The organism is Lysobacter sp. TAF61 (assembly GCF_052113485.1).
Classification (GTDB): Bacteria; Pseudomonadota; Gammaproteobacteria; order Xanthomonadales; family Xanthomonadaceae; genus Lysobacter_J.
Genome location: NZ_JBFRDH010000005.1, coordinates 279,239 through 364,214, shown reverse-complemented (window position 1 = coordinate 364,214; position 84,976 = coordinate 279,239). Strand labels below are relative to the sequence as shown.

The 84,976-nt window shown below is 67.1% G+C and carries 73 protein-coding genes and 2 pseudogenes (1 of these 75 only partly in view); 41 read left to right on the top strand and 34 right to left on the bottom strand.

Annotation, left to right across the window (positions count from 1 at the left end):
- The 3 genes and pseudogenes from AB4Y64_RS13730 to AB4Y64_RS13720 form a co-directional block, all read right to left on the bottom strand.
- Positions 1-183, bottom strand: a pseudogene (locus tag AB4Y64_RS13730) (IS110 family transposase); the annotation flags it as partial.
- 1,005 nt (positions 184-1,188) lie between these two features.
- On the bottom strand, positions 1,189-2,238 hold the full coding sequence (locus AB4Y64_RS13725; RefSeq protein ID WP_441817008.1) for an oxidoreductase: 1,050 nt from the start codon (positions 2,236-2,238) through the stop codon (positions 1,189-1,191).
- 63 nt (positions 2,239-2,301) lie between these two features.
- The gene (locus tag AB4Y64_RS13720; RefSeq protein WP_441817007.1) at positions 2,302-2,991 is read right to left on the bottom strand and encodes a hypothetical protein; all 690 of its coding nucleotides are present in this window, start codon (positions 2,989-2,991) and stop codon (positions 2,302-2,304) included.
- A gap of 172 nt (positions 2,992-3,163) precedes the next feature.
- Between AB4Y64_RS13720 and AB4Y64_RS13715 the strand changes: the two genes are divergently transcribed.
- Both AB4Y64_RS13715 and AB4Y64_RS13710 read left to right on the top strand, forming a co-directional pair.
- Entirely contained in the window at positions 3,164-3,475 is a 312-nt protein-coding gene (locus AB4Y64_RS13715) for a hypothetical protein (RefSeq protein ID WP_441817006.1), read from the top strand.
- A 138-nt stretch (positions 3,476-3,613) separates the two neighbouring features.
- Positions 3,614-4,396 (top strand): SPFH domain-containing protein, encoded by a 783-nt coding sequence (locus tag AB4Y64_RS13710; protein WP_441817024.1) that lies wholly within the window; start codon positions 3,614-3,616, stop codon positions 4,394-4,396.
- A 78-nt stretch (positions 4,397-4,474) separates the two neighbouring features.
- Here AB4Y64_RS13710 and AB4Y64_RS13705 read toward each other — a convergent pair whose 3' ends face one another.
- Positions 4,475-5,248 (bottom strand): alpha/beta fold hydrolase, encoded by a 774-nt coding sequence (locus AB4Y64_RS13705; RefSeq protein WP_441817005.1) that lies wholly within the window; start codon positions 5,246-5,248, stop codon positions 4,475-4,477.
- Between the two features lie 180 nt (positions 5,249-5,428).
- Here AB4Y64_RS13705 and AB4Y64_RS13700 point away from each other — a divergent pair, with 180 nt between their 5' ends.
- Positions 5,429-6,889 carry an HD domain-containing phosphohydrolase gene (locus AB4Y64_RS13700; protein WP_441817004.1) on the top strand — a complete coding sequence of 487 codons (1,461 nt, stop codon included), beginning with the start codon at positions 5,429-5,431 and terminating at the stop codon, positions 6,887-6,889.
- Positions 6,890-6,952: 63 nt separating this feature from the next.
- Here the strand turns inward: AB4Y64_RS13700 and AB4Y64_RS13695 are convergent, their stop codons facing one another.
- Positions 6,953-7,720: a TerC family protein gene (locus AB4Y64_RS13695; RefSeq protein WP_441817003.1), complete on the bottom strand. Its 768-nt coding sequence runs from the start codon at positions 7,718-7,720 to the stop codon at positions 6,953-6,955.
- A 407-nt stretch (positions 7,721-8,127) separates the two neighbouring features.
- Here AB4Y64_RS13695 and AB4Y64_RS13690 point away from each other — a divergent pair, with 407 nt between their 5' ends.
- The 3 genes from AB4Y64_RS13690 to AB4Y64_RS13680 all read left to right on the top strand — a co-directional run bounded on the left by AB4Y64_RS13690 (position 8,128) and on the right by AB4Y64_RS13680 (position 10,230).
- Positions 8,128-8,340, top strand: coding sequence for a hypothetical protein (locus AB4Y64_RS13690; protein ID WP_441817002.1), 213 nt, complete (start codon positions 8,128-8,130; stop codon positions 8,338-8,340).
- A gap of 30 nt (positions 8,341-8,370) precedes the next feature.
- On the top strand, positions 8,371-8,883 hold the full coding sequence (gene msrA / locus AB4Y64_RS13685; RefSeq protein WP_441817001.1) for a peptide-methionine (S)-S-oxide reductase MsrA: 513 nt from the start codon (positions 8,371-8,373) through the stop codon (positions 8,881-8,883).
- A 147-nt stretch (positions 8,884-9,030) separates the two neighbouring features.
- Positions 9,031-10,230: a serine hydrolase domain-containing protein gene (locus AB4Y64_RS13680; protein WP_441817000.1), complete on the top strand. Its 1,200-nt coding sequence runs from the start codon at positions 9,031-9,033 to the stop codon at positions 10,228-10,230.
- Between the two features lie 21 nt (positions 10,231-10,251).
- On the opposite strand, the gene AB4Y64_RS13675 is transcribed toward AB4Y64_RS13680, so the two are convergent.
- On the bottom strand, positions 10,252-10,920 hold the full coding sequence (locus tag AB4Y64_RS13675; RefSeq protein WP_441816999.1) for a class I SAM-dependent methyltransferase: 669 nt from the start codon (positions 10,918-10,920) through the stop codon (positions 10,252-10,254).
- A gap of 239 nt (positions 10,921-11,159) precedes the next feature.
- Here AB4Y64_RS13675 and AB4Y64_RS13670 point away from each other — a divergent pair, with 239 nt between their 5' ends.
- From AB4Y64_RS13670 to AB4Y64_RS13660, 3 genes are all read left to right on the top strand, one after another.
- A complete protein-coding gene (locus AB4Y64_RS13670; RefSeq protein ID WP_441816998.1) occupies positions 11,160-11,738 on the top strand; it encodes a methyltransferase family protein in 579 nt (192 codons plus the stop codon).
- A 248-nt stretch (positions 11,739-11,986) separates the two neighbouring features.
- On the top strand, positions 11,987-13,090 hold the full coding sequence (locus AB4Y64_RS13665) for an alpha/beta fold hydrolase (RefSeq protein ID WP_441816997.1): 1,104 nt from the start codon (positions 11,987-11,989) through the stop codon (positions 13,088-13,090).
- A 45-nt stretch (positions 13,091-13,135) separates the two neighbouring features.
- A complete protein-coding gene (locus AB4Y64_RS13660; RefSeq protein WP_441816996.1) occupies positions 13,136-13,909 on the top strand; it encodes an alpha/beta fold hydrolase in 774 nt (257 codons plus the stop codon).
- Positions 13,910-13,952: 43 nt separating this feature from the next.
- On the opposite strand, the gene AB4Y64_RS13655 is transcribed toward AB4Y64_RS13660, so the two are convergent.
- Positions 13,953-14,447 (bottom strand): hypothetical protein, encoded by a 495-nt coding sequence (locus AB4Y64_RS13655; protein ID WP_441816995.1) that lies wholly within the window; start codon positions 14,445-14,447, stop codon positions 13,953-13,955.
- A 43-nt stretch (positions 14,448-14,490) separates the two neighbouring features.
- Between AB4Y64_RS13655 and AB4Y64_RS13650 the strand changes: the two genes are divergently transcribed.
- Positions 14,491-15,114, top strand: coding sequence for a DUF4136 domain-containing protein (locus AB4Y64_RS13650; protein ID WP_441816994.1), 624 nt, complete (start codon positions 14,491-14,493; stop codon positions 15,112-15,114).
- Positions 15,115-15,133: 19 nt separating this feature from the next.
- On the opposite strand, the gene AB4Y64_RS13645 is transcribed toward AB4Y64_RS13650, so the two are convergent.
- The 4 genes from AB4Y64_RS13645 to AB4Y64_RS13630 are packed head-to-tail and all read right to left on the bottom strand — an operon-like array spanning position 15,134 to position 18,329.
- Entirely contained in the window at positions 15,134-15,823 is a 690-nt protein-coding gene (locus tag AB4Y64_RS13645) for a TorF family putative porin (protein WP_441816993.1), read from the bottom strand.
- Positions 15,824-15,832: 9 nt separating this feature from the next.
- Positions 15,833-17,116, bottom strand: a complete 1,284-nt coding sequence (locus AB4Y64_RS13640; protein WP_441816992.1) for a S8 family peptidase — start codon at positions 17,114-17,116, stop codon at positions 15,833-15,835.
- Positions 17,117-17,118: 2 nt separating this feature from the next.
- A complete protein-coding gene (locus AB4Y64_RS13635) occupies positions 17,119-17,784 on the bottom strand; it encodes an anti-sigma factor family protein (RefSeq protein WP_441816991.1) in 666 nt (221 codons plus the stop codon).
- On the bottom strand, positions 17,781-18,329 hold the full coding sequence (locus AB4Y64_RS13630; RefSeq protein WP_441816990.1) for an RNA polymerase sigma factor: 549 nt from the start codon (positions 18,327-18,329) through the stop codon (positions 17,781-17,783). Before AB4Y64_RS13630 ends, AB4Y64_RS13635 begins: the two co-directional genes overlap by 4 nt.
- 267 nt (positions 18,330-18,596) lie before the next feature.
- Between AB4Y64_RS13630 and AB4Y64_RS13625 the strand changes: the two genes are divergently transcribed.
- Positions 18,597-19,679, top strand: coding sequence for a TIGR03118 family protein (locus AB4Y64_RS13625; protein WP_441816989.1), 1,083 nt, complete (start codon positions 18,597-18,599; stop codon positions 19,677-19,679).
- A gap of 12 nt (positions 19,680-19,691) precedes the next feature.
- Here AB4Y64_RS13625 and AB4Y64_RS13620 read toward each other — a convergent pair whose 3' ends face one another.
- Positions 19,692-20,522 carry a hypothetical protein gene (locus AB4Y64_RS13620; protein ID WP_441816988.1) on the bottom strand — a complete coding sequence of 277 codons (831 nt, stop codon included), beginning with the start codon at positions 20,520-20,522 and terminating at the stop codon, positions 19,692-19,694.
- A 278-nt stretch (positions 20,523-20,800) separates the two neighbouring features.
- On the opposite strand from AB4Y64_RS13620, the gene AB4Y64_RS13615 reads away from it, so the two are divergent.
- From AB4Y64_RS13615 to AB4Y64_RS13605, 3 genes are read left to right on the top strand one after another with little or no spacing between them, the layout of a single operon-like run.
- Positions 20,801-21,598 (top strand): iron-containing redox enzyme family protein, encoded by a 798-nt coding sequence (locus tag AB4Y64_RS13615; protein WP_441816987.1) that lies wholly within the window; start codon positions 20,801-20,803, stop codon positions 21,596-21,598.
- Entirely contained in the window at positions 21,598-22,017 is a 420-nt protein-coding gene (locus AB4Y64_RS13610; protein ID WP_441816986.1) for a VOC family protein, read from the top strand. Before AB4Y64_RS13615 ends, AB4Y64_RS13610 begins: the two co-directional genes overlap by 1 nt.
- A gap of 12 nt (positions 22,018-22,029) precedes the next feature.
- Positions 22,030-23,418: an aspartate aminotransferase family protein gene (locus AB4Y64_RS13605; RefSeq protein WP_441816985.1), complete on the top strand. Its 1,389-nt coding sequence runs from the start codon at positions 22,030-22,032 to the stop codon at positions 23,416-23,418.
- A gap of 30 nt (positions 23,419-23,448) precedes the next feature.
- On the opposite strand, the gene AB4Y64_RS13600 is transcribed toward AB4Y64_RS13605, so the two are convergent.
- The 6 genes from AB4Y64_RS13600 to AB4Y64_RS13575 form a co-directional block, all read right to left on the bottom strand.
- Positions 23,449-24,195, bottom strand: a complete 747-nt coding sequence (locus tag AB4Y64_RS13600) for an HvfC family RiPP maturation protein (RefSeq protein WP_441816984.1) — start codon at positions 24,193-24,195, stop codon at positions 23,449-23,451.
- Positions 24,188-25,045 (bottom strand): HvfB family MNIO-type RiPP peptide maturase, encoded by an 858-nt coding sequence (locus AB4Y64_RS13595; protein WP_441816983.1) that lies wholly within the window; start codon positions 25,043-25,045, stop codon positions 24,188-24,190. Before AB4Y64_RS13595 ends, AB4Y64_RS13600 begins: the two co-directional genes overlap by 8 nt.
- Positions 25,046-25,123: 78 nt before the next feature.
- Positions 25,124-25,588, bottom strand: a complete 465-nt coding sequence (locus AB4Y64_RS13590) for an HvfA family oxazolone/thioamide-modified RiPP metallophore (RefSeq protein ID WP_441816982.1) — start codon at positions 25,586-25,588, stop codon at positions 25,124-25,126.
- Between the two features lie 61 nt (positions 25,589-25,649).
- Positions 25,650-26,330 carry an HvfX family Cu-binding RiPP maturation protein gene (locus AB4Y64_RS13585; RefSeq protein ID WP_441816981.1) on the bottom strand — a complete coding sequence of 227 codons (681 nt, stop codon included), beginning with the start codon at positions 26,328-26,330 and terminating at the stop codon, positions 25,650-25,652.
- A 218-nt stretch (positions 26,331-26,548) separates the two neighbouring features.
- Positions 26,549-27,259, bottom strand: a complete 711-nt coding sequence (locus AB4Y64_RS13580) for an SDR family NAD(P)-dependent oxidoreductase (RefSeq protein WP_441816980.1) — start codon at positions 27,257-27,259, stop codon at positions 26,549-26,551.
- Positions 27,260-27,402: 143 nt separating this feature from the next.
- Entirely contained in the window at positions 27,403-28,302 is a 900-nt protein-coding gene (locus tag AB4Y64_RS13575; protein ID WP_441816979.1) for a LysR family transcriptional regulator, read from the bottom strand.
- 148 nt (positions 28,303-28,450) lie between these two features.
- On the opposite strand from AB4Y64_RS13575, the gene AB4Y64_RS13570 reads away from it, so the two are divergent.
- A complete protein-coding gene (locus tag AB4Y64_RS13570; protein ID WP_441816978.1) occupies positions 28,451-29,686 on the top strand; it encodes a cation:proton antiporter in 1,236 nt (411 codons plus the stop codon).
- 78 nt (positions 29,687-29,764) lie between these two features.
- Here the strand turns inward: AB4Y64_RS13570 and fucP are convergent, their stop codons facing one another.
- On the bottom strand, positions 29,765-31,066 hold the full coding sequence (gene fucP, locus AB4Y64_RS13565) for an L-fucose:H+ symporter permease (RefSeq protein WP_441816977.1): 1,302 nt from the start codon (positions 31,064-31,066) through the stop codon (positions 29,765-29,767).
- 29 nt (positions 31,067-31,095) lie between these two features.
- Positions 31,096-31,320 carry a hypothetical protein gene (locus AB4Y64_RS13560; protein ID WP_441816976.1) on the bottom strand — a complete coding sequence of 75 codons (225 nt, stop codon included), beginning with the start codon at positions 31,318-31,320 and terminating at the stop codon, positions 31,096-31,098.
- A 72-nt stretch (positions 31,321-31,392) separates the two neighbouring features.
- On the opposite strand from AB4Y64_RS13560, the pseudogene AB4Y64_RS13555 reads away from it, so the two are divergent.
- The 6 genes and pseudogenes from AB4Y64_RS13555 to AB4Y64_RS13530 all read left to right on the top strand — a co-directional run.
- Positions 31,393-31,707, top strand: a pseudogene (locus AB4Y64_RS13555) (glucokinase); the annotation flags it as partial.
- Positions 31,708-31,725: 18 nt separating this feature from the next.
- Positions 31,726-32,058, top strand: a complete 333-nt coding sequence (locus AB4Y64_RS13550) for a gamma-glutamylcyclotransferase family protein (RefSeq protein ID WP_441816975.1) — start codon at positions 31,726-31,728, stop codon at positions 32,056-32,058.
- Positions 32,059-32,551: 493 nt separating this feature from the next.
- Positions 32,552-38,359 carry an autotransporter domain-containing protein gene (locus tag AB4Y64_RS13545; protein WP_441816974.1) on the top strand — a complete coding sequence of 1,936 codons (5,808 nt, stop codon included), beginning with the start codon at positions 32,552-32,554 and terminating at the stop codon, positions 38,357-38,359.
- A gap of 326 nt (positions 38,360-38,685) precedes the next feature.
- Positions 38,686-40,197, top strand: a complete 1,512-nt coding sequence (gene xylB / locus AB4Y64_RS13540) for a xylulokinase (protein ID WP_441816973.1) — start codon at positions 38,686-38,688, stop codon at positions 40,195-40,197.
- A gap of 53 nt (positions 40,198-40,250) precedes the next feature.
- Positions 40,251-41,588 (top strand): xylose isomerase, encoded by a 1,338-nt coding sequence (gene xylA / locus AB4Y64_RS13535; RefSeq protein WP_441816972.1) that lies wholly within the window; start codon positions 40,251-40,253, stop codon positions 41,586-41,588.
- Positions 41,589-41,700: 112 nt separating this feature from the next.
- The gene (locus tag AB4Y64_RS13530) at positions 41,701-43,134 is read left to right on the top strand and encodes a sugar porter family MFS transporter (protein ID WP_441816971.1); all 1,434 of its coding nucleotides are present in this window, start codon (positions 41,701-41,703) and stop codon (positions 43,132-43,134) included.
- Between the two features lie 68 nt (positions 43,135-43,202).
- Here the strand turns inward: AB4Y64_RS13530 and AB4Y64_RS13525 are convergent, their stop codons facing one another.
- Positions 43,203-44,279 (bottom strand): LacI family DNA-binding transcriptional regulator, encoded by a 1,077-nt coding sequence (locus AB4Y64_RS13525; RefSeq protein ID WP_441816970.1) that lies wholly within the window; start codon positions 44,277-44,279, stop codon positions 43,203-43,205.
- 161 nt (positions 44,280-44,440) lie between these two features.
- On the opposite strand from AB4Y64_RS13525, the gene AB4Y64_RS13520 reads away from it, so the two are divergent.
- Genes AB4Y64_RS13520 through AB4Y64_RS13495 form a run of 6 tightly spaced genes read left to right on the top strand, consistent with a single transcriptional unit; the run spans position 44,441 to position 55,779 of the window.
- Complete coding sequence (locus AB4Y64_RS13520; protein ID WP_441817023.1) at positions 44,441-46,624, top strand: alpha-glucuronidase family glycosyl hydrolase; 2,184 nt, start codon at positions 44,441-44,443, stop codon at positions 46,622-46,624.
- A gap of 6 nt (positions 46,625-46,630) precedes the next feature.
- Positions 46,631-48,661, top strand: coding sequence for a sialate O-acetylesterase (locus AB4Y64_RS13515; protein WP_441816969.1), 2,031 nt, complete (start codon positions 46,631-46,633; stop codon positions 48,659-48,661).
- A gap of 20 nt (positions 48,662-48,681) precedes the next feature.
- The gene (gene manD / locus AB4Y64_RS13510; RefSeq protein ID WP_441816968.1) at positions 48,682-49,941 is read left to right on the top strand and encodes a D-mannonate dehydratase ManD; all 1,260 of its coding nucleotides are present in this window, start codon (positions 48,682-48,684) and stop codon (positions 49,939-49,941) included.
- A 14-nt stretch (positions 49,942-49,955) separates the two neighbouring features.
- The gene (locus AB4Y64_RS13505) at positions 49,956-51,620 is read left to right on the top strand and encodes a glycoside hydrolase family 43 protein (protein WP_441817022.1); all 1,665 of its coding nucleotides are present in this window, start codon (positions 49,956-49,958) and stop codon (positions 51,618-51,620) included.
- Positions 51,621-51,649: 29 nt separating this feature from the next.
- On the top strand, positions 51,650-54,298 hold the full coding sequence (locus AB4Y64_RS13500) for a glycoside hydrolase family 3 C-terminal domain-containing protein (protein WP_441817021.1): 2,649 nt from the start codon (positions 51,650-51,652) through the stop codon (positions 54,296-54,298).
- An 8-nt stretch (positions 54,299-54,306) separates the two neighbouring features.
- Positions 54,307-55,779, top strand: a complete 1,473-nt coding sequence (locus tag AB4Y64_RS13495; RefSeq protein ID WP_441816967.1) for a mannitol dehydrogenase family protein — start codon at positions 54,307-54,309, stop codon at positions 55,777-55,779.
- 19 nt (positions 55,780-55,798) lie between these two features.
- Here the strand turns inward: AB4Y64_RS13495 and AB4Y64_RS13490 are convergent, their stop codons facing one another.
- From AB4Y64_RS13490 to AB4Y64_RS13470, 5 genes are read right to left on the bottom strand one after another with little or no spacing between them, the layout of a single operon-like run.
- Positions 55,799-56,845, bottom strand: coding sequence for an SMP-30/gluconolactonase/LRE family protein (locus AB4Y64_RS13490; protein ID WP_441816966.1), 1,047 nt, complete (start codon positions 56,843-56,845; stop codon positions 55,799-55,801).
- Positions 56,845-59,532, bottom strand: coding sequence for a beta-galactosidase GalB (galB, locus tag AB4Y64_RS13485; RefSeq protein ID WP_441817020.1), 2,688 nt, complete (start codon positions 59,530-59,532; stop codon positions 56,845-56,847). The genes AB4Y64_RS13490 and galB overlap by 1 nt, the downstream gene beginning before the upstream one ends.
- Positions 59,533-59,567: 35 nt before the next feature.
- Positions 59,568-60,986 (bottom strand): glucuronate isomerase, encoded by a 1,419-nt coding sequence (gene uxaC / locus AB4Y64_RS13480; protein ID WP_441816965.1) that lies wholly within the window; start codon positions 60,984-60,986, stop codon positions 59,568-59,570.
- A 16-nt stretch (positions 60,987-61,002) separates the two neighbouring features.
- Positions 61,003-62,049, bottom strand: coding sequence for an endo-1,4-beta-xylanase (locus AB4Y64_RS13475; protein WP_441817019.1), 1,047 nt, complete (start codon positions 62,047-62,049; stop codon positions 61,003-61,005).
- Positions 62,050-62,072: 23 nt separating this feature from the next.
- Entirely contained in the window at positions 62,073-63,374 is a 1,302-nt protein-coding gene (locus AB4Y64_RS13470; RefSeq protein ID WP_441816964.1) for an MFS transporter, read from the bottom strand.
- 523 nt (positions 63,375-63,897) lie between these two features.
- On the opposite strand from AB4Y64_RS13470, the gene AB4Y64_RS13465 reads away from it, so the two are divergent.
- The 7 genes from AB4Y64_RS13465 (at position 63,898) to AB4Y64_RS13435 (ending at position 71,291) form a co-directional block, all read left to right on the top strand.
- Positions 63,898-66,825: a TonB-dependent receptor gene (locus tag AB4Y64_RS13465; protein ID WP_441816963.1), complete on the top strand. Its 2,928-nt coding sequence runs from the start codon at positions 63,898-63,900 to the stop codon at positions 66,823-66,825.
- Between the two features lie 140 nt (positions 66,826-66,965).
- Positions 66,966-68,450, top strand: coding sequence for an MFS transporter (locus tag AB4Y64_RS13460; RefSeq protein WP_441816962.1), 1,485 nt, complete (start codon positions 66,966-66,968; stop codon positions 68,448-68,450).
- Positions 68,451-68,492: 42 nt separating this feature from the next.
- Positions 68,493-69,509 (top strand): glycoside hydrolase family 43 protein, encoded by a 1,017-nt coding sequence (locus tag AB4Y64_RS13455; RefSeq protein WP_441816961.1) that lies wholly within the window; start codon positions 68,493-68,495, stop codon positions 69,507-69,509.
- On the top strand, positions 69,499-70,323 hold the full coding sequence (locus tag AB4Y64_RS13450) for an aldose epimerase family protein (RefSeq protein WP_441816960.1): 825 nt from the start codon (positions 69,499-69,501) through the stop codon (positions 70,321-70,323). Before AB4Y64_RS13455 ends, AB4Y64_RS13450 begins: the two co-directional genes overlap by 11 nt.
- Positions 70,324-70,392: 69 nt before the next feature.
- Positions 70,393-70,599 (top strand): dodecin, encoded by a 207-nt coding sequence (locus tag AB4Y64_RS13445; RefSeq protein WP_441816959.1) that lies wholly within the window; start codon positions 70,393-70,395, stop codon positions 70,597-70,599.
- 139 nt (positions 70,600-70,738) lie between these two features.
- A complete protein-coding gene (locus AB4Y64_RS13440; RefSeq protein ID WP_441816958.1) occupies positions 70,739-70,951 on the top strand; it encodes a hypothetical protein in 213 nt (70 codons plus the stop codon).
- Between the two features lie 16 nt (positions 70,952-70,967).
- Positions 70,968-71,291 carry an antibiotic biosynthesis monooxygenase family protein gene (locus tag AB4Y64_RS13435; RefSeq protein WP_441816957.1) on the top strand — a complete coding sequence of 108 codons (324 nt, stop codon included), beginning with the start codon at positions 70,968-70,970 and terminating at the stop codon, positions 71,289-71,291.
- A gap of 12 nt (positions 71,292-71,303) precedes the next feature.
- On the opposite strand, the gene AB4Y64_RS13430 is transcribed toward AB4Y64_RS13435, so the two are convergent.
- A complete protein-coding gene (locus AB4Y64_RS13430) occupies positions 71,304-72,848 on the bottom strand; it encodes a phospholipase D family protein (RefSeq protein ID WP_441816956.1) in 1,545 nt (514 codons plus the stop codon).
- A gap of 170 nt (positions 72,849-73,018) precedes the next feature.
- Here AB4Y64_RS13430 and AB4Y64_RS13425 point away from each other — a divergent pair, with 170 nt between their 5' ends.
- The 5 genes from AB4Y64_RS13425 to AB4Y64_RS13405 all read left to right on the top strand — a co-directional run bounded on the left by AB4Y64_RS13425 (position 73,019) and on the right by AB4Y64_RS13405 (position 76,293).
- Entirely contained in the window at positions 73,019-73,456 is a 438-nt protein-coding gene (locus AB4Y64_RS13425) for a hypothetical protein (protein WP_441816955.1), read from the top strand.
- A gap of 162 nt (positions 73,457-73,618) precedes the next feature.
- Positions 73,619-73,999, top strand: coding sequence for a hypothetical protein (locus AB4Y64_RS13420; protein ID WP_441816954.1), 381 nt, complete (start codon positions 73,619-73,621; stop codon positions 73,997-73,999).
- A gap of 86 nt (positions 74,000-74,085) precedes the next feature.
- Complete coding sequence (gene gnd / locus AB4Y64_RS13415; protein WP_441816953.1) at positions 74,086-74,991, top strand: phosphogluconate dehydrogenase (NAD(+)-dependent, decarboxylating); 906 nt, start codon at positions 74,086-74,088, stop codon at positions 74,989-74,991.
- Positions 74,992-75,063: 72 nt separating this feature from the next.
- Positions 75,064-75,501 carry a hypothetical protein gene (locus AB4Y64_RS13410; RefSeq protein ID WP_441816952.1) on the top strand — a complete coding sequence of 146 codons (438 nt, stop codon included), beginning with the start codon at positions 75,064-75,066 and terminating at the stop codon, positions 75,499-75,501.
- Positions 75,502-75,531: 30 nt separating this feature from the next.
- Complete coding sequence (locus AB4Y64_RS13405; protein WP_441816951.1) at positions 75,532-76,293, top strand: N-acetylmuramoyl-L-alanine amidase; 762 nt, start codon at positions 75,532-75,534, stop codon at positions 76,291-76,293.
- A gap of 6 nt (positions 76,294-76,299) precedes the next feature.
- On the opposite strand, the gene AB4Y64_RS13400 is transcribed toward AB4Y64_RS13405, so the two are convergent.
- Complete coding sequence (locus tag AB4Y64_RS13400; RefSeq protein ID WP_441816950.1) at positions 76,300-77,601, bottom strand: APC family permease; 1,302 nt, start codon at positions 77,599-77,601, stop codon at positions 76,300-76,302.
- Between the two features lie 123 nt (positions 77,602-77,724).
- Positions 77,725-78,258, bottom strand: coding sequence for an outer membrane beta-barrel protein (locus tag AB4Y64_RS13395; protein ID WP_441816949.1), 534 nt, complete (start codon positions 78,256-78,258; stop codon positions 77,725-77,727).
- Positions 78,259-78,593: 335 nt separating this feature from the next.
- Between AB4Y64_RS13395 and AB4Y64_RS13390 the strand changes: the two genes are divergently transcribed.
- Positions 78,594-79,043 (top strand): hypothetical protein, encoded by a 450-nt coding sequence (locus AB4Y64_RS13390; protein ID WP_441816948.1) that lies wholly within the window; start codon positions 78,594-78,596, stop codon positions 79,041-79,043.
- A 134-nt stretch (positions 79,044-79,177) separates the two neighbouring features.
- Positions 79,178-79,942 (top strand): fumarate/nitrate reduction transcriptional regulator Fnr, encoded by a 765-nt coding sequence (gene fnr, locus AB4Y64_RS13385; protein WP_441816947.1) that lies wholly within the window; start codon positions 79,178-79,180, stop codon positions 79,940-79,942.
- A 20-nt stretch (positions 79,943-79,962) separates the two neighbouring features.
- Here the strand turns inward: fnr and AB4Y64_RS13380 are convergent, their stop codons facing one another.
- The 5 genes from AB4Y64_RS13380 to AB4Y64_RS13360 all read right to left on the bottom strand — a co-directional run.
- On the bottom strand, positions 79,963-80,685 hold the full coding sequence (locus AB4Y64_RS13380; RefSeq protein WP_441816946.1) for a sulfite exporter TauE/SafE family protein: 723 nt from the start codon (positions 80,683-80,685) through the stop codon (positions 79,963-79,965).
- Positions 80,675-80,896: a cbb3-type cytochrome oxidase assembly protein CcoS gene (gene ccoS, locus AB4Y64_RS13375; protein ID WP_441816945.1), complete on the bottom strand. Its 222-nt coding sequence runs from the start codon at positions 80,894-80,896 to the stop codon at positions 80,675-80,677. The genes AB4Y64_RS13380 and ccoS overlap by 11 nt, the downstream gene beginning before the upstream one ends.
- Positions 80,893-83,400 carry a heavy metal translocating P-type ATPase gene (locus tag AB4Y64_RS13370; RefSeq protein WP_441816944.1) on the bottom strand — a complete coding sequence of 836 codons (2,508 nt, stop codon included), beginning with the start codon at positions 83,398-83,400 and terminating at the stop codon, positions 80,893-80,895. The genes ccoS and AB4Y64_RS13370 overlap by 4 nt, the downstream gene beginning before the upstream one ends.
- Positions 83,401-83,469: 69 nt before the next feature.
- On the bottom strand, positions 83,470-83,979 hold the full coding sequence (locus AB4Y64_RS13365) for a FixH family protein (RefSeq protein WP_441816943.1): 510 nt from the start codon (positions 83,977-83,979) through the stop codon (positions 83,470-83,472).
- Positions 83,979-84,976, bottom strand: partial view of a 4Fe-4S dicluster domain-containing protein gene (locus AB4Y64_RS13360; protein WP_441816942.1) — the 3' portion only. It continues 565 nt past the right edge of the window; only the last 998 of its 1,563 coding nucleotides appear in the window; the start codon falls outside the window, past its right edge — the gene reads right to left on this strand; it ends in the stop codon at positions 83,979-83,981. Before AB4Y64_RS13360 ends, AB4Y64_RS13365 begins: the two co-directional genes overlap by 1 nt.

Genomic DNA, 84,976 nt, shown 5'->3' with positions numbered 1-84,976 from the left:
CTGCGCCAGCGCGCCGGCTTCGAAGCCGACGGCCGTGATGTCCTGGCTGAAGGTGCGCAGGCAGGCCACCACCTGGTCGACGTCCGCGGCGACCTTTTCTTCATGCTGGATATCGCCGTTGTCGTCGATGATGCAAATCGACACGGAGCSCAGCGAGACATCCAAACCGGTGTAGTAGGTCATCTCATCTCTCCTGCCAAAGCCGGGGCTTTAGATTCTAGGGAGAGCTCGACCAAGCCTGGTCCGCCCGATTACCGATGCTTTTGGCCGTTAGCGGCCATCGGACCTGCAAGGTCGCCGGACCGGTGCTAATGTCCGCTTCCGACCCATAGCGGTCGCTGAAGTACCCGGACTGGATGGGGATACAGAATGGACCTAACAAACGAGGCTGTACGGGCTACCGCATTGTTGGCAGGAAGAACCGTCCAGACAGTTCTGCGGCATCGCGTCGAAGAGCTTGTCATCGAGTTCACCGACGGGTCCCGCCTGTTTGTTGACGCGCCGGTTGCGCTGGAGCTGTCGGTTACAGGGCTGGATGATCCAGAACGACAGGGAAAGTAGAGGTCGTCCATTGCATGTTTCGACCCATGGCGGACATCGATTCCTGGTTCGTGGGCGAGCTAGACTTTGACTCGTCTTGTCGACGGCTGAAGTCGAATGCTCCTGCGAGTTGTCACGTGGACGGTCCTCCTTGCCGGTTTGGCTGCGCTCTCGGTAGGTGCGGTCTTTGCGCTGTATCACTGGTGGGCGTCATCGATGCCGTTCAATCCGGAGAGAAGTCGCAGGCTGATCGCTTCTTATGTATGGGTTGCGGGCGGAGGATTGGTGCTAGCGGTCATCGCAGGACGCAGGCTCTTCCGTCAACCGGGCAAAAGCTAATCGGCGCTCCATCGCGAATGACCGCTCCCGGCCGAAAGCGATCGCTAATCCTGATTCCCTGGGTCAGTAGAAGCGCATCTGTAAGTAGTTGATCTCCAAGGACGTCTGGTCGGCATTGCGGAACTAGCGCCATATGCGTGCCCATGCCTAAGGAACTAGCGCCTTCCGAAGGCCACTCGCTAGTACTCCTGCTGGCCTTCCTGCCGTAATGCGTTGCTCCTACTGGTCGATCGCTAGCCCCTTCTGGGAGAACCCACAGCTAAACCCGGGCGCGCGAGGCGCTTCGCCCGGGATGGCCGACATCCCGGCCTACGGCTCAAGCTCCAGCGAAACCGCACGCCCCTGCGTTACCGAGCGCATCGCCGCTTCCATGACCGCCATTACCCGGACGGCCTCATCCGGCGCAACCGGATTAGGCCCATCGCCCGCGATGGCCTGCGCGAGCTCTGCATAGAACCGCGACTGGTCACCTGGCACGGCGGCCCGTGTCTGGATCGGGCCATCGTCGCGTCGCCATTGCAGGGGGTCTGGATCGATACCCCAGTCCGGGTCGCCGGGTCGAAGACCCGCAAGCAGTTGTTGCTCCTGGCGATCGGGCTGCACCTTGACCAGGGATCCTCGTGTTCCATGCACGACGAAGCGCGGTCCTGGGATCGCGGCGAGCATTCCTGCATGCAGGACGGCCCTGGTCGCACCGAAACCCAGCACGACATGGGCCCAGTCGTCCGTGGTGGCGCCGCTGCGTTGCTGTGCCAGGTTCGCCTGCACGGTGTCGGGCCATCCGAACAGCATCAGCGCCTGATCCACCAGGTGCGGTCCAAGATCCCACCACAGGCCTGCAGCCGGGCCGGGTCGCTCGCGCCAACGATCGCGAACCTGCGGGCGGAATCGTTCGAGGCGCGATTCGAAATGACGGGCCTCGCCGATCAGGCCTTCGCCCATGGCCTGCCGCACCGAGAGGAAATCGCTGTCCCAGCGACGGTTGTGAAACACCGAGAGGAGTCGGTCGTGCGCCTGCGCAGTCGCTCTGAGTTCGCTTGCCTGCGACAGGTCGGGCGTCATCGGCTTGTCGACGACGACGTGTTTGCCTGCGCGCAGCGCAGCTTGGGCGAGCGGAAAATGCGTGTCGTTGGGTGTGGCGATCACCACCAGGTCGATGCAGGGGGCGACCACGGCCTGCATGGGATCAGCTTCGATCTCCACGCTCGGCAGCTCCGCCCGCACCTGCTCGGGTCTGCTTGAGGCAACAAGCGCCATGGACAGCCGGGGGACCGCGTTGATCAGCGGCGCATGGAACGTGCGCGCGGCATAGCCGTATCCGATCAGCGCAGTGCGAATTGGACTGGATGGCGTGTTCATGGCGGATACCGGAATTGGCTATGCGCAGAATTACCAGATGAGTGGTGAGACCGGCCAGTCACCTTACTCGGCCCGTTCCGAAACGTTGATCGAGTTCCACTCCCAGGTCTTCCCTTCATCGGTCGAGAAGGCCTGGCTCCAGATTGGCAAGGTGAGATTGCGCACGTCCCATCGGAATACCACGATGATCTTCTGGCCCTTGTAGGTATCCCTGGCAAAGAAGTGGCCCACCATGTTCTCGAACGAACCGACGACAGGCGGATCCAGGCGCCCGGAGTTGCCATCCGCCCAGTAGATGCTCCACAACCGTGTCTTGGGATCGAACAGTCGCAACGCCACGCCTTCGTACGGTTTGCCTTCGGACTGCTCGGTGTATTTGTCGATGTTGCCGAGGCCGTCGAGGATCTGATGCATCTCCACGCGGGACTCGAAGTCGATCCACTCGGTCGAGCCGGTGAGCCTGGATTTCAGTTTGCGGTTCCGGAGCTTCCAGTTTCCAACCAGGTAGTCGAAGTCATGCCGTGACGACGTCGCCGACGGCGCAATCAGCAGTTCACCGTTGCTGTCGAAATGCAGCTGTGGGACCGCCAGCGAGGTGTCGGGCACGAGCGCCGGGTCCACGCGCGGTGCGGCCACGGAGCCGAAGGGCAGCACGGCAAGTGCGAACAGGAGCACGGCGCAGGCTTGCCCGGCTGGCCAGCGCCGCGCGCCGACCGTCTTCTTGGGGTCCGTTGCCTGCATGGGGTTGGCCATCATGTCGGTTCCTCCGAACTGGGTGTGCTACGGCCGACATGCGGGGGCCGGCGCGATATCACACTCCCCTGGCGTTGATATGGCGTGAAGGCCTTGCAGCCCACAGTGTTGCGGCGACTCCACGGCGTTGGACGCGTGCAAGCGGCCCAGGCAATTGCCCTACAATGCCTCGATGGATTACCAGCTGATCATCAAGTTCTGGCGCAAGTCGCTGGCGGACGAAGCCTTCCTCGCAACGATCGAGAGCGAGTTGAAGCAGGCGCTGGGCGACACGGTCGTGCTTGATGGTTATGACGTCAGCAAGAATGAGATCAATCTCTTCATGGTGACCTCCGACCCGAAGCAGTCCTTCCGGCGCGCCAGGGAGGTTCTCACGCGCATGGGTCTCGTCAACGGAGTCTCGAGCGCGTACCGGCTGGTTGGCGGCGCACGTTTCACCTCGCTGTGGCCGTTGCGCTCCACACGCAAGTTCACGTTGCCGTAGCGGCTCTCCCGGCGGTGGCACCTGCCGCTCGCGCCCAGGCATGCGGTTCGCTACCCTGCGCACACCATTCAGCCGAGTCGCCTTGCCGGCCGGCCTCTCCAGGGGAACCACGTGAAGTCTGCTGCTCGTCGTTTCATCATGCTCGCCGTCGCGCTGGGCGTGACCATCCTCAGCACCGGTTGCACCGTCGCCCAGCCCGACCCGGGTGATGTGGCCGTCTACCAGGATCGTCCCTACGTCTTCGGTCATGAAGGCATCCGCGCCGAGGTCCTGACCGAAGGTCGCGACGTCACCTGGCCGTCCACCCAGATCATCTACGTCACCACCGCGCCCCAGACCCTGCACGTACCGTTCCAGGACCTTTCGTCGATGGACAACATCCTGCTCGACTTCGACACCAGCGTGCAGCTGCGCATCGTCGATGCGGCGGACACGCTGAAGCGCTTCGGCCCCAAGTGGTGGGAGAACAATGTGCTGTCGCCGTACAACTCGATCGTGCGCAAGGCGGTCAAGTCCGAGAAGATGGCGCAGATGATGTCTGACCCGGTGGCCGCCGAGCAGGTCGACCAGGAAGTCACCGAACAACTGCGCGCGCTGGTCAAGGCATCCGGCATCCGCGTGGAAGTGATGGCGGTCAACCTCGGCAAGGCCAAGCCGAATGACAACGTGCTGGCGCAGATGAACAACACGGCGGCCGAACAGCAGCGCAACCTGACGCTGGTGGCGGCCACGATCGCCGAGCAGCAGCGCAAGCTGGAGCAGGAAGCAAAGGCCGACGCCGACAATGCCTATCGCAACAAGATGGGCCTGTCACCGGAGCAGTACCTTGCGCGCCAGCTGGCCGAGATCCAGGCCGAAGCGTGCAAGACCGCCACGGCGTGCTATCTGGTGCCGCAGGGCACCAGCATCGTCGCCAAGTGAGTCGTTAGCGGGACGAGTGCCCAAAAAAAGCGCCCCGCGTATGCGGGGCGCTGAGCAGGCCTGGTTCCCGGGTTGCGCTTACTTCTTGCCTTGGGCTGCCTGTTCGATCAGCTGAGCCACCACGTCCGGCTTGGAGACATAGATCGCATGGCTGCCCGCTGCTTCGGCGACCTTGGCGCCTGCACGCTTGGCCATCATCTGCTGGGCCGGCGGCGGGATCATGTGGTCGTCGGTGGCGACCAGATACCAGCTCGCCTTCGACTTCCACGCCGGAACGGTCACCTTGCCAGCCAGGGCTTCAACACCCCACGGCACCTGCGACGCAGCCATGAACTCTGCTTCCTCTGCCGGGACATCACCTGCGAACGACGCGGCGAACTTCGCCCGATCAAGGAACAGGAAGCCATCCTGCGGCGGCAGGATCGGCGGCTGCGCGGCGCCCGGCGGCGGGTTGGCGATCAGGGTCTGCACCGACTCGCCGGCGTCCGGCGCGAACGCGGCGATGTAGACCAGGCGCTCGACCTTGGGGTCGGTGCCGGCCTCGGAGATCACCACGCCACCGTAGGAATGGCCAACGAGCACGACGGGGCCGTCCTGCTGGGCGATGACGCGCTTGGTGACCGCGACGTCGTCGGCGAGCGAGAGGGTGGGGTTCTGCACGATGCTGACGTTGTAGCCATCCTTCTTGAGGATGTCGTAGACCTTCTGCCAACCGGAGCCGTCGACGAAGCCGCCGTGGACCAGGACGACGTTCTTGACGGCCTTCGGGGCCGGGGCGGGCTTGGCGGCGTGGGCGGTGGAGGCCAGCGAGACGGCGGCAACCGCAGCGAGCGCGAGCGACTTCAGTTTCATGGGATTCTCCAGATGGAATGGTTGGGCGGATCGGTCTTTCGGCGGAGGGGCTGGCGGGCCAACCTTGGAGCGCAGATTGCCGCCTGCCCCCCGCGCGCACCATCGGTTGAATGACCGAGGCCCGGACGGGGAGGGCGCAGATAGACTTCCCCTCCACCCCGTGTAGAGGTCATGAAGGCCGTGGACGAATCCGCAGTCGCCCTCCTGGATGTGATCCGCTCGCTGGCATTCGTCGGCGACCTCGCCATGGGGCAACCCACCGACCATTCGCCGCGTGCCGCCTGGATGGCGGGACAACTGGCCCGCGAGATGGGAGCGGACAACGCCGCCTGCACGCGCGCCACCGCGGTCGCCCTGCTGCGCTGGTCGGGTTGCACCGCCAACGCACCGGAGTTCGCGCAGTTGTTTGGCGACGACGTGAGCGGGCGCAAGGCATTGCTCGCGATCCAGTCCTCCGGCAGCAGTTTCCGTTCTGGCACGCGCAACAAGGGTTCTGCATTCCTGTCACTGTCGCGCATCCATTGCGAAGTGTCGGGAGACATCGCCGAACAACTGGGTTTGGACGAAGAAACACAGTTCGCCCTGCGCCACCTGTTCGAGAGTCACGACGGCAGCGGCGCGCCAGATGGCCTGCGTGGCGACCAGGTACCGATCGCGGTCTACATGGCATCTGTTGCCGGCGACCTCGACATCTTCAATCGTCTCTATGGCTTCGATCAGGCGTGCCGGCTGATCGGTGAGCGTGCCGACACGCTGTATCCGCGCGCAATTGCCGATGTGGTTCTCACGCATGCACGCCAGTGGCTTGCGGCACTCGACGCTGACCCGACCTTGTCCGGGCCGTGCTCGCTGGAAGCAACGTTGGCCGGCCGTACGACGTCGCTGGAGATACTGGCCCACGTCATCGACCTGAAACTGCCGTGGATGACCGGTCATTCGCGCAGCGTGGCGCAGATTGCACGCAACGCGGCCATCCATCTGGGCCTGGACGAAGTCAGTCAGCAGCGGGTGTACCGGGCCGCCCTCATTCATGGCATCGGGCGCGCTGCGGTGCCCAACATGGTCTGGGACACGCCGGGCCGCCTGGCCGAGTCGGCGTGGGAGCGTGTCCGCCTGGTGCCGTACTGGACCGGCCGCGCGGCACGCCAGATCGGCTCGCTTGCGGCGGAGGCGGAAGTCGCCTCGTACGCGTACGAGCGGCCCGACGGATCGGGCTACTTTCGCGAGGTCAAGGAGCTCAGCATCCCGCTGGAAGGGCGCATCCTCGCTGCCTCCGTCGCACTGGCCGCACTCCGGGTCGAGCGTCCGTGGCGCGAAGCGTATCCGGACCACCAGGCCCGTGAAATGTTGATGGCCGAAGCCGAGGCAGGCCGGCACGACCTGGCCGTCGTCCGAGCGCTTTTCGACAGGCGCCGCGAGGTCGTCCGTCAGCCGACGCCCTCAACGACGGGATTGCTTACCGAGCGCGAACGGGACGTCCTTCGCTGGATCAGCCTGGGCGCCAGCAACAAGCAGGCGGCACAGAAACTCTCCATCAGCCCCAGTACCGTCCGCACGCACGTGGAAAGCGTGTTTCGCAAGCTCGAATGCACCACGCGTGCTGCGGCCACATTGAAGGCAACCCAGCTGGGCCTGCTGTAGCCGCGAGCGTTGACCGGATGCGGAAGCGGCCGGCGCGAAAGCCGGCCGCCTCGCATTGCGCCTTTACGCCGACGGCGCGTCGTCGGTGAACCGTTCGTGCAGCCTCACCGGCTCGACCTTGGTCCGTTCGCGCTTGCGGATCCACAGGTTGATCAGTTCGACGAACACCGAGAACGCCATCGCGGCGTAGATGTAGCCCTTCGGGATGTGCTGGCCGAAGCCATCGGCGATCAGCACCAGGCCGATCATGATCAGGAAGCTCAGCGCCAGCACCTTCACGGTCGGGTGGCGCTCGACGAAGTCGCCGATCGGCCGGGCGAACATCAGCATGAAGGCGATCGAGATCAGGATCGCGGTGACCATCACCCAGCGCTCGTCGACCATGCCCACGGCGGTGATGATCGAATCCAGCGAGAAGACGATGTCCAGCACCATGATCTGGGCAATGACGCTGGCGAAGGTGGCCGTCACCGTGCCGACGCCGACGTGCTCGCTGGCCCCTTCCAGCTTCTGATGGATCTCGTGGGTGGCCTTGCCGATCAGGAACAGGCCGCCGCCGATGAGGATGAGGTCACGCCAGGAAAACTCGTTGCCCAGCACCGAGAACAGCGGCGCGGTCAGGCCGACGATCCAGGCGATGGCCAGCAACAGGCCCAGGCGCGTCACCGCGGCCAGGGTGATGCCGAGCCGGCGCGCCTTGTTGCGCTGCTCCGGGGGCAGTTTGCCGGCAAGGATGGAGATGAAGATGATGTTGTCGATGCCGAGCACGAGTTCGAGCGCGGTCAGTGTGGCCAGGGCGATCCAGATCTCGGGGTTCAGTAGGGCGTCCATTGGGGTCTCGTAGAAGGGCGGGGCGGCCGTGGGCCGGTGGCTGGCCGAACCTGCCCGCGCACGCACGGTGCCTGCCGGGAGCGGCGGGGCCATGTGATGGGCGGTTGGGGTTCAAGGCGGCGGAAAAGCCACGGCGCCTGTGCATTCAATGGACGCACCTTCGCCGTGGGACGGCGAAGGTCTTGCTCGCAGGACGCCTCAGGCGACCTGCTGCTGCACCGGGGACGAATCCCGTAGTGACGGTGCCAGCATGCGGGAGCTACTCCCCTTCGTGACCGGGATAGTAATGCATCGGCCGCCGCCGGAGAAATGGCGGGCCCGGGTTCGGCTATTCTCCGGGCCAGCGCGGTGAAGCTTCAGGCGCTACCTGGAAGCCATTGGCGGTTCAACCAGAGGGGAGAAGGATCTTGAGCGACCCGTACAACACGGCTGATTCGCAGCCAGTCACGCCGCGCGAGGCGACGCCTCAGCCCACCGCGGTCAGGCAGAGCGTCATGTTCCGTCTGCTTCGTTATGCAAGCGTCGGAATCTTCACCGCCAACATGCTGGTCATGTTCGCGACCACGGTGTTTGTGCCGGTGTTGAACGTGATCTACTTGAGGCCGCGCCAGGCGGACTGATCCGCATGACCCATGCCGGGGAGGGATGACATGTCGACGGACATCGAGGTCGAAACCGCGATTCTCGCCGGTGGTTGCTTCTGGGGCATGCAGGACCTGCTGCGTCGCATACCCACGGTGTTGTCCACCCGCGTGGGCTACACCGGTGGCGATGTGTCCGGTCCAACCTATGACAACCACGGCACGCACGCCGAAGCCATTGAGATCGTGTTCGATCCAGGGCTGCTCTCCTACCGCCATATCCTCGAGTTCTTCTTCCAGATCCACGACCCCACATCGATGAATCGCCAGGGCAGCGATACCGGAACCAGGTACCGTTCCGCCATCTTTTACCTGAGCCAAGCGCAGAAGCTTGCCGCTGAAGCCACGATTGCCGACCTCGAAGCCTCCGGTCTGCTTCCAGGCAAGGTGGTCACCTCGGTCGAGCCGGCGGGCACCTTCTGGGAGGCCGAATCGGTGCACCAGGACTACCTCGAACGTTCGCAGCAGCTGGCATGCCGACGCATTCGCCCCGGTTGGAAGCTGCCTTCTGCCAGGGCATGACCCGGCAGGTTTTTGGGGCCGGCAGCCCCATGTGTTCGTCAGCCGGCGGCCGCGTTCCGTCGCACTGACGGCGGTTTCGTCGCACGGCGGTCGCAAGGCTCGCGACACGGCAGCATGCTCCGCGAACTTGCAGCGCCGGAGCCCAACATGCGTGCCTACGGATGGATGACTGTACTTGCCCTCGCGGCTTCCCTCGCATCCGGCCCGGCAACGCCCTCGGCGCCGCTTCCGTCGACGACCGCACCGGCCGCGCCCGACCGCGCCATCGAGGGCCGGATGGCGCAATCCGGGCTGGTAGGCATCGGCGCGGCAATCATCATCGACAGGAAGCTGGCCTGGTCGAAGGGCTACGGTTTCGCTGACAAGCAGCGCGGTGTGCCGTTCACACCCGACACGGTGATGAACATCGGGTCGATCAGCAAGACCGTCACCGGCGTCGCGCTGATGCAGGCCGTGCAGGATGGCAAGCTGTCGCTGGATGCCGACATCAACGACTATCTGCCGTTCAAGGTATCCAACCCGTCGTTCCCGCGCGTGCCGATCACGCTGCGCCAGCTGGCGACACACACGTCCGGGATCACCGACCGCTGGGAGGTGTACCAGCGCCTCTATCACTGGGGCGACGACGCGCCGGAGGCCCTGTGCGATTTCCTGCAGGGCTACCTGGTGCCAGGCGGCGACGACTACGCGAAGGAGAACTTCCTCGCGTTCAAACCCGGGACGCATCGGGAGTACTCCAACATCGCCGCCGGACTGGCCGGCTGCATCATCGAGCGTGCCGTCGGCGAGAAGTTGAACGTGTACACCCGCCAGCGCATCTTCACTCCGCTGAAGATGGATCACAGCGGCTGGTTCCTGTCGGAGGTGCCGGCGGGCTCGCACTCCACGCTGTATGTCTACCAGGACGGCTTCAGTGTGCCGATCCCGTTGTACGGCGTGACCACTTATCCGGATGGCGGAGTGCGGACATCGGTGGCGGACCTGTCGAGGTTCTTCATCGCGCTGCTCGATGGCGGGCAGTACCAGGGGGCGCGTATCCTGCAGCCAGAGTCGGTCGCCGAGATGCTGAAGTTCCAGTACACACAGGCCAACAAGCCCGACAACGTCATCCTTGCCGAGAAGAACTCGGGCCTGTTCTGGTCGACCAAGTTCAATGTCACCCGCATTGGCCATGGCGGTTCAGACCCCGGCGTGCGGACCGAGATGCTGTCCAACCTGGCCAAGGACGTCGCGATCATCGTGTTCGTCAACACATCGCTGGCCGAACACGACGCCAAGGCCTACACCGCGCTCATGGACGACCTGTGGAAGTACGCGGAGGCGTTGAAGCGGCAGGCGGGCCGGTAGCGCCCGGCCGGGTTGCCCCGGTCACGCTGCGCCCTGCACCTTGCGCGAGTAGTGCAGCAGTCGCCCCCGGTACGGCGGCAGGTCCTCGTCGTCCATCGGGCAGCGCTCTTCGATCAGCTCGAACCCCTGCGCGGCAAGCAGGCGTGTGAAGCGGGTGCTGTGGCCGCGGCCGGGGTCTGTGACGACCACTTCGGCATCCGGACTTGCGTGCCTTTCGACCACGCCGGCTAGCAGCAATGCGTGGTCGAGCTCATACAGCACGTCGCTGGCGATGATCAGGTCGAAGTGGCCGAGCGTCGGCAACGGCACGTTCCACAGCAGCTGGCGGTAATGCAGCGCCGGCAGCGCATTGAGCGCGGCGTTGTATGCGAGGAAGGATTCGGCCAGCGGGTGCATGTCCGATGCGACCACGTTGGCGCCGCGGCACTGCAGCACCAGGCTGGCCAGGCCGATGCCGCAGCCCAGCTCCAGGACGCGCTTGCCGGCGACATCGAAGCGGTGCATGGCTTGTGCTAGCAGGCGTCCTGCCGGCCAGACCTGGCCGAACAAGCTCCATTGCGCGGAGGAAATGCCCAGCCGCGCGCCATGGCCGTCCGGGTCCGAGAACTGCTGCTTGTCGCTCAGAACCCGCAGGCGGTAATCGTGCCCGCCAATGGGCACCACCTGGTTCCGCGTTGTGTAGCCTGGCATTGGCGCTCCCTGGGGGGCGTCGCCCTGGAAAACAGGGCAGGACACGCATGAAAGGCAGCGCAGCGGGCGGGCCGATCGGCCGTACGGACGCGAAGATGAAACGTGAGCTTGCGAACCCATCGTACACCCGGCCGTTGTGGCAAGGTGGGCGCCGGCGCAACCCGTCGAGGAGCGCCTCCGGGCCACAACCAACGGGCCGCGGGCCCTTGCTTCACCGACCGGACTGACAGGAAGGATCCATGCCGCCGTTCTTCGAGCACGCACTGCGCATCACCTGGTTCGCCGTACTCGGCTATTGGCTGTGGGCTTCGCGCTCGGCCAAACGTGTTGAGCAGCAGGAGTCGCTCGCCAAGCGCCTGCTGTTCTACTGGCTACCGCTCGTCGTCGCCGCGCTGCTGCTGGGACCGGGCGAATGGTTCGGCCGAACGTTGCTTCGCGAACAGTTCGTTCCCCACTCCACACTTGTCTATGCGGTCGGTCTGGCCGTGGCGATCGGCGGTGCGGCGTTGGCGATCGTTTCGCGGGTGATACTCGGCCGCAACTGGAGCGCTACGGTCCAGCTCAAGCAGGACCACGAACTGGTCACCCAGGGGCCCTACGGCCTGGTCAGGCATCCGATCTACACCGGCTTCGTGTTGCTGTTCCTCGGCAACGCCATCATGGTCGGCGATTGGCGCGGCCTGCTTGCCGTCGCCATCGTGTTCGTGTCGTTCTGGCGCAAGCTGCGCCTCGAGGAACGTTGGCTTGGCGCTCATTTTGGCGAGCCCTACCGTCTGTACCAGGCGCGGACAAAGGCATTGATTCCCGCCGTGCTGTAGTCGACATCACGGTCGATTCACGCATCTGGGCGATAGTGGCGCTGCGCGAGGCCGCCGGGCGCTACACAACTTTACAAAACGCCCGATCACCGGAAACAGCGGGGACACACGGGGCCGTTGAAATGACGGCGCCAATCCAGCGGGAGTCCCGTGATGAAAGCGCCTGTTCCCATCCCCGGCCAGCGAATCGACGCGCGCCCTGATTATTGCCTCCCCGGAACCACGGGGATGCCATCGGAGTGCATTCCGTGAAGCCTTTTCGCGTGCTTGAATTCCTGCAGCATCGCCGCGAGGTCGAGATGGACACCATCCAGACAGCCACGTTCGATCCGCACCGCAGGCGCCTGCTGGGCACGGCGGCGATGGGCATTGCGGTGGCGCCGCTGGGCCTGGTTGCCCCCGCGCGTGCGCATGCCGGCCCTTCGAAGTCCGCACCTGCCGGCGCGACCGGCGCGACGTTCTCCGCGCTCAGGCACGTGCGCGCCGGCGTACTGGACATCGCGTATGCGGAGGCGGGGCCGAAAAAGGGCCCGCCCGTCATCCTCCTGCACGGCTGGCCGTACGACATCCACAGTTATGCAGAGGTCGCGCCGTTGCTGGCGGCCGCCGGCTATCGCGTGATCGTTCCGCATCTGCGCGGCTACGGCACCACGCGCTTCCTGTCGGCGGACACCGTGCGCAACGGCCAGCCCGCGGCACTGGCGCAGGACGTCATCGAGCTTTTGGATGCCCTGGGCATTGGCAAGGCGGTCATCGCCGGCTACGACTGGGGCGGCCGTTCGGCCGACATCGTCGCGGCAATCTGGCCCGAGCGTGTCAAGGCGCTGGTCGCGGTGAGTGGCTACCTGATCGGAAGCCAGGCGGCCGCGCAGGCGCCGCTGCCGCCGGAGGCGGAATTGCAGTGGTGGTACCAGTACTACTTCGCAACCGAGCGCGGACGCGCCGGTTACGCGAAGAATCGCCACGACTTCGCCAAGCTCATCTGGAAGCTGGCATCGCCGAAGTGGGCATTCGACGACGCGACCTTCGATCGCAGCGCGGCAGCGCTCGAGAATCCCGATCACGTCGACATCGTCATCCACAACTACCGCTGGCGGCTGGGCCTGGCCCAGGGCGAGGCGAGGTACGACGAGCTGGAAAGCAGGCTGGCCCAGTTCCCGTCGATCTCCGTGCCGACCATCACGCTCGAAGGCGACGCCAACGGCGCGCCGCATCCGACGCCGGAAAGCTATGCCAAGCGCTTCACGGGCAAGTACCAGCACCGCCTGCTAACTGGCGGCATCGGCCACAACCCGCCGCAGGAAGATCCGCACGCCTTCGCGCAGGCGGTCATCGATGCCGACCACCTGTAAGTGCGCAAGACGCATTGAACGATCCCCCATCGAAGGAGAACCGACATGAGAACCTTGCTTGCTGGCATCGCCCTGGCCGCCGCCCTCGCGGGTGGAAACGCGGCTGCGCAGACTGCGAAACCCACTGTCGTGCTGGTGCACGGCGCATTCGCTGATGCATCGAGCTGGAACGGTGTCATCCGCATCCTCCAGCAGGACGGCTACACCGTGATCGCGGTCGCCAATCCGTTGCGCAGCGTCAGCGGCGACGGCGCCTACGTGTCCGATATCGTCGCCAGCATCACCACGCCGGTGGTGCTGGTCGGGCACTCTTACGGAGGCAGCGTCATCACCGAGGCCGCGCGCGGCCACGGCAACGTCAAGGCGCTGGTCTATGTTGGCGCGTTCGCGCCCGCGGCCGGCGAGACGGCGGCCGGGTTGTCGGGCAAGTTCCCCGGCAGCACGCTGGGGCCGACGCTTGCGCCACCGGTGAAGCTGGCCACCGGCGGCTCCGATCTCTACATCCGCCAGGACAAGTTCCACGCGCAGTTCGCGGCGGACGTCTCCCAGGCGGATGCCGACCTGATGGCCGCAACGCAGCGACCGATCATCGAAGCCGCACTCAACGAGAAGTCCGGCGCACCTTCGTGGGCGGGCATCCCGTCGTGGTTCATCTACGGCGACCAGGACAAGAACATCCCGCCCAAGGCCCTGGATTTCATGGCCAAGCGTGCGAAGGCCAAGCAGATCGACGTGATCCGCGGCGCGTCGCACGTGGTGATGGTGTCCAACCCCGCGCCCGTGGCGAAACTGATCGAAAAGGCCGCGTCCGCACAATGACGGGCCGCCGGCGCGCACGCCGTGCGCGCCGCGCTCGCGGTGTCTACTTGTAGGTAACCGCGATGTCCGCTGCCGTCGTGTTCTGCTTGAACACGCGCGCAGTACCCATTCCGGAGATCGTCACGGACGTCTCCGACTCCCAGCGTGCCTGCACCGGTACGTCGCCGCCAAGGATCAGGGCGTTGCCTGGGATATTGGCGAGGCTGGCGGATTTTGGAAGGACCGAAACCTGCGTGTTGGCAGCCGTCGTCGCGCCGCAGTTGCGGTGGAACACGACCACGCGTGAGTTCCCGCTCGGGGACGGAACGACCGCCACCTGTTCGTTTTTGCATTTCTCGCCACAGCCCGTGGCGCCTGCCAGCAACGCGAAAACGAGCAGGAAGGTGAGTGGGAGCTTCATGCGCGTCCGGCCTCGGATGGGGATCAGCCAGGCGATAGCGTCGCCGGCCGCAGTGATGGCGTCGTGAATGACGGTGATGCCATGACAGTCGATGCGCCCGCTTTCATCACATCGGGCCCCGTCACGCCTGTTTAACATGGCCTGGTCGGACGATATGTCCGCCCCATTCCCCGGAGTCCCCATGAATCGCCTGCAGTCCTGCATGCTTTGCTTTGCCTTGACCGTTGCATTGGCCCCGATCTCGCTCACCGCGGTGCACGCCAGTGAGCCCGACGGCCAGGTGCAGGTGTCGAAACCTGCGACATCGCTGCCGGGCAAGCGCTATGCGTGGGTGGACATGCCGCCACAGCTGGCGGCCGAATTCGACAAGCGCGTGCAGGATCCCAAGTTGCGCCAGCGCTTGCAGGCGTCGCTGGACAAGGCGCTGCAGGCCAAGGGCTACACGCGCACCGATGACCTCCGCCAGGCCGACATCGCAGTGGCTTACCGCGCAGGCGTCCGCGATACCGAAGAGACGACGGTTCGCGACACCGGTCTGGCGAGCGCGAACGAGACTGCGGTCGAATGCAAGGCGGGCGGCTGTTCGCAGATCGTCACCCAGGGCGCCAATGGCGTGCCTGAGGTGAAGCTCGACACGAAGGAAATGGTCGAAGGCGGGTTGCTGGTGGAAGTCCTGCAACCGGGCGACATCCGCGTGTTGTGGCGCGCGCTGTACCGCGGTTCGGTGCGGGCCAAGGCCGGCCACAAGGTCAATCTGGACTCCATTGCGACCCAGACCCTCGCGCAGCTTCCCGGCGCGCGCTGATGCAGCGGCGCGCCTGCCTCTACCAGGACCGCGACAGGCTCAACACCAGGGCCGAATGATCGACTTCCGTTGAGGGGTAATAACGCGCCTCGTCGCCATCGCCTGCCACCCAGGCGATCTGCAGATCGCAACCGGCAATCCCGGCGCCAACGCCAGCGCGCAGGTCCAAGTGCTGGCGCTGCAAGCCGGGGAAGGACTCGGCGGTGGTGTCATGGTCCAGCCAGCCGGCATGCCCCGTCAGTCGCACGCGATCGGTCAGCGGGTAGGTGCCATTGACCTCCAGGTACAGCGCATCGGAGTCGTCGCCGAAGTATCGATGCGCGTAGTACAGGCGAACGCTCACGCGCTCCCAGTTCAGCCCGACGTGAACCTCCGGATAGTCGTAGCCGGTTGCATCGAGGAAGGCCGCGTACTCCACGCCGAGCTCCCAGCCAGTGCCATTGCCGAACCGACGCGCAATGCCCAGGTAGGGCAACAGCTGCACATCGTTGCCGCTGTCGGGATCGGGACGCGCGCTTGATGCAAGGGCGCCAAGGAAGAAGCCATCCGCGCCGTCCCAGGCGACGCCCAGCTGCGCTGCCGGTCGGTCATCGCTGAGGGACACACCGCGAAAACGGTAATCGGAAACGACCGCGCCGCTGCCCGAGACCTGGGCGCCGGCTTCGGAGGCAAACGCGATAGCGAGCAGTGCGATGGTGCCGTGCGGCACGGAAGCATCTCAGCGGCGCGGCCTCGAGCTGGTGGTCGATGATGCCGAGCAGTCGCATGCGCAGCGCTGTGTCACGCGCACGACCGCGGCGCACGCATCGATCGGTTCCGGCCGCCTCGCCGCCAAGCCTAGCTCAAGACCCGGGGCGAGGGCAGCGCGCACTTGTGCCGGCCCCGCCGTGGGCGCCAGTTCACGCAGCAGGGCCACCAGCCCGCTGACTTGAGCGGCAGCGAACGAGGAGCCAGACACCAGGCTCCAACCGCCGCCGCTCGTGGTGGCCGGGATGGCGCGGTCCGGCGCCAGCAAGGCCCCCGGCGGAACCTGCCTGCCCTGTTCACCCGCCACTGCCAGCACGTCGCGGTGGGCTGAGGGAAATCCACCATCCGGGCGACGCGGATCCACCGCCGCGACCACGCTGGTGCCCTGCGCGAACGCAACGTCCAGCAAGCGGCCGAGCAATGGATCCGCCGGCCCGCTCAGGCTGAGGTTGAGCACCTGGACACGCGAGTCGATCGCAAACTGCAGGGCCTTGGCCAGCGTGAAACTGCTGCACACCACCTGCGCAGGTTGCTGCCCCCAGCACGCCCGCAATGCCAGCAGCCGCGCCTGCGGGGCGACGCCGGTGATGCCGATGCCATCATCGCTGCGTGCACCTATTATCCCGATCACTTCAGTCCCGTGCGCCTCTGCAGGAGACACGCCGCTGCCGACGAAGTTGCGCGTGATGATGCCGCGCCCACGCAGGTCGGGATGGCTGAGGTCGACGCCGGTATCGACCGCGGCGACGGTAACGTTGCGTCCGGTCGCCAGGGCATGCAGTTCGCGCAGGTGCCAGCCAGTGACCGCAGGTTGCGCGGCAGACAGCGGATCGCCATCGGCCAATGCATGAAACAGGCCCATCGGTTGCGCCGATTCGATCCGCGGGTCGGAGGCGAGCTGCTGCACCACCTGCTCGCGTGCGCTGCGGCTGCTGGCTTCCATCACGAAGCAGTCCAGGCCGAGCGCCGGCATCGGCCAATCGTCAATGAGCTGCAGGCCGTGGGCCTGGGCAATGGTGCGCGCTATCCTTCGCCGCGCCTCGCGACCGGGCGCACTGCGGTAGTTGCCGGCGTAGTCCGCGTCGGGGCGAAGGTGCGGCGGTGGCACACGAAGCATGACCAGCAGCTGGCGATCGGTCTGCGGCTGCGAGTCGGGTTCGACCGCGTTGCTGGCAGCCGGCACGGCGGCAGGAATGGCCGCCGCGACGGGAGTCACGACACCCAGGACCAGCGCGGCTGCCAGGAGCGCGCGCATGGTCAGCGCCGCTCGACCGGTTCGAGACTTTCCACGAGCGTCACGCCATCGGCAGCGCGTAGCGCCGCCCGCACCTCCGGTTCGCGCGACGCGGGCACGGCCAGGACATAGGCGCCGGCCTCGTTCGGTCCGTCCACGATCCTGGCCTGGCTGGCCCGCAGGAGCTGCTGCATGCGGGCGTGCTCGATGTGCGGGTCGAACACCACGACCAGGTGTCGAAGCCCTGCGTCGGCGATGCCGGGCGCCGGCGTGTCGCCAAGCGTGCGGTACATCGCTGGCGCGGGCAGGTCTGCGCGATACGCAACGATGCCGAGCATGGCTAACGCCAGCGCGCACGGAACCGCCACCGCAGGACGCAACCACGCCGACAATCCGGACCATGCCTGGCGTGTGCGCGCGGCCATTGAGCGGGCGGGTCGGGAATGGGGCGCCTGCAGGCGTTGGCGCAGGCGAAGGAATGCCGCAGTCGGGTCGGGCGATGCGTGCTCCGCGGCGCGCGAAGCGGCCAGGCCGCGGAGCAGCTCGACCTCGCGCTGGCATTGCGGGCACTGGCCAAGGTGACGCTCGACGCGTGCGTGCTCGCCCTCGTCGAGCGTGCCGTTGACGTACCACGGCAGCAGACGGTCCGCCTCGTTGTGCGCCGAACCTTCGAAACGAAGAATGGTCACATGGCCTCCTCGCGGCTCCCGCCCAGCAACTCCCTGAGCCGACGCCGCGCATAGAACATCCGCGTCTTCACCGTGTCGACCGGGCAGTCCATGACAACCGCAATCTCGCGACAGGCGTAGCCCAGGTAGTACGTCAGTTCAATCGCCGCGCGCTGTTCGGCCGACAGAACGCGCATGGCCTGGTCGAGCATGGCGTGGACATCGCGTCGCTGCAGTTCGGCATCAGGCTCGAGTTGCGTCGACGGCAGCGGCTCGTCATCGAGCGTCCCGGCGTTCAATCCATCCGATGCCTGCCGCAGCGCCTTGAGCGCCTGCCGATAGGCGATGCCGAATATCCACGTCGATACCTTCGCTTCCGGGTCGTAGGTGTGCGCCCTGCGCCATACCACCAGCATGGTGTCGTCGAGGATCTCCTCGACCAGCGCCGGCCTGCGCGTCATGCCAAGCAGGAAGCGGCTCAGGCGCGGATGGTAGAGCCGGTACAGGACCTCGAAGGCGTCCATCTGTTCAGCCGCGACACGGCCCATCAGGACAACCTCGTCCATGCGGCCCTGATCGCCGCGTGCTCCGCCCTCTATGCCCGGTCCAGCGGCCACCCTGTGTCCTCATGCGCGCACGTCGTCAATACCGTGGACGGCGCGGTCGGTTCAATCGTGTGCGTGGCGATTGTGGGCCTGGGGCACGCACCCGGTTGTTACGCGTGCGTGAGCTTGAACCGGATGTGGCCATGCCGGCATGCACTCCCTGCAGCGCCGGGCCCGCGCTGCCGCGACAGCTTTCCCGCACACAATCCCTGCAACAGGAGCCTGGACATGAAGTCATCAGCCGTTTTCTGCGCGCCCCTGGCATTGGCAATGGTGGTCGCCTTCGCGGCCGCACCCCGAGCCGAGGCCGCCGGCGTTCGTTACGCGCAGCGCAATCTGGTGTCGGACGGCGCCATTCCCGCCGAACGCACCGATCCGAACCTCGTCAACTCGTGGGGCGTGGCGTTCAATCCGTTCGGCTTCGTCTGGGTGGCCGATGCCGACGCGCACGTGTCCACGCTGTATGACGGCGATGGCAACGTGCAGTCGCTGGTCGTGCAGATCCCCACGGCAACCACCGCTGACGGTGGCGAGCCGACCGGCATCGTCTTCAATGCCTCTGGTGCCTTCCTGGTGAGCCAGGGCGGGCTGTCAGGGGCTGCACGCTTCCTGTTTGCCACCGAGCAGGGCGTGATCGCCGGCTGGGCGCCCAACGTCGATCCCACCCACGCCATCCGCGCGGTCAACAACTCCGCCACCGGCGCCAACTACAAGGGCCTGGCGCTGAGCGCGGGCGGCGCCGGGCAACTGCTCTATGCGACCGATTTCTTCCACGCCCGAGTGGATGTGTTCGACAGCACCTTCAAGCCGGTCGCACTGCCGTCCGGGGCATTCACCGACCCTGGCATCCCGCGCGGATTCGCACCGTTCGGAATCCAGGCCATCGGCGGCGACATCTACGTGACCTACGCCAAGCAGAACGCCAGCATGACCGATGAAGTGCGTGGTCCCGGGCTGGGCTACGTCGACGTGTACACGCCCACCGGCAAGCTCATACGTCGCATCGCCACGCGCGGCACGCTGAATGCGCCTTGGGGCATCGCGCTGGCGCCGGCGGATTTCGGGTCCTTCAGTAATGCGCTACTGATCGGCAACTTCGGCGACGGCCACATCAATGCCTATGAGCCCGTCTTCGGCATCCCGCTTGGCGTGCTGCGCGACAGCCATCTGCGACCGATCGCGATTGACGGCCTGTGGGGCATGGCATTCGGCAACGGCATCGCCAATCAGCCGGTCAATACCCTGTTCTTCGCATCCGGTCCGGATGACGAGGAGCATGGCCTCTACGGTCGCCTGGACGCGATTCCGTAGCCCTGCAGTCCTTCATGGACGACCGACGCCGGGTGCTCGAGGGCGCCCGGCGCGGCTTTCGCGCAGTGCACCGCGCAGCCGCCGCAGCGGCGACTTGAGCGGCAGCGCGAACCTGCGATAGAAGTACGAGACCACGCGTCGCGACATCGGTACGCGCCGCGCCAGGCCTTCCTCGATCGTGTAGATGCACGGTGCGCAGATCCCGCAGGGGCGGCCACGCAGTGGCGTATGGCAGAACCACGTCATGTCCATGACCGCGCTCCAGCCATCGGCACCTGCGCGCCGGTCGATCCCGACCTTGTCGATGTGGAACAGTGGAAAGCCGAAATAGCGGAACAGCCGGAACTCGGGTGTATCGGCGTGGCGCGGGTCGACGCGTACGCTGCGGTAGCCGTCGGGATGGTCGAACTCCAGCGCATACGGACGCACCAGCGCCTGCACCTTGTCATCCACATGCACGCCAAGTTCGATCTGATCGATCGCGTTGTGCTTGCAGAACGAAGGCAGCCACGCGTACTGGCTGCCGATGAAGACCCGCTGGCGGATCTCACGCAGCGCCGCGGCAATCTCTTCGTCGACCATGACATCACGAACCGAAGCCACGCGGATCGGGTGAAGAAGCTCGCGCACGTGCGGGTACGCGGCCCGCAGATGGTTGCCGATGCGCGCCATGGTCTGCAGCTCGATCGCGGTCGATGGCCGCGTCGGGTCTTCAAGGTAGTAGGGAACCACCGGAACGCGATGCTCCAGCAGCAGCTGCAGCAGCCGGAACGTCGAATCCCAGCCGCCTGTCCACAGCAGGTGGACTGCGCGTCGGCGCGATTCCCTGTTGGATGAATCCATCGGCTCGACCTGGCTCCGGTGCATCAGCGCTGAGCACATCGTATAGCGCATCGCGCGCCGTGAACGAACGCTGGATGACTGGCGTATTTTTCGGAACGAAGCGTGAACCACGCAACAGCGAATGTGGATGATGAATACGCCGCAGCCGCGATGAAGCGCGATCACATCCACGTCCGGTGAAGATTTGCGCGAAATTGCGACGCGTTGGTCAACGTCGAGTGAAATATGACATCGACACGCGAAGTATGCTCCGGCCAAACTTCTCCAAGGTTGGGCGCATGACATTGCTGAAGAACCCGAGCGAACAGGACTCGTCATCCGCCGAGGCCGACGCGATCCGATCAGACGCGATCCAGACCGGCGGTTGGGACAGGCAGAGCTTCTGGCGGTTCGCCGACAAGGCGAAGGAGGCAACCGAAGCGCTGGCCGCGCAGAAGATGCGGGTGCTGCCGCACTTGTCGATCGACGAGCTGCGCCTGGTCTGCACGCAGTACCGCTTCTTCACCATCGACTACATCAGCGACCTGGCCCTGCTGGTGGCGAAGCTGCCATTCGGCGGCCTGCGCAGCCTGCTCAGCGAGATCCTTGCCGAGGAACTCGGCGAGGGCAACCCGGCCAAGGCGCATCCGGCCATCTACGACCGCTTCCTCGCAACCATTGGCGTGGAACCCGCGCAGCTCGAACGCTGCCTGCCGGCCAACCGCGCCAACCTGGACAGATTGACGCGGCAACTGGCTGCGCGGGGGTCTGCGTTCGGTGTGGGATTGCGCGGAATGGGCGGCGAGTGCCTTTGCCAGACCTACCTGTCGGTCATGTTCGAGCACCTGCAGACGCATCCGTACATGATCCAGAACGCCAAAAGCATCGACTGGGAGTTCTGGACCATCCATACCGGCGAGCAGGACATCATCCACGGCGAACTCACGCGCCAGGCCATCGACGACTACCTGTTACATGAGCCCGAGTCGCTGTCGCAGCTGGCCCAGGGCTACGAATGCAGCATCACCGCGTGGAACCTGTTCTGGCAGAACATCTTCGCCGCATGCCGGACGACACCGGGCATGAGCCAACGTTGATGCCAACGATCAACCAGTTCCACCTGGCGTTCCCGGTCCGCGACCTGGACGAGGCGCGTCGCTTCTACGGCGGCGTCATTGGCTGTCCGCAGGGCAGGAGCGATACCCACTACCAGGACTTCGACTTCTTCGGTCATCACCTGGTCGCGCATATCGGCGGCGATGAACGGCCATTGCTCGACAGCCAGTTCGATGGCGAGGCGGTGCCGGTACCGCACTTCGGCATGAACCTGGACCGAGAGTCGTGGGAGACCCTCGCCAGGCGCCTGACGACGGCCGGGATCGAGTTCGCCGAGGCGCCGCACCTTCGGCTGAAAGGCAAGCCGGGGCAGCACGTGACCATGTTTCTCTTCGATCCATCGGGGAATGCGCTAGAGTTCAAGTCGTTCGACGATCCGGAACAGACTTTCATCCCCTGAGCGCGGAACGACATGCGTGACGCAAACCAATACGGTGCGGCCGGTGTGTCCGGCGCCGGCGGCACGCGATCGGCGGCTGCCAGCAACGACAAGCTGCACGTGCTGCATTCATGGTCGGCGCATGGCGCGCTCGATCCGCTCGTCGTCACGGGCGCCGAGGGTGTCCATTTCAGCGACGAGAGCGGCCGCCGCTGGCTCGACTTTTCCAGCCAGCTGGTCAACGTCAATGTGGGTCATCAGCACCCGAAGCTCATCGCCGCGATCAAGGCCCAGGCCGAGAAGCTGTGCACGGTGGCGCCATACCACGCCAACGAGGCAACCAGCGAAGCCGCGCGCCTGATCGCCGAAGTCGCGCCCGGCGACTTGAACCGCGTCTTCTTCACCAACGGTGGCGCCGAGGCGATCGAGAACGCGATCCGGATGGCCCGCCTCCACACCGGTCGCCACAAGGTGCTGACCGCGTATCGCAGCTACCACGGCGCGACTGCGGGTGCGATCACCGCCACTGGCGATCCGCGACGCTGGGCGTCCGAGCCTGGTGCTCCCGGGTTTGCCAGGTTCTGGGGGCCGTATCCGTACCGCTCCGCATTCCATTCCAGCGATGCGCAGGAGGAATGCGCGCGTGCCCTCTCGCACCTGGCCGACACCATCATGGTCGAAGGCGCAAAGGGCATTGCCGCGATCGTGCTCGAACCGGTGGTCGGTTCCAGCGGGATCCTGGTTCCACCCGACGGTTACCTCCAGGGCGTGCGCGCGCTGTGCGACGCGCACGGCATCATGCTGATCGCCGACGAGGTGATGGCGGGCTTTGGTCGCTGCGGCGAGTGGTTCGCCATCGATCACTGGCGCGTCGTACCGGACCTGATCACCTTCGCCAAGGGTGTCAATTCCGGTTACGTCCCGCTCGGTGGCGTGATCATGAGCGATGCGATCTCCGCCAGCTTCGAATCTCGCGCCTATCCGGGCGGTCTGACCTACGCGGGCCATCCATTGGCTTGCGCGGCGGCCGTTGCCTGCATCGGCATCTACCGCGAGCAAGGCACCATCGGGCACGCCAGGCGCCTGGGCGAAGAGGTGTTCAAGCCGGCACTGCAGGCGATGCGCGACGACCGCCACCCGTCGGTGGGCGACGTGCGTGGACTGGGCGCGTTCTGGGCGATCGAGCTGGTCCGCGACCGCGCCACCCGCGAGCCGCTCGTTCCGTTCAATGCCGCCGGCGCCGACAATGCACCGATGGTCGAGTTCGCAAATGCCTGCAAGCGCCAGGGCCTGTGGCCATTCGTCGTGGGCAACCGCGTGCACGTGGTGCCGCCGTTGATCATCGACGAGCAGACCCTGCGCGACGGCCTGGCGATCATCGACGAGGCGCTGGACGTCGCTGACCGCTATTGCGTTGGATGAACCCCGGGAATGGGCCCACCACACGGACCATCACACGGCCGTACCGATCACCACGCCCTGTTCGCGCAGTGCCAGCAACAACTCATGGCCTTGCTCAAGCATCCAGCCGGGATCCGCGCCGGCTTCGGTGGCCAGCGCCTCGAGATGCGCGCGCCCGCTCCGTGCGTTGTCTTGCAACGACACCAGCAAGCCAAACGCCAGCGGTGCAATGCGGGTGAAGCGGACCTGATGCTCGTCGTCACGATGGACGAGCAGGGTCGTGGCAACTTCCGGTGCGATCAGCGGAACATGGCCAGGGCCGATGTCGGTGACCGGCCACCGGTAGGCCAGCGGTACCGATAGCGGCGACAGCAACGGCACGCCTTCGAACAGATCGCCGTCCGGATCGTGCGGCGGAAGTTGCGCGTCGCTGCTGAACAGGGACTGCTCGATCCATTCGTAATGCGCCAGTTCGGGCAGCCATTCCGGCAGGCCGGCATCGCTCGCGTGCCCATCGATGTAGCCGACGAATTCGGCGGCGACCTGCGTGAACAAGGGCGTGCGACTGCGATGCGTGGCGTAGAACGCCTGCACCAGCCCTTTCCAGCGTTGGTCGCCGAGCGTGCCGCGGATCACCGGGAAGCTGCCCGCAAGCAAGCCCTCGATCGCGCCCAGGAACAGTTCGCGATACACGCGAAGGCGCCGGTCCTCGATGCCGGGCGGAGGCGGGTTGGCAGCGGGATCGCGCAGATGCCGCGCCAGCGTGAACTGCTGCCCGCGAAGGCCTTCTTCATGCACGGGACTGCTCCAGCAGGCGATGACGGTCGTCGTGCGCGTTCTGCATCATGCGGATGCGCCAGGTTTCGGCCAGCAGTTCCGCAATCGGGGGAAAGTTGAAGTCGCGCTCCAGCAGCGTCGGTCGCACGCCGAAGCGGCGGTAGGCGCTGTCCAGCAGCGACCAGACGTCGCCCTTCACCGGCGCGCCGTGGGTATCGACCTTCAGGTCGTTGTCCTCATCAAAGTGACCGGCGATGTGGTACGAGGCGATTCGGTCAGGCGGAAGTCGCGCCAGGAACGCCTGCGGATCGTAGCCGTGGTTGATGGCGTTGACGTACAGGTTGTTGACGTCCAGCAGCAGGTCGGTATCGGCCTCGACCAGGACGGCGTTGATGAAGTCGATCTCGGCCAGCGCCTGGTAGGGCGCGGCGTAGTACGAGACGTTCTCTACGGCGATGCGCCGGCCCAGCACGTCCTGCACCTGGCGGATCCGCGCGGCGACGTGGCCGATGGCTTCATCGGTGAAGGGAATCGGCATCAGGTCGTAGAGATGGCCGTCGTCGGAGGTGTAGCTCAGGTGCTCGCTGTACAGCACGACATCGAAGCGTTCGTTGAACTCGCGGGTGCGCTTGAGCAGTTCCATGTCCAGCGGCTCGGTGCCGCCCAGCGACAATGACAGGCCGTGCGCGCTGATCGGGAATCGCGAAGACAGCTGGGCCAGTTGTTCGCCGAACCTGCCGCCGACGCCGATCCAGTTGTCCGGAGCCACTTCGAGGAAGTCCACCGCGCCATCGTCCATGGCCAGCAGTTCGGGGATCAGGCCGCGACGCAGGCCCAGGCCGGCAGACGTGGTTGCAGCGATGGTGTGCATGGGGCAAGCCTCGGTTGAAGCGTGCCCCGTCGTCGTCGACAACGGGGGCGCGCTGTAGTCCATGAAGCGGCGAAAGACTTACTTGCCGATCTTCGCGAACAGGCCGGCCGGCATCGGCTTGCCATTGGCCGCGTAGGTGGCCTTCAGGAAGTCGTAGGCCTCCTTCTCGGAGATGTAGCCATCGCTGTCGGTATCGAGCTTGGCGAAATCGCCGGCGCGGTCGCCGGCAACGGCGATGAACTCGGACTTGGAGACGCGACCGTCGTCGCTGGTGTCGGTCTTGGCGAACGAGGCATCGCCACACTTGCCTTCGCCGCACTTGCCCTCGGCGGTCTTGCTGGTAGCGGTGGCAGCCTTGTCGGACTTGGCACCGGTGGCGCCGCACTTGCCTTCGCCACACTTGCCTTCTCCGGCGGCGTGGCTGGCGGCCAGCATGTAGCCCTGCGACAGCGGCTGCATGGCGAACGCGGAACCGCTCAGGACGAGACCAGCCAGGGCGATGCCGAGCATGCCGACGGAATTGCGATTGTTGATACGGGACATTTCATTTCTCCAGGGGGTGGGGGTGGTGCGGGGTTGTTTGCAGGAAGCAATCAGGAAGTAATCAGGAAGCGATCACGAAGCGGTTGCCAGGACGTTCACGACGGCGTGACCAGGCCAGCAGACCCAGGCCGGCGACAGCAGTGACGCCACCGGACCACGGCAACAGCAGCGACACGGTCAGTCCCGTCGCGAACAGCACCAGGCCCCAGGCGGATTTGTCGGCAGGCGCGGTCAGCGATGCGGCGGGCCGATGCGCGTTGAGCAGGCGGTCGAGGCTGAGGCGGCCGCCGCCGTTGAGCATCAGCGGCAGCAACATCACCAGGTAGATGAGCGGCAGCTTGTAATTGCCATGCCCGGCATTGCTGATGGCGTAGCCCTGCCACAACTCGGACAGGCTCGACCAGTCGGACGGCCAGTGCACCGCGTAGATCGCAACGACTGTCAGCACCCACAGCGTGGCGGCCGCGTAGCGTGTGCCAAGCCCGACCAGCAGGGCGATGCTGCCAGCCAGTTCGAGCCAGGTGGCGAGCGTCCAGTTGACGTTGGCGCTCAACAGCGAGAACGGCAACGGGAACTTGTCGCCGAGGTCGGCGAACCAGTTGTCGCCGTGCAGCTTCTCGCGCCCGGCCTCGAAGAACTCCCACGCCAGCAGGACGCGCAGGCCGAGCGGGGACAGCCATTGGCCGACGCCATCGACGCGGGACAGCAGGGCGGGGGCGGGCTTGCGGTTGGACGTTGGCATTGCGGTTCCTCGTGGACGCCGTTGTTCTTCGGTGTCGCCATTTCGAGGCTTCGAGGTATCGCGCCGGTGTCGTGCAACCGGTCCTTTTGTCGCGAAACGTGGCCGCCGCTACCGCCGATACATTCGGATACAGATCCAGGCCCCCACCGGGCCAGCCCCTGAAACGACATCACCCCCGGATTGCTCCAGGGGTGATGGGGCGCAGCGGCTACGTCAGGTCAGTGACCGGCGCTCTGGCCGCCATCGACGTGGAGGATCTCGCCGGTCACGAAGCCGGCCGACTCCAGGTACAGCACCGCCTGGACCACATCGCTGATCTCGCCCATGCGGGCGACCGGATGCAGCGCGGCCAGCCATTCATGCGTCTCCGGCGCGTGCAGCGGCGTCTTGATGATGCCAGGAGAGACCGCATTCACGCGGATGCCGCGCTTGGCGTACTCGATGGCGAGCGACCGGGTGGCGGCGTTGAGGCCGCCCTTGCTAAGCGACGCCAGCACCGACGGCACGCCGTCGATCGCATGGTCGACCAGGCTGGTGGTGATGCTGACCACGTGGCCGCTGCCCTGCTTTTCCATGACCTTCAAGGCGGCCTGGGTAAGGTTGAAGAAGCCATCGACGTTGATCGAGAGCACATTGGAGTAGTCGTCGGCGCTGTAATCGGTGAACGGCTTGGCGACGAACACGCCGGCGTTGTTGACGACGGTGTCGATGCGGCCGAACCTGGCCAGCCCTTCGCTGATGATGCGTTCGGCCACGTCCCGGTCGGCGATGTCGCCGGCAATGGTCAGGATGTCCGGATCGTTCGATGGCTTGATCGAACGCGAGTTGGCGATGACGGCGTAGCCGCGGTCGCGGAAGGCCTGGACCAGGCCCGCGCCAATGCCCTGGGATGCGCCGGTGACGGCGACGACTTTGCGTGAAGTGCTCATGGTGGTTCTCGAAGTTTGGGGGGAGGGCGGAGCTGCCAGCGTGTGCTGGCATTTCCGTCGGGGCCCAATCTAGGAGCGAACCTGCGGCTTGCGAATCCACGGCGTCCGGCGATCACTCTTCCGCAAAACGGCGTAATGCCCGCCTAGGCCTTTGGAGACAGCCGCGCGAAGCTGGCGCGCAGGCGCGGCAGGGCGAAGTCGACGAATGCCCGGACCTTCGGCACCGACAAACGCCCTTGCGGCGACACCAGGTGGACCGGGATCAGTGCCGGCTCGACGTCGGCCAGGACCACCCGCAAGGCCTCGGCCTCGATTTCGGGACCCACGTGGTACGACAGCAGCCGGGTGACGCCGTGCCCTTCAACCGCGGACGCAACCGCGGCGCGGACGTTGTTGACCACCAGGCGCGGGGTGAAGGAAACCGAGCGGGCGATGGTCGAGCCTTCCGCCGGCGGGAAGCTCCAGGAATCGAAGCCCGAATGCGTCAGTGCAATGATCTGGTGCCTGGCCAGGTCGGCCATCTCCTCGATGCGCGGGTGTGCAGCCAGATAGCGCGGCGATGCCACGACGACCCGGCGTGCATCGCCGACGCGGTGCGCCACCAGTGTCGAATCGGCGAGGTGGGTGATGCGAAGCGCGAGGTCCATGCCTTCGTCGATCAGGTTGACCGGGCGCTCCAGCAGGTGCATCCGCACGGTGACGGTCGGGAACTCCTCCATGAAGGCATCCACGACCGGGCGCAGGATTTCCACGCCGGCGAACACGGTGGAGGTGATGGTCAGCGTGCCGCGCGGGACGGAGCGTTCGCCGGCAGCCTGGCGGTCGGCCTCCTCCAGGTCGGCCAGCACCTTGCGGCACGCCAGCGCATAGCGCTCGCCGGCTTCGCTGAGCTTGATCGAGCGCGTGGTCCGGTGCAGCAAGGGCACGCCGACGTGTGCTTCGAGCGATGCGACCGCCCTGCTGACCGCGGCCGGCGACCGACCGGTCCTGCGACTGGCGCCGGCGAGACTGCCCTCGTCGAGGGCAGCGATGAAGATCTTCATGGCCTCGATGCGATCCATAACCCCAGCGACTCTCCCGGAGCCGTCATGCCCGCAACGCGGTGGAGGCAAAGTCTGCCGCCGTGGCGGTTAGTGGCCGGTGACGCGGTGCCTTTGCTGTTTCGCTGGTGTGGTGGCTATGATCCGAGCCGTGCAGTCACTTATCGCCGCCGCCCTCGATGTCCTGGTATTCGTCGTCCTCGCATGGTGCGTGTGGCGCGGGCTGGGCAGGTCGATCCCCATTGCCGTGATCCCGATCGTGATTGGCCTGGTCATGGCGGCCACCGGTGTCGGCTCCCTCGGGCTTCCCTCCGCCCTCGGCGATGACATCGGCTGGGTCGGCGTGCTGCTGCTGGCTTTCACGGCCGGCATGGAGACGCGCCAGGAGGCGCATCTGCCCGCGCAAACCGGCACGGCATCCAATGCCAACGCTGGCAGGCTGCGATTCCTCACCAGTGCAGCGGTCGCACTGCTGCTGCCGTTCTGTGTCGGCACCGCTGCGGCGCACTTCTATTTCACACGCCTGCCTGGCTGGGACGCACCCCGCGGTGGCGAGTGGCTGGGATCGGTGGCGATTGGTCTTTGCCTGGCGGTCAGTGCGCTGCCGGTGCTGATCGGCATCGTCCGCGAACTGGGGCCGCTGCACCGCAGGCTCTCGCAGATGGCGCTCGGCATCGCGGTGATCGACGACGCGGTGTTGTGGGTCGGACTCGCCCTCGTCCTGCTCGTGGCCGATAACGGCTCGCTGCTGGACGGCGTGTCCGCCGAGCAGTTGGCGGCGCTGCTGTTGCTCGTTGTGCTGGCGACCGCGGCAACCCTGGTCAAGCGCCTGCAATTGTTGCCGCCGCGCTGGCTGGTCTGGGCGATCCTGCCGGTGTTCCTTGGCGCCGGCGCGTGGTCGACGTCGCAACTGGGATTGCATGCACTGCTCGGTGCCTATTTCGCCGGCGCGATGGTGCCGCAGGCGTGGGCGAGGCAGGTGCCGGTCGAGCGCATTGGCCAGGTCGCGCTGGTCGCCCTGGCTCCGCTGTTCTTCGGCCACAGTGGCCTGAAGATCGATGGCGACGTGCTGGGCTGGGCGTCGCTGCAGGCGTCCGTGGCGCTGCTGGTGCTGGCGGTGGTCGCCAAGCTCGCCGCGGTGCGGCTTTATCCGCCGGCACCGGGACTGCATCGGCGCGATGCCCTGGCGGTGGGCGCCCTGCTCCAGTGCAAGGGCCTGATGGAGATCGTGGCCGCTACCATCCTGCGCGACAAAGGGCTGCTCTCCGAACATGCGTTCGCGGCACTGGTGACGCTGGCGGTGCTGTCGACCTTGCTGACCGGCCCGGCGTTCCGCTGGCTGGTTCGCGAACGCGCCGTCGAGTCGCCGGGCCGCGAGATGGCCTGACGGTCAAAAGAAAAAGGCCCCTTGCGGGGCCTTTTTCATTATCGATATCGATATGGGGATCGAGATCCGGTCGCCGGCTCAGTGCCGCGGCTGCAGCAGCGCCGCACCTTCGGCCTGCCCCAGGTGCGAGGCCACCCGCGACCCGCGCAAGCCGTACCAGGCGATGTAGGCATAGCAGACCAGCGGCACCGCGAACGCCGCCTGGATGCCGATGCTGTCGGCCAGTGCGCCCTGCAGCATCGGCACGAGTGCGCCGCCCACGATCGCCATCACCAGCAGGCTGGACGCCTTGCCGGTCAGCGGACCCATGCCCTCGATCGCCGAGGCGAAGATGGTCGGGAACATGATCGAGTTGAACAGGCCGATCGCCAGCACGCTCCACATCGCGATGTGGCCGTGCGTGCTCATCGTCGTTGCCAGAAGCGCCGCGGCAACCACGGCGAACAACACCAGCAGCTTGCGTGCATCGATCACCGTCATCAGCGCCGCGCCGATGAAGCGGCCGACCATCGCGCCGCCCCAGTACCAGACGAGGTAGCGACTGGCGGTGGCTTCGGTCAGGCCGCCGATGTCGGGCTGGGCCATGTAGTTGATCAGGAAGCTGCCGATGGAGACCTCGGCGCCGACATACAGGAAGATCGCCAGCACGCCCCAGCGCAGGTGCGGGTGCTGCAGCGTCTCGCGGTAGGTGTGGTGATGGAGCTTGTCGCCGGCGTCGGTCGCCTCGCGCAGCGACGGGATGCGCAGCAGCAGCACCAGCGCCGCCATGGCGAGCAGGCCGCCGGCCAGCAGCAGGTACGGGATCTGCACCGACTGCGCCTGCGTGGTCTTGTAGGCCGTCAGCGCTTCGGGCGCCATCGCCGCCAGCTGGTCCGCACCCAGCACCGCGCCGGACAGGATCAGCGGGCCGATGAAGTACGGGAAGAGCGTCGTTCCCAGCGAATTGAGCGCCTGGGCGAGGTTGAGCCGGCTGTGCGAAGTGGCCGGGTTGCCGAGCAGGCTGATGTAGGGATTGGCGGCGACCTGCAGCAGGGTGATGCCGCTGGCGAGCACGAACAGCGCCCCCAGGAAGACCGCGTACGAAGGCAGGCGTGCGGCCGGGTAGAACATCGCCGCGCCCACAGCGGCGGTCAGCAGGCCAATGACGATGCTCGACTTGTAGCCGATCCGCGACACCACCGCGCCGGAGGGCAGCGACATCAGGAAGTAGGCGCCGAAGAAGGTGAACTGGATCAGCATCGTCTGCGCGTAGTTCATCGCGAACACGGCTTTGAGATGCGGGATCAGCACGTCGTTGAGACTGGTCATGCCGCCCCACGCGAAGAAGATCAGACTGATGATCGCGATGGTGACGGGGGTGGACAGCTGGCGTTGCGTCATGTGGGCTCCGCTGACAAAAAGGGTGGGCCTCAGTGGGCGCCCGGTGATTGGCTGGCTGCGGTCTGCTGCTGCCTGACGTGGGTCATTATGTTGGCGAAGGTATCGACCCAGTACTCATCGCGGTGCCGGGCCAGATAGTCCAGCAGTTCCTCATGTGCCTGCGCCGACGTGGTGAGGTAGTCGCCGCCCACGCCGTGAAAGGTCAGGCTGACCAGGCCATGCTTGCGCCGGGCCTGTTTGACCAGCGCGATCAACTGCTTGCCGGTCATCCCTTCGGTGGAGATTACCGGAACCGAGGCCGGGTCCATCGCCGCGACATCGGCCGTGACCGCATTGCCGCCGACGCGGACGCCACCTACTGCCAGCAGGCGATCGAGATCTTCTGCGCGGCGTTCGGCTCCATGGCCGGCGACCTCGTGCTGATGCACGGTGCCTGGGATGGCGTGTTCCTCGCCGGGGGCCTTGTTCCGAAACTGCTCCCCGCGCTGCAGGCGTCGTCGTTCCGCGCCCGTTTCGAAAGCAAGGGCCGCTTCTCGTCGGCACTGCCCCAGGTGCCTTCGCTGGCCATCGTGCACCCGAGCTCCGGGCTGCTGGGAGCGGCGGCGCATGCAGTGGAGATGTTCCAATCGGACGGTGCATGAGGCTAGAGTTGCAGTGCCATGAGCCGACTATTCGTCTACGGAACCCTCGCGCCCGGACGCCCCAACGCGCACGTGCTGGCCGACGTGGCTGGCACCTGGGAGCCGGCGACGGTGAGGGGCACGCTGTTCCAGCAGGGCTGGGGCGCGGCGATCGGCTTCCCGGGCATCGTTCTGGAGGCGTCTGGCGACGAGGTGCAGGGGCTCGTCTTCAGTTCGGATGAACTGGCCGACCACTGGGCGCGCCTGGATGCATTCGAGGGCGAAGGCTACCAGCGCGTGCTCACCTCGGCGACGCTCCGCGACGGGACGGTGGTGGACGCTTACATCTATCAGCTCAGCGACAGCCGTTGAGGCCTTGGGGCAACCAATGAGCACCCGAATGCCGCAGCGGATCCGCGGCGCATGCGCAGAACGCAGGCGCAGGGATGGTGGTGCGCCGGGGGCAACCACCCTGATGGAAGCGATGCGCGCATGACCTGGCGGTCCGCGGCGATCCGACCGTGACCAACATCACGACACAACGGTGATAGACTTCCGCGACTCGCCGGTGGCCTGAGCTTTCCTCCGGGCCCATCGGCGAGCAGGCCGCCCTTGTTTCTGACGGCGGGGGGCCGAAGGGGATCCAACGATTTGCAGCTTGCGTTGCCGCAGTGAAGCGGCGACGTCGTGTCCGTGCGCCGTACCAGGCGTCGCGGTGCTGTGGTCATGGGGTTCGCTTTTTCAGGACGGGCGCGTTTGCCCGGCTGATCAGTCCGTCAGGGAATCGTCGGGGGGCGGTTCGTGGCGGGTCAAGCCTGCGTCCCTGCGACACCTCAAGGTGAAAGGGGACATCGTGGGAATTTCGTTGAGCACGCGCCAGGCGTGGCGTCGTTTTGCGCAGACCATCGGTCTGCTGCTGTGCGCGGCCGCGCCGTCGGTTCAGGCGGCGTCCTTCACCGATGACTTCAGTTCATCGTTTGCCCAGGGCACTACTGTCACGCGCTCATTGGGCGGGCAAACGTTCACCTTCGCATTCGTCGGAAATGGCGATCTGGCGTGGGACAACGACTCCAGCCCGGGCAACCCGGCCCTGTCGGCCCTGTCGGCCCTGGAAGACCCCGCCATCGAGCGGGTCGACATCGCCCGCACCGACGGCGCCGACTTCGTATTCAATGGCATTCACGTCGACGTACTGATGGGTGCCACGACGACGGTTCAAGCCTACCGGAATGGCGCGATGGTCGGCGCCGCGCAGACCGTGTTCCCGGGGCAGAGTGTCGCGTTGAGCTTCGGCGCGATCGTCGTCGATGAAATCCGCATCTCCTCGAGCGACTTCTTCTCCACCAACTTCGACAATTTCATTGGCGACACCACGGTGCCTGCACCGCCGGTGGTCAGCGACAGCAACATCAGCATCCTCGGTGCGAGCGGTACCGGCGGTGCCTACAAGATCGGCGATACCGTCACCGCGCGCTGGAACAATTCGGCCGCCGGCGACAACAACGCCGGCGTCACCGGCGTGACGGTCGATTTCAGCCAGTTCGGCGGTGGCGCGGCTACGGCCGCGACCCTCAGTGCCGGAACGTGGACTGCGACCTACACGATCACCGCTGGCTCCATCGACACGGCCTCGCGCAACGTGAGCGTGACCGCGACCAACGCAATCGGCTCGACCACGCGGGCCGATACCACCAATGCCACGGTCGACAGCATTGCCCCCACCGTCACCGAGGGGCGCATCGGCATCTCCGGCGCAAGCGGCACCGGTGGCGCGTACCGGATCGGCGATACCGTCACCGCGACCTGGAACAACACCGCCGGCGGCGACAACAACGTCGACAGCATCAGCTCGGCGACGGTGAACTTCCTGCAGTTCGGCGGCGGCGCGGCGGTAGCGGCGACCAACAGCAGTGGCACCTGGACCGCCACCTACACTCTGGTCGCAGGCACGATCGACGCCGGCAACCGGAATGTGTCGGTCACCGCGACCGACAACGCCGGCAACGCCACCACCACGGCCGACGCCAGCAATGCCACCGTGGACAACGTTCGCCCCACCGCAAGCAGCATCGCCGTGAGTGGTACCCCGGCCGCGACCGCCACGAGCATGGCGTTCGCCGTGACCTTCAGCGAACCGGTCAGCAACATCTCCTCCGATGATTTCACCCTGGTGGGCACCGGTACCGCGTCGGGCACGATCGACAGCGTTTCCGCGGCCACGGGTGCCAGCATCAACGTCAACATCGTCGGTATCACGGGCAGCGGCACGCTGAAGGTGAACCTCAACGGCGGCACCGACATCGTCGATGACGCCGGCAATGCCGGCGTGGCCGGTTTCAGCGTTGGCTCGTTCCACACCGTGGCGGTTCCGACCGCGCCGGCTGCGCCGACGATCGGCACGGCAACGGCCGGCGACGGGCAGGCATCGATCACCTTCACCGCGCCCGGCAGCAATGGCGGGTCCGCCATCACCACCTACACCGCGACTGCCAGCCCGGGTGGCGCCTTCGGAACCTGCGCAGGGCCTGCGGCCTGCACCGCGACGGTCACCGGCCTGAGCAACGGCACGGCTTACACCTTCACCGTCACCGCGACGAACGCGATCGGCACCGGCGTGCCGTCGACCGCGTCCAACGCGGTCACGCCCAAGGCGACCCAGACGATCGCCTTCGGCAACCCCGGCGCGCAGGCCTTCGGCACGTCGCCCACCCTGACGGCCACCACGACGTCGGGCCTGACGCCGGTCTTCAGCTCGGCCACCACCGGCGTTTGCACCATAACTGGCGGCGGCGTGCTGACCTTCGTCACGGCCGGTGCGTGCACCATCGACGTCAACCAGGCGGGCAATGGCGCGGTCAACGCGGCGGCGACCGTCACGCACACCTTCACTGTCAACGCCGTGATTCCGGCTGCGCCGACCATCGGCACCGCCACCGCCGGCGACACGCAGGCCACGGTCACCTTCACCGCTCCGTCGTTCACCGGCGGCAACTCGATTACCGGATACACCGTGACAGCCAGCCCCGGCGGCGCTACCGGCATCGGCAGCAGTTCGCCGATCACCGTGGCCGGCCTGACCAATGGCGTGACCTACACGTTCAGCGTCACCGCCACCAACGCCACGGCCGGTACCGGTCCGGCGTCGGCGGCGAGCAATGCAGTGACGCCGGCCAGTCCGCAGGTGATCACCTTCGCCAATCCCGGCGCGCAGAACTTCGGCACGACGCCGACGCTGACGGCGACGGCGGACTCGGGCTTGTCCGTTTCGTTCACTTCGTCCACCACCGGTGTCTGCACGATCACCAGCGGTGGTGCGTTGACCTTCGTGGCGACGGGCACCTGCACGATCAATGCAGATCAAGCCGGCGACAGCAGCTTCCTGAGTGCGTCGCAGGTTTCGCGATCGTTTACCGTCAATGCGGTCGCGCCGGGCGCACCGACGGCGGCCGTCGCCACTGCCGGCGACACCGCTGCCAGCATCGCGTTCATTGCGCCGACCTATACGGGCGGGGCTCCGATCACTGGCTACGTCGTGACATCCAGTCCGGGTGGAATCGTCGCCGTGGGCGCTGGCTCGCCCCTCACGATGGTCGGTCTGACCAATGGCGTGCCCTATACCTTCACCGTGACGGCGACCAATGCGGCCGGTACCGGTTCGGCATCGGCCGCTTCCAACTCGATCACTCCGGCTGCCACCCAGGCCATCACGTTCAACAATCCCGGTGCGCAGAACTTCGGCACGACGCCGACGCTGACGGCCACCGCCGACTCGGGCCTGACGCCCGTGTTCACCTCGTCCACGACCGGCGTGTGCACGATCACCGGCGGCGGCGCGTTGACCTTTGTCGCCGCTGGCACCTGCACGATCAATGCCGACCAGGCCGGCAACGGCAGCTACCTCGCGGCCGCGCAGGTCAGCCGCAGCTTTGCCGTCAATGCAGTCGTGCCGGGCGCCCCGGTGATCGGTGTCGCCAGCGCTACCGGACCGGGCTCGGCGAGCGTGAGCTTCACCGCGCCGGGCTTCACCGGTGCAAGCGCCATCACTGCCTACACCATGACCTCGTCCCCGGGCGGCGTCACCGCGACTGCCACCGCCTCGCCTGCTGTCATCACCGGCCTCACGCCGGGAGTGACCTACACGTTCACGGTAACGGCCACCAATGCGGTAGGCACGGGCGCAGCTTCGGCCGCATCCAACGCGGTTGTTCCCATTCCTGCACTGGCGGTGTCGCCGGTCAGCGCAACCATTCCGTATTCGGCGGGCGCCACTGCCATCACGCTGGATATTGTCGGCACTGCGGCTTCGGTAGCCATCGACACCGCGCCCGCGCATGGCACGGCCGTGGCGAGTGGGACCACCATCACTTACCAGCCCAACGCCGGCTATGCCGGTGCTGACAGCTTCAGCTACACCGCCACCGATCCCTACAGCACGACGGCGCCCGCCGCGATCAGCATCACCGTCGCCAACGCGACCGTGGCCCTGGCCGCGACGGCAACGCCGGGCGCAGTGGGCGGCACGCCGTACCACCATCAGTTCAGCGCCAGCGGCGGCACCGGCCCGTATTCGTTCCAGCTGCTCTCGGCGAACCTGCCTGCCGGTATGACGTTGGCGGCAAACGGCGAGCTGTCCGGCACGCCGACCGTGGCAGGCACCTTCAACCTGACCGTGAAGGTGACCGACAGCAGCACCGGTACCGGACCGTTCTCGGACCAGCGCGTCTACACCCTGGCCGTTGCCGCACCGCAGCTGGCGTTCGCGCTCAGCGCATTGCCGCAGGCCACGCACGGCGCCGCATACGATCAGCCGCTCGATGTCTCCGGCGGAACGGCGCCGTACGCGTTTGCGATCACCGCCGGCGCGCTGCCTGCCGGCTTGACGCTGGACGCTGCCGGTCGACTGTCCGGTGCGCCCGAGCAGGCGGGACACTACGCCTTGACCGTCCAGGTGCGCGATGCCTATGGCTTTGCCGCCAGCCAGGCGTTCGACCTGCAGGTCGAACAGGCCGCGCAGGTCATCACCGCATTCGTGGCCAATCCCGATGCGCCGGTATTCGCGCACAACGGCCACTTCGCGGTGTCGGCGACCGGTGGCGCATCGGCCAATCCGGTGGTGTTCGCCAGCAGCACGCCTGCGGTCTGCCAGGTCAGTGGCGCAAGCGTTGCGATGCTGTCGGCGGGCGTGTGCGGCCTGTCTGCAAACCAGGCCGGTGACGCGAACCACGCCGCCGCTGCCCCGGTCGTGCTGGAAGTGACGATCGCCGCAGCCGCACCGACCCTGCAGTGGGTCGACGGACTGCACAAGGTGTACGGCGAGCCGAGCTTCGAATTGCCAGAGCCGCAAAGCGACAGCGGCGGCAGCTTCACCTACAGCAGCGACAACGCACAGGTGGCCACCGTGAGTGGCCGCACCGTGACGCTGGTCGGTGCCGGTACGGCCGTCCTGACCGCCACCCAGGCTGCTTCGGGCAGCTTCACCGCCGGCTCGGTGCAGATGCGCCTGGTAGTCGACGACCGGCCCGATCCGGCGCGCGATGCAGACGTGGTGGGCGGGCTGCAGGCGCAGGTCGATGCCAGCGTCCGTTTCGCGGCCGCGCAGCAAGGCAACATCCGCGGTCGCCTGCGCCAGGTCCGCAATGGCGACAACGCATCGAGCACCGCACTCTCGCTGGCCTATGTCGGCGAACCCGGTTCGCAGGGCATGGCGATGCCTGTCGGCCAGGCCGTCGGCGGCCGCTGGCCGATGCTGGCCAATGGCTGGGGCATATGGGCCGCGGGTACGGTCAACGTCGGCCGGAGCGGGGACGGACAGCGCTACGACTTCCAGACCGACGGTGTCTCCTTCGGCGCGGACCGGGCACTGGGCGACCACGCCCTGATCGGCCTGGCCGGCAGCATGGCCAAGCACGACGGCGACGCCGCCGGTTCGGTATCGAGCGTGGATGCAGACCAGCGCTCCCTCACGCTGTACGGCCTGTGGGGAGCTGGCGAGCACTTCTACGTGGATGGCCTGCTGGCCTACGGCCAGCTCGACTTCGACCTGGTTCGCTGGAGCGAGGCGGCCGGACGCGCCGCGAACGCACAGCGCGATGGCGATCAGCTGTTCGGATCGTTGAGCCTGGGCTACGAGCATCACGGCCCCAACGGATTGTCGCTGACCGGCTATGGCCGCCTGGACGGCAGCCGCACCACCCTGGATGCGTATCAGGAGAGCGGGCTGGGCATCTACGATCTCGTCTATCGGGAGCAGACGCTGCAGAACACCTCGATGGCCGTTGGCCTGGAAGGCAGCTACGAGTTCGCCGGAAGGAACGCGCGCCTGCGTCCTTTCTGGACGGTCGAGTACACGCAGGCGCTCGAAAACCAGGGGCTGGCGCGCATCAACTACGCGCAGCAGCCGGTTTCCAGCGACTATGGCCTGCGACTGCGCAGCTACTACGACGATCTGTTCTCGATCGGCGCCGGCATGGACATCCGACTGCAGACGGGCTGGCTGTTCACGCTGCTCGTCGGCCACGAGCAGGGCGGCAACTCCACGAGTGCCAACAGCGTGGGCGTGTCGATTTCGTACGGCGCGGGAGCTGCCCGTCCTGCATCGGCGCCGGCCTCGTCCGTCGCGGACCAGGAGCCTGCCTGCAGCGGGCGCCAGTGCCGTCGACAGGACGCGCGCTGATCGTCGCCATCAGGTACGGCGGGCAGGGGTGACCCCTCCCGCCGATGGCATGCCGCCATGCGCAACGCATGGCGGCGGGGTGCCGGGACCTCCCGGAGCCCGCCGGTAGGGTCATCCGCGCACGTGGCCCCCTGCGACCCCTGCGGTAAGTCATTGCCCCATAAGGCATTCCGCATTGCAGCAAGCCATTTCCCGAAACGCTGGGTAGAGTGCCCACATCCGTCCCGGGACCCCCTTAGACCTATGAATCGGCTGGCCAACATCCCCAGTGATGTTTTTTTATGCGTCCAGAGTGGTAGCGCTAACTTTTTTTCTGGAAGGTCCGCATGAGCCTGTTCGTCGGCCTCGACGTTGGTACCCAGAGCGTCAAGCTGATTGCCTACGATCCGCAGGCACGCAAGGTCGTGGCCACGCACGGCCATGCGCTGGAGTTGATCGCGGGCGATGACGGCAGCCGCGAGCAGCACGCGCAGTGGTGGATCGATGCGATCCGCGCCTGCTTTGCGCGCATGGAGCCCGCGCACCGCGCACGCGTGAGCGCGATCGGCGTCTCCGGACAGCAGCACGGATTCGTCCCGGTCGATGCCGCCGGCGGAGTGCTCGCGCCGGCCAAGCTGTGGTGCGACACCAGCACCACCGTCGAATGCGACGAGATCATGGCCGCGGCCGGTGGCGCGAAGGGCTGCATCGCACTGGCGGGCAATCCGATCCTTGCCGGCTACACCGCATCGAAGCTGCCGTGGACGCGCAAGCACCGGCCCGAGGTCTACGCGCGCCTGGCCGCGATCATGCTGCCGCACGACTACGTCAACTTCTGGCTGACCGGCGAGCGCTGGATGGAGTACGGCGATGCCTCCGGCACCGGCTGGCTCGATGTACGCACGCGCCGCTGGTCATCGCGCATGCTGGCCGCGACGGACGCGCAACGCGATCTCGCGGCGCTGCTTCCGCCGCTGGTCGAAGCCGATGCCAGCTTCACCATCGCCGCATCGATTGCCGACCAGCTGGGCCTGCCGCACGGCGTGCGCGTGGCCGCCGGCGGTGGCGACAACATGATGGCGGCCGTGGGCACCGGCAATGTCGCCTCGGGCGTGCTGAGCATGAGTCTGGGCACGTCGGGCACGCTGTTCGCGCACGCCGACCATCCGGTCGTCGATGAAGCCGGTGGCTGGGCCGCGTTCTGTTCCTCGACCGGTGGCTGGCTGCCGCTGATCTGCACGATGAACTGCACCGTCGCCACCGAGAGCGTGGCGCGCATGTTCGGCTTCAGCAGCCGCGATGGCGATGCGGTGATGGCCGACACCGCGCCCGGTGCAGGCGGACTGGTGATGCTGCCGTTCCTCAATGGCGAGCGCACACCGGACCTGCCGCACGCGCGCGGCTCGCTGCACGGCATGGATTCGACCAACCTCACCCGCGGCAACGTCTACCGCGCGGCGATGGAGGGCGCGACCTACAGCCTGCGCTACGGCTATGACGCATTGACCGCCGCGGGGCTGCAGTTCGACGCGATCCGCCTTACCGGCGGTGGCAGCCAGAGCGCGGCATGGCGGCAGATGGTGGCCGACGTGTTCGAGCTGCCGGTCGCCGTGCCGGAGCAGAGCGAGGGCGCTGCGTTCGGCGCCGCGCTGCAGGCGCTGTGGGCGCACGGCCGCGCCAACGGCGGCGGCGACGACATCGCCACCATCGCACGCGAACACGTCGGCACCGACGAGGCGTCGATCGCGCGCCCCGACGGCAGCGCCGCTTCGGCTTATCGCACCCACTACCGCCAGTTCCGCCGCCACCTCGATGCGGCCATGCAATTCCACGCCAACCCCAACAACCCCAAGCCCTGACGCCAGCCGGGCTGCGGCCCGCCACCCAAACACACTCGACAGTGACTCCGACCATGACGACTCCTTTCATCGGCGCCCGCGAATACTTCCCCGGCATTGGTCGCATCCCCTACGAGGGACGCGATTCCGACAACCCGCTGGCGTTCAAGCACTACGACGCCAACAAGCGCATCGGCGACAAGACGATGGCCGAGCACCTGCGTTTCGCGGTGTGTTACTGGCACAGCTTCTGCAATGCCGGCCACGATCCGTTCGGCCCGGGCACCCGTGTCTATCCGTGGGATGGCGCCGCCACGCCGCTGGCGCGCGCGGAAGCCAAGGCCGACGCCTCGTTCGAGTTCTTCACCAAGCTCGGCGTGCCGTACTACTGCTTCCATGACATCGACCTCGCACCCGACGCCGAGGACATCGGCGAGTACGAGAAGAACGTCAAACACATGGTCGCCATCGCCAAGGAACGCCAGAAGGCGACCGGCATCAAGCTGCTGTGGGGCACGGCCAACCTCTTCAGTCACCCGCGTTACATGAACGGTGCGTCCACCAACCCGGACTTCGCCGTGGTCGCGCGTGCTGCCGTGCAGGTCAAGGCCGCGATCGAGGCCACCGTCGAGCTGGGCGGCGAGAACTACGTGTTCTGGGGTGGCCGCGAAGGCTACGCCTCGCTGCACAACACCAACATGAAGCGTGAGCTGGCCCACTTCGGCCGCTTCCTGACGATGGCGCGCGACTACGGCCGCAGCCTGGGCTTCAAGGGCAACTTCCTCATCGAGCCCAAGCCGATGGAGCCGATGAAGCACCAGTACGACTTCGACTCGGCCACGGTCGTCGGCTTCCTGCGCGAGCACGGCCTGGACCAGGACTTCAAGCTCAACATCGAAGCCAACCACGCCACGCTGTCGGGGCACACCTTCGAGCACGACCTGCAGGTCGCCTCCGATGCCGGCATGCTCGGCAGCATCGACGCCAACCGCGGCAATGCCCAGAACGGCTGGGACACCGACCAGTTCCCGACCGACCTGTACGACACCGTTGGCGCGATGCTGGTGGTGCTGCGCCAGGGCGGCCTGCAGCCGGGCGGTCTCAACTTCGACGCCAAGGTGCGCCGCGAGTCGACCGACGCCGACGACCTGTTCCTGGCCCACATCGGCGGCATGGACGCGTTCGCGCGCGGCCTGGAAGTGGCGCACGCGCTGCTCAACAAGTCGCCGTGGGAGCAGTGGCGCGCCGAGCGCTACGCCAGCTTCGACAAGGGCGCAGGCAACGACTTCGCTGCCGGCAAGATGGACCTGGCGGCACTGAGCGCGCTGGCGGGCAAGGCCGGCGAGCCGGCCAAGCTCAGCGGCAAGCAGGAGCGCTATGAAAACCTGCTCAACCAGTACCTGATGCGCTGAGCGGCACAGGCCTCCCCCGTTTCCGGCAAACGGGGGAGGGATGCGACATCACCGCGCGCCATGCGCGGCGACAGGGGGCCGGAGAAGTACCGCTCACAACTCAGGGGTAGCCATGAACAGCGCCACGCTCGAAAATGCTCCGTCCAACCGCGACGCCGAGAACACCCGCCTGATCGTCCTGGTCAGTTGCGTGGCCACCATCGGCGGCTTCCTGTTCGGTTTCGACAGTGGCGTGATCAACGGCACCGTCGACGGACTGCAGCAGGCGTTCGGTTCCAGCAAGGCCGGGCTCGGCTTCGAGGTCGCCTCGATGCTGCTGGGCTGCGCGATCGGCGCGTTCTTTGCCGGACGCCTGGCCGACCGTTGGGGCCGGCGCTCGGTGCTGATCATCTCCGCCGTGCTGTTCCTGCTGTCGGCCATCGGCGCCGGCGCTGCGGCGACGTCATGGATGTTCGTCACCGCGCGCGTGCTCGGCGGTTTCGCCGTTGGCGCCGCCAGCGTGATGTCGCCCGCCTACATCGCCGAAGTGGCCTCGGCGCGCTACCGCGGCCGGCTGGCCACGGTGCAGCAGATCGCGATCATCGGCGGATTGTTCTGCGCCTTCCTGAGCAACTACCTGCTGGCCAAGGCCGCCGGCGCCTCGACCGAAGGGCTGTGGCTGGGGCAGGCCGCGTGGCGCTGGATGTTCTGGGTGCAGTCGGTGCCGTCGCTGCTGTTCCTGTTGCTGCTGCTGACGATTCCGGAGAGCCCGCGCTACCTGGTGGTGAAGAAGCGCCAGGCCGATGCGCTTGCGGTGCTCACGCGCCTGTACGGTGCGGCCGAGGCACGCACCAAGCTGGCCGAGATCGATGCATCGCTTTCTTCCGACCATCACCGCCCGCAGCTGAGCGACCTGATCAACAAGGCCACCGGCAAGGTCCGTCCGATCGTCTGGATCGGCATCGGCCTGGCCACGTTCCAGCAACTGGTCGGCATCAATGTCGTCTTCTACTACGGTGCGGTGCTGTGGCAGGCGGTCGGCTTCTCCGAGAGCGACGCGTTGCTGATCAACGTGCTGTCGGGTGCGCTCAGCATCGGCGCCTGCCTGGTCACGGTGCTGCTGATCGACCGCATTGGCCGCAAGCCGCTGCTGTGGGTCGGCTCGGCCGGCATGGCGGTAGCGCTGGCGATGATGACCTGGGCCTTCACCACCGGATCGATCGATGCCAACCACAAGCTGGCGCTGTCGGACTCGATGGGCACGCTGGCGCTGGTCGCGGCCAACGTCTACGTGATCTTCTTCAACATGTCCTGGGGCCCGGTGATGTGGGTGATGCTGGGCGAGATGTTCCCCAACCAGATCCGCGGCTCGGGCCTGGCTGTGGCCGGCGCGGCGCAGTGGACCTCGAACTTCACCATCACCGTGACCTTCCCGATCCTGCTGGGCAGCATCGGCCTGGCCGGCGCGTACGGCATCTACACGGTGTGCGCGATCATCTCGGTGTTCTTCGTCCTGCGCTATGTCTACGAGACCAAGGGCAAGGAACTGGAACAGATGGAAGGCTGAGCCGGAGGATGGCTGCGGTTCCACCCGTTCCGGCGCGCGTTGCCATGAAGCCCGCAATCATGCGGGCCTCACCGGTTGGTGGTGCCGCCCGGCTTGGCCGGCGGCGCGACCGAGTCGCGCGACACCAGCTGGTGCGGCAGGACGTGGTCGACCACCACGCGCGTGTTGCGATCCTTGCGGCGGATGTTGCGCAGCAGGATGTCGACCGCCGAGTCTGCCATCGAGGCGATCGGCTGGTGGATGGTGGTGAGCTCCGGCCACACCGTGGTCGCGGCCGAGGTGTCGTCGAAGCCGACGACCGACAGGTCGCGTGGTACGTCGAGTCCGCGCCGGTGCGCGACCGAGATGACCGCCGAGGCCATGTCGTCGTTGCTGGCGAAGATCGCGGTCGGCGGATTGCGCAGCCCGAGCAGCGTCTCGGTGGCGTCGAGGCCGGAGCGATAGGTGAAGTAACCCTGCTGGACCAGCGCCGAATCCAGCGCGATGCCCGCTTCGTTCATTGCGGCCTGGAAACCTTCGTAGCGGCGCGCGCTGGCGGTCTGGTTCGGGTTGCCCTTGATATAGCCGATGCGGGTGTGGCCGAGCGAGATCAGGTGCGCGGTGATCTCGCGGCTGGCGTGGAAGTCGTCGATGCGGACGCTGGAGATTTCCTGGCTGAAGCGTCCCGATGCGATCGCCACCACCGACACGCCGGCGCTGACCAGTTCGGACACGATGGCCTTGGACTCGCACAGCGGCGGCGGCAGGATCGCGCCGGCGACGGTCTTGGCCAGCGCACGCGCGGCATGGCGCTGCTGCTCGGCGTCGAAGTTTTCCCAGGTGTCGATGACCAGTTGCGCGGCGGTTCGCGACGCGCCGTTCAACGCACCCACCAGCAACTCGCGCAGGTACGCCGCGCTGGGGTTGGTGTAGATCAGTGCAATGCGCGTGTCCTGCGCCGCGGCCAGCGAACTGGCGGCCTGGTTGGGCGTGTAGCCCAGTTCGCGCACCGCCTGGGTGACGCGTTCGCGGGTGGACTCGCGGACCTTGCCGTAGCCGTTGACGACACGCGACACCGTCATCGGCGACACGTTGGCGAGCGCGGCCACCTCGTCGATGGTGACGGCGCGACCCTTGCGGCGGACGGACTTCTTGGGCTTTTCCAACGTTCCTTCCTTCGCGTTGCTTAGGTCGGCGCAGACGTACTCACCAACGTGAGTTTCCACACCAAAGTGACATCGGACAGGGAATGACAGCGAACCACATGGTACCCACAACCGTCCAACGCAGCGACAGCGTACTCCCGAAGCCGGGAGCGCAGGCGTTGCTGCGCCGGGCCGGTCGCCGCCTCGGCCTGGCCGCTGTCGCCATGGTTGCCATGGTTGCCATGGTTGCCGCGCTTTCGGCAGCACCTGCCGTGCACGCCGAGGATGGCTACGACCTGTGGCTGCGCTACGTCGCGCTGGCGCCGGAGCAGGCCGCGGTCTATCGCCCGCAGGTCGCGCAACTGGTGATGGCCGGCGATACGCCGACCCGATCGGTGGCCCGTGCCGAACTGCTGCGCGGTCTCGCCGGCCTGCTGGGCAGCGCCCCGGCAGCGTCCGACGCGGCGAGCGCGGACGGAGTGGTAATCGTGGGTACGCCGGCATCGTCGCCACTGATTGCCGCCATGCGCTTGAAGCTGCAGGGACTTGGCCGCGAGGGGTACCTGATCCGCAGCGTCGACGTTGATGGCCACCGCGCCACCGTGATCGCCGCCAATGAAGACGTGGGAGCGCTCTACGGCACGTTCCATTTCCTGCGCCTGATCCAGACCGGCCAGCCGCTGGCGGCGCTGGACCTGCGCCAGGCGCCGCACGTGCAACTGCGCGTGCTCAATCACTGGGACAACCTCGATCGCCATGTCGAGCGTGGTTACGCCGGCGAATCGATCTGGGACTGGCACAAGCTGCCCGATTACCTCGACCCGCGCTACACCGATTACGCCCGCGCCAACGCCTCGATTGGCATCAACGGCACCGTGCTCAACAACGTCAACGCCAACGCGCTCAGCCTGACGCCGATGTACCTGGAGAAGGCGGCGGCGCTGGCCGGCGTGTTCCGGCCGTACGGCATCCGCGTCTACCTGAGTGCGCGCTTCAGCGCGCCGATCGAGATCGGCGGACTGAAGACAGCCGATCCCCTGGATCCGCAGGTGCAGCGCTGGTGGCGCGACAAGGCCGACGAGATATACCGCTACATCCCCGACTTCGGCGGGTTCCTGGTCAAGGCCAATTCCGAAGGCCAGCCCGGCCCGCAGGATTACGGCCGCACCCACGCCGACGGCGCCAACATGCTTGCCGACGCGGTCAAGCCGCACGGCGGCGTGGTGATGTGGCGCGCGTTCGTCTATTCGCACGAGGAGCCCGACGACCGCGCCAAGCAGGCCTACAGCGAGTTCGTTCCGCTCGATGGCAGGTTCCGCGACAACGTCATCGTCCAGGTCAAGAACGGCGCCATCGATTTCCAGCCGCGCGAGCCGTTCCATCCGCTGTTCGGCGCGATGCCGAAGACGCCGCTGATGATGGAGTTCCAGATCACCAAGGAGTACCTGGGCTTCGCCACCCACCTGGCCTACCTCGGACCGATGTACCAGGAGACGCTGGACGCCGACACGCAGCGCCGTGGCAAGGGTTCGACCGTGGCGAAGGTGGTCGACGGCTCCCTGCACGGCTACAAGCTCACCGGCATGGCCGGCGTGGCCAACATCGGCTCGGACCGCAACTGGAGCGGGTCGCAGTTCGACCAGGCCAACTGGTACGTGTTCGGACGCATGGCCTGGGATCCGACGCTCAATGCCAAGCCCATCGCCGAGGAATGGGCGCGGATGACCTTCTCCAATGACGACGACGTGGTGAAGCCGATCGCCGAGATGATGATGGGCTCGCGCGAGGCGGTCGTGGATTACATGACGCCGCTCGGCCTGCATCACCTGATGGGCAATGGCCATCACTACGGCCCCGGTCCCTGGGTGTCCGGTGGTCCGCGCGCCGACTGGACCTCGGTCTACTACCACCGCGCCAACCAGGACGGCATTGGCTTCGACCGCAGCGCCAGCGGCAGCAACGCCGTTGCCCAGTACGCGCCGCCGGTGGCGCGCGAGTTCGGCGATCTCAAGCGCGTGCCGGAGAAATACCTGCTGTGGTTCCACCACGTGCCGTGGGACTACCGCATGCAGTCCGGGCGACCGCTGTGGGACGAGCTGGTGTATCGCTACTCGCACGGCGTCGACACCGTCAGGCAGATGGGACAGACCTGGCAGCGGCTGGACGGCCGCATCGATCCCGAGCGCCATGCCCAGGTCGCCACGTTCCTGTCGATCCAGGAGAAGGAAGCGCAGTGGTGGCGCGACGCCAGCATCGCCTACTTCCAGACGTTCTCGCAGCGCCCGTTGCCGCAGGGCCAGGCCCCGCCTGCGCATTCCCTGGAGTACTACGAAGCGCTTTCCTTTCCTTTTGCACCGGGTCACTGAGCCTGCATGAAGACGCCAACGTCATCGATTCGTTCGACCCTGCTTGCAGTCGCCCTGTGCGCCGCCTCGGCAACGTGCGCGGCGCAAAGCGCCAACGCGCACGAACCGCTCCAGGACCGGCCCGGCGCCACCACATCGGCACCCGTCGCCACGCCGCTGCTGCACGAGATGTTTCAGGCCCATGCCGTCCTGCAACGCAATGCGCCGATCCGGGTGTGGGGACAGGCGCAGCCGGGGCAGGCCGTGCAGGTGACGCTGGCGCGCAGGAAAGCCAGCGCCCGTGCCGATGAAAACGGCCGCTGGGTGGCCACGTTGCCGCCGATGGCAGCCGGCGGACCGTACACGCTCAACGCCAGCGCCCAGGGCGGCGCGAAGCAGACCGTCAACGATGTGATGGTCGGCGAAGTCTGGCTGTGCTCGGGCCAGTCGAACATGGTGCTGCAGGTGCACCGGACGCTGGACTCGCGCGCCGAGATCGAGGGCTCCGGCAACGACAGCATCCGCATGCTCACCGTCGGCGAGACCGGCAGCGTCACTGAGCTGGAGCATTTCGCCACGCCGGTGAAGTGGCTCAAGGCCGCGCCGGCCACCGTTCCCGATTTCTCCGCCGCCTGCTTCTATTACGCCCGCGAGCTGCAGAAGACCGTCAAGGTGCCGATGGGCCTGGTAACGGCGGCATGGGGCGGATCGCGCATCCAGGCCTGGACCAGCGCCGGGGCATTGCGTGCGTCGGGCCAGTACAACGACGAGCTCGACGTGCTGGCGACCTACGCCAACGACCCGGTCGACGCGGTCGCGAAGTGGGGCGAGGTATGGGGCAAGTGGTGGCGCGGTCGCAAGGACGTACAGGCCGGGGACGAGCCGTGGGCAGACAAATACTCCGCGACCACCGGCTGGCGCAACGCACCGCCGGCGCTGGGCCCGTGGGAGGAGTGGGGCGTGAAGGACCTCGCCGCCTATGACGGCATGGTCTGGTTCCGTACGTCGGTGAACCTCACCGCGGCGCAGGCCGCGCAGGATGCGGTGCTGCTGCTGGGGGCCATCGACGAAGTCGACACCACCTGGGTCAACGGCCGCGGCGTCGGCAGCACCTACGGGCCCGGGTCCGGACGCGAGTACGTGTTGCCGGCAGGATTGCTGCATGCCGGCGAGAACTCGGTGGCCATCAACGTCCTCGACACCTACCGCGCCGGTGGCATGAGCGGTCCAGCTTCTGCGTACGCATTGCGCCTGAAGGACGGCACGACCGTGCCGCTCGACAGCGCATGGAAGTACCGCACGGCCCCGGGCACCGACTCGCCGCCGCGCGCGCCGTGGCAGACCGCCTCGGGCCTGTCGACGCTCTACAACGGCATGATCGCGCCGATCGGCAAGTACGGTTTCCGCGGCATGCTCTGGTACCAGGGCGAGTCCAACACCTTCGAGGCCGACCGTTACGCCGACCTGCTGCGGATGTGGCGCAACGACTGGCGCACGCGCTTCGGCGCCAACCTGCCGGCGCTGATCGTCCAGCTGGCTGGTTACGGCATGCCGAAGACGCAACCGGCGGAAAGTGGTTGGGCCGGACTCCGCGAAGCGCAGCGCATCGTCGCCAACGAGGACGCGCACAGCGGTTTGGCGGTGGCGATCGACATCGGCGACCACTACGACATCCATCCCGCCAACAAGCAGGAGCTGGCGCGCCGGCTCGCACGCGCTGCGCGGCATGTGGTCTATGGCGACAAGCAGCCGCCGTCGGGCCCGGTTCCGGCGTCGGCCAGGCGCGAGGGCGACGCGGTCGCTGTCACGTTCGCCGACGTCACCGATGGCCTGGTCGCCTTTGGCGCCGATGGCCCGATCGGCTTCGAGCTGTGCGGCGCCACGCAGGACAGCTGCCACTACGCCGATGCGCGCATCAGCGGCAACAACGTCACGCTCAGAGCGCCCGCGATCGCGAATGTCACGCGCGTGCGCTACTGCTGGGCCGATGGCCCGGTCTGCACCCTCTTCGATGGCGCCAGCCTGCCGGCCGGCCCGTTCGAGACCCCCATCCAGTAAATGCATCCACCGAGTCGATGATGAGCACGAACCCCCCAACCGAAACCAGCACGCACGGCTCCTCGCGTGACCGCGAGATCGTCGACGCGCGCGTCATCGTCACCTGCCCGGGACGCAACTTCGTCACCCTGCGCATCGAAACCCGCTCCGGCGTCGTCGGCCTGGGCGATGCGACGCTCAATGGCCGCGAGCTGGCGGTGGTGTCCTACCTGCAGGACCACCTGGTGCCGAACCTGATCGGCCGCGACGCCGGCCGCATCGAGGACATCTGGCAGTTCTTCTACCGTGGCGCCTACTGGCGCCGCGGCCCGGTGACGATGACCGCGATAGCGGCCGTCGACGTCGCGTTGTGGGACATCCTCGGCAAGATGGCCGGGCTTCCGCTGTACCAGCTGCTCGGCGGCCGCTCGCGCGAAGGCGCCCTGGTCTATGCCCACGCCAACGGCCGCGACATCAGCGAGGCCAGCGAGGAAGTCGGCAAGTACCGCGAGAAAGGTTTCCTCGCCGTGCGCGCGCAATGCGGCGTGCCGGGCGTGAAGAAGGCCTACGGCATCTCCACCGCCGGCAAGCCCTACGAGCCAGCCGAAAGCGAACTGCCCGCCGAGACGGTGTGGTCGACGCCGAAGTACCTGGAAGTGGTGCCGAAGCTGTTCGAGCGCCTGCGCGCCGACCACGGCAACGATGTCGAACTGCTGCACGACGTGCACCACCGCCTCAGCCCGATCGAGGCCGCGCGCCTGGCCCGCGATGTCGAGCCGTACCGGCTGTTCTGGCTCGAGGACGCCACGCCTGCCGAGAACCAGAAGTCGTTCGAGCTGATCCGCCAGCACTCGGTCACGCCGCTGGCGGTGGGCGAAGTGTTCAACTCGATCTGGGACTGCAAGCACCTGATCGAGAACCAGCTGATCGACTACATCCGCACCACGATCGTGCATGGCGGCGGCATCACCCATATCCGCCGCCTGGCCGACTTCGCCGGGCTGCACCAGGTGCGCACGGGGTTCCATGGCGCCACCGACCTGTCGCCGGTGTGCATGGGCGCGGCCCTGCATTTCGATACCTGGGTCCCCAATTTCGGCATCCAGGAGTACATGTTCCACTCCGACGAAGCCAATGAGGTCTTCCCGCACGACTACGTGTTCCGGGACGGTCGCCTGCACGTCGGCGACACGCCGGGCCACGGCGTCACCATCGACGAGAAGCTGGCCGCGCGCTATCCGTACCAGCCCAAGCAACTGCCGATCGCGCGTCTGGAAGACGGCTCGATGTGGGACTGGTGATGGCCATGCGAGGGATGCTCTCATTGCTGTGCCCGCTGCTGCTGGCGCTGTCGGCGGCACCCCTGCATGCGCGCGAACCGGTGCTGTTCGACTGGTTCCAGTACAGCGGCCACGACGCCACGTTCGAGCAGCCGCTGCCGGCGGGCAGCTATCGCAATCCGGTGCTCGCCGGGTTCCACCCTGATCCGGCCGTGGTGCGCGCGGGCGACCGCTTTTACCTGGTCAACTCGAGCTTCGCCTACTTCCCGGGCATCCCGGTGTTCGAGAGCCGCGACCTGGTGCACTGGCAGCAGGTGGGCAACGCCATCGAGCGGCCGTCGCAGCTGGACTTCGATGGTCTGGGCATGTCGCGTGGCGTGTTCGCGCCGACGATCTCGTACCGCGACGGCACCTTCTACGTGGTCAACACCGCGGTCGACAACGGCGGCAATTTCCTGGTGACCGCGAAGAACCCGGCCGGGCCGTGGTCGGATCCGGTCTGGCTGAAGGACATCGACGGCATCGATCCGTCGCTGTTCTTCGATCGCGACGGCAAGGCCTACCTGCTCAACAACGGTGAGCCGGAGGGCAAGCCGCGCTACGACGGCCATCGCGCGATCTGGATGCAGCAGTTCGATCTGGCGCAACGCAAGCCGGTCGGTCCGCGCAAGGTGCTGATCGATGGCGGCGTGGACCCGTCGAAGAACCCGATCTGGATCGAAGGCCCGCATGTGTACCAGCGCGAAGGCTGGTACTACCTGGTCTGCGCCGAGGGCGGCACCGGGCCGGATCATTCGCAGGTGGTGCTGCGCAGCCGTTGGGTGTGGGGGCCATACGCGCCGTACGAGCACAACCCGATCCTGACCCAGCGCGATCTCGATCCCGGCCGTGCGAACCCGATCACCAATGCCGGCCACGCCGACCTGGTCGAAGGCCTCGATGGCAGCTGGTGGGCGATCTTCCTCGCCAGCCGCAACTACGGTGGCGTGCACTACAACACCGGCCGCGAGACCTATCTGCTGCCGGTGACGTGGAAAGACGGCTGGCCGACGATCCTGGAACACGGTCGCGCGATACCGCAGGTGCTGGCCGGTCCTGCCTTCATCGATCGCAAGGCCACGCAGGCGCCGATGACCGGCAACTTCACCTGGCGCGACGAGTTCGACAAGCCGGCGCTCGACCGCGCGTGGATGCAGCTGCGCGTGCCGAAGCAGCCGTGGGCCGATCTCACGGCGCAGCGCGGGAAGCTGGCGATCCATCCGCTGGCGGAAGGCCTGGACACGCTGCGAAATCCCTCGTTCCTTGCGCGCAGGCAGCAGCATCTGGCCTTCGAGGCAAGCACCTCGCTGACTGTGCCGACGGAGGCGGGGACCGAGGCAGGCATCGCCGCATTCCAGAACGAGCGCTACTGGTACTTCCTTGGGGTGCGTCGCCGTGGCGCCGGTTTGCAGGTGTTCCTGCAGCGCAGCAGCGCCGGCGAGGCCAGCACCCTCGCCACGGCCAGCATTGCCGATGCGAAGACCCTGAAACTGAAGATCACCGCTGACGCTGGCGCCTACTCGTTCGGCTTCGATGCCGACGGCAAGGGCTGGCAGTGGCTGCGGCGCGATGACGACGGAACCATCCTCAGCACCGATGTCGCCGGCGGATTCGTCGGCGCGGTGGTGGGGCCCTATGCGCGCACGGAGACGGACCAATGAACAACCTGCGTAGTCGCCCCCTGGCCGTGATGACGGCACTGGCATTGTTCGTCACCAGCGCGCAGGCGCTTGGCGCGCCACCGGCCGCCGCATCCCCGGCCTACCTCGACCTCGATCGCAGCTTCGAGGAGCGCGCCGCCGATCTGGTCTCGCACATGACCCTCGACGAGAAGGCCGCGCAGATGCAGAACGCGGCGCCGGCCATCGACCGCCTGGGAGTCCCGGCCTACGACTGGTGGAACGAGGCGCTGCACGGCGTCGCGCGCGCAGGCGCGGCAACGGTGTTTCCGCAAGCGATCGGCATGGCGGCGACCTTCGATGTGCCGCTGATGGGCGAGGTCTCCAGCGCCATCAGCGACGAGGCGCGCGCCAAGCACCACGAGTTCGTGCGCCAGGGCCAGCACGGCCGCTACCAGGGCCTGACCTTCTGGTCGCCCAACATCAACATCTTCCGCGACCCGCGCTGGGGCCGGGGACAGGAAACCTACGGCGAAGACCCCTACCTCACCTCGCGCATGGGCGTGGCATTCGTGAAGGGCCTGCAGGGCGACGACCCGAAGTACCGCAAGCTCGACGCCACCGCCAAGCACTTCGCCGTGCACAGCGGGCCGGAGGCCGATCGCCATACGTTCGATGCCCGCCCCAGCGAGCGCGATCTCTACGAGACCTACCTCCCGGCCTTCGAGGCACTGGTGAAGGAAGGCCAGGTCGATGCGGTGATGGGCGCCTACAACCGCGTCTACGGCGAGTCCGCCAGCGCCAGCAAGTTCCTGCTGCAGGACACGCTGCGCGGGCAGTGGGGCTTCAAGGGTTACGTCGTGTCCGACTGCTGGGCCATCGTCGATATCTGGAAGCACCACAAGATCGTCGCCACGCCGGAAGAGGCCGCCGCGCTCGCGGTGAAGAACGGCACGCAGCTCGACTGCGGCGACACCTACATGCCGTCGCTGCCGGTCGCGGTAAAGAAGGGCCTGATCAGCGAGGCCGAGATCGACCATGCGCTGACGATGCTGTTCACGGCGCGGATGCGCCTGGGCATGTTCGATCCGCCGGAAAAGGTCCGCTGGGCCGGCATCGCGTATTCGGTGAACCAGTCGCCCGCGCACGACGCGCTGTCGCGCAAGGTGGCACAGGAGTCGATCGTGCTGCTGAAGAACGACGGCGTGCTGCCGCTGTCGCGCGATCTCAAGCGAATTGCCGTTGTCGGCCCCACGGCCGACGACACCATGGCGCTGCTGGGCAACTACTACGGCACGCCGGCGGCACCGGTGACGATCCTGCAGGGCATCCGCGAGGCGGTGCCGAACGCGCAGGTCGTGCATGCGCGCGGTGTCGACCTGGTCGAAGGCCGCGACGACCCGGCGGCAACGCCGTTGATCGAACCGCAGTACCTGCGCCCGGAAAAAGGATCGAGCGAGCGCGGCCTGCGCGGCGAGTACTTCCGCAGCAAGGACCTGTCCGGCAAGCCGGCGCTGGTGCGCGTCGATTCGCAGATCGGCTTCCGCTGGGACCGCGGCTCGCCGACCGACAACCTGATGGCCCGCGGCGAAGCACACGGCGGCCAGTCGGTGCCCTCGGACAACTTCAGCATCCGCTGGAGCGGCCAGCTGATGCCGCCGGTGTCAGGCACCTACCGGCTGGAAGCCGCGGCAAACGACGGCTTCCGCCTCTACCTCGATGGCAAGCTGGTCCTGGACCAGTGGAAGGACAGCGATCGCCTGCGCGCCGACAGCGCCAGCGTGACGCTGCAGGCCGGTCGCAGCTACGACCTCAAGCTCGAGTACTACGACGGCGAGCGCGACGCCGGCGTGCGCCTGGCGTGGCGCATGCCCGGTGCGAAGCCGCCGTTCGAGGAAGCGGTGCAGGCCGCGCGCGACTCCGACGTGGTGATCTTCGTCGGCGGCCTTACCGGCGACGTCGAAGGCGAGGAGATGACGGTCAGCTACCCGGGCTTCGCCGGTGGCGACCGCACCGACATGCGCTTGCCGGCCACGCAGCGCAAGCTGCTGGAGGCGTTGCATGCGACCGGCAAGCCGGTGGTGATGGTGCTCACTGCGGGTTCGGCATTGGCGGTGGACTGGGCCAGGCAGAACCTGCCGGCGATCGTGATGGCCTGGTACCCGGGCCAGCGCGGCGGCAACGCAGTCGCGGACGTGCTGTTCGGCGACGCCAACCCGGCCGGCCGCCTGCCGGTGACGTTCTACAAGGCCGACGAGAAGTTGCCGGCATTTGACGACTACGCGATGCAGGGACGTACCTACCGCTACTTCGCGGGTGAGCCGCTGTATCCGTTCGGGCATGGCCTGTCGTACACGACGTTTGCCTACTCCGACCTGCGACTCGACCGTGCCAGGGCGGGCGCGCAGCAGCAGGTGACAGCCACGGTGAAGGTCCGCAACAGCGGCAAGCGTGCCGGCGACGAGGTCGTGCAGTTGTATCTGCGAGCGCTCGATTCGAAGTTGCCGCACGCGCGCAAGGACCTGCGCGGGTTCCAGCGCGTGACGCTGCAGCCGGGCGAGGAGCGGACGCTGACGTTCACCATTACGCCGTCCGCCGATCTGCGCTACTACGATGTTTCCCGCAAGGCCTACGCGGTCGAGCCAGGTGCTTATGAAGTGCAGGTCGGCGCGTCGAGCGAAGACATCCGCGCGACGAAGAAGCTGACGGTCACAAAGTGAAGGAGCCGATGTCGCACCGCTTGAATCAGGCCGCCCTCGCCAGCTTGCCGGCCGCGGTCGTCCGTCCTGCCTACGACCGCGCCGGAACGCGCATCGGCATCGTCCACATCGGCGCGGGCGCATTCCATCGTGCACACCAGGCGGTCTACCTGGACGACGTGCTGGCCAAGGAACCGGACTGGGCGATCTGCGGTGTGAGCCTGCACAGCCGTGACGTTCGCGATGCCCTGCAGCCGCAGGACGGCCTGTACACGCTGGCGCTGCTCGGCGAGAAACCCTCGCTGCGCGTGATCGGTTCGATTCGCGAGCTGCTGTTCGCACCCGAACAGGGCGCGCAGGTGCTCGCACGCCTCGCCGACCCGCTGGTGCGCATCGTCACCCTCACGATCACCGAGAAGGGCTACTGCCTGACCGGCGCTGGCCCTTCGGGCGCCGACCTCGATCTGACCCATCCAGAGATCGTCCACGACATCGCCAGCCCGGATGCGCCGAACGGGGCCATCGGCTACATCGTGGCCGGACTGGCCGCGCGACGGCGGTTGCGGCTGGCGCCATTCACGGTGCTCAGCTGCGACAACCTGCCCGACAACGGTGGCAAGCTGGGCCGCGCGGTCGTGCAGTTCGCCGCGCAGATCGATCCCGCCCTCGCGCGCTGGATCGAGTCGGAAGTGGCCTTTCCGTGCTCCATGGTCGACAGCATCACGCCCGCGACCGACGATGCATTGCGCGAGCGCGTTGCCGCCGGTCTGGGCTGTGACGATGCCTGGCCGGTGCAACGCGAGGTCTACTCGCAATGGGTGGTCGAAGACACCTTCTGCAATGGCCGTCCCGCCTTCGAACGGGTGGGCGTGACGGTGAGCAACGAGATCGCCGGCTACGACAAGGCCAAGCTGCGCCTGCTCAACGCGCCGCATTCGGCGTTGGCGTACCTGGGCTCGTTGATGGAAATCGAGACCGTGGCGCAGGCCATGGCCACTCCGGTACTCGCCGGATACATCGAGCGGCTGATGCATGACGGCATCGTGCCGAACGTGCAGGCGCCCGCCGGATTCAACGCCGGTGCCTATGTCGAGGCGATCGTGGCGCGGTTCCGCAATCCGGCCATCCAGCACCGCCTGCTGCAGATCGCGTGGGACGGCTCGCAGAAGTTGCCGGTGCGACTGCTCGGCACCATCAGCGATGCGCTCGCCGCAGGTCGCCCGATCGACCTGCTGTGCCTGCCGGTGGCGGCATGGATGCAGTTCGTGCGGCGGCAGGCGCGCAACGGCGTGGCGCTGGTGGATCCGATGGCGCAGGTGCTGTCCGGGGTGGCTCGCGATACCACCGGCGATGCACATGGCGATGTCGCCCGCTTCCTTGCGCTGGAGGCGATCTTCGCGCCGCTGTCGGGCGACACGCGCTTCGTCGATGCCATGCACGAGGCTTACGCCCGGCTGGGAGACGGAACGCCTGCCGCAGTCTGGCGCGCGCTGGGCGCCTGATTCCTGGGGGCCTCAGGGACTACCGCCCGAACCCAAACCCCGTCGCCGCAACCCGCACCCTGACCACGGAATGGTGCGAGGTCATATACACCGTGTGGCCGTCGTCGCCGAAGGTGCAGTTCGACACGCGTGCGCCAGTGTCGATCAAGCCCAGGCGCGTGCCATTGGCGTCCATTACCAGCAGGCCGCCGGGCGCGCTGGCGAAGAGGTGGCCATCGTCCGACACGCACAAACCATCCGGTGCGCCGTCGGCGCCGGCGGCGATCAGGTCCGATGCGTCGCCCAGCACGCGCTTGTCTTCCACGTCGCCATGCGCATCGAGCCGGTAGGCCACCCACACCGGATGTTCCTCGTCCGAGTTGGCCACGTACAGGGTGCGCTCGTCGGGCGAGAGCGCAACGCCATTGGGAAAGCGCAGGCTGCCGTCGATCAGGTGCACCGAGCCGTCGCGGTCGATCCGGTAGACGCCATTGACCGGCTGCTCCTTCAGCGGTGATTCGTTGATGCCTTTGAGCCCATAGGGCGGGTCGGTGAAGTACACCGCGCCGTTGCTGTGGCGGACGACGTCGTTCGGACTGTTGAAGCGCTTGTTGCGGTAGCTCGCGGCGAGCGTGGTCTTGCGCATCGTCGACGGGTCCAGGCGGGCGATCAGGCGCGAACCCGAGTCAGCCAGCAGCACCGTGCCCTGCGGTTCGATCTCGAGGCCGTTGGCCCCGGCCTCGCGCAGTCCGTCCAGGTCCGTGCCGCCGTACCCCGATGGCTTGAGGAACACCGATGCGCCATCGCGCGTCGACCAGCGATACATCGTGTTGCCGGGCACGTCGTTGAACAGCAGGTACTGTCCGTCGCGGATCCACAGCGGGCCTTCGGCCCAGGTGAAGCCATGGGCGATGCGCTCGATGCGGGCATCGGGCGCGACGATCTTCAGCAGCGCCTCGTCGTACACGACGATCCGCCCGACCGTGGCGTAGGTAGCAGCAGTCGGCGGCGGTGCGGTCGTGCACGCCGTGGCCAGCAGTGCGGCGGCAAATGCGGCGGTGACAGCGCGCTTCTCCAGTGCGCGCATCAGTGCACCTGCACCACGGTCTGCGCGCCCTGCAAGTGCTGCGCTTGCGCGCTTACGGTGACGGCGCCAGTCTGTCCGGGTTTGCCGCGCACGATCACCAGCGCCAGGCCGTTGAACGCATTGCGCTGGTGCGACGGGAATGCAGTCATGTCGGTCGGATCTCCGTTGTCGGTAGCGACGATCTCGGCGGGGCCGTCCACGCTGAAAGCGATGCGCGAGGCTGCATTGGGCACGGGCTGGCCGTCGCGATCAAGTACCCGCACCGTCACGAACGACAGGTCGCTGCCGTCGCTGCGTATCTCGCTGCGGTCCGGCAGCAGTTCCAGCCTCGTGGCCGGTCCGGTCGTGCGTACGCTCGACTGCGCCCATGGCTTGCCGTTCTTGTAGGCCTGCACGCGCAGCTCGCCCGGCTGGTAGACGACGTCGTCCCAGCGCAGGCGGTACTCGTTCGGCCCCTTCTTCCTGCGTCCGTGCGACTTGCCATTGACGAACAGCTCGGCCTCGTCGCCGGAGGTGAACACGTGCACCGGCGTGACCTGGCCCTCGCGTCCCGGCCAGGTCCAGTGCGGCAACAGGTGCGCCATCGGCAGGTCCGGGCGCCAGCGCGACTGGTAGAGGTAGTAACGGTCCTTCGGGAAACCGGCGAGGTCGACGATGCCGGAGTAGGAGCTGCGCGAGTCGTAATAGGGCGTGGGTTCGCCGAGGTAGTCGAAGCCGGTCCAGACGAACTCGCCGGCGACAAACGCGTTGCGGTCGAGCGAGGCGAAGACCTTGTCGGGGCTGGAACCGAAGTCCACCGCGTGCAGTTCGTACGCGCTGACCTGGCGGATATTCGAATCGCCGCCACGGCCGTCGCGCACCGGCGAGCTGGTCTCCTTCGTCACCGGGAACAGGTACACGCCGCGGCTGCTCAGCGCCGAGGCGGTCTCGGTGCTGACGATGGCCTTGTCGGGGAACCGGGCATGGAACGCCGAATACTGCGGCGCGGTACGGATGCGCTCGGTGCCCTCGAACTCGGGCGTGTCGCGGATGCCTTCGCCCTGGTAGTTCAGGCCGATCACATCGAACGCCGCAGGCAGCGGCATGTCCGGCTTGGCCCAGTTCATGGCATTGGTGGTCGGGCGGGACGGATCTTCCTCGCGGACGATGTCGTGCAGGCGCCGGGCGATCGCCGCGCCGTCGTCGCCGGTGTACTGCTCGCCGACCTCGTTGCCGACGCTCCAGGCGAGGATCGACGGGTGGTTGCGGTCGCGGCGCAGCATCGAGCGCAGGTCGGGCTCCTGCCAGTCCTTGAAGATCAGGTGGAAGTCGAGCGGGGTCTTCTTGCGCTCCCAGGAATCGAAGATCTCGTCGACGACGAGGAAGCCCATGCGGTCGGCGAGCTCGAGCAGTTCCGGCGCCGGCGGGTTGTGACTCATGCGCACGGCGTTGGCGCCCATTTCGCGCATGATCTCCAACTGGCGCTGCGCTGCGCGGGTGTTGAACGCCGCGCCGAGTGCACCCAGGTCGTGGTGGTTGTTGACACCGCGGATGACGACGCGCTCGCCGTTGACGATGAGACCCTGGTTGGTATCGAAGCGGACCGAGCGGATTCCGAAGGGTGTGCGCAGGCGATCGACGACGCGGCCATCGCGCGAAACGGTGGTGATCGCGACGTAACGGTTCGGCTGCTGCGTCGGCGGCGGCCCCCACAGGCGCGGGTGGGCGAGGGTGGTCGTGCCGCCGAGCCGCACGCTGGACCGTGCCGGCACGCGCGCGGTCACGGGCGCGATGCTGGCGACGGCGTCGCCGAGCGGATTGCCGGCACCGTCGAGCGCGAGAATCCGTGTGGCCACCTCGACCGCGGCCGTGCGCGAGGAATCGTTGTCGATCGACACGTCGAGACGGATCGTCGCGCTCGCGGCGGACATCTGCGGCGTGGTCACCTGCGTTCCCCAGTGCGCGACGTGCACCGGATCGACTCTGGTCAGCCAGACGTTGCGATAGAGGCCGCCGCCGGGGTACCAGCGCGCAGAATCCGGCGGGTTGTCGAGGCGGATCGCGAGCTGGTTGTCGCCGCCGGGCACCAGGTACGGCGTCAGGTCGACTCGCCACGAGTTGTAGCCGTACGGCCAGCCACCAACGAGATGGCCATTGAGCCAGACCGTCGCATACGACATCGCCCCGTCGATATCGAGGAAGACCGATCGGCCACGGTCGCTGGCCGGGATGTCGAGCTTGCGGCGGTACCAGCCGATGCCCCAACTCGGCAGGCGGCCCATGCCGCCGTAGGGGCCTTCGCGCAGGAACGGTCCGGCGATCGCCCAGTCGTGCGGCAGCGTGACGGCTTGCCATTCACGGTCGTCGAAGTCGTTGCGCACGAAGGCGACATCGCTGCCGGGATCGCCCGCAGGCCGGACGTGCCGGCGCGAGGCATCGCGAATGAAGGCGTTGCCGGTGGGGAGGATCCACGCCTTGAGTACACCATCCGCCCGCGTCGCGATCGCCTCGGCCTGCTCGGGACGGGCATCGGCGGCTTTGCCGTCCTGGCTGTCGGTCACCCTGGGCCGCGCGTCGTAATCCAGCCGCGTCGACAAACCGGTCGGATCGCCTTTGTGGAAACGCCAGTCGCTGTTGATCAGAATCCGCTCACGCGGTGATTCCTCATCGGGCCCCGCCTGCGCGATCACCGCCGGCAATGCCAGCATCAGCAGCACCGCGCAGCGCACGAGCCGCGCGCGGATCACAGCTTATAGGCCTGCTTCGGCAATCGATAGGCGAGGTCGACCGCCAGCTCCGCCGCCTCGTCCTCGTCCATGCGGTGCTCGCTGACCAGCTTGGCCAGGAAGGCGCAGTCGACGCGTCGGGCAACGTCGTGACGCGCCGGGATCGACAGGAACGCACGTGTGTCGTCGTTGAAGCCGACGGTGTTGTAGAACCCGCCGCTGCTCAGCGTCTGTTCGCGGAATCGCCACATGCCTTCGGGCGCGTCGTGGAACCACCACGCCGGGCCGAGGAACAGTGCCGGGTAGTGCCCGGCCAGCGGCGCCAGTTCGCGCGCGTAGGTGCTCTCGTCGAGGGTGAAAACGATCACGCGCAACCGCGCGTCGTTGCCGAAGCGGTCGAGCAGCGGCTTGAGCGCATTGACGTAGTCGGTGCGCATCGGCATGTCGGCGCCCTTGTCGCGGCCGAAGCGTTCGAACAGGCGGGCGTTGTGGTTGCGGAAGCAGCCGGGGTGGATCTGCATCACCAGGCCGTCGTCCAGGCTCATCGCCGCCATCTCGGTCAGCACCTGGGCGCGGAACAGTTCCGCCTCGGCCCCGCTGGCGCCGCCACGGGAGACCTTTTCGAACAGGCGGCGTGCTTCATCGGCAGGCAGGTCGGCGGTCGCGGCGGACGGATGGCCGTGGTCGGTCGAGGTCGCGCCCATGGCGGCGAACGCGGCGCGGCGCTGGCGGTGCGCGCGCAGGTAGCCGTCCCAGCTGTAGACGTTCTCGCCGGTGATCTCGCCGAAGCGCTCCAGCGAGACGGCGAACTCCTCGTGCTCGGGATCGACCACTGGATCGGGCCGGTAGGCGGTAACCACGCGTCCCGGCCAGCCACTGGCGCGGATCGCGGCGTGGTGATCGAGCGGGTCGAGCGGGGATTCGGTGGTTGCCAGCAACTCGATGCGGAAGCGGTCGAACAATGCACGCGGTCGGAATTCCGGTTGCTGCAGCGCCGCGGTGATGTGGTCGTAGTAGCGGTCGGCACTGCCGGCATCCAGGCGCTCGCGCAGGCCGAAGACCTCGTGGAAGACATGGTTGAGCCACATCGACGACGGCGTGCCGCGGAACAGATGGAAATTGGAGGCGAACAGCCGCCACGCCGCACGCGGGTCCACCGCCGAACGCGATCCGTCGCGACGCGGGATGCCGAGCGCCTCCAGTTCGATGCCCTGGCTGTAGAGCATGCGGAACACGTAGTGGTCCGGGATCAGCAGCAGGTCGGTGGCGTTGGCGAACGCTGCGTTGCCTGCGAACCAGGACGGGTCGGTGTGGCCGTGCGGGCTGATGATCGGCAGTTGGGCGACCTCGCGGTACAGCCGCCGAGCGATCGCGCGCGCGCCGGCGTCGGCGGGAAAGAGGCGGTCCGGATGCAGGTCGAGGGATTTGCTGTTCATGGTGCTTGCTGTCTCATCATTTCGCAGTGGCGGTATCGATATCGGCATCGATATTGGTACCGGTCGCGGTGGACGGACCTGTCACGCCACGCACATAGCCTCGCAGCCAGGCCAGGGCCGGCCGCTCGCTGCCGTCCTTGCGCACCAGGTAGGCCTTTTCCTTGCTGCGCCACATGCCCGGGCGATAGCCCCAGAGCGTGATGCCCTTGACCCCGGGATGCTCCCAGAACACCGGGAAGATCCGCTGGTAGTCCTTGAGCTGCTGGGCGTCGGTTGCGCCGTCGATGTCGAGCTCGGTCACGTAGATGGGCAGGCCGGTCGCGGCGAGGCGGTCGAGGTTGGCGCGATGGACCGACATCGGCGTATCGCTCTTCGTCGCGAAGGCATGGCCCTGCACGCCAATGCCGTCGAGCAGGTTGTCCTTGCGCAGCAGCGCGATGATCTCGAGGTAGCGACGGGTGTTCTCGTCCTTGTTGGTGATGTTGTAGTCGTTGATCAGCAGCTTGGCGCGCGGGAAGTACCTGCGAGCCATGCGGTAGGACTCGACGATCCAATCCCAGCCGCTGACGCCACTGCCGCCAAGCGCGTTGATGTAGTTGCCGCCGCCCTCGTCGTCCTTGTTCGGCGGATCGTTGAGCGCTTCGTTGACCACCTCGACGTAATCCAGGTCCGGGTAGCGTTGCGCCACCGCCGCGAACCATTCCTCGATTTCCTCGCGCTGTTCGGCGGGCGGCAGCTTCTCGATCCACTCCGGCTGCTGGTTGCCCCAGACCATCACGTGCATCTGGAACGGGAAGCCGTGGCGCTTTGCGAACTGATAGGCCGCATCGAGGCCGCTCCAGTCCATCTTGTCGCGCACGGCCTCGACCGAGCCCCACTTGCCGGCGTTTTCCGGCGTGACCTTGTTCCAGTAGCCGGCGAAGCCGGGCAGCTGGGTCGGGCTGTGGACGCTGCCCAGGAACTTCTGCTGTCCGGCGGCGAGTGGCGCGCCTTGCGCGTGCAGCGCGAGCGGCGTGGCAACCAGCACGGCCAGGGCCAGCTTGATCAATGGTGACGCCTTCATCGTTCCCTCCCCGGTGATGACACTCATGCGGTCGCTGCATCCAACTGCGCCGGTTCCAGGCGCGGCGCCAGCAGGTGCACGACCAGCAGCGCGATCAGGTAGGCCGAACCGGCCATCAGGAACACCGGTACGTAGCTACCAGTGGTCTGCAGCAGGAAGCCGGTGAACGTGGCGATCATCATCCCGCCGACCGCGCCGGCGAAGCCGCCAATGCCGACCACGGACGCAACCGCGCGACGCGGGAACATGTCCGAGGTCAGCGTGAACACATTCGCCGACCAGCCCTGGTGGCCGGCCGTTGCCAGGCCGATCAGGCCGACCGCGAGCCAGAGGTTGTCGGCCTGCGCGGCGAACACGATCGGCACCACGGCCAGGCCGCAGATGCCCATGGCGGTCTTGCGCGCGCGATTGACGCTCCAGCCGCGCTTGATGAAACGCCCGGCCAGCCAGCCACCGGCGATGCTGCCGACGTCGGCGAGCACGAAGATCACGATCAGCGGCAGGCCCAGGCCAAGCAGCGTCAGTCCGTATTCGGCGTGCAGGAACTTGGGCAGCCAGAACAGGAAGAACCACCAGATCGGGTCGGTGATGAACTTCGCCGCGACGAATGCCCAGGCCTGGCGATGGCGCAGGATGCGCGACCACGGCACGCGCACCGTCGGCTCGGCCGGGTCGCTGCGGATGTACGCCAGTTCCGCGGCGCTGAGCCCGGGTTGTTCCTCGGGCGTGCGATAGATCAGCAGCCAGGCGACCAGCCATGCCGCGCTGAGCGCACCGGTCACCAGAAACGCTGCCTGCCAACCCCACGTCGCGGCCACCACCGGCACCATCATCGGCGCCACGATCGCGCCGACATTCGAGCCGGAGTTGAAGATGCCCGTGGCCAGCGCCCGTTCCTTGCGCGGGAACCACTCGGCCACGGTCTTGATCGCGGCCGGGAAGTTGCCGGCCTCGCCGAAGCCGAGCACGAAGCGTGCGGCGGCAAAGCCAATCACGCTGGCGGCGAGCGAATGGCTCATCGCCGCCAGGCTCCAGATGCTGATCGCGATCGCGTATCCCACGCGCGTGCCGAGGCGGTCGATGATCGCGCCGGCGCAGAGCAGGCCAATCGCATAGGCCGCCTGGAAAGCGGTGACGATGTAGCCGTACTGGATCTCGTTCCAGCCGATCTCGTCCTGCAGGAACGGCGCCAGCACGCCGAGTACCTGGCGATCGATGTAGTTGATCGTGGTCGCCAGCAGGAGCAGGGCGCAGATGCGCCAGCGGTACATGCCGACCTTGCCGGCCGGCGCTGCTTCCGTCGCCGTTGCCGAAGCCGCGCTCATGCCGCCGCCGTCCGCATTTGCGCCGGTATCGCGGTGGCGCCATCAGCGGACGGCAATTTGTTGCGATGCAGCGAGCTTTGCGCAGGCATGTCGAAGCGTTTCATCACGGGTTTCCTGCGGTTTCCCTGCGTTTGCCACGCAGGCGCCACTTAGTGTTAGCGCTAGCATTAGCACAGGAATCGGTGACCGGGCTACTGCCTTTCGACGGCGGTCACAGAAGCAAAATCGTCGTGGTGCCAGCAGCTTGCGACTGAACCGCCCAACACGCGGCCAGCCCTGCCGCGCCAAAACGGCTCATGTTGCTATGCAGCGTGCGAGGCAAAAATGGTAGCGCTACCATCCGCCCGGACCGCCTCAGACGGATTTGTAGCGTCATCACCGATGTAGCCAAAAACACACAGCCAATCGCAGGCCGCGCCAATGTCGCGCGCTGCCGGAACACCAGAAACGGGAGGGGAGTACGGTGCAAATCGTTTTCGCAAGAACGGCATTGTCGCGTGCCTTGGGAATGGCGCTGATCGGGATGGCGAGCACTTCCGCCATCGCCCAGCAGGCTCAACCGGCGCCGCAGGCGCAGGTCGAGACACAGGCGCAGGCGTCGCAAGAGACCACGACCACCACCACCACCGCGGCGCCCGCGGCCGCCGGTGCAGCTGACGCACAGGTATCGGCCCCGGCGAGCGCGGCCGACCAGATCCGGGAACTCGACCGCGTGGTTGCCACCGGTTTCCGCCAGAGCCTGCAGTACTCGACGCAGGACAAGCGCGACTCGACCGGCTTCACCGATTCGATCTTCGCCGAGGACATCGGCAAGTTCCCCGACGTGAACATCGCCGAGTCGCTGGCGCGCATCCCGGGCATCCAGCTCAACCGCGACGTCAACGGCGAAGGCCTCAACATCGCCATTCGCGGCTTGCCGTCCAGTTTCACCAAGACGACCATCAACGGCGTCTCGGTCGCCACCGCCTCGATCGGCCTGGATGCGACCAACCAGAACCGCGAAGTCGACCTGAACCTGTTCCCGAGCGAGTTCTTCAACCAGCTCAAGGTCTACAAGTCGCCGACCGCGGCGCTGACCGAAGGCGGTGCGGCCGGTATCGTCGACATGCGCAACGTGCGCCCGTTCGACAACCCCGAGTCGCAGGTCACCTATGCACTCGAGGCCGGCTACAACACCAACAGCGAGAACGTCGATCCGCGCGGCACCGTGATCGGCAGCTGGATCAATGACGACCACACCTTCGGCGTGCTCGGCGGCGTGACCTCGCAGCGTGGCTCGATCGGCGTGGAAGGCTACGAAACCGTCGGCTGGACCAACCCGAACCTGACCAACGCGCAATGCGGAAACGGCGGCGCTGCCGCAGGTTTCCCGGCCCTTGGCTCGGCCTGCAACATGAGCGGCGGCAATGGCTGGCGCATTCCGGACGCGGTGCCGAACAACGCATCGACGATTGCCGCAGGTCTCACGCCGACCCAGCCCATCGACGCGGCCTGGCTGCAGTCGCACAACCCGGGCCTGACCAGCGCGCAGATCGGCGAAGCGCTGATCCCGCGCCTGGGCCGTCCGGTGCACATGTCCGGCGACCGCGATCGCGACTCGTTCCTGGGCTCCGTGCAGTGGCGTCCGAACGAAAGCGCCGAGATGTACATGGATGTCCTGTACTCCAAGGCAAAGCGCACCAACGACCGCATCGACATGAACCTGATCGGTCGCAACGGCGGCATGATCCCGTTGGACATGCAGCTCGATGCCAACAACGTCGTTACCAGCGCCACGTTCACCAATGCCCAGTTCTTCCTCGAAGCGCGTCCCTACACCGAGGAAGTGGAGTACTGGCAGATCACGCCGGGCGGCACGTTCTATTTCGACGAAGACGTCAAGCTGGACGTGCAGGGCAGCTACAGCCGCAGCTGGATGCGTCGCGATTCGCCCACCATCCTCTTCAACTCGCCCTTCACCACGCTGCAGTACACCAACAACGGCGACATCCCGAGCTGGACCACCGACCTGGATCTGAATGATCCGAACCTGGGGTGGACCTGGACGGGCGGCCGCGTGTGGGCGCAGAACGAGAAGCGCGTGACCGAAACCAAGGGGCTCAATGCCAGCCTGCAGTTGGGCGACGACAAGAACAACGTCACCTTCGGCATGGCATGGGACGAGAATGCCCGCACCATCCGCGGCTTCGGCGATACCGGCACCAACTGGCAGCCGTACGCGTTCTCGCAGGTGCCCAGCTCGGAACTGCCCAACTACATCTCGCCGGGGCCGTTCGGTTTCGTGACGGTTGACTTCGACCGTTTCATGGCCGACACCAACTACGCGTTCTACCGCGATACGGCAGCCGAGGCCAGCGGCGCCAACACTGGCGCTCCCACCGGCGGCTTCGACGAGGCCAACACCGCGGCCTTCGTCATGGTCAACGGCGAGTCGGAGGTCTGGCACCGCAACCTGCGCTACAACCTCGGCGTACGTTACGCGTCCACAGACCAGGACATCAGCGGCCCGGTGACGATCGGCGGCGTGCGCCAGTACCAGACGCTGACCAGCGATTACGACGAATGGCTGCCGTCGTTCAGCGCGGCGTGGGACGTGGCCGACAATGTCGTCCTGCGCACCTCGGCTTCTCGCACCATGACCCGCCCGAACCCCAGCTCGATGCTGCCGGCAACCACCTTCACCGACATCTCGGCGCAGGTGGCCACGCAGGGCAATCCGGACCTGACACCGTACATCTCCACCAACTTCGACATCGGTGGCGAGTGGTACACCGGTGCCGAGGGCTTCGTCGGCCTGACCCTGTTCAACAAGCGCATCGAGGGCTACACCTACCAGGGCGTGACCACGCGCCCGTTCACCGACCTGGGCATTCCGTTCGACACGCTGGTGGACTCGCAGCAGCAGGCGATCAACTCGCGTGGCGGTCCGAACGTGGCGACCGTCAACGTGCAGCAGCAGGTCAACGCCGATGCCGAACTGGAGATCCAGGGCCTGGAAGTGATCTGGGTGCAGCCGCTGAGCTTCGTGTTCGAGGGCCTGGGCTTCATGGCCAACTACTCCAAGCTCGACATCAGCACGATCGGCAAGGACGCCAAGGCACTGGCCGGCAACGTCTACGGCGTGGCACCGAGCCTGTGGAACGCCACCGCCTACTGGGAGAACGACGTCGCCTCGGTGCGCCTGTCGTACAACTGGCAGGAAGGCGCCGTCGGCACCGGTCCGAACCAGCAGGGCATCCCGTTCGCGCAGCTCTACGGCGAAGACCGCGGCCAGCTTGACCTGTCGGCCAGCTATACGCTGACCAACATCACGTCCTCGCCGCAGATCTACTTCAACGTGCAGAACATCACCGACGAGGAGCGTCGCTCCTACTTCGCGTATCCCAACGCGGTCAACGACATGTACGATCCGGGTACCACGTACATGGTGGGTATCCGCGGCACCTTCTGATGCATTCGACCGTGCAATGAGCTGAGCAGCAAACCGCGGCCCGCTCCGGTGAACTCCACCGGGCGGGCCGCGCCTTATCGATGGACGCACTGCTCCACAATGCCCGATGCAAGACCCCAATCACTCGCCAGCGGCGGCCCATGAACAGCACTTCTGAAGTCCTCTCCGTCAGGGAAAAGGTCGGCTACAGCCTCGGCGACCTGGCCGCGAACCTGATCTTCCAGACCCTGGTCGCCTTCCTGGCCTTCTTCTACACCGACGTGTACCGGATACCGGCAAGCACGGCCGCGAAGATCATCTTCATTGGCGGCATGCTCGGTGCCTTCGTGTTCACCCCCATCATCGGCTTCGCCGCCGACCGCACCAGCACGCGCTGGGGCAAGTTCCGGCCGTGGATCCTGTGGACGGCGATCCCGTTCGGCGTGTTCTCGCTGCTGGCTTTCAGCACGCCGGACCTGGGCGAGCACGGCAAGGTCGTGTATGCCCTTGCGACCTACATCCTGCTGGTGATGATCTACGCCGCCAACAACCTGCCGTACTCGGCGCTCAGCGGCGTGCTCACAGGCTCCATGGCCCAGCGCAACAGCCTGTCGTCGTACCGTTTCGTGGCGGTGATGATCGCCCAGTTCGTGATCCAGGTGCTGCTGCTGCCGCTGGTGCTGATCCTGGGCAGCGGCGACAAGGTGCGCGGCTTCCACAACACCATGATGCTGTTCGCCGTGGTCGGCACGGTCTTCTTCCTGATCACCTTCTTCACCACGCGCGAGCGCATCGTGCCGGCGCCGGAACACAAGTCCAGCGTCCGCCAGGATCTCGCCGACCTGGCCCGCAACCGGCCCTGGCTGGTGATGCTGGCGCTGACGATCCTGGTGTTCGTGACCCTCGCGCTGAAGGGCGGCTCGTACATCTACTACTTCCAGTACTACCTGGATCCGGCTGCGCTGTCGAAGTTCCTGGAAGACGTCGGCTTCAACCGGCTCATCGGCGGCCTCAACGCCGTGCTCACCGGCATCGGCCTGACCGAGTTCCAGTGGCCCAAGGACGCGCCGACGTCGGCCTACAGCACGTTCAACGCCGCCGGCATCATCTCGATGATCATCGGCATCGGTTTCTCCAAACGCCTGGCAGACCGGTTCGGAAAGCGCGACGTCTTCGGCGGCGCGCTGTTCGTATCGACCCTGTTCCTGCTGGCGTTTTTCTTCTACCCGCCAACGGCAGTCGGGCTGGTGTTCGCCTCGCTGATCGCCCACGGCGTCTTCTACGGCATCACCATCCCGCTGCTGTGGGCAATGATCGCCGACGTCGCCGACTACTCGGAGTGGAAGAACAGCCGCCGGGCCACCGCGATCATCTTCTCGGCGATGCTGTGCGGCCTGAAGATCGGCCTGAGCGTCGGCGGCGCCCTGGTGGCGGGCCTGCTGGCCCATTACGGCTACCAGGCCGGCGAGCCGGTGCAGTCGCCGCAGACCATCGACGGCATCCGCATGGCCGTGAGCATCTACTGCTCGATCCCGCTGCTGCTGTGCGTGGTGCTGCTGTTCCTGTACCAGATCAACAAGACGATGGAATCGCGCATCGAACAGGAACTGGGCGCGCGCAGGCTGCAGGCCGGCACCGCTTCCTGACCGCCGCGCAGTCACGTTCCCCCAAACACACAGGCAACCGTCATGGCCGACGACAACGAAACCGGGGATCTTCAGGCGCTGGCAGCGAAGGCGATCTCGCAGCCGCTGGTCACGCATATCTACACCGCCGACCCGTCGGCGCATGTCTTCGACGGCAAGCTCTACATCTATCCGTCGCACGACATCGATGCCGGCCTGCCGTTCGACGACGACGGCGGTCACTTCGGCATGGAGGACTACCACGTGCTGCGCATGGACGCGCCCGATGGCGAGGCGGTGGACTGCGGCGTCGCCCTGCATGTCAAAGACGTGCCGTGGGCGCAGCGGCAGATGTGGGCGCCCGATGCCGCAAGCAAGGACGGCAAGTACTACCTCTATTTCCCGGCCAAGCGCGCCGACGGCATCTTCCAGATCGGCGTGGCGATCGGTGATCGGCCGGAAGGACCGTTCGTGCCGGAGCCTGAGGCCATCACCGGCAGCTACTCCATCGATCCGGCCGTGTTCGCCGACGACGACGGTGGGCACTACATGTACTTCGGCGGCATCTGGGGTGGGCAGCTGCAGAAGTACCGCGACAATGCCCATGCCGCAGGGAACGAGGAGCCGGCTGCCGGCGAGCCGGCGCTGTGCGCGCGCGTCGCGCGCCTGACCGGCGACATGAAGCAGTTCGCCGAGACGCCGCGCGAAGTGGTGATCCTCGACGCGTCCGGCCAGCCGCTGCGCGCGGACGACCACGACCGCCGCTTCTTCGAGGCGTCGTGGATGCACAAGCACCAGGGCCGCTATTACTTCTCCTACTCGACCGGCAACACGCACCTGCTGTGCTACGCGGTGGGCGACAACCCGTACGGGCCCTTCATCTACCAGGGCACGATCCTGACCCCGGTCGTGGGCTGGACGACGCACCATTCGATCTGCGAGTTCCAGGGCCGCACGTACTTGTTCTACCACGACTCCATTTTGTCGGGCGGCGTCACCCACCTGCGCTCGATCAAGGTCACGCAGCTGCATTACGACGACAGCGGTGCCATCAGGACGATTCATCCCTATGGGGAGTGATCCGCGCGACGACGCGATGCTGCCGTTTGCGCCGGGGCCGCAGGTCTCGATCGGACGTGGCGCACTGGCTGTCGATATCGCGCCGGAGGCGGGCGGACGCATCGCCCAGATTCGCCACGACGGCATCGCCCAGCTGGTGGGCCACGGTGCCGGAACCGACGGCGTCATCGCCTGGGGCTGCTATCCGATGGTGCCGTGGGCGGGACGCGTCCGGCACGGCCGTTTCGAGAGCGAAGGGCATCGCCACCGGTTGCCGCTCAATCTGGGCGACCACGCCATCCATGGCGTCGGCTTCGCGATGCCCTGGCGCCTGGAGATGCTCGGCGAAGATGCCGCCGAATTGTCGCTGGCGTTGCCACAGGACCACTACTGGCCCTTCGGCGGCAGCGCCATGCAGCGCATCGAAGTCGGCGAACGCCATATCCGGCTGACGCTGTCGGCCACCGCCGGCGAGCGCGCGATGCCGGCGACGATCGGCTGGCACCCCTGGTTCCGCAAGCCCGACCGCCTCGATTTCCAGCCGCGCATGATCTACCCGCGCGACGCCGATGGCATCGCCACGCGTCCGCTGGAAGCGCCGACGCCGGGGCCCTGGGACGACTGTTTCATCAACGACCAGCCGGTCACCGTCGAGCGCGGGGGACAGCGCATCCGCATGACGTCCGACTGCATGCACTGGGTCGTCTTCGACGCGGCGCCGCACGCCACCTGTGTCGAACCGCAGAGTGGCCCGCCTGACGCATTCAACCTCGAGCCGATGCTGCTGGCGCCGCGGACTTCGGTGGAGGCCTGGTTCCTGCTCGAGTGGCTGTGATGTGAAGGCGCCTTGTCAGGCGCGTGGGCGGGCGGCGCTATGATCGGTGTTCGCCCAGGAGAAGCCGCCATGAGTGAGCACGTCTACAAGCACCTCGAGCTGACCGGTTCGTCAAAGACCAGCTGCGACGACGCCATCCGCAAGGCGATCGAACGGGCCTCGGGCACGGTGCGCAACATCAAGTGGTTCCAGGTGCTCGACACGCGGGGCCATGTCGAAGACGGCAAGGTCGCGCACTGGCAGGTCACCATCAAAGTAGGGTTCACGCTCGAGTGACCGCGGCGGCGGCCGCGACTCCGGCAAAGTCTCCCGAGCCTTGAGCCAGATTCAATGCAGGCTTGCCAAACTATCGCTTTTTCGGCGGATCGGCCGGGTCTAACGTTGCCTTCCACTCAAGGCAAAGAAGGACTTGGCCATGAACATCTACACCGGCTTGCTGTTCCAGCACGGCTACATCCAGAACCCTGAACTGGCGGTCTCCCTCGCCGGCGACGGGGACGACGCACAGGCGGCGTCCGACGCCCCGGCATCGCCTCGCGACGTCCGCCAGCCACGCCGCCGCGGCGGCGCATTCCGGCTGGGCGCGCTGGTGGCCATGCTCAATGCATTGATGTCGCCGCCGCGGTGAACGCGAGGGTTCAGGCATGAGTGCAGGCATCAAGATCGTCGCGCGCCTGTGGCACGGCATCACCCTGGTAGAGGATGCCGACGAGTACCTGGCGTTCCTGCGCGATAGGGCCGTGCCCGATTACCGCGGCACGCCGGGCAACGTGTCGGTGAGCGTGATGCACCGGCGCGAGGGCAGGCTCGCGCACTTCCTGATCCTGACCCACTGGCAATCGCTGTCGGCGATCGAAGCGTTCGCCGGCGCCGAGGTGACGCGGGCGAAGTATTACCCCGAAGACAACCGCTTCCTGCTCGAGTTCGAGCCGTCGGTGGTCCACTACGAAGTCGACGGCCCCGGCTAGAGACAGCCCCGGCTAGAGTTGCGACTGCACCGGCAGCAGCTTCATCAGCCAGGCCTGGAAGCGGCGGAATCCCGAGGCCTCCGGATCGCGCGTGAAGGTCTGCGTGCCATCGCTCCACTGCAGCTTGCCGTCGACGCGCTGCACCTTCCAGGCGCGGCTGCCCTGCAGTTGCTCCTCGAAGATGCGCTCCAGCTCCTGCGCCAGTTCCGGGCTGGCCACCAGCACGCCCTGCTCGGTGTTGATCGAGGTCGAACGCGGATCGAGGTTGTAGGAGCCGACGAAGATCTGGCGGTTGTCGATGATCATCGCCTTGGTGTGCAGGCTCGAACCGGAAGAGCCGCGCAGGCTGAAGCGCGACTCCGCATCACTGGTCGGCTTGAGCTCCCAGACCTTCACGCCACCGTCGATCAGCGCCTCGCGATAGCGTGAGTAGCCGCCGTGGACGGCAGCCACGTCGGTCGCCGCCAGCGAGTTGGTGAGCACCCGCACGTCGGTGCCGGCAATGGCGGAAGTGACCAGCGACTGCGTCGCCTGCGGCCCGGGCACGAAATACGGCGAGATCAGATGAAGCTCGTGCTGCGCGGCGCGCAGCGCGGGGGTCAGCGTGGCCAGCACCGCCGAGCGGTCCTGGGCGGTGCCGCTGTCGTCGAAGTGGAGCTTGAGCGGGTCGTCGCTGGCGAAGCGCCACTCGGCCGTCCAGTGCAGCGTGGTGCCGCCGGTCAGCAGGCGCTGTACGTCCGGGTCCTCGCGCAGCACCGAGGCGTAGGGGCTGGCGCGAAGTTCCGCCGGCACGCCCTCTAGCAGGGTCCGCAACCGGGCGAGCGCGTCGGGCGTCACCGCGTCGGGGCTGATCGTGGCGATCGGGTAGTTGCTCGGGGCATTCCAGTAGCGATCGAAGCTGCCGCTGACCTGGCGCACGACCGGGCCGACCAGGGCCAGGTCCAGGTCGACGAAGTTGCTCTCGGCGCTGGCGCCGAAGTACTCATCGCCCAGATTGCGCCCGCCCACGACCGCTATCCGGTTGTCGGCGATCCAGCTCTTGTTGTGCATGCGGTGGTTGAGCCGGCTGTAGCCGGTGCCCAGCTCGCCGAGCTTGTTGGCGGTTCCGCTGCGGCTGGCGAAGGGGTTGAAGATGCGCACCTCGATGTTCTCGTGCGCGTCGAGCGCGGCGAAGCCCGCGTTCTTGGCGCGCGCGTCCATGTCGTCGACCAGGATGCGCACGTGCACACCGCGGTCGGCCGCGGCCAGGGCCCGCTGCGCGAGCATCTTGCCGGTCAGGTCCGGGTGCCAGATGTAGGTCTGGATATCGAGGCTGCGGGTGGCCACCTGGGCGCTGTACATGCGCAGCGCATAGGCCTCGGTGCCGTTGCTGAGCAGGCGGAATCCGGACTGCCCCGGGTGGCGTGCTTCGGCCGGCCCGGTGCGCAGCGCCAGTTCGCCGTCGCTGGCCGGCGCCGGAGCGAACGCATCGGGCAGGACCGGCCGCTCCGGCAGACTGGAGCATGCGGCCAGGGCCAGCAGGCACATCGACAGGGCAACCCGGATCATGTGCGCCATGGTGGTTTCACCGGTTGGTTTGCAGTCGGATATCACACGGCCTGCGGGGGCACAATGGGCCAGCCCTGCGGGGCCGACCGCGTCGCGGCGCGGCCCCGGCTGGGCCTAGAATGCCAAAACAGGCCGTGAGGTGGGCTGCCTCCGCCTGGTCATCACGCACAAGGAACTCCATGTCCCGAAACTCCAAGGTCAAGCGCGCGGTGCGCCGGAAGAACGAACCCAAGCGCCCGATTCGCCGCCTCGGCTCGGCGTTGCAGCCGCACGCCCAGTTGCTGGACCGCGACGGCGCCGCCGTCGGCGGTGTCGGCTGGCGGGATGGCCAATGGTTGCTGGTGCTGGCCGGGCAGGTGGTCGCCAGCAGCGACAGCGCGGCCATGGCGCTGGCGATGCTGCGCCATGTCGTCGCCGTGCAGGCCGACGCCGGAACCGAGCTGGAGCTGCACGCCTCACCGCCCCTGCTCACTGCGGCCGCGCGTGAAGCCGCCGTGCACGAGCAGACCCTGGAGGAGTACCTGACCGCGCTGGAGCACGAGCGCCAGAGCCGCGACGACGAAGAAGCGCTGCTGCGTCCGTCGGCCGGCATGCAGGCGCCTTACCGCCTGCAGTAGTCCGTACGCCTTGCGCCGGCGCGCTGGCGTGCGTTCTGGCCTGCGCGCTGGCCTGCGCACGTGGCGCGGCGCGTTGTTCCGGTCACAAGGAACCGGAGCACATCGATGCGCACTCATGGAACGTGGCTCGCCCTGGTCCTGGCAGGCGCAACGATGTCCGTCATGGCTGCGACCGCGGCCGCGGCCGCACAGGACCTGCGAGCCGAGTCGCTGAAGCTGTATGGCGGCGTCTACTCGCCCGATTGCGGCAACGCCGCTGCGCCGCGGGTGCGCATCGCCGCCGACGGCCTGCAGATCAGCGCCAACGGCAAGAACGTGCGCACGCCGGCGCGGATGGATTCGTACACCAGCTTCGGCGGCGCGCCGACTTCAGCCGTGCCCGAGGGCTACAAGGTCGAGTTCATCGGCGACGATTTCTCGCTGTACGTGTTCGAGGACGGCAAGGGCATGTACGTGCCGCTGGAGGGTTACGTCCCCAACGCCGCCGTGGTGGTCGGCGGCCCATCGATGAAAGCCCGCTTCGGACACTGCAGCGGGTCCTGAGTCTTTCACCGCCTGCGCTTCCCCTTCACGATGGGCTGCGCGATGCTTCGCCATCGCCCGCGCGACCCCACCGGGCAGGAGGCTGCATGGAACTTGGCATGATTGGTCTGGGCCGGATGGGCGCGAACATGGCCGAACGGCTGGTTCGCAACGGCCATCGCGTGGTCGGTTTCGACGCCGGCGCACCGGCGCGCGAGCAGGCCGCCGCGCGCGGCATCGAAGCGGTGGCGTCGCAGGCGGAGCTCATCGCCGCGCTGCCAGGGCCACGCGCGCTCTGGTTGATGGTGCCGGCCGGTGAGCCGGTCGATCGCAGCATCGACGAACTGCTGCCGCAACTGGCGGCCGGCGATACCGTCATCGACGGCGGCAACTCCAACTACAAGGACTCCCTGCGGCGCTCGGCGCGCCTGGCCGAACATGGCATCGCCTGGATCGACTGCGGCACCAGCGGCGGGGTCTGGGGGCTGACCGAGGGCTACAGCCTGATGATCGGAGGCGAGGAAGCAGCGGTCGAGCGGCTGCGGCCGATCTTCAGCGCCCTGGCGCCCACACCCGACAGCGGCTGGGGTCGGGTTGGTCCGAGCGGTGCCGGCCACTTCGCCAAGATGGTCCACAACGGCATCGAGTACGGAATGATGCAGGCCTATGCCGAAGGCTTCGCGATCATGCAGCGCAAGTCCGACTTCGGCCTCGACCTGGCCCAGGTGGCGCAGATCTGGCGCCACGGCAGCGTCGTGCGCTCGTGGCTGCTCGACCTGAGCGCCAACGCGCTCGGGCGCAACCCGCAGCTGGACGGCATCGCCCCCTACGTCTCCGACTCCGGCGAAGGCCGCTGGACCGTGGCCGAGGCCATCGACCTGGACGTGTCGGCGCCGGTGATCACCCTGTCGCTGCTCGAGCGGCTGCGCTCGCGTGAGGACGATTCCTTCGCCGACAAGTTGCTGGCGGCGATGCGCAACGAGTTTGGCGGCCATGCGATCAAGAAAACCTGAGCGTCATGCCGCACTGCGGCATCGGGGTAGTCTTGCCGCCGGGCAACCCGCCCCTGGGGAGGAGAGGGAATCATGACCACCGTAGTCGCGTCTTCGCGTCCCATCAGCTACTGGATCATCGCCACGCTGGCGCTGGTATGGAACCTCATCGGCGTCTACATGTTCTACACGCAGTTCACCGGCGGCCCGGCGCAACTGGCCGCGTTGCCGGCGGAGCAGCGCCAGATACTCGAAGCGACGCCGTCCTGGATCAACGCCGCCTATGGCGTGGCCGTGTTCGGCGGGGCGCTCGGCGCAATTGGATTGCTGATGAAGAAGCGCTGGGCAGTGTCGATGTTCCTGCTGTCGCTGCTGGCGCTGATCGTACAAGTGGCGGGTTCCTTCGCGGTGACGCCGGCCTGGTCGCTGCTCGGACCTGCTGGCCTGGCGATGCCGGCACTGCTCGTCGCCATCGCGTTGTTCCTGCTGACGTATGCGCGCAAGGCAGCGGCGCGTCGCTGGATCGGCTGAGGGTGGATCAAGCTCGATGAAGGGCGTTCGATGAGAGCCGTTGTGGCCACACTGGCCATCGCCATGGTCCTGGCGGGTTGCGCGACGGCTCCGCCCGCCGTGCCCAACCCGGCTCCCGATTGGCGGCCGTCGTTGAACTACGACGGCCGCAGCGCGCAGATGATCATCATCCACCAGACCGAGATGGAATCGGCCGAGGCGGCGCTGCTGACCCTGCAGACGAGCAACTCCAGCGGTCGCGTCAGCGCTCATTACCTGATCGGCAAGGATGGCCACCTGTACCAGCTGGTGGCCGAATCCCAACGCGCCTGGCATGCGGGTGCATCGCGCTGGGGCGGCGTCACCGATCTCAACTCGGGCACGATCGGCATCGAACTGGACAACGATGGCGTTGCGCCGTTCAGCACCGTCCAGATCGACACGCTGCTGCGCCTGCTCGACAACATCACGGGCCGCCTCGACATCCCGCGCCATCTGGTGATCGGCCACGGCGACATCGCGCCGGCGCGCAAGCGCGATCCAAGCGCGCTGTTTCCGTGGCAGCGACTGGCCGAGGCCGGTTTTGGCCTGTGGCCGCGTCCGCAGCCCGTCGCCGTCCCGGACGGTTTCGATCCCTGGGTGGCGATGCGCCTGGTCGGCTACGACCTGCGCGATCCGGCGGCGGCGGTGCGCGCATTCCATCGCCATTACCGCGGCAATGAAGACGAGCAATGGCTGCCGGGCGACGCGGAGATCCTCCGTGACCTGGAGCTGCAGTTGATGGAGATGCCGTTGCCCGAAGTCGCGCCCTGAGGCGCTTTACAGATCGGCCGGCACGCGCCGGAATCTGTAGACAACCGCGCCTGCCAGCAGCGCCACCGCGGCGGCCAGCAGGTTGGCCACGCTCGCACTGGCCAGCAGGCCAAGGCTGAGCACGATCGCCGCGATCGGGATCAACGGACCTCCTGGCAGTTGCAGTGCGCCGGGCTGCCCGCCATGGCGGCGACGCAGCACCAGCACCGAGCAGGCCGTGCCGATGTAGGTGCACAGGCGCGACACCACCGACAGCAGCGCCAGTTGCACGAACGATCCCGACAACGCCAGCGCCAGCGAGATCACGCCGATCACCACCACCGCGACGGCAGGCGTGTGCAGGCGCGGGTGGATCGCGGCCAGTGCGCGCGGGCCGTAGCCATCGCTGGCCAGTGCCAGCAGGTAGCGCGGCGCCATCATCACGGTGTTGCTGTTGGTGCCCAGGATCGAGATGCTTGCGCCGATGGTCAGCAGCAGCGCCAACGCCTCGCCGCTGAAGCCGGCGGCGGCCTGTGCAAGCGGCGTCGTGGAATGCGCCAGGTCGGGCAGGGTGCCAAGAGCGACCCATTGCACGCTGACGTAGATCAACGTGACCGTGGCGATCATCGTCAGCAGCGCGAACGGCACGTCGCGGCGCGGGTTGCGGTACTCGCCGGCGGCGGCCGGAAGATTCTCGAAACCGGCGTACGCGAACAGCAGCAGCAGCGCTGCTTCGGCCAGCGTCTTCGAGGAGATGGGTGCGTTGGCCGGCGAGGCCAGCGTGGTGTCGACATGGAACGCGCCAATGGCCACGAACAGCACCAGCGGCAACAGCTTGCCGATCGCCAGCACCACGCCGGTGCGGGCGGCGGCGCGCACGCCGGCGATGTTGATCGCGACCAGCAGTCCGAGCGAACCGGTGACGATGGCGATACGCGGCAAACCCGACGCTGCCGCTGGCCAATAGTGGGTAACGGCTTCGGCCAGGCCATTGCTGAGCGCGGCCGCGGTCGCCAGCCGGGTCAGCAGCAGCATCCAGCCCACTTCCAAGCCTATGAACGACCCGAACGCTTCGCGTGCATACAGGTAGCCGCCGCCGGGTCCGTCGAAGTAGCTGGCGGCCTGGGCGTAGCACAGCACCAGCAGGCTGACGGCGAATCCGGCGAGCAGTACGGCCCACAGGCTGGCAGGTCCCAGCAGTGCCGCCGCGGCCGCTGGCAGCAGGTAGATGCCGCTACCGATCACGTCGTTGATCGAGAGGCCGACGATCTGCCACCGGCTGACGGCGCGGAGTGTCGAGGAGGGGCTTGCCGTTGCCTGCTGGTCCAAGGGCGTTGCCTTTGCGAGGGCGCTGTGGCGACAGAGTGCCTGATGCTGCGGTGCGGTTGTCGCCACCAAAGAAAAAGCCGCCGGATTGCGCCGGCGGCTTTGTCGTCATCGGGTTGGCTGCGATCAGAAGTCGTAGCGTACCTGGATCTGCGCCAGGTCCAGGTCGGTGTCTTCGACCTCGAAGCGGCTGTACTCACCGCGCAGGGCGACGTGGTCGGTGAACTTGTACTGCACGCCGACGCCATAGGTCGGGTCGGTGCCGCTGTCATCGCTGTTGCCGACCACGCTCGGGATCGCGCTGTCGAGGTCCCAGCGCTGGAAGCCTGCCTTGGCGTAGGCAGAGAAGCTGTCGGTGATCGGCACCGTGCCGACCGCGGTCAGGTAGACCGAACTGGCTTCGAGATCGGCGCCATTGCCGCGCGGTTCGAGCTTGCCGAAGTCGGCGTAACCGGCCTCAAGGCCGAAGTAGCGGTTGAACTGGTAACCGCCGAACACCGAGAACGCGGTGTCCTCGTCGTCGTAGCTGCCTTCGTCGACGAACGACTGGCCGACGCCGGCACCGGCGTAGAAGCCCTTGTCGGCGGCCTGCGCGCCGAATGCGGCGGCACCGGCGAGAACGGCGATGAGGGCGCGGGAAAGCATCTTGTTCTTGCTCATTGCTGTGAAGACTCCTGCAACGTTCACCGCGACCAATCGGGGGAGGGAGCGGTGGCGTGTCTGCGATGGGCCCCGACGGAATGCCTGGGCAGCCAGCGCTGCACGACATAAGTGGGTCTGCAGCGGCGCAGCCCAAGGCCAGCGATGGGGGATTCACTGTCCCGTGGCTGGAACGGAATGCGCGCCCGGGAGCGTGCAGGCGGCGGACTTTTCCGAATCTGGCGGAAAGCGAATGGGGCGCCGTGAAATCGCGAAGGTCGCAATACGATCGGCACACAAGTCAAAACAATGGAGCTGTGCATATGTTTTCAAGGAATGGGGTGCTGGCGGCTGTCATGTCGATCGTCCTGGTAGGCAGCTGCGTCGTGCTGCCTGTCGCCCGGGCGGCGGATAAACCGTTCGACACCGTGGCAGTCATGGAGAAGCAGGACCGTATCCGTCTCAACGTGGCGTCCGGCGCGGCCGGCTTCAGCGAGCTGTCCGCCGACAAGCGCAGCGAGCTGCAGCAGCGCCAGGCTGCGTTGAGCCAGACCATCAAGGGACGCAGCTACGCGGACCTGACCACCGAAGAGCGCAGCAAGGCGTCGGCCGACATCGCATGGATCGACGAGGTCGCCGCGCAGGCTGCCGACGAGCGACTGGTCTGCGAGCGCACCAAGAAGGCGGGCACCAACCGCGTCGAGCGCGTGTGCATGACCGTGGCGCAGCGGCGCGAAGCGCAGCAGCGTGCACGCGAGACGTTGCAGGACGGCGGTTCGCGCATGTCGCCGAACCTGGGCCAGTAATCGCGCGGAGCGGCACTGGTCGAGTGTGGCGCGAAAGGCGGCTTCGGCCGCCTTTCGTTTGCCCATCGTTTGCCGATCCGGGCGGACGCGACCCGTTCCCGACGCCGCCACGGGCCATGCGACAATACCCGGCGATGAACGAAGCAGTAGACATCGACCTGGCCAGGCTCCGCCGCAGTTGCGCGCAATGCTCGCTGCAGCAGCTGTGCCTGCCGGCCGGCATCGACGCTGGGGAACTGGCCCGTCTCGACGAGATCGTCCGCCGCCGCCGCAGCCTGGGCCGCGGCGAACGGTTGTTCCGCATCGGTGATCCGCTGGCATCGGTCTTCGTTGCCCGCGATGGCGCATTCAAGACCGTCAGCATCAGCCAGGACGGCGAAGAGCAGGTCATCGGTTTCCACCTGGCCGGCGAGCTCATTGGACTGGACGCCCTCGGCGAGGGTGCGCATCGCTGCGAGGCGGTGGCGCTGGAGAAAGCCAACGTCTGCGACGTCCCGCTCGAACAGCTCAGTGCCGTGGCCGCGCAGCTTCCGAGCCTGCAGCAGCAGCTGCTGCGCGTGATCGGGCACAGCCTCAATCGCGACCACGACCATCTGGAAATGCTGGTGCGGCGCCAGGCCAACGAACGCATCGCGCTGTTCCTGCACGGCCTGGGTGAGCGCTTCCGCCAGATCGGGCAGTCGCCGCTGGAATTTCGCCTGCCGATGAGCCGCGAGGACATCGCGCGCTACCTGGGCCTTGCCCTGGAAACGGTCAGCCGCGGCTTCACCCGGCTGCAGGAAGACGGCGTGATCGCGGTGCACGGGCGCCGCGTCGAGATCCTCGAGATCGGCATCCTCGAACGTCTCGCGCACGGCAGCGAGAGCGGCGAGACGAAGCGGCAACGAAGCGTCGTCTAGCGCGACGTTCAACGCGTCGATTATGCGGGCAGGCTGCCGCACCCCAGCGCCGCCAGCAGCGAATGCAACGCCGGCATCCGCATCAGCCACGGCGCCGCCAGCGTCAGCACGCCGGCGACCAGCACCAGCGTTGCGGCGGCATTGCGCCAGCGCGTCTGCAGCCAGCGCCCAAGGCGCGCGCCGCTCATCGTCAACGGCAACATCACCGGCAACGTTCCAAGGCCAAACGCGGCCATCGTCAGGGCGCCGTGCAGCGCGCTCGCCTGTAACCAGGCCGCGACCAGCAAGGTCGTGCTCAAGCCGCACGGCAGCCAGCCCCACAGCAAGGCCAGGCCAAGCCGTCGAGCCCGCGTGTTGGCCGGCAGCAGGCGCAGCTGCAGCGGGCGCAACAGCAGCCAGAGCCGGTTTCCAGGCCGCGACAGGAACGCCAGTCGCCCCTGCCGATCGAACAGGCGCAACGCAACGATCACCAGCACCAGCCCGACCAGCATGCGCAGGCCGAGCGCGAGGCCTTCGATCCGCGCGACCGAGACGATGCCATGGCCGAACCCGCCTGCGATCGCGCCGGCAATGACGTAGCCACCGATACGACCGAGGTTGGCCTCCAGCGCGATCCGGCCGGCGTTGCCGCTGGCGGTTGCCGAGAATCCGGTGGCGATGCCGCCGCACATCGCGGCGCAATGCACGCCGCCCAGCAGGCCGCTGAGCAGGGCCGCGCCGAGGGTCAGCCAGTCAATCGGCATCCTTGCCTTCCGCGGTTGCCGGCGAATCCTGAGAGGACTGCGACGTGGTGGCCGGCATCTGCTCGGCCGGCAGCGGATCCTCGCGCAGGATGTCGATGGCGGGCGTGTCGAGGTCATCGAACTGGCCGCGGCGCACGGCCCAGACGAATGCCCAGATCGCCACGCCGAGCAGGATCAGGCTGATCGGCACCAGCAGCAACAGGATGGTCATGCCGGCCTCTCCGTGCGGCGCCCCAGCCGCAACGCATTGAGGGTGACCAGCAGCGACGACATCGCCATGCCGACCGCGGCGATCCACGGCGTGACGTGCCCGCTCGCCGCCAGCGGCAGTGCCAGCAGGTTGTAGCCCAGCGCCCAGGCAAGGTTCTGGCGGACCACCGCACGGGTGCGGCGTGCAAGGGCTATCGCCTCGGGAATGCGCAGCAGCGAAGGGCTGGTGATGACGAAGTCGGCCGCGCGTTGCGCCAGCGCCGCGCCTTCGGCCATGGCGATCGAGACATCGGCGCCGGCCAGCACCGGGGCATCGTTGAGGCCGTCGCCGACCATGGCGACGATGCCACCGTGCGACTGCAACTGGCGCACGTGCGCGAGCTTCTGCTCGGGTGTCTGCCGCGATGCCACCGTGTCGATGCCGATGCCGGCGGCGAAGCGCCGCACCGACGCGTGCGCGTCGCCGCTGCACAGCTCGACTGCGAGGCCCTGCGCGCGCAATGCCGCCACCGCCTCGCGTGCGTCCTCCCGCCTGGCCTCGCTGACGGTGAAGCGGGCGACCGCGACCCCATCGCGGGCGAGCCAGAGTGCGCCGTCATCGTCGCCATTGGTAGCGAAGTCCGCGCGTCCCAATCGCCACAGTTGCTGGCCGATGCGGCCCTCGATGCCGAGGCCGGGCACACTGCGCAACTGCTCCACGCGATGGTCACTGTCGATATCGGCGAACGCGTGCGCGAGAGGATGGCCGCTGTCGCGCTCAAGCGCGGCGGCGATCGCCAGCGCGGCGTCTGGATCGTGCGTGCTCGGAGCGTGCGTGCTCGGAGCGTGCGTGCTCGGAGCGTGCGTGCTCGGAGCGTGCGCGTTCGGCTCCGGGGCGCCGTTCGCGGTGTCGTTGAAGATGCCGACCGAATCCAGTTGCGGCCGACCGTTGCTCAGCGTTCCGGTCTTGTCGAAGACGACGCGGTCCACCCGCGCCAGCGTCGACAGGGCGTCGCCGCGTAGTCCGAGCACGCCCATCCGTGCCAGCGCACCGTGCGCCGCCGTCAGCGCGGTCGGGATCGCCAGCGACAGCGCGCACGGGCAGCTCACGACCAGCAGCGCCAGGGTCACTTCCAGTGCCCGTGCCGGATCGTGCTGCTGCCACCAGGCATACACGGCCAGCGCGCACGGAAGCAGCGCCAGCACGAAGCCGCTGGCAATGCGGTCGGCGACACGCGCCAGCGCCGGCCGTTCGCCCTGGGCCTGTTCGACCAGCCGGGTCAGCTGCGACAGGCGCGTGTCGTTGCCGACGCGATTGACGCGGATGCGCGCGGCCTGTTCGCGGCAGATGCTGCCGGCCAGCGCAGTCGCGCCGGGCTGGCGCTGGACCGGTGCGGACTCGCCGCTGATCAGTGCTTCATCGAATCCCGAGGCATGGTCGAGCACGACGCCGTCGGCAGGCACCGATTCGCCCGAAGCCACGCGCACGACATCGCCGATGGCCAGGTCACTGATTGCGACCTGTTCGCGGCTGCCATCGTCGCGCTCGCGCGTTGCCAGCGCCGGCCGCGCCCGCGCCAGCGCATCGACCTGGGCGCTGGCGATGCGGCGCGCGCGCTGTTCGAACATTCGCGCCACCAGCAACAGCAGCACGAACATCACCGCCGCGTCGTACCAGACGTGGACGCCGCCGCGGATGGTTTCGACGAGGCTGGCGAAGTAGGCCAGCAGTGTCGACGAGGCGATCAGCGTGTCCATGCCGAGCCGGCGCCCGCGCAGCTCGCGCCACATGCCTTCCAGGAACGGCCAGCCGGAATAGAAGACCACCGGCGTGGACACCAGAAAGGTGATCCAGCGGAAGAAGTCGCGCGTGGGCAGCGGCATCTGCCCGCGCGTGTCCAGGTACAGCGCCTCGGCGAACATCATCGCCTGGATCGCACCGAGGCCGGCGACGCCAAGACGGATCAGCCAACGCCTGCGCTCCTGCCGCTGCGCCTGTTCGCGCTCCTCGCCGGTGGCCAGCCATGGGCGGTAACCCAGGGCATTCAGGCGCGACATCAGCGTCGACAAGGCCACCTGCCGCGGATCCCACGCGACCACGATGCGCCCGGTCACGGCATTGGCGCCGGCATCGAGCACGCCGGGCAGCCGCCGCAAGGCGCGGTCGACCAGCCACGCGCAGGCGGCGCAGCGCATTGCATCGGTGAGCACGGTGATCTCGCGACCGCCGGGCACGCTGCGGCTGTGCTCGGCAAGCACGACTTCGCGATCCCAGCCGGCGAAGTCGGCGGCGTCGGCATCGACGCGCCCGGCCGGCACCGTGCGCAGTCGGTAGTAGTCCTGGAGCGCGGCCTGCTGGATCCAGCTGGCCGCCGCGGCGCAGCCGTCGCAGCAGTACCGCTCGCCGTCGCTGGCGATGGCGCTGGTCTCGACGACAGGCTCGCCGCAATGGTGGCAGCTGGCGGCAACCGCACCTGCGAGATCGTCGCCTCGGGTCGGAGCCAGCGCGGTATGCGTGACACTCATGCAGACATCATCCCCCAATCGCGCAGTCGGCAAATACCCGATGGCCGGGATCGCCTGGTGCCGCGGCGATCAATCGTCCGCCAGCGCCGGAGCCAGGTGCGCCGCACGCTGCCCGGCCTGCAGGCGGCCGCGAAGACGCCAGCTCCGGTCGCGCGGCGCGAGCAGCAGCAGCCAGTCGTGCCCGGCCGCCGGCTCGACGTTGGCGCGCCAGCCCATCTCGCTCGGGGTCAGGTTGATGGTGCGGTCCTGCGCCGCCTCACTGGGGTGCGACAGGATCAGCGTCAGCGGTTCGTCGCGGGCGACACTGCCGTCGCCGAAGCCACCGGCCACTGGCAGCAGTTCGACCATGCCCTTGTCGACGCGCAGCACGGCCGACAGCTTCAACTCGCGCGCTCGCGCGTCCGGGCCCAGTTCGGTGAGCTGGATCTGCGCCGTACGCTGCACAGTGTCGATCACCGCATCGTCGCTGCCGCTGCGCACCGCTGCCACCAGCAGCCCCACGCCGGCGACGACCGAGACGATCGGCAGGCCGAGCACCAGCCACATGATCGGCATCCGCAGCGGGCTGGAACGTTCCATCACATCGGTCCGAAGAAAGTGGAAGGGACATCCGCCTGCGCGGCGCCATCGATGCGCTGCACCTTGAAGGTGACCTCGTGCTTGCCGCGCACGTCCCCGGGCGAGGACAGCGTCAACGGAAGGTTCAGCACCTGCTCGGCGGGCGCGTCGACGACCTGCGCGCCGCCGGTTGTCGCGCTGCCGACCAGGGTGATGCCGGCCGGGGCCTGCACGCTCACGCGGAACCGCTGCGCCTTGACGTCCTTGTTGACCAGCTTGAGGGTGTAACCGTTCTCGATGCGGTCGCCGGCCTCGCGGTAGAGCGCGTTGCGGTCGCGCAGGACTTCGGCGATCAGCGGGCTGCGATGGCCGACGCCCCAGGCCCAGCCCACGCACAGCGCGAGCAGCAGCAGGCCATAGGCGAACACGCGCGGTCGCAGCACGCGCGTGGGCTTGCCATCGATGGCGTTCTGCGTGGAGTAGCGGATGAGGCCCTTCGGGTAACCCATCTTGTCCATCACCTGGTCGCAGGCGTCGATGCAGGCGCCGCAGGCGATGCATTCGTACTGCAGGCCGTTGCGGATGTCGATGCCGGTCGGACAGACCTGCACGCAGATGGTGCAGTCGATGCAGTCACCCAGCTCTTCCGGCGCGAATCTCGGCAGCGGTGCCGCCTGAAGGCCGGCATCGGTGACCGCCGTGGTGCCGGCGGTCGCGACGGCGTGGCTGGAATGGTGCGCCGAGCGGAATACGTAGTCGTAGGCGGCCACCGGGTCGAGCAGGCCGCGCGCGCGCTCGAGCACGCTGGCCATGCCGCGCTTGCGTGGGCCGCGCGGTTCGCCGCGCATCGGGTCGTAGGCGATGATCAGTGTGTGGCGATCGAACATCGCGCTCTGGAAGCGCGCGTACGGGCACATGTACTTGCAGACCTGCTCGCGCAGGAAACCGGCGTTGCCCCAGGTGGCCAATGCGTAGAACAGCACCCAGAACAGCTCCCAGTTGCCCCAGCCCGGTGCGC

What these genes read in the sequence shown, in the direction of transcription:
- AB4Y64_RS13500 (WP_441817021.1), top strand. Translation starts at nt 51,650, where the DNA reads ATGACGGCACTGGCATTGTTCGTCACCAGCGCGCAGGCGCTTGGCGCG.
- AB4Y64_RS13505 (WP_441817022.1), top strand. Translation starts at nt 49,956, where the DNA reads ATGCTCTCATTGCTGTGCCCGCTGCTGCTGGCGCTGTCGGCGGCACCC.
- galB (WP_441817020.1), bottom strand. Translation starts at nt 59,532, where the DNA reads ATGCTGGCATTGCCGGCGGTGATCGCGCAGGCGGGGCCCGATGAGGAA.
- AB4Y64_RS13395 (WP_441816949.1), bottom strand. Translation starts at nt 78,258, where the DNA reads ATGAGCAAGAACAAGATGCTTTCCCGCGCCCTCATCGCCGTTCTCGCC.
- AB4Y64_RS13595 (WP_441816983.1), bottom strand. Translation starts at nt 25,045, where the DNA reads ATGCACACCATCGCTGCAACCACGTCTGCCGGCCTGGGCCTGCGTCGC.
- AB4Y64_RS13705 (WP_441817005.1), bottom strand. Translation starts at nt 5,248, where the DNA reads ATGAAACTGAAGTCGCTCGCGCTCGCTGCGGTTGCCGCCGTCTCGCTG.
- AB4Y64_RS13465 (WP_441816963.1), top strand. Translation starts at nt 63,898, where the DNA reads ATGGCGAGCACTTCCGCCATCGCCCAGCAGGCTCAACCGGCGCCGCAG.
- xylB (WP_441816973.1), top strand. Translation starts at nt 38,686, where the DNA reads ATGAGCCTGTTCGTCGGCCTCGACGTTGGTACCCAGAGCGTCAAGCTG.
- AB4Y64_RS13710 (WP_441817024.1), top strand. Translation starts at nt 3,614, where the DNA reads ATGCTCGCCGTCGCGCTGGGCGTGACCATCCTCAGCACCGGTTGCACC.
- AB4Y64_RS13450 (WP_441816960.1), top strand. Translation starts at nt 69,499, where the DNA reads ATGGGGAGTGATCCGCGCGACGACGCGATGCTGCCGTTTGCGCCGGGG.
- AB4Y64_RS13695 (WP_441817003.1), bottom strand. Translation starts at nt 7,720, where the DNA reads ATGGACGCCCTACTGAACCCCGAGATCTGGATCGCCCTGGCCACACTG.
- AB4Y64_RS13715 (WP_441817006.1), top strand. Translation starts at nt 3,164, where the DNA reads ATGGATTACCAGCTGATCATCAAGTTCTGGCGCAAGTCGCTGGCGGAC.
- AB4Y64_RS13490 (WP_441816966.1), bottom strand. Translation starts at nt 56,845, where the DNA reads ATGCGCGCACTGGAGAAGCGCGCTGTCACCGCCGCATTTGCCGCCGCA.
- AB4Y64_RS13655 (WP_441816995.1), bottom strand. Translation starts at nt 14,447, where the DNA reads ATGTTAAACAGGCGTGACGGGGCCCGATGTGATGAAAGCGGGCGCATC.
- AB4Y64_RS13445 (WP_441816959.1), top strand. Translation starts at nt 70,393, where the DNA reads ATGAGTGAGCACGTCTACAAGCACCTCGAGCTGACCGGTTCGTCAAAG.
- AB4Y64_RS13410 (WP_441816952.1), top strand. Translation starts at nt 75,064, where the DNA reads ATGACCACCGTAGTCGCGTCTTCGCGTCCCATCAGCTACTGGATCATC.
- msrA (WP_441817001.1), top strand. Translation starts at nt 8,371, where the DNA reads ATGTCGACGGACATCGAGGTCGAAACCGCGATTCTCGCCGGTGGTTGC.
- AB4Y64_RS13605 (WP_441816985.1), top strand. Translation starts at nt 22,030, where the DNA reads ATGCGTGACGCAAACCAATACGGTGCGGCCGGTGTGTCCGGCGCCGGC.
- AB4Y64_RS13650 (WP_441816994.1), top strand. Translation starts at nt 14,491, where the DNA reads ATGAATCGCCTGCAGTCCTGCATGCTTTGCTTTGCCTTGACCGTTGCA.
- AB4Y64_RS13680 (WP_441817000.1), top strand. Translation starts at nt 9,031, where the DNA reads ATGCGTGCCTACGGATGGATGACTGTACTTGCCCTCGCGGCTTCCCTC.
- AB4Y64_RS13435 (WP_441816957.1), top strand. Translation starts at nt 70,968, where the DNA reads ATGAGTGCAGGCATCAAGATCGTCGCGCGCCTGTGGCACGGCATCACC.
- AB4Y64_RS13675 (WP_441816999.1), bottom strand. Translation starts at nt 10,920, where the DNA reads ATGCCAGGCTACACAACGCGGAACCAGGTGGTGCCCATTGGCGGGCAC.
- gnd (WP_441816953.1), top strand. Translation starts at nt 74,086, where the DNA reads ATGGAACTTGGCATGATTGGTCTGGGCCGGATGGGCGCGAACATGGCC.
- AB4Y64_RS13515 (WP_441816969.1), top strand. Translation starts at nt 46,631, where the DNA reads ATGAAGACGCCAACGTCATCGATTCGTTCGACCCTGCTTGCAGTCGCC.
- AB4Y64_RS13585 (WP_441816981.1), bottom strand. Translation starts at nt 26,330, where the DNA reads ATGCCAACGTCCAACCGCAAGCCCGCCCCCGCCCTGCTGTCCCGCGTC.
- AB4Y64_RS13660 (WP_441816996.1), top strand. Translation starts at nt 13,136, where the DNA reads ATGAGAACCTTGCTTGCTGGCATCGCCCTGGCCGCCGCCCTCGCGGGT.
- AB4Y64_RS13370 (WP_441816944.1), bottom strand. Translation starts at nt 83,400, where the DNA reads ATGAGTGTCACGCATACCGCGCTGGCTCCGACCCGAGGCGACGATCTC.
- AB4Y64_RS13430 (WP_441816956.1), bottom strand. Translation starts at nt 72,848, where the DNA reads ATGGCGCACATGATCCGGGTTGCCCTGTCGATGTGCCTGCTGGCCCTG.
- AB4Y64_RS13440 (WP_441816958.1), top strand. Translation starts at nt 70,739, where the DNA reads ATGAACATCTACACCGGCTTGCTGTTCCAGCACGGCTACATCCAGAAC.
- manD (WP_441816968.1), top strand. Translation starts at nt 48,682, where the DNA reads ATGAGCACGAACCCCCCAACCGAAACCAGCACGCACGGCTCCTCGCGT.
- AB4Y64_RS13460 (WP_441816962.1), top strand. Translation starts at nt 66,966, where the DNA reads ATGAACAGCACTTCTGAAGTCCTCTCCGTCAGGGAAAAGGTCGGCTAC.
- AB4Y64_RS13550 (WP_441816975.1), top strand. Translation starts at nt 31,726, where the DNA reads ATGAGCCGACTATTCGTCTACGGAACCCTCGCGCCCGGACGCCCCAAC.
- AB4Y64_RS13720 (WP_441817007.1), bottom strand. Translation starts at nt 2,991, where the DNA reads ATGGCCAACCCCATGCAGGCAACGGACCCCAAGAAGACGGTCGGCGCG.
- AB4Y64_RS13365 (WP_441816943.1), bottom strand. Translation starts at nt 83,979, where the DNA reads ATGGAACGTTCCAGCCCGCTGCGGATGCCGATCATGTGGCTGGTGCTC.
- uxaC (WP_441816965.1), bottom strand. Translation starts at nt 60,986, where the DNA reads ATGAACAGCAAATCCCTCGACCTGCATCCGGACCGCCTCTTTCCCGCC.
- AB4Y64_RS13580 (WP_441816980.1), bottom strand. Translation starts at nt 27,259, where the DNA reads ATGAGCACTTCACGCAAAGTCGTCGCCGTCACCGGCGCATCCCAGGGC.
- AB4Y64_RS13390 (WP_441816948.1), top strand. Translation starts at nt 78,594, where the DNA reads ATGTCGATCGTCCTGGTAGGCAGCTGCGTCGTGCTGCCTGTCGCCCGG.
- AB4Y64_RS13590 (WP_441816982.1), bottom strand. Translation starts at nt 25,588, where the DNA reads ATGTCCCGTATCAACAATCGCAATTCCGTCGGCATGCTCGGCATCGCC.
- AB4Y64_RS13615 (WP_441816987.1), top strand. Translation starts at nt 20,801, where the DNA reads ATGACATTGCTGAAGAACCCGAGCGAACAGGACTCGTCATCCGCCGAG.
- AB4Y64_RS13475 (WP_441817019.1), bottom strand. Translation starts at nt 62,049, where the DNA reads ATGAAGGCGTCACCATTGATCAAGCTGGCCCTGGCCGTGCTGGTTGCC.
- ccoS (WP_441816945.1), bottom strand. Translation starts at nt 80,896, where the DNA reads ATGACCATCCTGTTGCTGCTGGTGCCGATCAGCCTGATCCTGCTCGGC.
- AB4Y64_RS13380 (WP_441816946.1), bottom strand. Translation starts at nt 80,685, where the DNA reads ATGCCGATTGACTGGCTGACCCTCGGCGCGGCCCTGCTCAGCGGCCTG.
- AB4Y64_RS13670 (WP_441816998.1), top strand. Translation starts at nt 11,160, where the DNA reads ATGCCGCCGTTCTTCGAGCACGCACTGCGCATCACCTGGTTCGCCGTA.
- fnr (WP_441816947.1), top strand. Translation starts at nt 79,178, where the DNA reads ATGAACGAAGCAGTAGACATCGACCTGGCCAGGCTCCGCCGCAGTTGC.
- AB4Y64_RS13530 (WP_441816971.1), top strand. Translation starts at nt 41,701, where the DNA reads ATGAACAGCGCCACGCTCGAAAATGCTCCGTCCAACCGCGACGCCGAG.
- AB4Y64_RS13625 (WP_441816989.1), top strand. Translation starts at nt 18,597, where the DNA reads ATGAAGTCATCAGCCGTTTTCTGCGCGCCCCTGGCATTGGCAATGGTG.
- AB4Y64_RS13610 (WP_441816986.1), top strand. Translation starts at nt 21,598, where the DNA reads ATGCCAACGATCAACCAGTTCCACCTGGCGTTCCCGGTCCGCGACCTG.
- AB4Y64_RS13405 (WP_441816951.1), top strand. Translation starts at nt 75,532, where the DNA reads ATGAGAGCCGTTGTGGCCACACTGGCCATCGCCATGGTCCTGGCGGGT.
- AB4Y64_RS13640 (WP_441816992.1), bottom strand. Translation starts at nt 17,116, where the DNA reads ATGCGCGCGCTCCTGGCAGCCGCGCTGGTCCTGGGTGTCGTGACTCCC.
- AB4Y64_RS13575 (WP_441816979.1), bottom strand. Translation starts at nt 28,302, where the DNA reads ATGAAGATCTTCATCGCTGCCCTCGACGAGGGCAGTCTCGCCGGCGCC.
- AB4Y64_RS13620 (WP_441816988.1), bottom strand. Translation starts at nt 20,522, where the DNA reads ATGGATTCATCCAACAGGGAATCGCGCCGACGCGCAGTCCACCTGCTG.
- AB4Y64_RS13425 (WP_441816955.1), top strand. Translation starts at nt 73,019, where the DNA reads ATGTCCCGAAACTCCAAGGTCAAGCGCGCGGTGCGCCGGAAGAACGAA.
- AB4Y64_RS13470 (WP_441816964.1), bottom strand. Translation starts at nt 63,374, where the DNA reads ATGAGCGCGGCTTCGGCAACGGCGACGGAAGCAGCGCCGGCCGGCAAG.
- fucP (WP_441816977.1), bottom strand. Translation starts at nt 31,066, where the DNA reads ATGACGCAACGCCAGCTGTCCACCCCCGTCACCATCGCGATCATCAGT.
- AB4Y64_RS13725 (WP_441817008.1), bottom strand. Translation starts at nt 2,238, where the DNA reads ATGAACACGCCATCCAGTCCAATTCGCACTGCGCTGATCGGATACGGC.
- AB4Y64_RS13420 (WP_441816954.1), top strand. Translation starts at nt 73,619, where the DNA reads ATGGCTGCGACCGCGGCCGCGGCCGCACAGGACCTGCGAGCCGAGTCG.
- AB4Y64_RS13455 (WP_441816961.1), top strand. Translation starts at nt 68,493, where the DNA reads ATGGCCGACGACAACGAAACCGGGGATCTTCAGGCGCTGGCAGCGAAG.
- AB4Y64_RS13495 (WP_441816967.1), top strand. Translation starts at nt 54,307, where the DNA reads ATGTCGCACCGCTTGAATCAGGCCGCCCTCGCCAGCTTGCCGGCCGCG.
- AB4Y64_RS13630 (WP_441816990.1), bottom strand. Translation starts at nt 18,329, where the DNA reads ATGGACGAGGTTGTCCTGATGGGCCGTGTCGCGGCTGAACAGATGGAC.
- xylA (WP_441816972.1), top strand. Translation starts at nt 40,251, where the DNA reads ATGACGACTCCTTTCATCGGCGCCCGCGAATACTTCCCCGGCATTGGT.